This is a genomic window from Streptomyces corchorusii (assembly GCF_001514055.1).
In the GTDB taxonomy this organism is placed as follows: Bacteria; Actinomycetota; Actinomycetes; order Streptomycetales; family Streptomycetaceae; genus Streptomyces; species Streptomyces olivaceoviridis.
In genome coordinates this window covers 95,424-206,825 of record NZ_KQ948359.1, presented here as the reverse complement: position 1 = coordinate 206,825, position 111,402 = coordinate 95,424, and the positions used below count along the sequence as shown (strand labels likewise).

At 73.3% G+C, this 111,402-nt stretch carries 107 protein-coding genes and 2 pseudogenes (2 of these 109 running past the window's edge); 67 read left to right on the top strand and 42 right to left on the bottom strand.

Going from position 1 to position 111,402, the window contains the following annotated elements:
* From AQJ11_RS24400 to AQJ11_RS24390, 3 genes are all read right to left on the bottom strand, one after another.
* Window positions 1-91, bottom strand: the start of a protein-coding gene (locus AQJ11_RS24400) for a threo-3-hydroxy-L-aspartate ammonia-lyase (protein WP_014670953.1). 893 nt of this gene lie to the left of the window's left edge; only the first 91 of its 984 coding nucleotides appear in the window; it begins with the start codon at window positions 89-91; its stop codon lies beyond the left edge, outside the window.
* 73 nt (window positions 92-164) lie between these two features.
* Window positions 165-1,364, bottom strand: coding sequence for an alanine racemase (locus AQJ11_RS24395; protein ID WP_059264378.1), 1,200 nt, complete (start codon window positions 1,362-1,364; stop codon window positions 165-167).
* Window positions 1,365-1,378: 14 nt separating this feature from the next.
* Complete coding sequence (locus tag AQJ11_RS24390; RefSeq protein WP_059264377.1) at window positions 1,379-2,056, bottom strand: helix-turn-helix transcriptional regulator; 678 nt, start codon at window positions 2,054-2,056, stop codon at window positions 1,379-1,381.
* Between the two features lie 137 nt (window positions 2,057-2,193).
* Here AQJ11_RS24390 and AQJ11_RS24385 point away from each other — a divergent pair, with 137 nt between their 5' ends.
* Window positions 2,194-2,973, top strand: a complete 780-nt coding sequence (locus tag AQJ11_RS24385) for a thioesterase II family protein (RefSeq protein WP_059264376.1) — start codon at window positions 2,194-2,196, stop codon at window positions 2,971-2,973.
* Window positions 2,974-3,044: 71 nt separating this feature from the next.
* On the opposite strand, the gene AQJ11_RS24380 is transcribed toward AQJ11_RS24385, so the two are convergent.
* Complete coding sequence (locus AQJ11_RS24380; protein WP_059264375.1) at window positions 3,045-3,545, bottom strand: peptidylprolyl isomerase; 501 nt, start codon at window positions 3,543-3,545, stop codon at window positions 3,045-3,047.
* A gap of 123 nt (window positions 3,546-3,668) precedes the next feature.
* The gene (locus tag AQJ11_RS24375) at window positions 3,669-4,742 is read right to left on the bottom strand and encodes an NAD(+)/NADH kinase (RefSeq protein ID WP_014670948.1); all 1,074 of its coding nucleotides are present in this window, start codon (window positions 4,740-4,742) and stop codon (window positions 3,669-3,671) included.
* Window positions 4,743-5,080: 338 nt separating this feature from the next.
* On the opposite strand from AQJ11_RS24375, the gene AQJ11_RS24370 reads away from it, so the two are divergent.
* A complete protein-coding gene (locus tag AQJ11_RS24370; RefSeq protein WP_059264374.1) occupies window positions 5,081-5,707 on the top strand; it encodes a DUF4232 domain-containing protein in 627 nt (208 codons plus the stop codon).
* Here the strand turns inward: AQJ11_RS24370 and AQJ11_RS24365 are convergent.
* Window positions 5,670-6,596, bottom strand: a complete 927-nt coding sequence (locus tag AQJ11_RS24365; protein WP_059264373.1) for an alpha/beta fold hydrolase — start codon at window positions 6,594-6,596, stop codon at window positions 5,670-5,672. The two genes, AQJ11_RS24370 and AQJ11_RS24365, sit on opposite strands and share 38 nt — an antisense overlap.
* A 97-nt stretch (window positions 6,597-6,693) precedes the next feature.
* On the opposite strand from AQJ11_RS24365, the gene AQJ11_RS24360 reads away from it, so the two are divergent.
* Both AQJ11_RS24360 and AQJ11_RS24355 read left to right on the top strand, forming a co-directional pair.
* Window positions 6,694-7,092 (top strand): winged helix-turn-helix transcriptional regulator, encoded by a 399-nt coding sequence (locus AQJ11_RS24360; protein WP_058079410.1) that lies wholly within the window; start codon window positions 6,694-6,696, stop codon window positions 7,090-7,092.
* 166 nt (window positions 7,093-7,258) lie between these two features.
* Window positions 7,259-9,217, top strand: coding sequence for a sigma-70 family RNA polymerase sigma factor (locus tag AQJ11_RS24355; RefSeq protein WP_059264372.1), 1,959 nt, complete (start codon window positions 7,259-7,261; stop codon window positions 9,215-9,217).
* Window positions 9,218-9,272: 55 nt separating this feature from the next.
* Here the strand turns inward: AQJ11_RS24355 and AQJ11_RS24350 are convergent, their stop codons facing one another.
* Both AQJ11_RS24350 and AQJ11_RS24345 read right to left on the bottom strand, forming a co-directional pair.
* Window positions 9,273-10,133 (bottom strand): CAP domain-containing protein, encoded by an 861-nt coding sequence (locus AQJ11_RS24350; protein WP_059264371.1) that lies wholly within the window; start codon window positions 10,131-10,133, stop codon window positions 9,273-9,275.
* 452 nt (window positions 10,134-10,585) lie between these two features.
* Complete coding sequence (locus tag AQJ11_RS24345; protein WP_014670942.1) at window positions 10,586-10,780, bottom strand: DUF2795 domain-containing protein; 195 nt, start codon at window positions 10,778-10,780, stop codon at window positions 10,586-10,588.
* Window positions 10,781-11,036: 256 nt separating this feature from the next.
* Between AQJ11_RS24345 and AQJ11_RS24340 the strand changes: the two genes are divergently transcribed.
* From AQJ11_RS24340 to AQJ11_RS24330, 3 genes are all read left to right on the top strand, one after another.
* The gene (locus AQJ11_RS24340) at window positions 11,037-11,360 is read left to right on the top strand and encodes a DUF2795 domain-containing protein (RefSeq protein ID WP_014670940.1); all 324 of its coding nucleotides are present in this window, start codon (window positions 11,037-11,039) and stop codon (window positions 11,358-11,360) included.
* A gap of 88 nt (window positions 11,361-11,448) precedes the next feature.
* Complete coding sequence (locus AQJ11_RS24335; protein ID WP_059264370.1) at window positions 11,449-12,978, top strand: purine-cytosine permease family protein; 1,530 nt, start codon at window positions 11,449-11,451, stop codon at window positions 12,976-12,978.
* The gene (locus AQJ11_RS24330) at window positions 12,975-13,562 is read left to right on the top strand and encodes a cysteine hydrolase family protein (RefSeq protein WP_059264369.1); all 588 of its coding nucleotides are present in this window, start codon (window positions 12,975-12,977) and stop codon (window positions 13,560-13,562) included. The genes AQJ11_RS24335 and AQJ11_RS24330 overlap by 4 nt, the downstream gene beginning before the upstream one ends.
* A 70-nt stretch (window positions 13,563-13,632) precedes the next feature.
* Here the strand turns inward: AQJ11_RS24330 and AQJ11_RS24325 are convergent, their stop codons facing one another.
* Window positions 13,633-14,898, bottom strand: coding sequence for an alpha-L-fucosidase (locus tag AQJ11_RS24325; RefSeq protein WP_059264368.1), 1,266 nt, complete (start codon window positions 14,896-14,898; stop codon window positions 13,633-13,635).
* A gap of 225 nt (window positions 14,899-15,123) precedes the next feature.
* On the opposite strand from AQJ11_RS24325, the gene AQJ11_RS24320 reads away from it, so the two are divergent.
* Together AQJ11_RS24320 and pqqB are read left to right on the top strand one after the other, a co-directional pair.
* Entirely contained in the window at window positions 15,124-15,522 is a 399-nt protein-coding gene (locus AQJ11_RS24320) for an SseB family protein (RefSeq protein ID WP_014670936.1), read from the top strand.
* 187 nt (window positions 15,523-15,709) lie between these two features.
* Window positions 15,710-16,600, top strand: coding sequence for a pyrroloquinoline quinone biosynthesis protein PqqB (gene pqqB, locus AQJ11_RS24315; RefSeq protein ID WP_059264510.1), 891 nt, complete (start codon window positions 15,710-15,712; stop codon window positions 16,598-16,600).
* On the opposite strand, the gene AQJ11_RS24310 is transcribed toward pqqB, so the two are convergent.
* The gene (locus AQJ11_RS24310; RefSeq protein WP_059264367.1) at window positions 16,597-17,031 is read right to left on the bottom strand and encodes a MarR family winged helix-turn-helix transcriptional regulator; all 435 of its coding nucleotides are present in this window, start codon (window positions 17,029-17,031) and stop codon (window positions 16,597-16,599) included. The genes pqqB and AQJ11_RS24310 overlap by 4 nt on opposite strands.
* A 73-nt stretch (window positions 17,032-17,104) precedes the next feature.
* Entirely contained in the window at window positions 17,105-17,455 is a 351-nt protein-coding gene (locus AQJ11_RS24305) for a VOC family protein (RefSeq protein WP_014670933.1), read from the bottom strand.
* 581 nt (window positions 17,456-18,036) lie between these two features.
* Here AQJ11_RS24305 and AQJ11_RS24300 point away from each other — a divergent pair.
* Window positions 18,037-18,366, top strand: coding sequence for a hypothetical protein (locus tag AQJ11_RS24300; RefSeq protein WP_059264366.1), 330 nt, complete (start codon window positions 18,037-18,039; stop codon window positions 18,364-18,366).
* On the opposite strand, the gene AQJ11_RS24295 is transcribed toward AQJ11_RS24300, so the two are convergent.
* The 4 genes from AQJ11_RS24295 to AQJ11_RS24280 are packed head-to-tail and all read right to left on the bottom strand — an operon-like array spanning window position 18,347 to window position 22,516.
* Window positions 18,347-19,378, bottom strand: a complete 1,032-nt coding sequence (locus AQJ11_RS24295; RefSeq protein ID WP_059264365.1) for a LacI family DNA-binding transcriptional regulator — start codon at window positions 19,376-19,378, stop codon at window positions 18,347-18,349. The genes AQJ11_RS24300 and AQJ11_RS24295 overlap by 20 nt on opposite strands.
* Window positions 19,375-20,280, bottom strand: coding sequence for a carbohydrate ABC transporter permease (locus AQJ11_RS24290; protein ID WP_059264364.1), 906 nt, complete (start codon window positions 20,278-20,280; stop codon window positions 19,375-19,377). Before AQJ11_RS24290 ends, AQJ11_RS24295 begins: the two co-directional genes overlap by 4 nt.
* Complete coding sequence (locus tag AQJ11_RS24285; RefSeq protein WP_059264363.1) at window positions 20,277-21,203, bottom strand: carbohydrate ABC transporter permease; 927 nt, start codon at window positions 21,201-21,203, stop codon at window positions 20,277-20,279. The genes AQJ11_RS24290 and AQJ11_RS24285 overlap by 4 nt, the downstream gene beginning before the upstream one ends.
* Window positions 21,200-22,516 carry an ABC transporter substrate-binding protein gene (locus AQJ11_RS24280; protein WP_059264362.1) on the bottom strand — a complete coding sequence of 439 codons (1,317 nt, stop codon included), beginning with the start codon at window positions 22,514-22,516 and terminating at the stop codon, window positions 21,200-21,202. Before AQJ11_RS24280 ends, AQJ11_RS24285 begins: the two co-directional genes overlap by 4 nt.
* A gap of 236 nt (window positions 22,517-22,752) precedes the next feature.
* Here AQJ11_RS24280 and AQJ11_RS24275 point away from each other — a divergent pair, with 236 nt between their 5' ends.
* The 12 genes from AQJ11_RS24275 (at window position 22,753) to AQJ11_RS52440 (ending at window position 38,320) form a co-directional block, all read left to right on the top strand.
* Window positions 22,753-24,774, top strand: a complete 2,022-nt coding sequence (locus AQJ11_RS24275) for a beta-galactosidase (RefSeq protein ID WP_059264361.1) — start codon at window positions 22,753-22,755, stop codon at window positions 24,772-24,774.
* Between the two features lie 108 nt (window positions 24,775-24,882).
* Complete coding sequence (locus tag AQJ11_RS24270) at window positions 24,883-26,445, top strand: glycosyl hydrolase 53 family protein (protein WP_059264360.1); 1,563 nt, start codon at window positions 24,883-24,885, stop codon at window positions 26,443-26,445.
* Between the two features lie 189 nt (window positions 26,446-26,634).
* The gene (locus AQJ11_RS24265) at window positions 26,635-26,922 is read left to right on the top strand and encodes a helix-turn-helix domain-containing protein (protein WP_014670925.1); all 288 of its coding nucleotides are present in this window, start codon (window positions 26,635-26,637) and stop codon (window positions 26,920-26,922) included.
* Between the two features lie 53 nt (window positions 26,923-26,975).
* Entirely contained in the window at window positions 26,976-27,935 is a 960-nt protein-coding gene (locus AQJ11_RS24260; RefSeq protein WP_059264359.1) for an SMP-30/gluconolactonase/LRE family protein, read from the top strand.
* A 556-nt stretch (window positions 27,936-28,491) separates the two neighbouring features.
* Complete coding sequence (locus AQJ11_RS24255) at window positions 28,492-29,328, top strand: undecaprenyl-diphosphate phosphatase (protein ID WP_014670923.1); 837 nt, start codon at window positions 28,492-28,494, stop codon at window positions 29,326-29,328.
* A 130-nt stretch (window positions 29,329-29,458) separates the two neighbouring features.
* Window positions 29,459-30,190 (top strand): FadR/GntR family transcriptional regulator, encoded by a 732-nt coding sequence (locus tag AQJ11_RS24250; protein WP_078611689.1) that lies wholly within the window; start codon window positions 29,459-29,461, stop codon window positions 30,188-30,190.
* Window positions 30,187-31,626, top strand: a complete 1,440-nt coding sequence (locus AQJ11_RS24245; protein WP_014670921.1) for an amino acid permease — start codon at window positions 30,187-30,189, stop codon at window positions 31,624-31,626. Before AQJ11_RS24250 ends, AQJ11_RS24245 begins: the two co-directional genes overlap by 4 nt.
* Before the next feature lie 41 nt (window positions 31,627-31,667).
* On the top strand, window positions 31,668-32,699 hold the full coding sequence (locus AQJ11_RS24240) for an asparaginase (protein WP_244218333.1): 1,032 nt from the start codon (window positions 31,668-31,670) through the stop codon (window positions 32,697-32,699).
* A 116-nt stretch (window positions 32,700-32,815) separates the two neighbouring features.
* Complete coding sequence (gene aspA, locus AQJ11_RS24235) at window positions 32,816-34,228, top strand: aspartate ammonia-lyase (RefSeq protein WP_059264358.1); 1,413 nt, start codon at window positions 32,816-32,818, stop codon at window positions 34,226-34,228.
* Between the two features lie 135 nt (window positions 34,229-34,363).
* Window positions 34,364-35,293, top strand: a complete 930-nt coding sequence (locus AQJ11_RS24230) for a glutaminase (RefSeq protein WP_014670918.1) — start codon at window positions 34,364-34,366, stop codon at window positions 35,291-35,293.
* Between the two features lie 211 nt (window positions 35,294-35,504).
* Window positions 35,505-36,899 (top strand): polyprenol phosphomannose-dependent alpha 1,6 mannosyltransferase MptB, encoded by a 1,395-nt coding sequence (gene mptB / locus AQJ11_RS24225; RefSeq protein WP_059264357.1) that lies wholly within the window; start codon window positions 35,505-35,507, stop codon window positions 36,897-36,899.
* On the top strand, window positions 36,896-38,320 hold the full coding sequence (locus AQJ11_RS52440; protein ID WP_059264356.1) for a glycosyltransferase family 87 protein: 1,425 nt from the start codon (window positions 36,896-36,898) through the stop codon (window positions 38,318-38,320). The genes mptB and AQJ11_RS52440 overlap by 4 nt, the downstream gene beginning before the upstream one ends.
* Before the next feature lie 59 nt (window positions 38,321-38,379).
* Here AQJ11_RS52440 and AQJ11_RS46240 read toward each other — a convergent pair.
* A pseudogene (locus AQJ11_RS46240) lies at window positions 38,380-39,225 on the bottom strand (D-alanyl-D-alanine carboxypeptidase family protein); the annotation flags it as partial.
* Window positions 39,226-39,326: 101 nt separating this feature from the next.
* Window positions 39,327-40,475, bottom strand: coding sequence for a transcription termination factor Rho (rho, locus tag AQJ11_RS24215; protein ID WP_059264355.1), 1,149 nt, complete (start codon window positions 40,473-40,475; stop codon window positions 39,327-39,329).
* Window positions 40,476-40,858: 383 nt separating this feature from the next.
* Here rho and AQJ11_RS24210 point away from each other — a divergent pair, with 383 nt between their 5' ends.
* Together AQJ11_RS24210 and AQJ11_RS24205 are read left to right on the top strand one after the other, a co-directional pair.
* Window positions 40,859-42,109 (top strand): cytochrome P450 family protein, encoded by a 1,251-nt coding sequence (locus tag AQJ11_RS24210; RefSeq protein WP_059264354.1) that lies wholly within the window; start codon window positions 40,859-40,861, stop codon window positions 42,107-42,109.
* Window positions 42,110-42,225: 116 nt separating this feature from the next.
* Window positions 42,226-43,113 (top strand): hypothetical protein, encoded by an 888-nt coding sequence (locus tag AQJ11_RS24205; RefSeq protein ID WP_244218332.1) that lies wholly within the window; start codon window positions 42,226-42,228, stop codon window positions 43,111-43,113.
* A 30-nt stretch (window positions 43,114-43,143) separates the two neighbouring features.
* Here AQJ11_RS24205 and AQJ11_RS24200 read toward each other — a convergent pair whose 3' ends face one another.
* The gene (locus AQJ11_RS24200; RefSeq protein WP_059264353.1) at window positions 43,144-43,542 is read right to left on the bottom strand and encodes a nuclear transport factor 2 family protein; all 399 of its coding nucleotides are present in this window, start codon (window positions 43,540-43,542) and stop codon (window positions 43,144-43,146) included.
* 76 nt (window positions 43,543-43,618) lie between these two features.
* Between AQJ11_RS24200 and AQJ11_RS24195 the strand changes: the two genes are divergently transcribed.
* The 3 genes from AQJ11_RS24195 to AQJ11_RS24185 all read left to right on the top strand — a co-directional run bounded on the left by AQJ11_RS24195 (window position 43,619) and on the right by AQJ11_RS24185 (window position 45,596).
* Window positions 43,619-44,212 carry a PadR family transcriptional regulator gene (locus tag AQJ11_RS24195; RefSeq protein ID WP_059264352.1) on the top strand — a complete coding sequence of 198 codons (594 nt, stop codon included), beginning with the start codon at window positions 43,619-43,621 and terminating at the stop codon, window positions 44,210-44,212.
* Between the two features lie 49 nt (window positions 44,213-44,261).
* On the top strand, window positions 44,262-44,726 hold the full coding sequence (locus AQJ11_RS24190; RefSeq protein WP_244218331.1) for a hypothetical protein: 465 nt from the start codon (window positions 44,262-44,264) through the stop codon (window positions 44,724-44,726).
* A 96-nt stretch (window positions 44,727-44,822) separates the two neighbouring features.
* Window positions 44,823-45,596 (top strand): class I SAM-dependent methyltransferase, encoded by a 774-nt coding sequence (locus tag AQJ11_RS24185; protein ID WP_059264351.1) that lies wholly within the window; start codon window positions 44,823-44,825, stop codon window positions 45,594-45,596.
* Here AQJ11_RS24185 and AQJ11_RS24180 read toward each other — a convergent pair.
* The 6 genes from AQJ11_RS24180 to AQJ11_RS24155 all read right to left on the bottom strand — a co-directional run bounded on the left by AQJ11_RS24180 (window position 45,566) and on the right by AQJ11_RS24155 (window position 51,338).
* Window positions 45,566-46,309: a GntR family transcriptional regulator gene (locus tag AQJ11_RS24180; protein ID WP_059264350.1), complete on the bottom strand. Its 744-nt coding sequence runs from the start codon at window positions 46,307-46,309 to the stop codon at window positions 45,566-45,568. The two genes, AQJ11_RS24185 and AQJ11_RS24180, sit on opposite strands and share 31 nt — an antisense overlap.
* Window positions 46,310-46,462: 153 nt before the next feature.
* Entirely contained in the window at window positions 46,463-47,662 is a 1,200-nt protein-coding gene (locus tag AQJ11_RS24175; protein ID WP_059264349.1) for a serine hydrolase domain-containing protein, read from the bottom strand.
* A gap of 109 nt (window positions 47,663-47,771) precedes the next feature.
* Window positions 47,772-48,740, bottom strand: coding sequence for an acetylxylan esterase (locus AQJ11_RS24170; protein WP_059264348.1), 969 nt, complete (start codon window positions 48,738-48,740; stop codon window positions 47,772-47,774).
* 248 nt (window positions 48,741-48,988) lie between these two features.
* Window positions 48,989-49,573: an Rv1733c family protein gene (locus AQJ11_RS24165; protein ID WP_425265014.1), complete on the bottom strand. Its 585-nt coding sequence runs from the start codon at window positions 49,571-49,573 to the stop codon at window positions 48,989-48,991.
* Window positions 49,574-49,984: 411 nt separating this feature from the next.
* Window positions 49,985-50,740, bottom strand: coding sequence for a ferredoxin reductase (locus AQJ11_RS24160; protein ID WP_059264346.1), 756 nt, complete (start codon window positions 50,738-50,740; stop codon window positions 49,985-49,987).
* Window positions 50,733-51,338, bottom strand: coding sequence for a sulfite oxidase-like oxidoreductase (locus AQJ11_RS24155; RefSeq protein WP_014670903.1), 606 nt, complete (start codon window positions 51,336-51,338; stop codon window positions 50,733-50,735). The genes AQJ11_RS24160 and AQJ11_RS24155 overlap by 8 nt, the downstream gene beginning before the upstream one ends.
* A gap of 522 nt (window positions 51,339-51,860) precedes the next feature.
* On the opposite strand from AQJ11_RS24155, the gene AQJ11_RS24150 reads away from it, so the two are divergent.
* The gene (locus AQJ11_RS24150) at window positions 51,861-52,622 is read left to right on the top strand and encodes a GNAT family N-acetyltransferase (protein WP_059264345.1); all 762 of its coding nucleotides are present in this window, start codon (window positions 51,861-51,863) and stop codon (window positions 52,620-52,622) included.
* A 33-nt stretch (window positions 52,623-52,655) separates the two neighbouring features.
* Here the strand turns inward: AQJ11_RS24150 and AQJ11_RS24145 are convergent, their stop codons facing one another.
* Window positions 52,656-53,054: a MarR family winged helix-turn-helix transcriptional regulator gene (locus tag AQJ11_RS24145; protein ID WP_237281111.1), complete on the bottom strand. Its 399-nt coding sequence runs from the start codon at window positions 53,052-53,054 to the stop codon at window positions 52,656-52,658.
* A gap of 125 nt (window positions 53,055-53,179) precedes the next feature.
* Between AQJ11_RS24145 and AQJ11_RS24140 the strand changes: the two genes are divergently transcribed.
* Both AQJ11_RS24140 and AQJ11_RS24135 read left to right on the top strand, forming a co-directional pair.
* Window positions 53,180-54,274: an ABC-2 transporter permease gene (locus AQJ11_RS24140; RefSeq protein WP_059264344.1), complete on the top strand. Its 1,095-nt coding sequence runs from the start codon at window positions 53,180-53,182 to the stop codon at window positions 54,272-54,274.
* A gap of 211 nt (window positions 54,275-54,485) precedes the next feature.
* Window positions 54,486-55,277 carry a putative protein N(5)-glutamine methyltransferase gene (locus tag AQJ11_RS24135; protein ID WP_059264343.1) on the top strand — a complete coding sequence of 264 codons (792 nt, stop codon included), beginning with the start codon at window positions 54,486-54,488 and terminating at the stop codon, window positions 55,275-55,277.
* A gap of 78 nt (window positions 55,278-55,355) precedes the next feature.
* Here the strand turns inward: AQJ11_RS24135 and AQJ11_RS24130 are convergent, their stop codons facing one another.
* Window positions 55,356-57,434, bottom strand: coding sequence for a SpoIIE family protein phosphatase (locus AQJ11_RS24130; RefSeq protein WP_107120866.1), 2,079 nt, complete (start codon window positions 57,432-57,434; stop codon window positions 55,356-55,358).
* A 337-nt stretch (window positions 57,435-57,771) separates the two neighbouring features.
* Between AQJ11_RS24130 and AQJ11_RS24125 the strand changes: the two genes are divergently transcribed.
* Window positions 57,772-58,653: a hypothetical protein gene (locus tag AQJ11_RS24125; protein WP_059264342.1), complete on the top strand. Its 882-nt coding sequence runs from the start codon at window positions 57,772-57,774 to the stop codon at window positions 58,651-58,653.
* Window positions 58,654-58,747: 94 nt separating this feature from the next.
* Window positions 58,748-59,122: a hypothetical protein gene (locus tag AQJ11_RS24120; RefSeq protein ID WP_015493191.1), complete on the top strand. Its 375-nt coding sequence runs from the start codon at window positions 58,748-58,750 to the stop codon at window positions 59,120-59,122.
* Window positions 59,123-59,650: 528 nt separating this feature from the next.
* On the opposite strand, the gene AQJ11_RS24115 is transcribed toward AQJ11_RS24120, so the two are convergent.
* Window positions 59,651-60,898, bottom strand: a complete 1,248-nt coding sequence (locus tag AQJ11_RS24115) for an MFS transporter (protein WP_244218330.1) — start codon at window positions 60,896-60,898, stop codon at window positions 59,651-59,653.
* A gap of 55 nt (window positions 60,899-60,953) precedes the next feature.
* Here AQJ11_RS24115 and AQJ11_RS24110 point away from each other — a divergent pair, with 55 nt between their 5' ends.
* Window positions 60,954-61,316 carry a winged helix-turn-helix transcriptional regulator gene (locus tag AQJ11_RS24110; protein WP_058079373.1) on the top strand — a complete coding sequence of 121 codons (363 nt, stop codon included), beginning with the start codon at window positions 60,954-60,956 and terminating at the stop codon, window positions 61,314-61,316.
* A gap of 166 nt (window positions 61,317-61,482) precedes the next feature.
* On the opposite strand, the gene AQJ11_RS24105 is transcribed toward AQJ11_RS24110, so the two are convergent.
* Window positions 61,483-61,845, bottom strand: a complete 363-nt coding sequence (locus AQJ11_RS24105; protein ID WP_059264341.1) for a tautomerase family protein — start codon at window positions 61,843-61,845, stop codon at window positions 61,483-61,485.
* 159 nt (window positions 61,846-62,004) lie between these two features.
* On the opposite strand from AQJ11_RS24105, the gene AQJ11_RS24100 reads away from it, so the two are divergent.
* Entirely contained in the window at window positions 62,005-64,020 is a 2,016-nt protein-coding gene (locus tag AQJ11_RS24100) for an NADPH-dependent 2,4-dienoyl-CoA reductase (protein WP_059264340.1), read from the top strand.
* Between the two features lie 31 nt (window positions 64,021-64,051).
* Window positions 64,052-64,597 carry a PadR family transcriptional regulator gene (locus AQJ11_RS24095; protein ID WP_059264339.1) on the top strand — a complete coding sequence of 182 codons (546 nt, stop codon included), beginning with the start codon at window positions 64,052-64,054 and terminating at the stop codon, window positions 64,595-64,597.
* 36 nt (window positions 64,598-64,633) lie between these two features.
* Here the strand turns inward: AQJ11_RS24095 and AQJ11_RS24090 are convergent, their stop codons facing one another.
* Together AQJ11_RS24090 and AQJ11_RS24085 are read right to left on the bottom strand one after the other, a co-directional pair.
* Window positions 64,634-65,206 carry a hypothetical protein gene (locus AQJ11_RS24090; protein ID WP_059264338.1) on the bottom strand — a complete coding sequence of 191 codons (573 nt, stop codon included), beginning with the start codon at window positions 65,204-65,206 and terminating at the stop codon, window positions 64,634-64,636.
* A gap of 218 nt (window positions 65,207-65,424) precedes the next feature.
* On the bottom strand, window positions 65,425-66,402 hold the full coding sequence (locus AQJ11_RS24085) for a fibronectin type III domain-containing protein (protein WP_014670888.1): 978 nt from the start codon (window positions 66,400-66,402) through the stop codon (window positions 65,425-65,427).
* Window positions 66,403-66,821: 419 nt separating this feature from the next.
* Here AQJ11_RS24085 and AQJ11_RS24080 point away from each other — a divergent pair, with 419 nt between their 5' ends.
* Entirely contained in the window at window positions 66,822-67,601 is a 780-nt protein-coding gene (locus AQJ11_RS24080; RefSeq protein ID WP_279616954.1) for a glycoside hydrolase family 75 protein, read from the top strand.
* A 172-nt stretch (window positions 67,602-67,773) separates the two neighbouring features.
* Here AQJ11_RS24080 and AQJ11_RS24075 read toward each other — a convergent pair whose 3' ends face one another.
* The 8 genes from AQJ11_RS24075 to AQJ11_RS49915 all read right to left on the bottom strand — a co-directional run bounded on the left by AQJ11_RS24075 (window position 67,774) and on the right by AQJ11_RS49915 (window position 75,802).
* Window positions 67,774-68,184 carry a PTS-dependent dihydroxyacetone kinase phosphotransferase subunit DhaM gene (locus AQJ11_RS24075; protein WP_059264336.1) on the bottom strand — a complete coding sequence of 137 codons (411 nt, stop codon included), beginning with the start codon at window positions 68,182-68,184 and terminating at the stop codon, window positions 67,774-67,776.
* A complete protein-coding gene (dhaL, locus tag AQJ11_RS24070) occupies window positions 68,181-68,786 on the bottom strand; it encodes a dihydroxyacetone kinase subunit DhaL (RefSeq protein ID WP_014670885.1) in 606 nt (201 codons plus the stop codon). Before dhaL ends, AQJ11_RS24075 begins: the two co-directional genes overlap by 4 nt.
* A gap of 66 nt (window positions 68,787-68,852) precedes the next feature.
* Window positions 68,853-69,845, bottom strand: a complete 993-nt coding sequence (gene dhaK, locus AQJ11_RS24065; RefSeq protein WP_014670884.1) for a dihydroxyacetone kinase subunit DhaK — start codon at window positions 69,843-69,845, stop codon at window positions 68,853-68,855.
* A 213-nt stretch (window positions 69,846-70,058) separates the two neighbouring features.
* Window positions 70,059-70,904: a class I SAM-dependent methyltransferase gene (locus AQJ11_RS24060; protein ID WP_014670883.1), complete on the bottom strand. Its 846-nt coding sequence runs from the start codon at window positions 70,902-70,904 to the stop codon at window positions 70,059-70,061.
* Between the two features lie 32 nt (window positions 70,905-70,936).
* Window positions 70,937-73,333 (bottom strand): glycoside hydrolase family 65 protein, encoded by a 2,397-nt coding sequence (locus AQJ11_RS24055; protein ID WP_059264335.1) that lies wholly within the window; start codon window positions 73,331-73,333, stop codon window positions 70,937-70,939.
* Window positions 73,330-74,073: a beta-phosphoglucomutase family hydrolase gene (locus tag AQJ11_RS24050; protein WP_014670881.1), complete on the bottom strand. Its 744-nt coding sequence runs from the start codon at window positions 74,071-74,073 to the stop codon at window positions 73,330-73,332. Before AQJ11_RS24050 ends, AQJ11_RS24055 begins: the two co-directional genes overlap by 4 nt.
* Before the next feature lie 136 nt (window positions 74,074-74,209).
* Window positions 74,210-75,424 (bottom strand): cytochrome P450, encoded by a 1,215-nt coding sequence (locus tag AQJ11_RS24045; RefSeq protein WP_014670880.1) that lies wholly within the window; start codon window positions 75,422-75,424, stop codon window positions 74,210-74,212.
* Between the two features lie 210 nt (window positions 75,425-75,634).
* Window positions 75,635-75,802 (bottom strand): hypothetical protein, encoded by a 168-nt coding sequence (locus AQJ11_RS49915; protein ID WP_167360875.1) that lies wholly within the window; start codon window positions 75,800-75,802, stop codon window positions 75,635-75,637.
* Window positions 75,803-76,076: 274 nt separating this feature from the next.
* On the opposite strand from AQJ11_RS49915, the gene AQJ11_RS24040 reads away from it, so the two are divergent.
* Entirely contained in the window at window positions 76,077-76,427 is a 351-nt protein-coding gene (locus AQJ11_RS24040; RefSeq protein WP_059264334.1) for a DUF3040 domain-containing protein, read from the top strand.
* Window positions 76,428-76,554: 127 nt separating this feature from the next.
* Here the strand turns inward: AQJ11_RS24040 and AQJ11_RS24035 are convergent, their stop codons facing one another.
* Entirely contained in the window at window positions 76,555-77,124 is a 570-nt protein-coding gene (locus AQJ11_RS24035; protein ID WP_014670877.1) for a hemerythrin domain-containing protein, read from the bottom strand.
* Between the two features lie 101 nt (window positions 77,125-77,225).
* The gene (locus tag AQJ11_RS24030) at window positions 77,226-78,119 is read right to left on the bottom strand and encodes a polysaccharide pyruvyl transferase family protein (protein ID WP_059264333.1); all 894 of its coding nucleotides are present in this window, start codon (window positions 78,117-78,119) and stop codon (window positions 77,226-77,228) included.
* A gap of 283 nt (window positions 78,120-78,402) precedes the next feature.
* Here AQJ11_RS24030 and AQJ11_RS24025 point away from each other — a divergent pair, with 283 nt between their 5' ends.
* The 16 genes from AQJ11_RS24025 to AQJ11_RS23950 all read left to right on the top strand — a co-directional run bounded on the left by AQJ11_RS24025 (window position 78,403) and on the right by AQJ11_RS23950 (window position 95,250).
* Window positions 78,403-79,410: an NAD-dependent epimerase/dehydratase family protein gene (locus AQJ11_RS24025; protein ID WP_014670875.1), complete on the top strand. Its 1,008-nt coding sequence runs from the start codon at window positions 78,403-78,405 to the stop codon at window positions 79,408-79,410.
* Between the two features lie 33 nt (window positions 79,411-79,443).
* Entirely contained in the window at window positions 79,444-81,078 is a 1,635-nt protein-coding gene (locus AQJ11_RS24020; RefSeq protein WP_059264332.1) for a carbamoyltransferase family protein, read from the top strand.
* Window positions 81,075-82,070, top strand: coding sequence for a glycosyltransferase family 2 protein (locus AQJ11_RS24015; protein WP_058079361.1), 996 nt, complete (start codon window positions 81,075-81,077; stop codon window positions 82,068-82,070). The genes AQJ11_RS24020 and AQJ11_RS24015 overlap by 4 nt, the downstream gene beginning before the upstream one ends.
* Window positions 82,067-83,038: a D-glycero-alpha-D-manno-heptose-1,7-bisphosphate 7-phosphatase gene (locus AQJ11_RS52435; RefSeq protein WP_059264331.1), complete on the top strand. Its 972-nt coding sequence runs from the start codon at window positions 82,067-82,069 to the stop codon at window positions 83,036-83,038. The genes AQJ11_RS24015 and AQJ11_RS52435 overlap by 4 nt, the downstream gene beginning before the upstream one ends.
* A complete protein-coding gene (locus AQJ11_RS24005; RefSeq protein WP_014670871.1) occupies window positions 83,035-84,045 on the top strand; it encodes a glycosyltransferase family 9 protein in 1,011 nt (336 codons plus the stop codon). Before AQJ11_RS52435 ends, AQJ11_RS24005 begins: the two co-directional genes overlap by 4 nt.
* Window positions 84,042-85,004 carry a glycosyltransferase gene (locus AQJ11_RS24000; RefSeq protein ID WP_014670870.1) on the top strand — a complete coding sequence of 321 codons (963 nt, stop codon included), beginning with the start codon at window positions 84,042-84,044 and terminating at the stop codon, window positions 85,002-85,004. The genes AQJ11_RS24005 and AQJ11_RS24000 overlap by 4 nt, the downstream gene beginning before the upstream one ends.
* Window positions 85,001-86,233, top strand: coding sequence for a glycosyltransferase (locus tag AQJ11_RS23995; protein WP_014670869.1), 1,233 nt, complete (start codon window positions 85,001-85,003; stop codon window positions 86,231-86,233). Before AQJ11_RS24000 ends, AQJ11_RS23995 begins: the two co-directional genes overlap by 4 nt.
* The gene (locus AQJ11_RS52730; protein WP_059264330.1) at window positions 86,230-87,243 is read left to right on the top strand and encodes an SIS domain-containing protein; all 1,014 of its coding nucleotides are present in this window, start codon (window positions 86,230-86,232) and stop codon (window positions 87,241-87,243) included. Before AQJ11_RS23995 ends, AQJ11_RS52730 begins: the two co-directional genes overlap by 4 nt.
* Window positions 87,240-88,661: a PfkB family carbohydrate kinase gene (locus AQJ11_RS23985; RefSeq protein WP_059264329.1), complete on the top strand. Its 1,422-nt coding sequence runs from the start codon at window positions 87,240-87,242 to the stop codon at window positions 88,659-88,661. Before AQJ11_RS52730 ends, AQJ11_RS23985 begins: the two co-directional genes overlap by 4 nt.
* Window positions 88,662-89,052: 391 nt before the next feature.
* A complete protein-coding gene (locus tag AQJ11_RS23980) occupies window positions 89,053-90,057 on the top strand; it encodes a glycosyltransferase family 9 protein (protein WP_059264328.1) in 1,005 nt (334 codons plus the stop codon).
* Window positions 90,047-90,988 carry a glycosyltransferase family 2 protein gene (locus AQJ11_RS23975; protein ID WP_059264327.1) on the top strand — a complete coding sequence of 314 codons (942 nt, stop codon included), beginning with the start codon at window positions 90,047-90,049 and terminating at the stop codon, window positions 90,986-90,988. The genes AQJ11_RS23980 and AQJ11_RS23975 overlap by 11 nt, the downstream gene beginning before the upstream one ends.
* 459 nt (window positions 90,989-91,447) lie before the next feature.
* A complete protein-coding gene (locus AQJ11_RS23970) occupies window positions 91,448-92,380 on the top strand; it encodes a glycosyltransferase family 2 protein (protein WP_059264326.1) in 933 nt (310 codons plus the stop codon).
* Between the two features lie 124 nt (window positions 92,381-92,504).
* The gene (locus AQJ11_RS23965; RefSeq protein WP_059264325.1) at window positions 92,505-93,008 is read left to right on the top strand and encodes an STAS domain-containing protein; all 504 of its coding nucleotides are present in this window, start codon (window positions 92,505-92,507) and stop codon (window positions 93,006-93,008) included.
* Between the two features lie 179 nt (window positions 93,009-93,187).
* Window positions 93,188-94,396, top strand: coding sequence for an ANTAR domain-containing protein (locus AQJ11_RS23960; RefSeq protein WP_059264324.1), 1,209 nt, complete (start codon window positions 93,188-93,190; stop codon window positions 94,394-94,396).
* A 100-nt stretch (window positions 94,397-94,496) separates the two neighbouring features.
* Window positions 94,497-94,700 carry a hypothetical protein gene (locus tag AQJ11_RS23955; RefSeq protein WP_014670861.1) on the top strand — a complete coding sequence of 68 codons (204 nt, stop codon included), beginning with the start codon at window positions 94,497-94,499 and terminating at the stop codon, window positions 94,698-94,700.
* Window positions 94,701-94,794: 94 nt separating this feature from the next.
* Entirely contained in the window at window positions 94,795-95,250 is a 456-nt protein-coding gene (locus AQJ11_RS23950; protein WP_059264323.1) for an RpiB/LacA/LacB family sugar-phosphate isomerase, read from the top strand.
* A 58-nt stretch (window positions 95,251-95,308) separates the two neighbouring features.
* Here AQJ11_RS23950 and AQJ11_RS23945 read toward each other — a convergent pair whose 3' ends face one another.
* Window positions 95,309-95,674 (bottom strand): DUF6479 family protein, encoded by a 366-nt coding sequence (locus AQJ11_RS23945; RefSeq protein WP_237280755.1) that lies wholly within the window; start codon window positions 95,672-95,674, stop codon window positions 95,309-95,311.
* 132 nt (window positions 95,675-95,806) lie between these two features.
* Between AQJ11_RS23945 and AQJ11_RS23940 the strand changes: the two genes are divergently transcribed.
* Both AQJ11_RS23940 and AQJ11_RS23935 read left to right on the top strand, forming a co-directional pair.
* On the top strand, window positions 95,807-96,178 hold the full coding sequence (locus tag AQJ11_RS23940; RefSeq protein WP_014670857.1) for a four-helix bundle copper-binding protein: 372 nt from the start codon (window positions 95,807-95,809) through the stop codon (window positions 96,176-96,178).
* Between the two features lie 80 nt (window positions 96,179-96,258).
* Window positions 96,259-96,795, top strand: a pseudogene (locus AQJ11_RS23935) (acyl-CoA dehydrogenase family protein); the annotation flags it as partial.
* Between the two features lie 237 nt (window positions 96,796-97,032).
* On the opposite strand, the gene AQJ11_RS23930 reads toward AQJ11_RS23935, so the two are convergent.
* A complete protein-coding gene (locus AQJ11_RS23930) occupies window positions 97,033-98,154 on the bottom strand; it encodes a hypothetical protein (protein ID WP_208616599.1) in 1,122 nt (373 codons plus the stop codon).
* A gap of 289 nt (window positions 98,155-98,443) precedes the next feature.
* Between AQJ11_RS23930 and uvrA the strand changes: the two genes are divergently transcribed.
* From uvrA to AQJ11_RS23880, 12 genes are all read left to right on the top strand, one after another.
* A complete protein-coding gene (gene uvrA, locus AQJ11_RS23925; RefSeq protein ID WP_059264322.1) occupies window positions 98,444-100,912 on the top strand; it encodes an excinuclease ABC subunit UvrA in 2,469 nt (822 codons plus the stop codon).
* 130 nt (window positions 100,913-101,042) lie between these two features.
* Window positions 101,043-101,741 (top strand): NAD(P)H-binding protein, encoded by a 699-nt coding sequence (locus AQJ11_RS52725; protein ID WP_425265013.1) that lies wholly within the window; start codon window positions 101,043-101,045, stop codon window positions 101,739-101,741.
* Window positions 101,738-101,902 carry a hypothetical protein gene (locus tag AQJ11_RS49905; protein WP_167360874.1) on the top strand — a complete coding sequence of 55 codons (165 nt, stop codon included), beginning with the start codon at window positions 101,738-101,740 and terminating at the stop codon, window positions 101,900-101,902. The genes AQJ11_RS52725 and AQJ11_RS49905 overlap by 4 nt, the downstream gene beginning before the upstream one ends.
* A gap of 267 nt (window positions 101,903-102,169) precedes the next feature.
* Window positions 102,170-103,951 (top strand): PucR family transcriptional regulator, encoded by a 1,782-nt coding sequence (locus tag AQJ11_RS23920; protein WP_208616598.1) that lies wholly within the window; start codon window positions 102,170-102,172, stop codon window positions 103,949-103,951.
* A gap of 284 nt (window positions 103,952-104,235) precedes the next feature.
* Complete coding sequence (locus AQJ11_RS23915) at window positions 104,236-104,616, top strand: DUF2267 domain-containing protein (RefSeq protein ID WP_059264321.1); 381 nt, start codon at window positions 104,236-104,238, stop codon at window positions 104,614-104,616.
* A gap of 261 nt (window positions 104,617-104,877) precedes the next feature.
* Window positions 104,878-105,723 (top strand): aldo/keto reductase, encoded by an 846-nt coding sequence (locus tag AQJ11_RS23910; protein ID WP_208616597.1) that lies wholly within the window; start codon window positions 104,878-104,880, stop codon window positions 105,721-105,723.
* A gap of 346 nt (window positions 105,724-106,069) precedes the next feature.
* A complete protein-coding gene (locus tag AQJ11_RS23905) occupies window positions 106,070-106,519 on the top strand; it encodes a DUF1931 family protein (RefSeq protein ID WP_059264320.1) in 450 nt (149 codons plus the stop codon).
* A 116-nt stretch (window positions 106,520-106,635) separates the two neighbouring features.
* Complete coding sequence (locus AQJ11_RS23900; protein ID WP_014670845.1) at window positions 106,636-107,202, top strand: type 1 glutamine amidotransferase domain-containing protein; 567 nt, start codon at window positions 106,636-106,638, stop codon at window positions 107,200-107,202.
* 486 nt (window positions 107,203-107,688) lie between these two features.
* Window positions 107,689-108,216, top strand: coding sequence for a YflT domain-containing protein (locus AQJ11_RS23895; RefSeq protein ID WP_244218329.1), 528 nt, complete (start codon window positions 107,689-107,691; stop codon window positions 108,214-108,216).
* Window positions 108,217-108,298: 82 nt separating this feature from the next.
* A complete protein-coding gene (dnaK, locus tag AQJ11_RS23890; RefSeq protein WP_059264319.1) occupies window positions 108,299-110,203 on the top strand; it encodes a molecular chaperone DnaK in 1,905 nt (634 codons plus the stop codon).
* A 10-nt stretch (window positions 110,204-110,213) separates the two neighbouring features.
* A complete protein-coding gene (locus tag AQJ11_RS23885) occupies window positions 110,214-110,798 on the top strand; it encodes a nucleotide exchange factor GrpE (protein ID WP_059264318.1) in 585 nt (194 codons plus the stop codon).
* Between the two features lie 6 nt (window positions 110,799-110,804).
* A protein-coding gene (locus AQJ11_RS23880) for a DnaJ C-terminal domain-containing protein (protein ID WP_059264317.1) crosses the window boundary here: on the top strand, window positions 110,805-111,402 show its 5' portion. It continues 341 nt past the right edge of the window; the window shows 598 of its 939 coding nt (coding positions 1-598); the start codon lies at window positions 110,805-110,807; its stop codon lies off the right edge, out of view.

The window sequence follows — 111,402 nt, the reverse complement described above, 5'->3', positions numbered from 1 at the left end:
TGAGGACCGGGGTGCGGTGGGCGATGCCTTCGAGGCGGGCGGCGGCCTCGCGGACATCGGCGAATGTGACGGTCTGGGCTGCGGCGGCCATGGGCGTCCTCAAGTGGTCTTGACGGGCGGGGAGATGAGGGAGGGGTGCGGGGGGAGACGAATGGCGGGCGGGGTCACCAGCCGGTGACGCGCGGCCAGTACGCCTCGATCCCGGGCGTGTGCGCTCGCGTGCCGACGGAGCCGTCGATGACGTGGTAGCCCTGGTGCTGGGCGGCGGTGGCGCAGGCGTGGTTGGGCAGGACACGCAGGCGGGTGCCGATGGGCAGGTCGGGCAGGGCGGCGCCGTCGCGGGCGGTGAGGGTGCCGTGTTCCTGGCTGGCGGCGGTCATGACCAGGTCCGGGACCGGTGTGCCGGACAGGTCGGTGACCAGGCCGTAGCCCTGGTCCTGCGGCTGGACGGCGGTGCCGCGGTCGCGCGACATGGCCATCCAGCCGCCGTCGGTGACGATCCATCCGTACTCGGGACGGTGGCCGATGACGGTGACCACGACCGACAGGGCGAGGTCGTCCAGGTCGCAGACGCCGAGGCCGGCCATCACCAGGTCGAAGAAGACGTAGTTGCCCGCGCGGAGTTCGGTGACTCCGCTCAGGTCCTCGGCGGCGTGGGCGGTGGGGGTGGAGCCCACGCTGACGGTGGTCACGGGCAGGCCGGCCGCGCGGAGCCGGTCGGCCGCGGCGACCGCGGCGTCGCGTTCGTTCCGCGCCGCCTCGCGCTGTTCCCCGGCGGTGTAGCAGAAGTACGACTCGCCCGCGTGGGTCAGTACGCCGTCCAGGCAGCCCGCGTCGTGCAGGATCCCGGCGATGCCGGTGAGCCCCGGGGCGTCGGGCCTGAGGCCGCCGCGGTGGCCGTCGCAGTCGATCTCGATCTGGGCGGGAAGGGCGATGCCGGCCTCCCGCGCGGCCGCGGCGACGAACGTCGCCTGCTCGGTGCTGTCCAGCAGGACGCGCAGGGTGACACCGCGGCGCGACAGGGCGACGACGCGCGGGAGTTTGCGCGGTTCGATGCCGACGGCGTAGGTGATGTCGCGATATCCGGCGTCGGCGAACGCCTCGGCCTCGGCGAGCGTGGAGACGGTGACGGGGCCGGGGGTGCCGTCGTGCAGGAGGGCGGCGGCGTCCAGGCTCTTGGCCGTCTTCACATGGGGGCGCAGGGCGACCCCGAGGCGGTCCGCCCGCGCCCGCAGGCGGGCGGCGTTGCGCCGGACCCGGTGCACGTCGACCACGGCGAACGGGGTGTCGGGGTCCGCCAGGCTCCGGGCGGCGGGGGAGGGGCCGGCGGGGGAGGACGGAGCGGGGACGGGCCCGGTCGTCATGGGCGGGTGACCTCTCACTTCGCGTAGTTGTAGACCGTGGCCCGGGACACGCCGAGCAGGTCCGCGATGGTCTGGGCGGCGTCGCGCGAGTCGAAGTAGCCGTCCCGTTGCAGCTGTCGTACGAGGGCCTTCTTGTCCTCCCGGCTCAGCGAGCGGGGCGTGGCGGCGCGCTCGGCGGCCCGGGTTTCCACCGCCCGGCGCAGTTCGCGCGCGGTGCGGTCCCGCAGGGTCTCCAGGGGCCGGTCGCGGTGCTCGGTGTCCGTGGCCACGAGGTTGGACAAGGCCAGGGTGACCGGGGACAGCACGGACACGTCCAGGTTCAGGCACAGGGCCGCGATGTACTCGCCGGCGGCGTTCTTGATGCCGATGGAGGTGCTCTTCGCCGGGCGGCCGTCGGGGAACTGGTTGGGATAGTTCTGGATGACGCTGGGGTACTGCGGATCGGCGATGCGGGCCAGGCCCAACTCGGTGGCCGAGTCGCCCACCTGACGGCCCGACAGGTTGTTCTCGATCGCGCGGATCGCGTGGTCTGGATGCCGCAGATCGTGCAGCACCACCTCGCACAGGCCGGGGAACATGCGGCCCAGCGCGACAGCGATCTTCTCGGCCTCCCGGATGAGGTGCTCGTCCGCGCCGTCCTCGTCCGCGCCGTTCCAGTCCGCGCCCTCCTCGGCCACGCGCTCCTGGGTCACGCATCCTCCATAGACTCGCCGTCCATCTTTGGATTGTGAGTCTAAAGAGAGGGGTGTGCCGGGTCAACAGCGATCACTCGTGATCGGATGAAGGGGCCGAGGACGGCACCTGCCTTCCATCCCACCGAGGGGGACACATGACCGACCGGTCCAGCGCGGCACACCGGTTGTGGCTGCGCAGCTTCCACCAGGCGGCACCGGGCGCGCCCAGGCTGCTCTGCCTGCCGCACGCCGGCGGCTCCGCGAGCTTCTACTTCCCCGTCTCCAACGCGCTGTCGCCCGCGGTCGACGTGCTCGCCGCGCAGTACCCCGGCCGTCAGGACCGCCTCGCGGAAACCCCGGCGGAGTCGGTCCAGGAACTCGCCCACGGGGTGTTCCGCGCGCTGGACGAGGGGGACGGCACACCCCTCGCGCTGTTCGGGCACAGCATGGGCGCCTTGGTCGCCTTCGAGCTGGCCCGGCTCCTGGAGTCCGCCGGGCGGCCTCCCGCGGCGGTCTTCCTCTCCGGCCGCAGGGGCCCGTCCGTCCACCGGGACGAGACCGTCCACAAGGGCGGCGACGCACGGCTGATCGAGGAGGTCGGCAAGCTCGACGGCACCGACGCCGCCCTGTTCCAGGACAAGGAGCTGCTGGAGATGATCCTGCCCGCGCTGCGGGCCGACTACCGCGCGGTGGAGACCTACCGGCGCGCCCCGGGGCCGCGGTTGAACTGCCCCTTCGTCGTGCTGACCGGCGACGCCGACCCCCGGGTGACTCCGGAGGAGGCCCGGACCTGGGACCAGGAGACCGACGGCCCGTTCGAGCTGCACGTGTACCCCAGCGGCCACTTCTACCTGGTGGCGCAGCAGCAGGCCGTGGTGGCCCGGATCGAGGCGACACTGCGGCGACTCGGCCCCGGCACCGGAGCGGTGGCCTGAGCCCGCGGCCGTAGCCACCGAACAGCACGGGGCGGCACCGGTGGACCGGTGCCGCCCCGCGGGGGTGTGCGTCAGCCGAGAACCTTGGCGGACTCGATGACCACGGACTCGGTGGGGACGTCCTGGTGGCCGCGGCGGCTGCCCGTCTTGACCGCCTTGATGGAGTCGATGACGTCCCGGCCCTCGGTGACCTTGCCGAACACGGCGTAGCCCCAGCCGGACGGGCTCTTCGCCGAGTAGTTGAGGAAGGCGTTGTCCGAAACATTGATGAAGAACTGGGCCGTAGCGGAATGCGGGTCGTTCGTCCGCGCCATCGCCACGGTGTAGTTGTCGTTCTTCAGCCCGTTGTCGGCCTCATTCTGAATAGGCGCCTGGGTGGGCTTCTGGTCCATGTCCGGAGTGAAACCGCCGCCCTGGATCATAAAGCCGTTGATCACCCGGTGGAAAATCGTGCCGTCGTAGTGGCCGCCGCGCACGTACGACAGGAAGTTCTCGACGGTCTTGGGCGCCTCGGCGTCATTCAGTTCCAGAACGATTCGGCCGAAGTTGGTGTTCAGCTCGACTGTCGACATCGGAAATCTCCTTATTCCGGTGGGCCTGCCCACGCCTACGCTACGGAATATACGACCACGGGGCACACGGACCGGCGCCGCGGCACCCCGTGGTGCGCACGGCCATCCGTCCGGGTCATGTCCTCACGACAGCCGGGGCGCGTCGTCGGGGAGCGGGGGCAGGGCCAGATGGGCCAGATCGCCCGGCCGCGGACTCGTCACCGGCCACAGCGGCGCGGCCTCCCCGTCGGCGAGCGCGGCCGGCGCGTCGGTGAGGTTCATGCGCTGGCGCAGCCGGCCGTAGAAGTCCATCGGACCGAGCCGGACCGCCTTGAGCCGGCGCGGGGCGGCGTACACGCCGATCCAGTCGCCGGGGCTCAGCACCCCGCGCAACTGGCCGTCGATGCTGACCGCGGCCTGGCCCGAGCGCTCCAGCACCCGCAGCGCGATGGGCTCGTCCGGCGCGGCCACCACCGAACGGTTGAACACCATGTGCGGCGCGACCGGCGTGAACACCAGGGCGTCCGCGCGCGGGGAGACCACCGGACCGCCCGCGGCGAAGCTGTACGCCGTGGACCCGGTGGGCGTCGCCACCAGCAGGGCGTCGGCCGAGTAGGAGGCGAGCAGCCGGCCCGCCAGATAGACCCCGACCGAGACCTGACGGTCCCGGGCCAGCTTCTCCAGGACCACGTCGTTCAGCGCGGTGACGTTCAGGGCGACGCCCCAGTCGTTGCCGGCCTCGCACTCCCCGCGCACCTGCGGCGGGGGCAGCAGCGGCCCCCGCCCGTACCGCAGCAGCGTCTCCATCTGCGCGGGGACCTCCAGCCGGCACGACGCCCGCATGGTGAGGAGCATCCGGCTCTCGACGGTGATCCGCTCCTCCCGTACGGCGTCCAGCGCGTCCCGCACCGCCGTGGCGGGGACCTCCGTGAGGAAGCCGACCCGGCCGAGGTCGACACCGAGCACCAGGGCGTCGTTCTCGGCCGCGAGCCGCGCACCGCGCAGGAACGTGCCGTCACCGCCCAGGGTGACGATCAGGTCCGGATCACCCGCGCTGTCGACCTCCTCGCGGGCGCTGTGCCGCGCGCCCTCCTGCCACACGTCGATGTCCGCGCATCCCACCGCGTGCTCGGCGCACCACGCGCGCACGGCCCGCGCGGCGGTCGCCGCCTCGGCGCGCCCGCCGTGCACGACCAGACCGACACGGTTCACCGTCATATCCGCACACCGCCTCCCAGCCGGTTCGTACCGAGCGCCATCCTCGCCGCGGACGCGCCGGCCCGCACGCCACGCCGCCGGAGCCGGGCCCGCGGCCGTCCGCGCGCATCCGGAACCGATCCTCTCCGTGTACCTCGTCCGCTCTCCGTGTACCTCCTCGTCTTCCCCCGGACCTCTTGACCTTCCCGTGCACCACTTCGGCCCTTCTTCCACGTGTGCCACACGTGTCACAGCGGACCCACCGGGGAACCCGGTGCCCGGTGTCCGGTCCGTGCCGGTGAGCACCGGCGCCGCGGCGGACGCCCCGACCACGTACCGCGGACAACCGGGGGAATCCCATGCGCGACCGACACAGCACCCGCGTCACCGCGGCGGCTCTGACCGCCATCGTCGTCACCCTGCCGCCGGTGGCCGCCCAGACGGCGAGCGCCCAGACGGCGAGTGTCCAGACGGCGAGCGCCCGGACGGCGGGCGCCACCTCGGCGGAGGCGGCCCCGACCGGCACGGCCCCCGCTTCCAGGGCACCGGCCTGCACACCGGAGGCATGGGAGGCGACGGCGTACCAGGCCGCCCAGCGGCCCCCGGGCGCGGGCACCGGAGCGGCGATCGTCGAGTTCACCAACGTCTCCGCGCGGGCGTGCGTGGTGCGGGGCCACCCGACGGTGGCTGTGGCCGGCAACGGCTCCCCGGAGCGCAACCTCCCGCTGAAGGTGACCCGCCAGGGCAGTGCGGCCCCGGTGCGGGTCGCGCCGGGCGGCAGGGCATGGGTGAAGCTGACGTTCGTCCCGGTGCGGGGCGGGGCGGACGGGTACTGCGTCTCTGGCGCCGCGCCCGGCATGTTCCCGAGCCTGGTGGTCGGCCTGCCCGGCGCGGGGAAGCACCAAGTGGCCCTCGTCGAGGGGGAGATCACCGAGTGCGACAACAAGGTCACGGTGACGGCGGTGTCGGCGACGCGTCCCTCCTGAGTGCGTCCTCGTCCGCTCGCCGGCCGTACGGCTCTGCGTCCGCGTCGAGGAACGGCTCCCACAGGCGCAGCAGCGCGCCCGGGCGGTCCAGCGGGATGATGTGGCCGCAGTCCGGGATCACGTGGCCCGTCAACCGGTCGGCGTAGGGCCGCAGTTGGTGTTCCAGCGCGCGGCCCACCGGGTGGGCGCCGATGGTCAGCGCGGGCACGGTGAGGCGGGCACCGGCCACGGCCTCGCGGATCTGCCGTGCACCGGTGGGCATGGCCCGGTACGCGCCGAACGCGGCACGCAGCGCCCCGGTCCCGGTGTAGGCGCGAACGAACTCGGCACGGACGTCCGGCCGCACGCCCCGGCCGAGCGTGCCGCGGTCCAGGAACCAGCCGATGTACGCCTCCTCGCGGCCGGCGAGCACGGTCTCCGCCAGGCCGGGTTCCGCGTGGAAGCCGAACCACCACGGCGGACCGCCGGCCAGGAACTCCTCGGCACCCGGGAGGTCGCCCAGCAACGACTCCATCAGCACCAGCCGCCGTACCAGTCCGGGCCGCCGCATGGCCAGCAGGAAGGCGGGCGGGGTGCCCAGGTCGATGCCGACCACGGCGGCCGGACCGGCGTCGAGCGCCTCCAGCAGGCCCGCGGCGTCGGCGGCGAGGGTCCCGGCGTCGTAACCGTCCGTGGGCCGGTCGCTGTCACCGAACCCCCGCAGGTCCGGCGCGATCACCCGGTACCGGCGGGCCAGCGGGCCGATGACCTCGGTCCACAGCCGCCAGGTGTGCGGGAAGCCGTGCAGCAGCAGGACGGCCGGCCCCTGACCGGCCGTGGCGACGGAGAGTCCGACGCCGTTGACGGTGACCCGGCGCAGCCGCACGCCGGGGACGGGGGAGACGGTCATGGGCGATCCCTTGGGTAACCGATGGTGACAAGAGAACGGTAGGTAACTAACCTGGGCCCCACCAGACCGCACTTCCCCGTCAGGTGGTGAGCTTCAGGTGACCTCCCAGGCCAAGGGCACCACCGCCCCGCGCGGTGACCTGTTCGACCCCGCGTGCCCGACCCGTCGGCTGCTCGACCGGATCGGTACGAAATGGACGTCGATGGCGGTGAAGGTGCTGGCGGAGGCGTCCCCCGGGGAGGTGCGCTTCGCCGAGCTGCTGCGCCGGATGCCCGGCGTCTCCCAGAAGATGCTGTCGGTGACCCTGCGGAACCTGGTGCGGGACGGCCTGGTCGCGCGCAGGGTGGAACCCACCGTGCCGCCCGCCGTGCACTACCGCCTCACCGAACTCGGACTGTCCCTCGAAACCGTTCTCGCAGCCGTCCGGAACTGGGCCGAGGAGCACATGGCCGAGGTCGACCGGGCGAACGAGCTGACCGGCGGTCAGGACGCCTGAACCGGGCCAGGGTCCGCCACGGTGTGATCTCCTCCCTTGCGGCCGTCGCGCCGGTCCTGTGAGTCTCCCGTCGAACGATTTTCCGAAGAACTGTTATCGGCACCGCACCGAGCGGTCTCCCAGGTAACGGACAGCATCGTTCGGCGTCGAGGACAGGGAAGCTCTGATGAGGACACAGCACACGGTGGATCCGGCGGCACTGGTGAACGCCGCCCGAGCGGGGGACCCGGCGGCCCGGGACGCCCTGGTCGGCGCCTACCTCCCGCTGGTGTACAACATCGTGGGGCGGGCCCTGAACGGTTCGGTCGACGTCGACGACGTGGTCCAGGAGACCATGCTCCGGGCCCTCGGCTCGCTGGGCGACCTGCGGACCCCGGAGAGCTTCCGCTCCTGGCTCGTGGCCATCGCGATGAACCGGGTCCGGGCGCACTGGCAGGACCGCCGACTCGCCCCGGCCGCCGTGGAGGAGAGCGGCGACGTCGCCGACCCCGGCGCCGACTTCGTGGACCTGGCCATCGTCCGGCTCCAGCTCTCCGGCCAGCGCCAGGAGACCGCGCGCGCCACGCGCTGGCTGGAGCCGGACGACCGGGAGGTGCTCTCGCTGTGGTGGCTGGAGTGCGCCGGTGAGCTGACCCGGGCGGAGGTCGCCGCGGCCCTCGGGGTGTCGCCGCAGCACACGGCGGTACGGGTGCAGCGGATGAAGGCGCGGCTGGAGGCGGCCCGGGTGGTGGTACGGGCGCTGGACACGCGGCCTGCCTGCGAGGAGCTGCGCACCGTGCTGGCCTCCTGGGACGGCCTGCCCTCCGCCCTGTGGCGCAAGCGAATAGCCCGGCACGCCCGCGCGTGCCCGCGCTGCGGCGGCCTGTGGAGCGGCCTGCTGCCGGCGGAGGGGCTGCTGGCCGGGTTGGCGCTGGTCGCGGTGTCGTCGACCCTCCTCGCGAGGACACGCTCGGCGACGGCCACCCTGACCGCGGGAGCCGCTCCGCAGCCGGCCCACCTGGGCGCGGACACGAACGCGGGTGCCGGCGGGCCGGGTTACGGCACGGCCGGGTCGGACGGGTGCACGGCCGGGTGGGATCACGGGACGACGGAACCGGGCCATGGCGCCGCCGGGGCCGGCCAGGGCGCCGTGGGTTCGGACCTGGGTGCCACGGGTTCGGACCAGGGGGCCTTCGGGTCGGGAGACGGGACCTTCGGGTCGGATCACGGCACCTTTGAGTATCCAGGCAGCGTCAAGCCGTATCCAGGCAACGCTGAGCCGGAGCCGGATGCGGCCCAGGCGGACGGCGGCAGCACCGGAGCAGGCGTCGGCGGCAGCGACCCCGCCGCCCCCGTCGGGCTCCGGGCGGCCTCTCGCCGTCGTACGAACGGGCGCGGCGAGGCGCGGCGACGGCGGCGGGTCCGGCGCCGGGCCGTCGGGGGTGCCGTGGTGGCGGCCTGTGTGGCCGGCGGCGGCCTCTGGTACTTCGGCACCGACTCGGGACCGGCGGAGACCAGGGAGGCGACCGCCGCGCGGACCGCCGGTGCCCCCGTCGTGGACCTCGCGGAACCCAGCGCCGTCGAGACCTCCTCGTCGCCCTCGGCTTCGGCGTCGGCGTCGCCGTCCCCGTCCCCCACGAAGAAGAAGCCGAGCGCCTCCAAGAGCCCCCGCCCCACGCGGAAGAGCGCCACTCCCCGGGCCGAGCCGGCCGCGCCCACGACTGCGCGTGCCTCCCGTACCCCGCAGGCGCAGCCGGCGCCCACCGGCACGGTGGCCCAAGTGGTCGCGCTGGTGAACAAGGAACGCGCCGCCGCCGGATGCGGCCCGGTCACCGAGGACCCCCAACTGGACAAGGCCGCCCAGGGCCACTCCGACGACATGGCCGCCCGCGGCTTCTTCGACCACACCGACCCGGACGGCGCCGGCCCCGGCGAGCGCATCACCGCCGCGGGCTACCGCTGGTCCACGTACGGCGAGAACATCGCGAAGGGCCAGCGGACCCCGCAGGCGGTGATGGACTCCTGGATGAACAGCCCCGGCCACCGCGCCAACATCCTGAACTGCGCGTTCAAGGACATCGGCGTGGGCGTCCACGACGGCTCGGGCGGCCCCTGGTGGACCCAGGCCTTCGGCGCCAGGCTCTGAGGCCCGGTCAGGTCGGGGAACACCGCCCGGGGTACGCCGTCGGCGGGGCGGACGCTCAGCGGGACGTGCCGAAGTCCTGGGTCCAGTAGCTGCCGGGCTGGGCGAGACCGACGCCGATCTCCTTGAACCCGCAGTTGAGGATGTTGGCCCGGTGGCCCGGGCTGGACATCCACCCCGCCATGACCTGGTCCGCCGTGCTGTAGCCGTAGGCGACGTTCTCGCCGTAGCTGCTCCAGGTGTAACCGGCCCGCGTGATGCGGTCGCCCGGGGACGAGCCGTCGGACCCGGTGTGCGACATGTTCTGGTGGGCCGCCATGTCGTCGCTGTGGGCCTGCGCGGCCTTGGTCAGCGTCGAGTTGAGGGTCAGGGGCTGGCAACCGGCCTTGGCGCGCTCGGCGTTCACGAGCCGCACGATGTCGGCGGTGACCCCGGACGCCGTGGCGGTGGGTGCCGGGCTGCTCGGCGCGGTGGAGGCCGCGGGCGCGGGCGCGGTCGCGGTGGCGGTCGAGGCGGGGGCGGGGGCGGCGGGGGCGGCGGCCTCAGGGGTGCTGGGCGCTGCGGTCCGCCCGGCCTGGTGGGCCACGGCCTTCTTCTGCGAGGGCGCGTTCTGCTTGGCGTGCCAAGGCGTGCTCGGCCGGGTCGCCTGATGCGTCGTGGCCCGGGGCGTGGGCGGCACGGCGGTCTCCGGCGCGCTGGTCAATGGCGCTCCGGTGGCGTAGGCGTTGCTGTCGTGATCTCTGGGCACGTACTGCCACTGCCCCACGGGTGCGCTCGTCGCGGTGGTCTGCGCCGGGACGTCCGTGCCGGACGGCCACTCGGAACAGGCCAGGGCGACGGACGGCACGCCCACGGCGCCGACGGCGGCGGCGGTGACGACTATTCGCCGGTAGTGCTTGGACTTGCGGTGCTGGCCCATACGTCAACCTCACTCGGTGATCGCGGAGCGCTCATTCTCAAGAGGGCTTCACACCGAGTGCAAAGGGCGCTTCTCCTATCTCGCCTCGTAGGCGCGCATGGGCCTTGTCAGACGGGCCCGGAGATGCCGACTTCGCGACCGCGACGTTTGCGAAATGCTAACGATCAGTCAGAAGCGTGTTCACCGCGGCAGAAGAGGCGAGGCGTCGAGCGGCACGCGTGCCTTCGCTCGAACCGTCACGCGTGCCCACGGCAAGCCGGACAAATCCCATATGTCGTGGGAGCGGCGCCTACTATCCGTCCCGCCTAGTGGCCGACTCCACTGTGACGGATGTCACCGCTTGCCGGGTCGCCGTGCTGTACAGGCCGCGCAACAGACCGGTGCCCCGCTGACCATCGCGCGGCGGCCGGAGCAGAAGTCTCCGGCCGCCGCGCATCCGTGTCCGGTCGCCGTCACTCGTTCTGGAAGACGGCCTTGCTGACCTCGGCGGGGTTCTCGAACTTCTTCTTCCCGAGGTGAGAGATCCGCTCGGTGATCTCCTTGGGCGCGTGATTGTTCTCGGCGACCTTCCGAAGCTGGTCGGAAGTGGCCGGGTAATCCGCGCCCGACAGGGCTTTCTGCAGGTCAGGTGGGGTGATACCCGCCATGGCTCCTCCAGGCGGTGAGTTGGTTGAGGGTCATCGGGCCGGCGCCGCATGCTGCGCCGGACTGCTCAGGTACCCATCCGACGGAAGCGGATTCAGAGATTCCGCGGGTGATGGGTCCCGGCCCGCACGGGTACCCGGGGCTCCGGAACAGCGCGCACGCGTCAGAGGACCGAGAGCACAGGTGGAAGGAGAGGACCCCGCCGACGAGACGACGGACGAGACCACAGACGAGAGCGACGACACGTAAGGAGGCGTCATGGGCACGGCACACACCAGCGTTCCCGAGGTGCTGGACGCACTGAAGGACGTGACCTACCCGGCCGACAAGGACCGGCTGGTCTCGGCCGCGCGGGAGGCGGGAGCCTCCGAGGAGGTCGTGAAGGCCCTGCGCGGCATCCCCGCCGAGGAGTACACCAACCGCGCGGACGTGGCGAGGTCGGTCCGCGTGGACCCGGACTCGGACCTCGGCACCAACGCCACCCAGCGGGCGGAACAGGCACGCCAGGGCGGCAAGCCGGGACTCTCCCAGCACCTGCGGGAGGAGCCGAAGACCCCGATCCAGGAGGAGTTCGACCGCTGACCGGTGGAACCGGGCTTGCCCCGACGCCCCCGAGGGCAGACCTAGCGTGATCGAACACGTTCGGACAGGTAGGGCAGGTGGCCTGGCGATGACGCATCCGCACGACCCTCTCGACGGCGGAGCCACCGGCCCTCGGGACGGCGGAGCCACCGGCCGTCCCCTCCAGGTCGAGACGCACGGGCTCGACGTGATCGCGGACTCGGAGCGCCGGGGCACCCCGCGCTCCCTGTTCTGGCCCTGGTTCGGGGCCAATGTCTCCGTGCTCGGACTCAGCTACGGCGCCTTCGCGTTCGGCTTCGGCATCTCCTTCTGGCAGGCCCTCGTCTCAGGCGTGCTCGGCATCGCCGTGTCGTTCCTGCTCTGCGGCTTCGTCGCGGTCGCCGGGAAGCGCGGCTCGGCCCCCACCATGGTGCTCAGCCGCGCCGCCTACGGCGTGCGCGGCAACCGGCTGCCGTCCGTGATCTCCTGGATGCTCACCGTCGGCTGGGAGACCGTCCTCACCGCGCTCGCCACGCTGGCCACCGCGACCGTCTTCGACAGCCTGGGCTGGGGCGGCGGCACCGAGACCAAGGCGGTCGCCCTCCTGGTGGTGGCGGCCCTGACCGTCGTCGGCGGGGTCATGGGCTTCGACCTGATCATGCGGTTGCAGACCTGGATCACCGTCGTCACCGGCGTGCTCACGATCGTCTACGTCGTCCTCGTCGCCGACCACGTCCACTGGAGCACGGTCGAGGCCATCCCGGCGGGCTCGGCGCAGGAGTTCATCGGCGCGCTGGTGTTCATGATGACCGGCTTCGGCCTCGGCTGGGTCAACGCCGCCGCCGACTACTCCCGCTACCTGCCCCGCGACTCCTCCAGCCGGGGCGTGATCGGCTGGACGGCCTTCGGCGCCTCCCTGGCCCCGCTCCTCCTGCTGGTCTTCGGCCTGCTGCTGGCCGGTTCCTCCGCGGAGCTGAGCACGGCCGTCGCGGCCGATCCGATCGGGGCGCTTGCCACGCTCCTGCCGACCTGGTTCCTGGTGCCGTTCGCCCTGGTCGCCGTCCTCGGCCTGGTCGGCGGCGCCGTCCTCGACATCTACTCCTCCGGCCTGGCCCTGCTCTCCGCCGGCCTGCGGGTGCCCCGCTATCTGGCCGCCTTCTTCGATGGCGTGCTGATGATCGCCGGCGCGGTCTACATCGTGTTCTTCGCCGACACCTTCCTCGCCCAGTTCATGGGCTTCCTCACCACCCTCGGTGTGCCCATCGCCGCCTGGGCCGGCGTCATGCTCGCCGACCTGGCCCTGCGCCGCCGCGACTACGACGACGGCGACCTGTTCCGCCCGCACGGCCGCTACGGCGACATCCCCCTCCGCCCGCTGGTCCTCACCCTCGCCGCCACGGCCGTCGGCTGGGGCCTGGTCACCAACGGTGCCGCGCGCTGGCTGACCTGGCAGGGCTACCTGCTGGAGCCGTTCGGTCTCGGCGGCAGGACCGGTGCCTGGGCCTACGCCAACCTGGGCGTCCTCGTCGCCCTGGGCCTCGCCTTCCTCGGCACGCTGCTGTCGGGCCGGGCCCGGGTCCGCTCCCAGGAGGCCCGGGAACCGAGCCCGGCGCTCGACGACGGGGTGCTGAACCAGTGAGCGCCGGACACCCCGGCGCCCGGACCCGCCGCGGGAGCCCCGGACATCTGGCCGTCATCGACATGCAGCGCGTGTTCGCCGACCCGGCGAGCCCCTGGGCCACCCCCGGATACGCCGACGCGGCAGCCGGCGTACGCGCCCTGCTGCCGGCCTTCGCCGGCCGTGTCACCTTCACCCGCTTCCTGGCCCCGCAGCGGCCGGCCGGCGCCTGGCGCGCCTACTACGACCGGTGGCCCTTCGCCCGCCGGCCCCCGGACGCCGGACTCTGGGCGCTGACCGACGAGTTCGCCGGCCTCGCGGACCACGTCGTGGACGCCGCCACCTTCGGCAAATGGACCCCCGAGCTCGCCGCCCGCACCGCCCCCGAGGGCCGCCTGGTGCTGGCCGGCGTCAGCACCGAATGCTGCGTGCTCTCCACCGCCCTCGCCGCCGCGGACGCCGGCACGGAGGTGCTCGTCGTGGCGGACGCCTGCGCCGGCGTGGACGACGACTCCCACGTCAAGGCCCTTCAGATCATGGAGCTGTACCGGCCGCTGGTCCGGGTCACCACCCTCGACGACCTGCTCGCGCAGGCCGGGCCATGACCGGCGTCCCGCCCGAGCGCCGGCGGATGGGCGGCTGCCCGGCGAGCGTCCGGGGCGGGTGCCCTCCGCGTCAGGTGCGCCCCGTACCCCGGTAGAGGTCCAGCTCCCCGTCCAGTTCGACGGCGAGCACCGTGGCGTACTCGTCCACGTCCTCCGGCGCCGGCGCGTCGAGCCAGGTCACGCCCGGTACGTCGTGCAGCCCGCCGGTGACCCGGTGGTCCAGCTCGGCGCCGCTGCCCAGCACGGTCACCCGGCGGACCCGGTTGCGCAGCCCGCGCACCGACACCGTCTCGCGCGGGACGTCGAAGCAGACGAGGTACAGCGTGCGCCGGTCGGCCGACAGGGTGCTCGGACCGTAGTGGTGCCCCGGAGGCAGACCGGCGGCCGTGCCGTACACCGCGTCGGCGTGCCGGGCGATCCACGCCCCGAGTCCCTCCAGCCGCTCCGCCTGCTCCGCCGGGATCGTGCCGTCCTCGCGCGGGCCCACGTCCAGCAGCAGATTGCCGCCCGCACCGATCGTCTCCGTGAAGTAGCGCACCAGCTGACGCACCGACTTGTGGTGGTGGTCGTGATGCTGGAAGCCCCACGAGTCGTTCACCGTGAGGCACAGCTCCCACGGCCCCTCGGGAGCCCGGAGCGGCACGCCCTGTTCCGGCGTGGCGTAGTCGCCGTGGCTCAGCATGCGCGCGTTCAGGACCGTCTCCGGATTCCCGGCCAGGATCCGGGCGGCCAGCGCGTCCAGGCCCCACTGCTCCTCGGTGCGCTCCCACTCGCCGTCGAACCACAGCAGGTCCGGGCGGAACCGGTCGACCAGCTCGCCGACCTGGCCGTCCCGGTAGGCGAGGTACCGCGCCCAGGCCGCCGGGTCCTCGGTGCCCGGCCGGGCGTGCGCGTACGGGTTCGCGGGCTCCTCGTCCGGCTCGGGATGGCGGACGGTGGCGTAGTCGGGGTGGTTCCAGTCCGAGTGGGAGTAGTACAGCCCCACCCGCAGGCCGCGCTCGCGCAGCGCGTCGGCGTACCCGGCGATCAGGTCACGTCCCGCCGGGGTCCGCCGCACCACGTCCAGCTCCCCGTGGGCGGTGTCCCACAGGGCCACACCGTCGTGGTGCCGGGCGGTGAGAACGGCGTAGCGGGCACCGGCCCGGACGAACAGGTCCGCCCACGCGCGCGGGTCGTAACGGGCCGCGGTGAAGCCGTCCAACTGCCTCATGTACTGCTCGTGGGGCACCTGACCGGTGTAGAAGGACCAGGACTCCGGGACTCCGTCCACCGCGTAGACGCCCCAGTGGACGAAGATCCCCAGCTTGGCGTCGCGGAACCAGGCTTGCATCGGCATGCGGCCACGCTAGAGCGGGACGCGCGGGCGCGGGTGCCGATCAGCGGTACTGGTCCCTCCGGTGCCCACCTGGTCGTTGCGCGCCCGCCGCACGGTCCACCGACTCGTCACCGGACCTCCCGCCGATCCCCACGCATGCCGGGGACCCCACCGGGTACGCGAGGCGGGAGCCCGTCCGGGCACCAGCCCGCCCGGACGGCCCGTACCGCTACCTGGGGATCAGCCATGGAGACACCCGCACACGACGCCCAGCCGACGCCGGCCCAGCAGGCACTGGACGCGCTGGCCGAGAACGCCGAGGACCAGGCCGCCCTGGACACCCTCGCCCACAGTGACGTACTCGTCCCCGTACCGGACGACGCGGTGGACGGAGAAGGCGCCGACGCCTCGACGGTGGCCCTGCCCGTCCTGGAACAGCCCGGGGGCGACCCGGTCGTCCCGGTCTTCACCACGGAGGGCGAGATGGCCGAGCTGCTGCCGTTCGTCTCGCGCTACCGCCTGATCCCGCTCGGCGCGCTCGCCGCCCAGTGGCCCGAGGGGGAGCTCTCCCTGGCCATCGACGGCAGCTCCGCGCACGGGCTGACCCTCACCTCACAGGGGGTGCGCACTCTGCTGGTCCGGTGATACGGCGCCCCTGAGGGGCGCACGAGCCCCGCGCACGCCCCCACACCGCGCACACCCGCGCGCGAAACAAGGCGTTCCCGTCCCCTACGGCCGGAAGTGCTCCCCGGCGCCGGTGGTCACCGGCCCTTCCGGCGGGAAGATCCCAGCGGGGGACGAGAGCCGGGCGAGCGCGAAGGAGCCGATGGTCGTGAAGGTCGTCCTGCTGGGCACCGCCGCCGGGGGCGGCTTCCCACAGTGGAACTGCGCCTGCGCGCTGTGCGCCGCGGCCCGGGACGGCAGGCTGCCCTCCCGCACACAGGACTGCGCCGCCGTCACCGGCAACGGCCGCGACTGGTGGCTGCTGAACGCGTCTCCCGACCTGCGGACGCAGCTCGCCGCGACCCGGGCCCTGTGGCCCGGCCCCGGACCCCGGGACACCCCGGTGCGCGGAGTGCTGCTCACCGACGCCGAGGCCGACCATGCGACGGGCCTGACCGAGCTGCGCGGGGCGGCGGGCCTGAAGATCTACGCCGCGCCCCCGGTGCACGGCGCTCTCGCCCCCGCCCGCGCCGCGCTGGACCGCTACGCCCCGTGGGAGTGGGCCGACAGCCTGGCCGACGGCGGCTTCGTGCTGGCCGGCGGACTCGTGGTGACCACCCATCCGGTGGGGGAGAAGGTCCCGAAGTACGTACCGGACCAGGCGTCCACGCCGTCGGGACCCTGGGTGACGGCGTACCGCATCGAGGACCTGGCCACCGGGGGAGTGCTGGTGTACGCGCCCTGCGTCGGCGCCTGGAGCCCCGTCCTGGACGGGCTGTGCGCCGAGGCCGACTGCGTCCTGCTGGACGGCACCTTCTTCGCCGCCGACGAGATGGGCACGGCGGTGCGCTCCGGCGCCGGGCAGGCCGCCATGGGCCACCTGCCGGTTACCGGTCCCCAGGGCTCCCTCGCCGCGCTGGCCCGACATCCCGGCGCCCGCCGGATCTACACCCACCTCAACAACACCAACCCGCTCCTCGACCCCGCCTCACCCGCACGCGCGCGCGTGGCCGCATACGGCGCCGAGATCCTGCCGGACGGGACGGAGCTGGTGGTCTAGACGGCCGGTTCCCCGGGGCGGGCCCCGTGTTCCGGGCCTTCCTGCCCGGTCAGCATCCGCCGCAGGACCGTCCGCTGCACCGGCAGCACCTCGGCGTGCAGGGCCCGGCCCTTGGGGGTGAGCGCCACCCACACCCCGCGCCGGTCCTCCGCGCACACCGAGCGCTCCACCAGGCCGTCCTTCTCCAGCCGGCCGATGAGCCGGGACAGCGCGCTCTGGCTGAGGTGCACCCGGCCGACCAGGTTCTGCACCCGGCACTGGTCACCCTGCCGGGGCGACTCCGCCGCCAGGATGTCCAGCACCTCGAAGTCGCTGGCGCCCAGTCCGTGCGGATGCAGGGCGCGGTCGATCTCGCACATCGTGCGCGCGTGGACCGCGAGGATGTCCCGCCAGCGTTCTTCGAGCCGGGTCTCGGCCGTCGTGCCTGCCATACCGGCACGGTAGCACCGATCCAGCCAATCGTTGAGTGTGCAACTAGTGCGCGGGGCGGGGGTCGTGGCGAGGTCAGGCCGCCGGGTCCTGGAGCAGCCCCACGAGGTTGCCGTCGGGGTCCCGCACGAAGGCGATCAGCCGGCCGCCGCCGACGTCCTGCGCGTCCTGGAGCAGCTCGGCGCCCGCCGCCAGCAGCGCCGCGAGCCGCTCCCGCAGATCCGTCACGTGCCAGTACGGCACCGGCCCGGTCATGCCCTTGGCGTGCCCGTTCGGGTCCAGGCCGACGTCCTGGCCGGCGGCCTTGAAACCGACGTAGTACGGCTCGTCCGCGTACGGCTCGACGCCCAGCAGCGCGCCGAACAGGGCCTTGGCGCGGTCCAGGTCCTTCACCGGGTAGATGATCGTCTGGAGGCCGGCGGTCATGGTGCTCACTCCTTCGAGAGGCGGGACCCGACGGTTCTCGTCGGTGCTCTCAAACTAGGGCCGGGGAGCCCGCCGCGGCTTCTCCGATCCTGACCGCTTCCGGCGACGCCCCGCCGGAACGCCGCACGCTCACCTGGGCGCCGTACCTGAGCAGCCGTGCTCATGCCGGGGAGCCGCACGCGTCCGAGACTGCCGACATGAAGCCACTCTCCAGCACACGTACCCGAGCCGCGCGCCCGGCTCGGCTCACCCGCGTCGGCAGCCGCGCGGTGCCGCTCGCCCTGTGCGCGGTGCTCCTCGCCGCGTGCGCAGCGAACGAGGGGGCGGTGAGCAGGAGGGGAAGGACGGCGCCGGCAGCCGGTCCGTGGCGGCCCGCACACCCTCGGAGGGCCCCGAGTTCATCGAGTTCATGGAACTGCTCGACTCCGTCGAGGAGCCGTGCGTGCCGCAGGCGCCGGCCACCGTCGCGCCCGAGCCGTCCGAGCCGGGACGGCCGAGGACCGCGCCCACCCCCCTGCCCGCGCTCCCCAGCACCCCACCGGCCCCGGACGCCACCGGCCCCCGCGAACCCCCGTGCGGAAGTGGCACTGAGCGGCGTCGAGAAGTGCGCGGCCCGCGCCCACACCCGCCGGATCACCGACGCCCTGGAGAAGACGCCCGATCCCACCCCCGACCAGGTCGGGGAAGCGTTGCGCGGCCTCGGTTACCTCGACGAGCGCGTCGACGGTCCCCGCCGGTCCGCAGGCAGGGTGGGCTTCACGCTCGACCTGCGGATCATGGGCGGGCACCTGTGCCTGGACGGCACCGTCACCGGCGCGCGGACCGCCGTGCTGCCGTACGGCGCGTCGCCGCGGGTCACCTGCCGGGAGGTGCGCCGGAGCGCACCCGGCGTCATGTCGAGTCGCGCTTGACCAGCTCGGTCGGCAGGATCACCGCCGCCGGGTCCTCACCGCCGATCTGGGCGAGCAGCACCCGCACCATCTCGTTGCTGATCCGGTCCCACGGCTGCCGGATGGTGGTGAGCGCAGGGGTGGCGGCGGTCGCCGCCGGCGAGTCGTCGAAACCGCCGACGGCGATGTCCTCGGGCACCCGCTTCCCGGCCCGGTGCAGGGCCGCCAGCACCCCCTGCGCCATCAGGTCGGAGGCGACGAACACGGCGTCCACGTCCGGCGCCTGCGCCAGCAGCCGCTCCGCGCCCGCCTCACCGCTGGCCCGGCTGTAGTCGCCGGGGACGACGAGCCGCTCGTCGGCCGCGATGCCCGCCTCGGCGAGCACCTCCCGGTACCCGGCGAGCCGCTCCACACCACCCGGGGTGTCCAGCGGACCGGTGACCACCCCGATCCGGCGCCGCCCCAGCGACAGCAGATGCCGGACCATGTCGCGGGCGCCGTCCCGGTCGTCGGCGGCCACGTAACTCACCTTCGAGCCGAGCCCGATCGGCTTGCCGCACGCCACCAGCGGCACGCCCGCCGCCCGCAGCTCCTCGGCGACCGGATCGCCGGAGTGGCTGGAGACCAGCAGCACCCCGTCGACGTGCCCGGCGGTGATGTACCGCGTGATGCGCCGCCGTTCGTCCTCGGTGCCCGCCAGCATCAGCAGCAGCGGGACGTCGTGCGCGGCCAGCGCGTGGGTGCAACCGCGCAGCAGGACGTTGAAGTTGGGGTCCTCGAAGAACCGCTCCTGCGGCTCGGTCAACAGGAAGCCCACCGAGTCGGAGCGGCCCGTGATCAGCGAACGGGCGTGCCGGTTCACGACGTACCCGGTCCTGCGGATGGCGGCGTTGACCGCCTCCTGAGCGGCGGGGCTGACGTAGTGGCCGCCGTTGAGCACACGCGAGACGGTGCCGCGCGAGACGCCCGCCTCGCGCGCCACGTCATGGATCGTCGGCGGTCTGCGCCGGCCCCCCGTATTGCTCATGGTCATGACTTTACGGCCCCGGACAGCAGATCGAGGCTCCAGAAGCGCTGGATGACCAGGAAGAGGGCGATCAGCGGAAGCACCGCGAGGAACGCGCCCGTGATCACCAGGGTGTACAGCGCGGGCGTGTTCGCGCCCTGCTCCAGCAGCGTGTACAGACCCAGCGTGAGCGGGAACCTCTCGTCGTCGCTGAGCATGATGTACGGCAGCAGGAAGTTGTTCCAGATCGCGACGAACTGGAACAGGAACACCGTGACCATGCCGGGGATCATCATCGGCAGCGCGATCCGGGTGAAGATCCGCCACTCGCTCGCCCCGTCCATCCGCCCGGCCTCGACCACGTCGGCCGGCACGGCGGCGGAGGCGTAGATCCGGGCCAGGTAGACGCCGTACGGAGAGAGGATCTGCGGCAGCAGCACGGACAGGTAGGAGTCCGTGAGGTCGGCCTTCGCCAGCAGCAGGTACTGCGGGATCGCGAGGATCACCGGCGGCATCAGGACGCCCGCGAGCAGGACGTTGAACATCGCCTCGCGGCCCTTGAAGCGGTAGGTCGCCAGCGCGTAGCCGCTGAACGCCGAGACGGCGGCGGACAGCAGGGCGCCGAGACCGGCGTACAGGGCGGAGTTGCCCATCCACTCCCAGTAGATCCCGCCCCGGTAGGCGTTCAGGTCCTTGAGGTTGTCGGCGAAGCCGGTGCCGGGCAGGAAGGTGAACGTGGAGAACAGCTCGTGCCCGGACTTCGTCGACGCGATCACCACCCAGGCGACCGGGAGGAGGGTGTAGACCGCGCCGAGCAGCAGCGTGACCGTCGGGATCAGCGCGATCCGGCGGCGCAGCGGAGGGCCCTGCGCGGTGCCCGGGGTGGTGCCGACGGCCGGGGCCGCCTTGCGGACGGCGAGGGTGCTCATCCCGCTGCCTCCTGTTTGTTCCGGCGGTTCGCGGCCCGCAGGAAGCCGAACGACAGCAGCAGCGTGACCACGGCGATCAGCGTGGCCTCGGCCGCCGCCGAGTAGACGTCGTTCCGGCCGAAGGCGTCCTGGTACACCTTCATCAGCGGGCTCCAGGTCGTGTTGACCGAGTTGGTGAGGGGCTTGAGGGTGGTCGGCTCGTTGAACACCTGGAGCGTCGCGATGATCGAGAAGAAGAAGGTCAGCACCAGCGAGGGCGCCACCATCGGGATCTTGATCCGCAGCGCGACCTGCAACGGGGTGGCGCCGTCCAGCTCGGCCGCCTCGTAGACCTCGGCCGGGATGGACCGCAACGAGGTGTAGATGACGATCATGTTGAAGCCGGTGCCGCCCCAGACCGCGATGTTCGACAGGGCGAGGTAGAGCGGACCGCCGTCCAGCAGGTCCGGCTGCGGCAGGCCCAGCTTGTCGAGCACGAAGTAGAACGGGCTGACGTCCGGCAGGTACAGGAAGCCCCACAGCAGCGCGGCCACCACGCCGGGGACGGCGTACGGCAGGAAGATCGCGAGCCGGGAGAACGGGGCGAGCCGCACCTTCTCGGAGTCCAGCATCAGCGCGAACAGCAGCGCGAGGCCGAGCATCACCGGGACGACGATGCAGCCGTAGCCGAGCACGCGCAGCGCGCCGTGCAGCAGTTCGCTGTCCCGGAAGGCGCCGGTGTAGTTCTCGAAGCCGGCCCACACCTCCTTCCGCGCACCCGACCCCAGGCCGAGCCCGGAGACGCGCACCTTGCGGAAGCTGAGCCAGACCGCGTAGCCGATGGGCAGCGCGAAGAAGAGGGCGAACAGGACCGTGGCGGGGAGGAGGAAGCCGTACGGGGCCCCCTTGACCCCGTACGGCCTCCGGCTGGTGGAGCCGCTCACCGAGCGACCTCGAAGCCCTGCTTCTCCATGTCGGCGACCGTGTCGTCCTGCACCTTGCGCAGGGCGGCGGTGAAGTCCGACTTGTTCTTGGCGGCTGGGCCGAAGGCGTCCTTGAAGGAGGTGTAGGCGACGTTCACGTTCGGTCCCCACGCGGACGGCGCGGTGGTCTTCGCGATGCCGGCGGCCTTGGTGTAGAAGTCCGCCTGATTGGAGAAGTACGCCGGCGGGTTGGAGAAGGCGCCGCTGAGCTGGGCCGAGGTGGAGGCCGGGTAGATGCCGCCCTCCTTCGCCAGCGCGTTCAGGGCGTCGTGGTCGGTGTTCAGCCAGGCCGCGAACTTCGCGGCGGTCTCCTTGTGCGCGGAGTCGGTGGTCACCGCCGTCGAGGAACCGCCCCAGCTGCCGGTGACGTCCTGATCGGCCGACCACTGGGGGAGCGGGGCCATGGCCCACTTGCCCTTGGTGTCCGGCGCCGCCGTGGTCAGGGTGCCGGGCGCCCACACGGCGCTCACCCAGGCGATCTGCTTGCCGGTGTTCAGCGCCTTGTTCCAGGACGGGGTGTACATCGGCTGGTTGTCGATGACGCCCTCCTTGACCAGGCCGCCCCAGAAGTCGGCGACCTTCCGGGTGGCGGCGTCGTCGATGCCGACCTTCCACTTGCCGCCGGAGGCGGTCCACCACTTGGCGCCGGCCTGCTGGGCGAGACCCGCGAAGAGACCGGAGTCGCCGGCGGAGAAGGTGGTCAGGTCCTTGTCCGGCGCCTTCTCCTTCAGCCGGCGGGCCGTCTCGGCGAACTGCTCCCAGGTGGTGGGGACCTTCAGGCCGTACCTCTTGAACAGGTCCTCGCGGTAGTAGAACATCATCGGCCCGATGTCCTGCGGCACCGCGTAGACCGCGTCCGTGCCGAGCGTGGTCTGCTGCCAGACGCCCTCGGCGAACTTGTCCTTGACGTCGTCGACCTCGTCGGAGATGTCGGCCAGCGCGTCATTGCTGACCAGCGTCGGCAGCGCCTGGTACTCGGCCTGCACCAGGTCGGGGGCCTTCTTCGCCTTGTGCGCGGTGAGGATCTTGGTGATCAGCGTGTCGCCGGACGCCTGCTTCTTCACCGTGACGGTGATCCGGTCCTTCTTGCCCGGCCCCTCGTTCCACAGGTCCACCACCTTGTCCATGCCGGGTGTCCAGGTCCAGTACGTGAGCGAGACGGGACCCGACTCGGCCTCGGTGCCGTCCCCGGAACCGCAGGCGGCGAGGGCGGTGGCGCCGAGGGACACGGCGAGGGCGGTTGTCACGAGGCGACGGCGCTTCGTGTGCGGCATGGTTTCTCCCCTGACCTGGGTCCCCGCCCGCTGCGGGGACCTGCCATGCAGATGTGCACGTTCACATGACTCGGGTGCTCGCGGCTCCGCAGCCCCTGCCATGCTTCTGTGAGCGTTCACAGTAGAGAAACATCCCGGACACTTGTCAATGGTTGTTGCTGTGCGGTTATGTTGGCCTCGCACCGCCGAGGGTGTGTGTGCACGTTCCCAAATGATCGATTTCCCGGGAGAGATCCATGCCGGACACCAGCCCCAGGGGCCTCACCAGGCTCGCCTTCGGCGGGGACTACAACCCCGAGCAGTGGCCGGAATCCGTCTGGCAGGAAGACGTCAGGCTGATGCGGGAGGCCGGCGTCACGATGGTGAGCGTCGGGATCTTCTCCTGGGCGCTGCTGGAGCCGGCGCCGGGGGAGTACGACTTCGGCTGGCTCGACCGGGTCATCGGCCTGCTGCAAGAGAACGGCATCCGCGTGGACCTCGGCACGCCCACCGTGGTGCCGCCCGCCTGGTTCTACCGGGCCCACCCCGAGGCCCTGCCGGTCACCGCCGAGGGCACGCGCTACGAGTTCGGTTCACGCGGGGCGATCTGCCACAGCAACGCCGACTACCGCGCCGCCGCCGCGAACATCACCACCCGGCTCGCCGAGCGCTACGGCGACCACCCGGCGCTCGCCCTGTGGCACGTCCACAACGAGTACGGCGTCCCCGTCTCGGCCTGTTACTGCGAGTCCTGCGCAGCCCACTTCCGTCGCTGGCTCGCGGACACCTACGGCAGCGTCGACGCCGTCAACGAGGCCTGGGGCACGGCCTTCTGGGGCCAGCGCTACACCGGCTTCGCGCAGATCAACCCGCCCCGGGCCACCCCGACCGTCGGCAACCCGGGCCAGGCCCTCGACTACAAGCGCTTCGCCGACGCCACCATCCGGGAGAACTTCCGCGCCGAGCGGGACATCCTGCACCGCCTCTCGCCGGGCGTCCCGGTCACCACCAACTTCATGACCGCGCTCAGCCAGTGCGACTCCATGGACTACTGGGCGTGGGGCCGCGAGGTCGACCTCGTCACCAACGACCACTACCTGATCACCGACGGCCGCCGCACCCACGTCAACCTCGCGATGGCCGCCGACCTCACCCGCTCCGTCGCCGGCGGCGCGCCCTGGCTGCTGCTGGAGCACTCCACCTCGGGCGTCAACTGGCAGCCCCGCAACCCCGCCAAGGCCCCCGGCCAGATGGCCCGCAACTCCCTCGCGCACGTGGCGCGCGGCTCCGAGGGCGCGATGTTCTTCCAGTGGCGCCAGTCCCGGCGGGGCGCCGAGAAGTTCCACTCGGCGATGCTGCCGCACGGCGGCACCGACACGCGCGTCTGGCGCGAGGTGGTCGAACTCGGTTCCCGCGTGGGTGCGTTGAGCGAGATCCGGGGCACCCGCACCGAGGCCGACGCGGCCATGCTGTGGGACTGGCAGTCCTGGTGGGCGCAGAACCTCGCCTGGCGGCCCAGCGAGGACCACGACCCGCGCGAGCGCGCCGACTCCTTCTACGAGGCGCTCTACGACCGCCACCTCACGGTCGACTTCGCCCACCCCGAGGCCGACCTGTCCGGATACCCCCTGGTCGTCGTGCCGGCCCTGTACCTGATGACGGAGGCCGCCGGGAACAACGTCCGGGAGTACGTCCGGAGCGGCGGCACGCTGGTGGTGTCGTACTTCTCCGGCATCGTCGACGAGCACGACGCCGTCCACGAGGGTGCCTACCCGGGCGCGTTGCGCGATGTCCTCGGGCTCACCGTGGAGGAGTTCTCGCCGCTGCTCAAGGACGAGAGGGTCCGCCTGACCGGCCCGGACGGCTCCGAGCTGACCGGGGACGTGTGGACGGAGTTCCTGGTCCCGCGCGGCGCCGAGACCGTGTGGACCTACGCCGACGGGCTCACCGCGGGCCGCCCCGCCGTCACCCGGCACCGGCTCGGCCGGGGCACCGCCTGGTACGTCTCCACCCGCCTCGACGCCCGGGGCCTGGACGCGCTCATCGGCTGGGCGGCCGACGACGCCCGTCTCGCCCCGCGCGCCGACCTGCCCCGCGATGTCGAGGTCGTGCGCCGCCGCGGCGACTCGGGCACCTACCTCTTCGTCATCAACCACACCGCCGGCGACACCAAGGTGTCGCTGGACACGCCCGGGACCGAACTGCTGACGGGCGAACGCGCCGCGGGCCGCCTGGCGGTCCCGGCGGGGGCCGTCCGGGTCGTACGACTCGACGGCTGAGCCGGCTCCCCTCCGCCCGCGCGTGCCACGAGAGCCGTGGGCGGAGGGGTTCTCCTCCGGTCCCGCCGGAGGACACCCTCCCCAGTCACGTCGAAGGGACGACGGACGATGAAGTTCCATCCCAGACGCACCCTCAGGGTCCTGCTGCCGGCGCTCGCGGCCGGGCTCGCCCTCACCGCCCTGCCCGCCCAGAGCGCCCAGGCCGCGAGCACCCTCACCAACGGCGGCTTCGAGTCCGGCGGCACGGGCACGGCCACGCCCGCCGGCTGGTCCGAGTACGGCGACACCGGCGCCTCGTACACCGAGCCCGGTGGCCACGGCGGGAGTTACCGCCTCAGCCACTACGCGTCGTCCGCCTACCGGGTGGAGACGTACCAGTACCTGTCCGGGCTGGCCAACGGGGCCTACACGGTGACGGCGTGGGTCCGGTCCAGTGGCGGGCAGAAGGCCGCGTACATGTCGCTCAGGAATTGCGGCAGTGCGGAACAGCGCACCGATCTGCCGATATCGTCCAGTGGATGGATACGGATCGTCACGTCGGTCAAGGTGACCAACAACCAGTGCACCATCAGCGTCAACAGTGACGCGAACGCCGGCAACTGGATCAACGTTGACGATCTCACCTTCACGTCCGGCACCACGGGTACGTCCATCCACGGCGCCGACATCTCCTCCCTCGCCAAGAGCGAGGCCAAGGGCGGCGTCTACAGGACGAGTTCCGGGGCGACCGGGGACGCGCTCTCCATCCTCAGGTCGTCCGGCATGAACTACGCCCGCCTGAAGGTCTGGGTGAACCCGGCCGACGGCTTCAACGACAAGGCGCACGTCCTCGCGATGGCCAGGCGCGTCAAGGCGCAGGGCATGAAGCTGCTGGTGGACTTCCACTACTCGGACAGCTGGGCGGATCCGGGCCAGCAGAACAAGCCGGCCGCGTGGGCGGGCCACACCTACGGTCAGCTCAAGACGGACGTGTACCACCACACGTACGACGTGTTGAACGCCTTGAAGGCTCAAGGCACCACCGCCGACATGGTCCAAGTGGGCAATGAGATCAATGGCGGCATGCTCTGGTCCGAGGGGTCCACGGACGACTGGAGCCGGCTCGCCGGGTTGATCAACTCCGGCTACGACGCCGTCAAGGCGGTCAACCCGTCCACCACGGTCGCGCTGCACCTGGCCAAGGGCGGGGACAAGGCCGGCACCGAGTGGTGGTTCGACAACGCGGTCGCGAACGGCGTCAAGTTCGACGCGATCGGCCTGTCGTACTACGGCTACTGGCACGGCCCGCTCTCCGACTTCCAGAGCACGCTGGACGACGCGGCCTCCCGCTACGGCAGACCCGTGTTCGTCGCCGAGACGGCCTACCCCTTCCGGCTGGACAGCGACGACGCGCTCACCAACCAGATCGACACCAGCGGCGAACTGGTCCCCGGCTACCCGGCGACGGTGGCCGGCCAGACCAAGTGGCTGAACGACGTGGCGAGCATCGCGGAGGCCGTCCCGAACGGCCGCGGTCTCGGCGTCTTCTCCTGGGAGGCGACCTGGACCGCCGTCACCGGCAACGGCTGGGACCCGGCGGACGCCGCGTCCGGCAACGGCTGGGAGAACCAGGCCCTGTTCGGCTACGACGACAAGGCGCTGTCCTCCATGGCGTGGTTCGGCCACCGCTGAGCCGTCCGTGGACGGGCCCGGTCGCGGCGGCGGCCGGGCCCTCGCCGTGCTGCGCGGCGGCGGGACCCCCCTCGGTCGCACGGCCGTTCGGTACCGAACAACGGCCGCCGAGTCCCGCACCTGACGGCGTCGCCCGCGCCACAGTGGGAAGACTGCGTACGAGGAGGCCGGGGACGGGAGGGCGGACGGATGACGGGGACCCCCTCGGGCCGGATGCGGCAGACCATCCTGGACTGGCTCAAGGACCCGTCGGCCCACTTCCCGGTCTCGCGCCGCCGCGACCCCGCCGAGACCGGCGTCACCGCGCGGGCCGTGGCCGCCAAGCTGGGCGTGCCCCGCCGGACCGCGCTCGCCCACCTCGACCTCCTCACCCGCCTCGGCGTCCTGCGCACCCGCCGGATCCACGGCCGCACCTACTACCGGCGCGACGAGATCCGCATCGCCGAGGTGGCCCGGATGTTCGAAAAGGGCTGGTGAAGGGGACGGCCACGGGCGGCTGCCGGCAGGGGCACCGACGGAAGGGACCGCACATGGACCGATCGGCGGCACTCGTACCGCTCCACTACGTCTCCCTGCGCGCCCGCGGCCCCGAGGACGTCGTCGCCGATGCGCACGGGCGCGTGCTGACCGGAGTGGCGGACGGGCGCATCCTCCGCGTCCACCACCTCGGCGACCCGCTCACGGTCCGCACCGAGGTGCTGGCCGAGACCGGCGGCCGTCCCCTCGGGCTCGAACTCCTGCCGGACGGCGACCTGGTGGTGTGCGACGCCGAACGCGGCCTGCTGCGCGTCAGCCCGCACGACAAAAGCGTCCGCGTCCTCGCGGACACGGTGGCGGGGGAGCGGCTCCGCTTCTGCAGCAACGCCGTCGCCCTGCCCGACGGCACCGTGTACTTCACCGTCTCCAGCCGCCGCCACCCCCTGGACCGGTGGATCGGCGACATCGTCGAACACACCGGGACCGGCCGCCTGCTCCGGCTCACCCCCGGCGACCGGGAACCCGAAGTCCTGCTGGAGGGGCTGCAATTCGCCAACGGGCTCGCCCTCGGTGCCGACGGCTCCTTCCTGGTGATCTCCGAGACCGGCTCCTGCCGGCTCACCCGCTGCCGGCTCACCGGCCCCCGCGCCGGACACGCCGAACCCTTCGCCGACCTCCCCGGGATGCCGGACAACCTCTGGCGCGAGGGTCCCGACGGGCCGCTCTGGGTCGCCCTGGCGAGCCCCCGTGTCCCCCCGCTCGGCCTGCTGCACCGCACCCCGCCGGCCGTCCGCCGCGCCGCCGCGCGGGCCACCGTCCACGCGCCGTACCGCCCGAGCGGGACCGTCGGCGTCGTCGCCGTCGACGACCGGGGCCGGACCGTCCACCACCTCACCCGCCGGCACTCCGGTTTCCGCATGGTGACCAGCGTGTGCGCCGTCGGCGACCACCTGGTGCTCGGCAGCCTCTGGGAGTCCGGTCTGGCGGTCTGCGCCCGGCCCGCCGCCCGCTGAGGCGGCGGTAGCCTGGTCCCGGCCTGGATCGTCCGCCGGGACAAGGGCCGAACAGGAGACCCACCAGCATGACCTTCCCGAAGACGGCGATCCGCGGCGCCCGGCCCCCAGCCGGCGGCGCCACCACGTTCTCCGCCTGCGCGGCCGGCCTCCGCACACGAGGTGTCCCTCCCGCCCCGGACAACACGCCGGACAAAACGGACAGTGGAGGTAAGAAGTCGTTGTGAACCGGCCGCTCGCCATCACGGGAGCCCCCGTCGGCGCGCCCCCGCGTCCCCTCACCGGCCGCGCCGTGCGGGCCCGCCACGGCTCGGTCTTCCCGCGGGGCGCCTTCGCCGCCCGGCCTTCCCCCGCGAGGCGCCGCGGCCGACCGAGGACGGCCCGGCCCTCTACGCTGCCCTGAACGTCGCGGCAAGCGCGCCGGCGGGTCTCGCGGCGGCCTTCTCGCCGGGGTCTCACCCGCCGGCGCCCGTGGGCCCAGGCGCTTGCCGCACGGCCGGGCACAGCAAGTACTGTCTACAGCAATGTCGACCAACTCTCCTCAGAACTGGATCCCATGAGCGCCATCTCCGTCGGTCAGGCCGTCGTCCTCGGAGTAGTCGAGGGGGTGACCGAGTTCCTTCCCGTGTCCTCCACCGGCCACCTGAAGATCGCCGAGGGGCTCATGGACATCCCCGTCGACGACAAGTCCGTCGTCGGGTTCTCCGCCGTCATCCAGGTCGGCGCCATCGCCGCCGTGCTCGTGTACTTCTTCAAGGACATCAAGCGGATCGTCACCGCCTGGTTCCGCGGTCTGACCAACCGCGAGGAGCGCTACCACCACGACTACAAGTTCGCCTGGTGGGTGATCGCCGCCACGATTCCGATCGTGGTGGTGGGCCTGGCCGCGAAGCCGCTGATCGACGGTCCGCTCGCCTCGCTGTGGGTGGTCGCCGGGTCGCTGATCGTCGGCTCGGGCGTGATGTGGGCCGCCGACCAGATGGGCCGGCACAAGCGCGGTGAGGACGACACGTCCTTCAAGGACGCGATGTGGGTCGGCTGCTCGCAGATCCTCGCCCTGCTCTTCCCCGGCTTCTCCCGCTCCGGCGCCACCATGTCCACCGCGCTCATCCTGGACCTGGACCGCGTCGCCGCGACCCGGCTCTCCTTCTTCCTCGGCATCCCGGCCCTGACCGGCGCGGGCCTGTACGAGCTGAAGGACGCCCTCGGCGCGGGCGTCGGCGCCGCCCCGCTGGCCGTCGGCACCATCGTCTCGTTCGTGGTCGCCTACGCCTCCATCGCCTGGCTGCTCAAGTTCGTCGCCAAGCACTCCTTCAACGCCTTCGTGATCTACCGGATCGTCATCGGCGTCGGCCTCCTCGGCCTGCTGGCCACCGGCACGCTCAGCAGCTGAGCCCGGCGGCCGAGCGAAGCCGCTGATCATCCACGGGGTGCGGATGCCTGAATTCAGGCGCCGTACCCCGTGAATGTTTCCTTACCGGATGCCTTGACAGCCCCTGCCCGCAAGCCGCAGGATCGCTCCCGTGAACCTGTCAGACAGCCAGACAGGTGGTCCGGCCCCGCGGCGCGTCAGCGCCATGGAAGCGGTGCTCGCCCACCTCCGCGACGCCATCGAGCGCGGCCGGTACGCCATCGGCGACAAGCTCCCCTCCGAGGCCGAGCTGTGCCGCACCCTGGAGGTGTCCCGGCCCGTGCTGCGCGAGGCGCTGCGCGCGCTGCAGACGATGGGCCTCACCGTGTCCCGGACCGGCAAGGGCACCTTCGTCGTCGCGAACACGGTCGAGGACCCCACCTTCGGCGACTACGCCGCCAGCGACCTGCTCGAAGTGCGCCGTCACATCGAGATCCCGGTCGCCGGATACGCGGCCCTGCGCCGCACCCCGGAGAACCTGGACCACCTGGCCCACCTGCTCGACCGCATGGAGCGGGAGACGGACACCACCGCCTGGGTCGCGATGGACACCCTCTTCCACCTCGCCGTGGCCGAGGCCGCCCAGAACCCGGTCTTCCGCCGGGTCATCGAGGAGATCCGCGACGCACTGGCGCGCCAGTCGGCCTTCCTCAACGAACTGGGCGGGCGCCGCGAGCAGTCCAACCGCGAGCACCGGGCGATCGTCGAGGCGCTGACCGACGGTTCCGAGCACGACGCCGTGGAGGCCATGAGCCACCACCTGGACCGCGTCGAGACGACCCTCACCGACATCGTGCGTCCCCAGCGGACGGACCCCCCTACGGAAGGCGGACCCGAGGCGTGAGCGAGCAGCACCTCAAAGACGAGACGCGCCCCTCGTCCGGCCATGTCGACGCCGGAGACGCCGGCTACAGCAAAGGGCTGAAGCACCGGCACGTCAACATGATCGCCATCGGCGGCGCCATAGGCACCGGCCTCTTCCTCGGCGCGGGCGGCCGGCTCGCCGACGCCGGCCCCTCCCTCTTCATCGCCTACGCCGTCTGCGGCGTCTTCGCCTTCCTGGTCGTCCGGGCCCTCGGCGAACTCGTCCTGTACCGCCCGTCCTCCGGTGCCTTCGTGTCCTACGCCCGGGAGTTCATGGGCGAGAAGGGCGCGTACACCGCGGGCTGGATGTACTTCCTGAACTGGGCGACCACCGGTATCGCCGACATCACGGCGGTGGCCACCTACACCCACTACTGGGGCATGTTCTCGGACATCCCGCAGTGGTTGATCGCATTGATCGCCCTCGCGGTCGTGCTGACCGTCAATCTGATCTCGGTCAAGATCTTCGGCGAACTGGAGTTCTGGTTCGCGATCGTCAAGGTCGGCGCGCTCGTCGTGTTCATGTGCATCGGCATCTTCCTGCTGGTCACCCAGCACCCGGTCGACGGCCACCACCCCGGCCCGTCCCTGATCACCGGCAACGGCGGCGTCTTCCCCAACGGCCTGCTGCCCATGCTGCTGATCATCCAGGGCGTGGTCTTCGCCTACGCCTCCGTCGAACTGGTCGGCGTCGCCGCCGGCGAGACCGAGAACCCCGAGAAGATCATGCCCAAGGCGATCAACTCGATCATGTGGCGCGTGGGCCTGTTCTACGTCGGCTCGGTCGTCCTGCTCTCGATGCTGCTCCCGTGGAACAAGTACTCCGCCGGTGAGAGCCCCTTCGTCACGGTCCTGTCCCACATCGGCGTCCCGGCGGCCGGCGGTGTGATGAACCTGGTCGTCCTGACCGCCGCCATGTCGTCGCTGAACTCCGGCCTGTACTCCACCGGCCGCATCCTGCGCTCCATGGCGATGAGCGGCTCGGCCCCCCAGTTCACCGGGCGGATGAGCCGCAGCCAGGTGCCGTACGGCGGAATCCTGCTCACCAGCGGAATCTGTGTCCTCGGCGTGGGCCTGAACTACGTCGTCCCCTCCGACGCGTTCGAGATCGTCCTCAACTTCGCGGCGATCGGCATCCTCGCGACCTGGGGCATGATCATGCTCTGTCACCTGCTGTTCTGGCGGAAGACCCGGAACGGCGAGCTGGCCCGGCCGTCGTACCGGCTGCCGGGCTCCCCCTGGACCGAACTCGTGACGCTGGCGTTCCTCGCCTCCGTCCTGGTCCTCATGTACGCCGACGGCGGCGCCGGACGCACCACCGTGCTCTGTCTGCCGCTGATCGTCGCCGCACTGGTCGCGGGCTGGTACGCCGTCCGCGCCCGTATGAACCGCACGTCCACCGGCGCCGACGCGTGACCCGCGTACCGGCCGACCCCGACCCCATGATGCAGGCAGTGATGCACAGCAGTTCCCCCCACAGCAGTTCCCCCGCCGACGCGCCCGTCGTCCGCGAACCCCTCCACGCCCCCGTCGCCCACCTCGTCCGCGGCGGGGTCGTCGAGGGCATCCACTACGGCTCCGTCGTCGTCCTCGGTGCCGACGGCCAGGTGCGCTTCCAACTCGGTGACATCGAGGCGGCGTTCTACCCGCGCTCGGCCCTCAAACCCGTCCAGGCCGTCGCCATGCTGCGGGCCGGGCTGCCGCTCGACGGCGAACTGCTGTCGCTGGCCGCCGCGAGCCACTCCGGAGAGGAACGCCACCTCGCCGGCACCCGCCGCATCCTCGAACTCGCCGGTCTCACCGAGGACGACCTGCGCAACGTGCCCGACATGCCGTTCGACCCGGTCGTCCGGGACTCCTGGGTCCGCGAGGGCCGGCTGCCCTCCCGGCTCGCCCAGAACTGCTCCGGCAAGCACGCCGCCATGCTGTGGACCGCCAAGCTCAACGGCTGGTCCCTGGACGACTACCTCGCCCCGGAGCACCCGCTCCAGCAGGCCGTCGCCGCCACCGTCGAGGAGCTGACCGGCCAGCGCGTCGCCCGGGTCACCGTCGACGGCTGCGGCGCGCCGCTGTTCGCCGTCTCCCCGCACGGCCTCGCCCGCGCCCTCGCCCGGATCACCTCCGCCGAGCCCGGCACACCCGAGGCCCGGGTCGCCGACGCGATGCGCGAGCACGCCGAGATGGCCTCCGGCTCCGGACGTGACGTGGCCGCGCTGATGCGGGCCGTGCCGGGGCTGCTGGCCAAGGACGGCTTCGAGGGCGTGCAGGTCGCCGCGCTGCCGGACGGCCGGGCCGTCGCGGTGAAGATCGCCGACGGGGCGAACCGGGCGCGGATCCCGGTCGCCGCGGCGGCGCTCGCCCGCGCGGGCGTCGATCCCGCCCTGCTCACCGAGTTCGCGGGGGAGCCGCTGCTCGGGGGCGGGGAGCCGGTGGGATGCGTGCGGGTCGTGCGCGCGCTGGACCCGGTTCCGCTCACCGCCTGCGCGTAACTCCGCCGGATCCGCCGTCGCGGACCCGCGGGCCCGTCGTGGCTGATCGCGCAGTTCCCCGCGCCCTTTTCAGGGGCGCTTCCACCTCCGCACCTCAGGAAGAGGACCGTACCCTCATGACCGCCGCCACCCGCAGCGAACACGATCTCCTCGGGGACCGCGATGTGCCCGCCGACGCGTACTGGGGTGTCCACACCCTGCGCGCGACGGAGAACTTCCCCATCACCGGCACGCCGATCTCCGCCTACCCGCACCTGATCGACGCGCTGGCCGCGGTGAAGGAGGCCGCCGCCCTCGCCAACGAGGAACTCGGGCTGCTGGCGCCGCGGAAGGCGGCGGCGATCGTGGCCGCCTGCCGGGAGATCCGGGCCGGGAAGCTGCACGACCAGTTCGTCGTGGACGTCATCCAGGGCGGCGCCGGCACGTCCACCAACATGAACGCCAACGAGGTCGTGGCGAACCGCGCGCTGGAACTGCTCGGCCATGCCAAGGGGCAGTACACGCATCTGCACCCCAACGAGGACGTCAACCTCGGCCAGTCCACCAACGACGTCTACCCGACGGCCGTCAAGGTGGCGACGATCTTCGCGGTACGTGGACTGCTCAAGGCGATGTCCGTACTCCAGGACGCGTTCGCCCGCAAGGCCGTCGAGTTCCGTGACGTGCTCAAGATGGGCCGTACACAGTTGCAGGACGCGGTACCGATGACGCTCGGTCAGGAGTTCTCCGCGTTCGCCGTCATGATCGAGGAGGACCGCAGCCGTCTTGCCGAGGCCGTCGAGCTGATCCATGAGATCAACCTCGGTGCCACGGCCATCGGCACCGGTCTCAACGCCCCCGCCGGCTATGCCGAGGCGGCCCGCCGGCACCTGTCGGACATCACCGGCCTGCCGCTGGTCACGGCGGCCAACCTGGTGGAGGCCACCCAGGACTGCGGCGCCTTCGTCCAGATGTCGGGCGTCCTCAAGCGCATCGCGGTCAAGCTCTCCAAGAGCTGCAACGACCTGCGGCTGCTGTCCTCCGGCCCGCGCGCGGGTCTCGGCGAGATCAACCTGCCGCCGGTGCAGGCCGGTTCGTCGATCATGCCGGGCAAGGTCAACCCGGTCATCCCCGAAGTGGTCAACCAGGTCGCCTTCGAGGTGATCGGCAACGACGTCGCCATCACCATGGCCGCCGAGGCCGGACAGCTCCAGCTCAACGCCTTCGAGCCGATCATCCTGCACTCCCTGTCGGAGTCCGTCACGCACCTGCGGACGGCCTGCCTGACCCTGGCCGAGCGCTGTGTGTCCGGCATCACCGCCAACACCGAGCGGCTGCGCGCCACCGTCGAGAACTCCATCGGCCTGGTCACCGCGCTCAACCCGCACATCGGCTACACCGCCGCCACCGACATCGCCAAGGAGGCCCTGGCGACCGGCCGTGGCGTGGCCGAACTGGTCCTGGAGAAGGGCCTGCTGCCCGCCGAACAGCTCACCGGACTCCTCCGTCCGGAGGTCCTCGCGGGCAGCGGGACCACGCCGGCGGCCTGACCCGACGGCACCCGCGGTCCGGCCCGTCCTCCCGGCCGGACCGCGGGTGCCGTCCCACCCGGGAACCCCGCCGTCGGGCACCGTCGCGAAGGGAGCCGCCGACGCCCCGGAGCGCCCCGGCGCCAGGGGTGCGGCATGATGACGATCATGTCCTCGCAGTTCCAACCGGTCCTCGATCGCATCATGGCGGAGATCGATCGCACTCCCGGGCGCGGCCGGTCCGCCGACTACATCCCGGCGCTCGCCGCCCGCGACCCGCGCCGGTTCGGCATGGCCGTCGCCGAACTGGACGGCACGGTGTACGGGGTGGGGGAGTGGCGGCAGCCGTTCTCCACGCAGTCGATCACCAAGGTCTTCACGCTCGCCCTGGACCTGGCCCGCGAGGGCGACGAACTCTGGGAGCACGTGGGCCGCGAGCCCTCCGGCAACCCGTTCAACTCCCTGGTCCAGCTGGAGTACGAGAACGGCATCCCGCGGAACCCCTTCATCAACGCGGGCGCGCTCGTGGTCACCGACCGCCTGCACACCCGTACCGGGGACGCGGCCGGCGAGCTGCTGTCCTTCCTGCGCGCCGAGAGCGGCAACCCCGATCTCGGCTTCGACGAGGAGGTCGCCGCCTCCGAGACCGCCCACGGTGACCGCAACGCCGCCCTCGCCCACTTCATGGCGTCCTACGGCAACATCGACAACGAGGTGCCGGTCCTGCTCGACCAGTACTTCCGGCAGTGCTCCATCGCCGCCTCCTGCGCCGACCTGGCCCTCGCCACGGGCTTCCTCGCCCGGCACGGCATCCGCGCCGACGGCGGCCGGCTGCTCAGCCGCAGCCAGGCCAAGCAGGTCAACGCGGTCATGCTGACCTGCGGCACGTACGACGCGGCCGGCGACTTCGCCTACCGCGTCGGCCTGCCCGGCAAGAGCGGGGTCGGCGGCGGGATCATCGCCGTCGTACCGGGCCGGTGCACGCTCTGCGTGTGGAGCCCGGGCCTGGACGAACGCGGCAACTCGGTGGCGGGTGTGGCGGCCCTGGACCGCTTCACGACCCTGACTGGGCTGTCGGTGTTCTGAGCGCGTCACCCTCCGGCAGGGGGCGGGGCAGCCGACCCGCGAGGGGACCCGGATCCGGGCGAAGCCCCGGGGAGCCCGACGCGCCACGACGGACCGGCACCGGGCATCCGGCCGGGGCCCACCACGTGCCAGTCATACCCCGGCCCCCGCCCGGCAGGGCTGTCGTCTCCTTCCGGCCACCCGGCGTCGACACGCTGACCGGGTGTTGTCCATGGCGTTCCCCGTCGATCTCCGCCGCTGCCAGGTGATGGGCCTGGCCGGCACCGCCTTCCTCGCGCTCGGCGGTGAGACGGCCGGCGCCCTCCCCGTCCGGGACCTCCTGGCGCCCGCCTCGGCGCAGGCCGCGCTCGGCCTGGTCGGGGTGTACTTCGGGGTCGTCCTGCTCATCGCCGCCTGGGTGCTCCTCGGCCGGCTGGTCCGGGGTCCCGAGCCGCCCACCCCGCGCGCCCTGCTGCTCGTCCTCGCCGTGTGGGCGGCCCCGCTGCTGCTCGCCCCGCCGCTGTTCAGCCGGGACGTGTACAGCTATCTCGCGCAGGGCGCCATGGTCGACGCCCACATGGACGTCTACGCCCACGGCCCGGCGCGGCTCGGCGGCCCGCTCGCCGACGAGGTCGCCCCGATGTGGCGGCACACCGGCGCCCCCTACGGCCCCGCCTTCCTGGCCCTCGCCTCGGCGCTGTCCGCGCTGACCCGCGGCGAGGTGCCCGCCGGCCTGCTCGGCATGCGCCTGGTCGCCCTGCTCGGCGTGGCCCTGATGGCGCTGGCGCTGCCCCGCCTCGCCCGGCACAGCGGTGCCGACCCGGCCGCCGCCCTGTGGCTCGGCGCCCTGAACCCGCTGGTGCTGCTGCACCTGGTCGCGGGCGCCCACAACGACGCCCTGATGCTCGGCCTGCTCGGGCTCGGCCTGGTCGCCGCGCGGGGCCGCGGGCCCGTCCTCGGCGGCGTCCTCGTCACCCTCGCCGCCCTGGTCAAGGCACCGGCGCTGCTCGGCCTGCCGGTCGTCGTGGCCCTGCGGGTCCGCTCCGGCCGCCGTCCGCTGCCGGCCGCGCTGACCACGGCGGCGGCCTCCGCGGCGACGACGGTCGCCGCCACGGCCGTCGCCGGCACCGGCTACGGCTGGATCGGCGCCCTGGACACCCCGGTCTCCCCGCACAACTGGGCGCTGACCAGCCTGCTCGGCCGCGCCACCGGCGCCCTGCTCGCCCACCTCGGCAGCGGTCTGGCCCCGCTGGCCGTCCCGGCCTGGCACCTGCTGGGCCTCGCGGCCACCGCCGTCGCCGTCCTGCTGATCTGGCTGCGACTACGGCCCCGGCCGGTGTACGCGCTGGGCCTGAGCCTGCTCGCGGTCGCCGTCTTCGGCCCGGCGATCCGCCCCTGGTACGTGCTGTGGGGGCTGTTCCTCATCGCCGCCGCCGCGCCCAGTACCTCGGTACGGCACCGGGTGGCCGCCCTGGCGGGGGTGCTCGCCCTCGCCGTACTGCCCAGCGGTGGCCCGGCCGACCTCGGACAGCTGGTGCTCGCGGTCTCCGGCGCGGCGCTCGGGGTGGTCGTCCTGTGGCAGGCCCACCAGGCGGCCCGGGCCCCTGTTCCGGGGCGCGTGGCATGACGGGCCGGTGGCGGGGGCCGGGGCTGCCCGGACGGCTGGGAGAGCCGGGGCCGCGTACGGACCGGGGCCGGCTGCTGCTCGTCCTGCTCCTCGCGGCGGCCGTGACCGTGTTCACGGCCACCGTGCCGCTGCTGCGCGGCTTCTTCGACCTGCGGGTGTACTACGGCACCGTGCACACCTGGGTGCACCACGGCGGCCGGATCTACGACTACCGGGTGCCGGGCACCGCGTACGGCTTCACGTATCCGCCGTTCGCCGCCGTCGCCATGCTGCCGCTGGCCCTGCTCGGCCGGACGGCGGCGATCGTGGTGTCCCTGCTGGTGAACCTCGCCGCGCTCGCGGTGGTCCTGCGCGTCCTGGCCGGGCCGCACCGGCGTCGGCACGGCTGGTACCGGTGGGCGCTGTGCCTGTGCCTGCTGGCCCTGTTCGAGCCGCTGCGGGACACCGTCAGCTTCGGCCAGGTGAACCTGGTGCTGCTCGCCCTCGTCCTCGGCGATGCCTGGCTGCTGGCGAGCGGCCGGGGCCGCTGGGCGGGCGCGGGGATCGGGCTAGCCGCCGCCGTGAAGCTCACCCCCGCCCTCTTCGTCGGCCTGCTGCTGCTCGCCGGGCGCCGGCGGGCGGCCGGCACCGCGACGGCCGTCGCCCTGGCCGCGACCGCGCTGGCCGCCTGGGCGGATCCGGCGGCCTCCCGCTTCTACTGGACCGAGGCGCTCTGGGACACCGGCCGGGTGGGCCGCCTCGACTACGTGTCGAACCAGTCGCTGCAAGGGGTGCTGGCCCGCCTCGGTGAGACCGGCCGCCCCCTGTGGGCGACGGCGGTCCTGCTGACCCTCTGCGTCTGGGCGTGGCGCGCCCGGCGGGCGGTCGCGGCCGGCGACTGGGCGGCGGCGTTCGCGCTCACCGGTGCGGCGGCCTGCCTGGTCAGCCCGATCACCTGGGTACACCATCTGGTGTGGCTGCTGCCCTCCTTCGCGGTGCTGGTCCGCGCGGGGCACCCGCGGGTCGCGGCGGCCCTGTACGCGGTGCTGTGCACCAGCGTGGTGTGGCTGTGGTTCGACGACGCCTCCGGCCTCGACGGGTTCCTGGGCGGCAATCTCTACACGTGGATCTCGCTGGGCCTGCTGCTCGGCCTGCCGGTGGGTCAGTCGCGGGCCCCCCGGTTCCCCTTGGCCCGCAGCACCAGCGCCACGGCCCCCGCGCCGAGCCCGGACAGCCCCGCGACGACGGCGGTGCCGGACCAGTCCGAGTCGTCTTCCGGTGCCACGGCCGCCGCCACCGGCGTCGCGGACGCCGCCGGCCGGGAGGAGTGCGGTCGCAGCCCGTCCAGCGAGCCGACCGGGTCGACCCGCCCGTCCGCCGCGAAACCCCAGTCGAGCAGGGAGCGGGCCTCCTCGTACACGGTGAACCCGCCGCCGGCCTGAGGGTTGAGCACGCTCACCACGAGGGTGCGCCCGCCCCGGCGCGCCGCGGCCACCAGGGTGTTGCCCGCGTTGCTGGTGTAGCCGTTCTTGATCCCGATGAGTCCGGGGTACGGCGCCACGCCGTCCTCGCCGGTCAGCAGCCGGTTGGTGTTCTCGATGGGGTACGGCGACCCGTCACCGGGGAAGGGGGCCTCGGCGGTGGCGCAGTACCGGGCGAAGTCGGGGTTGCGCAGGCCCGCCCGGCCGAACACCGCGAGGTCGTAGGCGGAGGACACCTGGCCCGGGGCGTCGTAGCCGTCCGGGGAGACCACATGGGTGTCCAGGGCGCCGAGCGAGCGGGCCTTGTCCTGCATGCGGGCGGCCGTGGCCTCCCAGCCGCCGCCCATCCGGGCGAGCACGTGCACGGCGTCGTTCCCGGAGCTGAGGAAGACGCCGCGCCACAGGTCGGCCACCTGGTAGGTGTGCCCCTCCTCGACGCCGACCAGGCTGCTGCCCTCGCCGACGTCGTCCAGTTCGCCGTACCGCACGGTGTGCTGCTGCCCGCTGGGCAGCACCGGCAGCACGGTGAGCGCGAAGAGGGTCTTCAGGGTGCTGGCGGGCGGGAGCTCCCGGTGGGCGTCGTACGCGGCCAGCACCTCGCCGCTGCCCGCGTCGGCGACGAGCCAGGAGAGCGCCGAGACGTCCGGCAGCCCGGGTGCGTCCCCGTGCGGCCGGACCTGGATGCCGGAGCGGTAGAGCAGGGACGGCCCCGGCACCGCCGCCCTGGGGCGGGGCGGGGCGGGCTCCCCGGCGGGCTGCGCGGCCCGGGGCCCGGCGGCGGCAGCGGCCGGCGTGAGCGCCAGCAGACCCGCCACACAGAGGGAGCAGGCCGACACCGCCGCGCGATAAGAGAATCCGGTGATCATATGATCAAAGTACGAAATTGGGGTGTATGCACCACACCGCCGGGCCGTTCGGGTCGCCGGGGCAACCCGGATGCCGCAGCCGACCGCCCCGTGGCCGCGCGTCAGGCGGCCGGCAGGGTGGGCCGGACCTGCCGCAGGAACGCGGCGTTGTCGGGTGTGGCGCGCAGCCGCTCCAACAGGGTCTCCAGCCCGAAGGGCCCGCCGTCCCGCGCGCGCAGGACGCGGCGCAGACCGTGCACGGCCGTCAACTCACCCGGGGTCAGCAGGAGTTCCTCGCGCCGCGTGCCGCTGCCGTCGATGTCGACGGCGGGGAAGACGTGGCGGCCGGCGAGTTCCCGGTCCAGGCGCAGTTCCATGTTGCCCGTGCTCTTCAGCTCCTCGAAGAAGTAGCCGTCGGCGCGGGAGCCGGTGTCCACGAGGACCGTGGCGAGGATGGTGAGGGAGCCGCCCCCCTCGGCCTGGCGCGCGGCGCCGAAGAACCGCTTGGGGCCGAGCAGCGCGCCGGCGTCGACACCGCCGCTCAGGGTGCGGCCGCCGGCGGCGGAGGCGTTGTTGTGGGCCCGGCACAGCCGGGTCAGCGAGTCCAGCAGGACGACGACGTCCTCACCGGCCTCCACCAGGCGCTTGGCCCGCTCCACGACGAGGTCGGCGAGGGCGATGTGCTCCTTGGCCGGCCGGTCGAAGGTGGAGGCGTACACCTCGCCGCGCACCGAGCGGCGCATCTCGGTGACCTCCTCGGGCCGCTCGTCCAGCAGCAGGACCATCAGCCGGCACTCGGGGTGGTTGCCGGCCACGGCGGCGGCGAACTGCTGGAGCAGCACCGTCTTGCCGGTCTTCGGCGGGGCCACGATGAGGCCGCGCTGGCCCTTGCCGACCGGCGCGAGCAGATCGGTGACGCGTCCGGCCAGGCCGGAGGCGGGGTGTTCCAGACGGATGCGCCGGTGCGGGTGGAGCGGGGTGAGGTCGCGGAAGTGCGGGCGGGAACCGGGCTCGCCGGGCGCGCGTCCGTTGACGCGCGCGACCTCGGTCAGGGCCCGCTGCGCGCCCCGGACGCCTTCGACCAGGTCGCCCTTGCGCAGCCCGTGGCGGCGGATCAGCGCCGGCGCGACCTGCGGATCGGCGGGGGAGGGCAGGAGGCTCGCGGCCCGCAGGTGCCCCTTCCCGTGCGCGTCGATGTCGAGGACACCGGTGACGAGGGGGGCGGCCGGGGCCTGCCGGGCCGCGGACGGGTGTTCGAGTGTGGTGGTCATGGAAGGGAGTCCTTTCGCGGACGGATCAGGGCGGAGAAGGGGGGAGGCCGCGAGCGGGAGGCGCCTGTGACTGCCTCCGGGCGGCGGGAACGGCACCTCGGGCACGGCGCGGAAGGCCCGTCACGAGGTGGTACCGGGAAGCTGACTGCGCCGGGAGCCGGACATCCGGAAAACGGCGGACGGATCAGCGTGAAGGAGAGAAACTGGCACCGGCGGCCACGGTGGCCGTGCACGAGTGCTGAGGGAACGGTACCACTCGGGGGAGTACCGCGCCCGTGCTCCGGTCAACACACCACCGGACGGGCCTATTCCCGGGGGGCGGGCGTCCTCTCGGCAGGACGTCAGGAGGACTCGCCTTGTCAGGGGAACGTCAGGAGCATCGGGTGGACACCTCGGCCGCCCGCACCCCGCACCGCCTGGACCCCGCCGGCGGCTGCCCGCACGCCGTCAACGCGCGACTGCTGGCCCGGGGCGCCGTGGCCCCGGTCGAGCTGCCCGGCGGGATCGAGGGCATGGCCGTACTCGGGCACGAGGCGCTGAAGGAGTTCCTGCAACACCCCCACGTCGCGAAGAACGCGCGCCACTTCACCGCCCTGCGCGAGGGGAGGGTCGGCGAGGGCTGGCCGTTGCTGACGTTCGCCACCGTGCCGGGCATGACGACCGCCGACGGCGACGACCACCGGCGGCTGCGGTCCCTGGCGGCCCGCGCCTTCACACCCCGCCGGGTGGCGGAACTACGGCCGCGCGTCGAGGAGTTGACCGAGTCCCTGCTGGACGGGCTGGCCCGGGCCGCCGCCGCGGGCGACGGGGTCGCCGATCTGCGGCGGCACTTCGCCCTGCCCCTGCCGATGGGCGTGATCTGTGAACTCCTGGGCGTGGACGTGAAGTTCCGGGACCGCCTGCACCGGCTCGGCAGCCTGGTCGTGGCCACCGACACCGCACCGGCCGAGGCCGTCGCGGCCAACCGCGACATCGTCGCCGTCCTGGGCGAGATCGCCGCGGCGAAGACCGCGCGGCCCGGCGACGACCTCACGAGCGCGCTGCTCGCCGCCCGCGACGAGGGCGGCGACCGGCTCGGCGAGCAGGAGCTGATCGGCACCCTGCTGCTGATGATCATCGCCGGGCACGAGACCACGCTCAACCTGATCACCAACGCCGTGCGCGCCCTGTGCGCCCACCCCGAGCAGCTCGGCTTGGTGCGCGCGGGCCGGGCGAGCTGGGCGGACGTGGTGGAGGAGACGCTGCGCTGGGACGCGCCGGTCAGCTACTTCCCGTTCCGCTATCCCGTGCGGGACCTGACCGTCGCCGGCACGCTCGTCCCCGCCGGCACCCCCGTGCTCGCCGGTTACTCCGCCGCCGGCCGCGACCCGGCGGCGCACGGCCCGGACGCCGACCGCTTCGACCTCACCCGCTTCGCCCGGCCCGGCGCCGTACGGCACCTGTCCCTCGGACACGGCGCCCACTACTGCCTGGGCGCACCGCTCGCCCGGCTGGAGGCCACGGTCGCCCTGGAGCGGCTGTTCACCCGCTTCCCGTCGCTGCGACTCGCCGTGCCCGAAGCCGGCCTGGTGCCGCACGCGGGCTTCGTCGGCAACAGCGTGCGCGCTCTGCCGGTGCGGCTCGCGGCGGGGTGACCCGCCCCGTCCCGCACACCGGCCGGACCGTCGGGGCCGGGGAACAGAGGTCCGCAGACCATAACGATCCCGGACGTCAGGGGACTTGACCACCAACCGTGCACTATCTTCGCGACATGTCCACGCCACCGCAGCCCCCGCAGCCGGCCGACCAGCCCGCACAGCAGTCCCCTCAGCCCCAGCAGCAACCGGCCGTCCCGCCGCAGCCGACGGCCTACCCCTACCCGAACCCGCAGTCGCCCCCGCCGGGAACGTTCCACGCGCAGCCCACCCTGGCCGCCCAGCCCGCGCCGGGACAGCACCAGCCGGGCAACCCGTACGCGCAGGCACCCCAGTACGGGCCCGTACCGCCCCTCCCGCCGGCCGGTGGCGGCGGTGGGGCGGGCCGTGCGGTGCTGTGGGCCGCCGTCGGCGCGGTCGTCGCCTCCGCCGCGTGGGCGGCCGGTGTCCTCCTCGTCGGCGGGCGGAGCGGCAGCGCTGACCTGCGCGGCTACTCGGCGCCCTCCAACATGTGCTCCAGCGCCGACTACTCGTCCTTCAAGGACGAGTACACCGAGAACGACTCCTCGCCGACCCGCACCTCGCTCAAGGACAAGGCGCTGGACGAGAGTTATTGCAGCGTGGGCCTGAAGAAGTCCGGCTCCTCCTACGCCGACGCCTACCTGACCATGCAGCTGGACCTGCACAAGAGGACCGACCCCGCGCCCGAGTTCACCGCCACCTGGAAGAACTACGGGGACAGCCACACCGGTTACGACGTCGACCCGGTCGAGGGCATCGGCGACGAGGCCTACCTGGTCAGCCAGGACACCACGAACGGCTCCTCCTCCAGCGGCTCCCGGTACGCCACCCTCGCCGTCCGCGACGGCTGGGTGACGTACACGATGAGCTACAGCGTCTACCTCACCTCGTACGGCGAGGACAAGGACCCGCCCGCGCTGACCGACGTCACCGACTGGCTGAAGACCGACGCCAAGGCCACGCTGCGGCAGTTCCAGGACTGATCGCCGCCGTGCCGCGGTGAGCGCGGCGGTTCACGCCGACCGCGCCCCGGCCTCCTCCGCGATCCGCGCGAACCGCGCGCCCATGGCCTCGCCGAGGGCCTGCGCGCCCGACAGCGGACGGACCATGACCATGAGGTCGTCGATCAGGCCGTCCTCGTTCACGTGCAGGAAGTCGCAGCCGGTCAGCTCCCGGTCGCCGACCCGGGCCTGGAACACCAGCGCGTGGTCCGGGCCGTCCGGGTCGCCGATCTCCCGGACGTACCGGAAGTCCTCGAAGACCTGGACCACCGCGCGCAGCACCGCCGCGGTGATCGCCTTGCCCGGGTACGGCTTGAAGGCGACCGGGCTGGTGAAGACGACGTCCTCGGCCAGCAGCGCCTCGACGGCGTCCAGGTCCCCGGCCTCCACCGCCTCGCGGAACGCGCGCATCGGCTCACCCCACTCACTAGTCAACTAATTGAATAAGTGCGGATGAGATTAGTCAACTGGCTGTTAGCCTGTCCACATGTCGCTCAAGTACGCCGTGCTGGCCGCCCTGCTGGAGGGCGAGGCCTCGGGCTACGAGCTGTCGAAGACCTTCGACGTCTCGTTCGCGAACTTCTGGCCCGCGACCCCCCAGCAGCTCTACCGGGAGCTGGAGCGCCTCGCCGGGGACGGGCTGGTCCAGGCCCGCACCGTGCAGCAGGAACGCCGTCCCAACAAGCGGATGTTCACGCTCACCGAGGCCGGCCGGGCCGAGCTGAGCGCGTTCGCCGCCGAGCCGCCGAAGCGGCCCACCGCGATCCGGGACGAACTCCTCATCAAGGTCCAGGCCATGGACGGGGGTGACCCGGAGGCCGCCCGGGCACTGATCGAGGAACGCATGGGCTGGGCGCGCGGCAAGCTCGACCGCTACCGGCGGGTGCGCGAGCGCCTGCTCGACGGGCGTGCGGAGGAGGAGTTCCTGCGGACCGCCGACCGGGTCGGGCCGTACCTCACGCTTCTGGCCGGAATCGCCTTCGAGGAGGAGAACCTGCGCTGGTGCGAGCGGGTCCTCACGGTGCTGCGACGGCGCACCGACGCCGCGCCGGCCCAGGGGAATCGCTCATCAGGGTGGTGATCCCCTGCGGAACGGGCCGTGACCCCGGGTGCCGCGGCACAGTGGGCGGGTGCCTCGCCGACTTCTGCCGCTGCTGGTGGCGGCGCTGGTGACCGTCGCCGGCTGCACCACCGTCAGCTCCGGTCCCGTGCCCGACGCCGCCCGCCCCCGGCGCTCCCTCGCACCGGACACGGTGGTGCGGCCCCCGGTGCCCCAGGAGCCGGCCGGAACGCCGTCCGGGGACGCGGCGCTGGTCCGCACCGGCCACGGGCCCCGTCCGTCGGCCGGGCCGCGCCGGAGCACCGGGACCGGCCGCGCACCCGTGCCCGCGGCGCCTCCCCGGGCGGTGGCCCCGGCCGCCCCGCCGGTGCGACACCCCCGCCCGGAGCGCCGGACACCGGTACGACACCCGGTCCGGCGCCCCCGCCCCGCCTCCCGGCCGCCCGCCGCCGTCCGGATGCGCGACCTGTGCCGCCAGGCGGACGGCGTCACCACACCGGAGATCGCGCGGCTGTGCCACGACATGTTCGGCTGAACGCGGCGCCGGGGCCGGCCGAGCCCGCGGTGCAAGCCCGTCCTCGCTCTTCCCGCGTTCGCCCGCGCCGCGACACCACCGGCATAGGCTGACGTCATGTTCGGTCCCGAAGGCCCCACACTCCGCGAGCTGACCGTGCAGGCGCTGTCGTCCGTCGAGCACGGCTACGACCTGCTCGCGCCGAAGTTCGATCACACCCCCTTCCGGACGCCCGACGCCGTGCTGGACTCCGTGGCCGAGGCGCTCGCCCCGCTCGGCCCCTTCACGGACGGGCTGGACCTGTGCTGCGGCACCGGCGCCGGGACGCACCTGCTGACCGGGCTGTGCCGCCGCGGCGTCACCGGGGTCGACTTCAGCGCCGGCATGCTCGACGTCGCCCGGCGGCGGGTGCCGGCGGCCGACGGGCCGAGGGTCGCATGGGTCCGCGGCGACGCCCGGGCCCTGCCGTTCACGGCTGCCTTCGACCTCGTCGTCTCCTTCGGGGCGTTCGGCCACTTCCTGCCCCGCGAACTGCCGGGCCTGTTCGGCCAGGTCCGCTCGGTGCTGCGCCCCGGTGGCCGCTTCGCCTTCCCGGTGTTCGCGCCGCCGGGCCCGGCCCACCCCGGCTTCTGGACGCTGCTCGGCTTCGACGCGGTGATGCGGCTGCGCAACGCGCTGTGGCGACCGCCGTTCGTCATGTACTACCGGACCTTCCGACTGAGCGCCGTACTGCGCGAGTTGGAGCGCGCGGGCCTGGCGGTCGAGCTGGGCGTCCTGCCCGGGTTCGGCCGGCGAGCCGACGGCAGCCCGCGCGCCCGGCTGGTGGTGGCCCGGCGAGCCGACGCGGCCCCCCTCGGCGGTCAGCCCGCGGCGGGCAGCGTGAACTCGTAGACCAAGGCGTCGCGTTCGGCGTCCACCACGAGGTCGGTGATCTCCAGCGGGCGCGCGTACTGGTCGTGCACGCGCCGGGTCACCCGCACCGAGGAGGCGTCGCCGACCTGGGTGATGGCGTCCTGGTGGTGCAGGGACAAGCCCGCCTTGCGCATCCAGTCGTAGGCCCGTCGCAGCTGCGCGGGCGTGGCCCCGTCGGCCCGGTCCCGGTAGCGGGCCAGCTCCGCCACCTCGGCCAGCGCCACCGCGGAGAACGACGTCACCGCCGTGCGCAGAGACCGGCCGTCCGGCGTCACCGACCGGTAGCGGTGCACCAGCGTCGGCCGGTGCGGGGCCAGCCCCAGGGCCCGCGCGTGCTCCGGCGGCGGCGCCTCCCAGGTCACCGTGGCCCGGTCGACCGCGTACGGGTCCACCGGCCGCGCACCCACCGGGAAGGTGAGCGAATCCGCCGCCTCGACGGGCCGGCCGGGCAGCGTCGCGTGGCTGCCCCGCCGGTCGGTGGCGACCGCGCCGCTGCGGCGCAGCACCTCCAGGGCCTGCCGGACGGTCTCCCGGCTGACCCCGTAGTGCGCGGCCAGGTGCCGTTCGCCCGGCAGCCGTTCGCCCGGTGGAATGGTGCCGGCGCGCAGTTCGTCGAGCAGCAGCGCCGCGATCCGCCCGTACAGGGGCCGGGCGTCGCCGGGCGGGGGATCGTGCGGGGTGGTGCGGGCCATGCCGCGCCCTCCTGTCGGTGACAAAGGGTAGTCGTGCGGGCTCATTGCGCGACCATGACTACCATTGGTCTAAACCACGAGGGAAGAGCGGTCGGTCGGTTCGACCGAAATCCACTCGCGCGCACGGCGGTCACCGGGTGCCGCGCCGCCCCCTCACAGGGCGCTGTAGAGGGCGTCCACCAGCGCTGATTTCCGTGGATCATTGGCGATGTGCGGCCCCATCCGGTTCATGACGTAGCCCAGCGACACCCCCGCGTCCGGATCGGCGAGCCCACAGGAACCGCCGAATCCGTCGTGGCCGAAAGCCCGCGGGTTCGGGCCGTACGACCCCTGGGGCCCGCTCAGCCACAGCCCGAGCCCCACCTCGGTCTCGCCCTCGAAACCCGCGCCGAGCACCAGGTCACGGCAACTGCCCTGGCCCTCGCGCACCCGCTCCGCCGCCTGGGGGGACAGGATGCGCCGGCCGCCGTACGAGCCGCGCCCGGCGAAGACGCCGTACAGCGCCGCGACCGCCCGGGCGGTGCCGTGACCGTTGGCCGCCGGGATCTCCGCCGCCCGCCAGGCCGGGCTGTTCGCCTCCGCCGCCCCGACGGGCGGGTTGGCCAGGGCCGCCAGCGCGGCCGGCGCCAACTGGCTGAACACCGCTTCCTGTTCACTGCGTGACACGGCCGGTGGAGGCACCAGTTCCGCCGCCCGGCCGGACTCCCGCTCCGGCAGGCCCACGGTGAAGTCCAGCCCCAGCGGTCCGGTCACCTCCCGCTCCAGGAAGGCTCCCGGGCGCAGTCCCGAGACGCGCCGCACGACCTCCCCGACCAGGAAGCCGTACGTCAGCGCGTGGTATCCCGACCGGGTGCCCGGCTCCCACCAGGGCGCCATGGCCGCGAGCCGCGCGGTGGTCAGCTCCCAGTCGTACAGCTCCTCCAGGGTGTGCGGCTCGCGCAGCCCGGACAGCCCGGCGCGGTGCGACAGCAGGTGCCGTACGAGCACCTTGTCCTTGCCTTCGGCGGCGAATTCCGGCCAGTAGGCGGCCACCGGGGCGTCGAGGTCGAGCAGCCCCCGGTCGGCGAGGATGTGCGCGCACAGGGCCACGGGCCCCTTGGTGGTCGACCAGACGTTCACCACGGTGTCCCGGGCCCAGGGCCGGGTACGGGCCGTGTCCGCCCAGCCGCCCCACAGATCCACCACCGTCTCCCCGGCGACGGTCACCGCCACCGCGGCGCCGAGCTCCCCGCGTGCGCGGAAGTTCTCCGTGAACGCCTCCCGTACCGCCGCGAACCGGGGATCGCAGTGCCCGTGGACCTGCGCGTCCGTCTGCGGTGTCTGCCGTGTCTCCTGGGCTTCGTGCGCGGACATGTGACCTCCGTCGTCGCCGGGAACCCGGGCAGCGGCACCGCGGCCCGGTCGCCCCGAACGTACCGACTGGTCGGACCGGAGAAAAGACCGGCGCCGCCGGCAGCGGCCCTCAGGCGTACGACCTCAGCCAGCGCACCTTCTCGGCCTCCTGGAAGGGGCCGCCGCCCTCGTGGTCGTTGAAGTCGTACACCTCGATCGCCTTGTCCTCGTGCGCCCAGGCGTTGAACGCCGCGAACACGGTCGACGGCGGGCAGGTCTGGTCCTCCAGGGCCGCCGAGAACAGGGCCGGTGCCCGGCCCCGGGCCGCGAAGTGCACCCCGTCGAAGTAGGACAGCGTACGCAGCACGTCCGCCGAGCGCCCGCGGTGCGTCTTGAGGAACAGGCCGATCTCCCGGTACGGGTGGCGGTCCGTCAGGGTCGTCCCGCGCGGGAAGTCGCACAGGAACGGCACGTCCGGGGCGACCGCCACCAGATCCGGGACCAGGCCGCCGACGGCCAGGGCGATGCCACCGCCCTGACTCGCGCCGGTCACCGCCGTCCGCGCCGGGTCGGCCAGCGGATGGGAACGGGCGGCCTCGATCGCGCGCACGGCATCCGTGAACACCCGGCGGTAGTAGTAGTTCTCCGGCGCGTCGATGCCCCGCGTCATGAACCCGGGGTACGCGGGCGCCGCGCCCACCGGGTCCGGAGTGCCGCCCCCGCCGCCCCAGGCGCTGCCCTGCCCCCGGGTGTCCATCGCGAAGTGGGCCCGGCCCGTCGACGCCCACAGCAGGTTCTCGTGCGGCAGGCCGCGCCCGCCGCCGTAGCCGATGAACTCCACGACCAGCGGCAGCGGTTCCGTGGCCCCGGCCGGCAGTCGCAGCCAGCCCTTCACCGGGTGGCCGCCGAACCCCGCGAACGTCACGTCGTACACCTCGACCGTGGACAGCCCGGTCTCCACCGGCTCGAAGCGCGCGTCCAGGTCGTGCTCGCGGGCCTGCTGGAGCGTCTTGTCCCAGAAGGCGTCGAAGTCGTCCGGCTCGGCGGACTCGCTGCGGTACGCGCGGAGTTCGTCGAGGGGCAGATCGAACAGGGCCATCAACAACCGCCTTCGTGAAGGGAGACTGGGTCGCCTCACCGTACGTGGGTGATCGGATGACTCGCCAGGGCCGGGGGCGGGCGCGGACCGGGTTCGGCCGCTCCCTCGTGGGTGGCATCGTCGCTGGCCCGGAGGTGAGTAAGCGTTTGTTCGCGCGTGCTCCCGAGGGGCGGGCTGGTACGAGAGTCAGTGCAAGAGGGCGCTCTCAGTGGTCGGGTCACCTGGCAGCCGCGCCTGGCGGCCGGGTGTCATGCGCGCGGCTGGGTCCACCGGGGGCCCGTCCGGGCCCACTCCCGCTCCCACTCGGCCAGCCGATGGCGCAGGGCGATCCGGCGCTCGACCGCGTGCCCGAGGAAGACGACGAACGCCGTACCGCCCGCCGCGAACAGCCCCACGGTGACGGCGTGCTGCCACACGGCCACGTCGTCCGCGGGCGGCGCGACACTGCGGCCCCGGGAGTCGAACCACACCGACACCGGCTCCCCGGGCCGGGTCCCCGCCGGCACCTGGGCCCACGCCGTCCGGACCCCCTTGCCCGGCTCGGTCCAGCGGACCTGGGCGCGGTAGGGCTGCCGGTGGTCGCTCTGCGACGCGGTCAGCCGCTGGGGCGCGTCGCCGACCACCACGGCACGTACCTGATGGCGTTCGGCCCGCTGGGCCGCGGCGAGCGCCCGGGCCTGGTCGTGGGCGTACAGGCCCGCGGCCACCCCGGCCAGGGGCGCGACCACGAACATCAGGACGGCGACCACCAGCACCGTCCACGCCTCCACGACGTCCGACCGGCGCCGCAGCGGATTGCGCCGCCAGCGCCAGCCGCGCACCCGGGTACGCATGTCCACCTCCTCGCCACCGCCGGAGCCGGAGAGCGGGACGAGCCGGTCGCCGGTCCACCGCCCCCGCCGCTCACGGACACGAGCGTCCACACTGGTCTCGTACCCCGTTCGGCGCACCTCGCGCATGCCGCGAACCGCGAGTTCCAGCCCATATGGCGCACTGCACACAACACGCGCCCCACGATCGCGCGCGGTGCTACCGGCGCGACTCGGGCGCTGCCCCGCCCGGTCCCGGCCGAAGCGCTGGCCCCGGGCCGACGGGCTGCGGGTCACTCCTTCCGCCTGATCCCGACCGACCCGCTAGGTGGCCGCCGACCCGGCCGGTCCGGGGCGACCGACCCAACGTCAGCAGAGCCGATCGGTCCCGGTCGACGTGCCCGGAGTCACCGCACCTCGGCCGGCCCCGACGGGTCAGCCGAAGCGCTCGATGCGGATGCGGTCCACCGGCTGGCCGGCCGCCACCAGTAGTCGGGAAGCGTGTTCGGCGAAACCGTTGGAGCCGCACACATAGGCTTCCCACCCATCCACGGGCGGTTCGGCCAGGAGCGGCGCCACATGTGCGGTCGTCATACGTCCCACCGGGACCCCGGGCGGAGCGCTGCGTGTGAACACCGGCGTCGTCTCCGCGCCCAGCTCGGACGCGTAGATCAGCTCCTCGGGGCTGCGCGCCGACACCAGCATCCGCAGCGGGACGGAGAGGCCGCGCGCCCGGTGGTGCCGGATCATCGACATCAGCGGTACGACCCCGGAACCGGCCCCGATCAGCAGCGCGGGCCGGTCGCCCGGCCAGGCGAAGAAGCCGCTGAGCGGGCCCCGCACCTCGACCGTGTCACCGGGCCGGGCCACGCTGTGGAACCAGCCGGACACCTCGCCGTCCGGCACCCGGTCGAGGGTCAGCTCGATGTGCCCGGAGCCGTCCGGCGCCGACGCGATCGAATAGTGGCGCTGCGCCACATAGCCGTCGGCGGCGGTCAGGCGCAGCAGCAGGTGCTGGCCCGGCAGGTGCCCCGCCCAGTCCGGCACCGCCAGCCGGAACGTGGCCGCCTGCGGTGTCTCGCGCCGGATCTCCGTCAGGGTGGCCGTCTGCCACACCGAGGCAGCCTGCTCGCTCACGGCGATCCGCCCGGGCACCGCGAACCGCGTCACGGAAGTCGTCGTCTCAGTCACCGGAGTACCGCTGTTCCTCCCACGGGTTGCCGCGCGCGTGGTAGCCGTTGCGTTCCCAGAAGCCCGGCTCGTCGTGGTCGAGGAGCGTGATGCCCGCGATCCACTTGGCGCTCTTCCAGAAGTAGAGGTGGGGCACCAGCAGCCGCGCCGGGCCACCGTGCTCCGGCGGCAGCGGTGCGCCGTCGTACTCCCAGACGATCCAGGCCCGCCCGCCGGTCAGGTCGGCGAGCGGCAGGTTGGCGGTGTAGCCCGTGTGGGAGTGGGCGACGGCATGTGTGGCGGACCCATGGGGGCGCACCATGTGGAAGAACGCGTCCAGCGAAACGCCGCCGAACCGCACGCCGAACTTCGACCAGCCGGTCACACAGTGGATGTCACCGTCGTAGGCCGACGCCGGCAGCGCGTGCGCCGCGTCCCAGTCCCAGGTGTGCGGGCGCTCGACCAGGCCGTCGATGCGGAAGGACCAGTCGGCGGGGGAGAGGTCGGGGGTGACCTCGGCGGACAGGACGGGCCAGTCGTCGCGCGCGTCGTACTGCCCGGGCGGCAGCCCCGGGTTGTGGACGCGCGGGCGACCCGTGAAGCCTCGCGTGACGTTCATGGTTCAACCGTACGTGGTCGGCCACGATGCTCTGGCCCCGGCCGGCGGTCCCGGCGGCGACCCCGTCTCGCGCGGCTCATGGCCCCGTCCCGCGTGGCTCACGGCCCGGTCTCGCGTGGCTCACGGCCCGGTCTCGCGTGGCTCACGGCCCGGTCTCGCGTGGCTCACGGCCCGGTCTCGCGTGGCTCACGGCCCGGTCTCACGCGGCTCACGGCCCGGTCTCACGCGGCTCACGGCCCGGTCTCACGCGGCTCACCGCGCCGCCTTACGCGGCTCACCGCCCCGCCTCACCCGGCTCACCGCCCCGCCGCGCGTGGCTCGGCGCCGTCTCGCGCCGTCGTACGGCTGGCTCATCGTGCGTCATTGCAGCCGTGTGAACACTGCTCCGGGCCGGGAATACCGGCCCGGAGCCGCTCCTTGCCGATCAGTGCCGGCTCCGGTGCGCCGGTGACAGCACGAGAGAAGTGAGGAAACGAGGATGCTCCAGGCCCATGTCTCCAGGACCGTGACCGAGGTGGCCGGATGAGTGCCGTGAGCAGCCCGGGCGTCCCCGGTCAGGCCGCCGCCGGTGTCCCGCACGTCCTCGACAACCCGGCGCTCGCCTCCCTGACCGGCCCGCACGCCCACTTCGCCGAGCGGCGCGGCCGGGTGCTGCGCTATCCGGTCGACGTCTCCCCGTGGCTGGCCCTGCCCGACGAGCCGGACGCGCGGGACTGGGCGGACCTCGCCGCGCTGGCCGGTCCCGGCGCCGAGGTCCCGCTGCCCGGCTTCCGCGGGGAGGTGCCCGACGGCTGGGAGATCACCTTCAGGATCGAGGGCGTGCAGTTCGTGGACGACGGCCTCGCCGCGGCGCCCGAACCGGAGGCGGTCCGCCTCGGCCCGGCGGACGTGCCCGAGATGCTCGACCTGGTGGCGCGGACCCAGCCGGGACCGTTCCTGCCCCGCACCGTGGAACTCGGCACCTACCTCGGCATCCGTCGCGACGGCGCGCTGGTCGCCATGGCGGGGGAGCGGCTGCATCCGCCGGGCTGGACCGAGATCAGCGCGGTCTGCACCGACCCCGCGTTCCGTGGCGAGGGCCTGGCCACCCGCCTGATCCTCGCGGTCGCGCACGGCATCCGGGAGCGCGGGGAGACGCCGTTCCTGCACACGAGTGCCGAGAACACGAACGCCATCCGGCTGTACGAGTCCCTCGGCTTCCGGCTGCGCCGCCGTACGGCGTTCCTCGCGGCGAGGGCGCCGCAGCGGCCGGCTCAGGACCGCGCGGCGGTACCGGTGCCGTGACCCGGCGCCGCTCCCCGCGGCCCGGCCACCGCCTCAGTCCGAGTCCGCGCCGCCCGGGCCCGCGTTGTACCGCTCCAGGTAGGCGGCGAAGCGCACCAGGTCCTCCTCCGGCCAGTCCGCGAGCCGTTCCCGGAACGCGGCCCGGCGGCTGCGGGTGACCTGGGCCAGGATCTCCTGGCCGGCGTCCGTCAGATGCAGCACCTGGACCCGGTGGTCCTCCGGGTCCAGCCGGCGCTCGATCAGCCCGGCCCGCTCCAGCGCCGCCACCTGGCGGCTGACCGTGGACTTGTCCAGGGCGTAGTGGGCCGCCAGGTCCGTCGCCCGGCAGCCGCCGCGCTCCTCCAGGTGGCCGAGCAGGGTGTACGACACCAGGGACAGCTCGGGGTGCATGCGGCCCGCCGAGGCACGGGCCCGGCGGGCGAAGATGGTCATCTCGCGCTGGATCGTCTCGACGGCCGACTCCGCTGCGCTCACGGGAATACCTCCTCCGACGTTCTAGTTGTACAGTACAACTTGAACTGAGAGTTGTATAAGCCAACCTTTGGAGGTCGCGCGCGATGAGGTCACCGGCACTGCGCCATGTGCTCACGCACCTGATCACCCCGCTGCTGATGTGCATAGGCATGGGGCTCGCGTACATGGGGGCGTTCGTCACCCCCGAGCCGAACCACCTGCCGGTCGCCGTCGTCGGCACCGCCCCGAAGGCGAAGGTCTTCGCGCAGACCGTCAAGGATGCCGCGGGGGACAAGCTCGACGTCCGCACGGTCGCCACCCGGGCCGACGCGGTACACCTGCTCAAGTCCCGCGATGTGACCGGCGCCTATGTGCCCAGCGCCAAGGCGCCCGAGCTGCTGGTGGCGACCGCCGCGTCCGACATGGGGGCCACGGCCGTGGAGAAGGTCTTCACGCCGGTCGCCGCCGAGCAGGGCGTCCCGCTGAAGGTCACCGACGTGGCCGCCCCGGTCGCCGACGACCCCACCGGCCAGGGCCTGTTCTTCCTCCTGGTCGCGGTCAGCATCGGCTCGTACGCCTCGGTCGCCGCGCTCGGCGCCGCGGGCGCCGCCCTCGCGATGCGTGTCCGGGCACTGCTCGCGCTCGGCGTCGCCGCCGTGGTCGGCGGCATCGGCGCGCTGCTCGCCGGGCCGGTGTTCCACCTCGCCCACCACGACCTCGCGGGGGTCTGGGGCATGGCCTCGCTGTACTCGGCGGGCATCCTCCTCATCGGCGTGGGTCTGCACACGTTCCTCAAGCGGTGGACCACGCTCACCATGATGGTGCTGTTCGTGATGCTGAACTTCACCAGCTCCGGCGGTCTGTTCCGGCCCGAACTGCAGAACGGCTTCTTCGGCACCCTGCACGCCTTCTGGAACGGCGCCGGCTTCGTCGAGGGCGCCCGCAGCCTGCTCTACTTCGGCGACGACGGCCTCGCCCGCACCGTGTGGACCCTGGTGGCCTGGCTGCTCGCCGGTGTCCTGGTGACCGCGGTGGCGGCCCTGTACGAGCGCACCCGCGCCGTCCGCCAGGAAGCCACCGCACCCGGGGCCGACACCGCATCAGCTGTCTCCGAGGCCGAGCGGAGGGCCCGGCGGGCCGCCGAGGAGCAGGCCGCGAAGGAGGCCGAGGAAGAGGCCGAGGAGACGGTCGGTGTCTGAACCCGGCGTCCCCGAGGGCCCGTCGGGGGCCGTGGGGTAGAGTGACCGTCCTGCCGCGGACACCTGTCCGGGGCTTCGAAGACGAGGAGGTGAGACCCATTACCGCTGTGTCGGCCGGGGTGCTCTCTCCTTGTGACGGCGCGGTACACCGGCACCGGTGACCGCGGGAGCGCCCTGAAGGCTTCGCGCTCCCGAAAGGCTTCCGGCTTCCATGCCCCTTCCCGTCCCGTTCTCCCCGTCCGCCGTCGTTTCCGCGTTGCGCGCCGCAGGGTGCGTCTTCGCCGAGGACGAGGCCGAGTTGATCCTCGCCACCGCCCGCACCCCCGAGGAGGCGGCCGGCATGGTGGACCGGCGCGCCGCCGGGCTGCCGCTCGAACAGGTCCTCGGCTGGGCCGAGTTCCACGGGCTGCGCGTCACCCTGGAACCAGGGGTGTTCGTCCCCCGCCGCCGTACCGAGTTCCTGGTCGACCAGGCGCTGGCCGCCGCGCCCGACGCGACCGTCGTCGTGGACCTGTGCTGTGGTTCCGGCGCGCTCGGCGCGGCCCTGGCCGCCGCCCTGGACGGGGCGGAGGTGCACGCCGCCGACATCGATCCGGCCGCCGTGCGCTGTGCCCAGCGCAATCTCGCGGCCTTCGGCGGCCGGGCGCACCAGGGCGACCTGTACGACGCCCTGCCCGCCGGCCTGCGCGGCCGGATCGGTGTCCTGACCGCCAACGTGCCCTACGTCCCCACCGCCGAGGTGGCCCTGCTGCCGGCGGAGGCCCGCGAGCACGAGCCGTTGGCGGCGCTGGACGGCGGAGCCGACGGGCTCGACGTGCTGCGCCGGGTGGCCGCCGGGGCACCCGGGTGGCTCGCCCCCGGCGGCTGCCTGCTGACCGAGACCAGCGAACGCCAGGCCCCGGCCGCCGTACGGGTCTTCGAGACCGCGGGCCTGACGACCCGCCTGGCGGTGAACGAGGACCTGTACGCGCATGTGGTGATCGGCGTACGGCCCCGGGCCTGAGGGTGATTGCGGTCCGCCACCGGCCGCCGGTACCCCGAACCGCCGTCAGCCGCTCGACCGCCCAGGGCCGCAGGAGTCCTACGGCAGCTCCTGGGCCCGGGCGATGAGCAGGGCCACGTCGTCGTGGTTGTCCGGGTGGTGCAGCGTGCGCAGCAGGAGGTCGCAGGCCTCCTCCAGCGGGCGGGCCGGGTCGTCGAGCAGGGACAGCAGCGAGGCCAGCCGCTCGTCCAGCGAGTGCCGGCGCGTCTCCACCAGTCCGTCGGTGTAGAAGACCAGTACGTCGCCGGGTTCGAAGTCGACCGTGACGGTGGAGAAGGCGACCCCGCCCACCCCCAGCGGCACGCCGGTGGGCAGGTCGAGCAGTTCCGCCGGGTGGCCGGGCCGTACCCGGGCCGGCGGCAGATGGCCGGCGTTGGCGATCCGGCACTGCCGCCGGTGCGGGTCGTGGACGGCGTACACGCAGGTCGCGATCGAGTGGTTCAGGGCCGAGGTCGTCTTGTCCAGGTGCTCCAGCAGCCGCGCCGGGTCGAGATCGAGGGCGGCCAGGGTGGTCGTCGCGGTGCGCAGCCGGCCCATCGTGGCGGCGGCGCTGATGCCGCTGCCCATCACATCACCGACGACGAGCGCGGTCTTGCCCCCCTCCAGCGGGATCACGTCGAACCAGTCCCCGCCGACCTCGCTGGTGGCGCCCGCCGGCTGGTACCGGGAGGCCACCTCCAGGCCGGTGGTGACCGGCGGATGGCTGGGCAGCAGGCTGCGCTGGAGGGTCAGCGCGGTGTTGCGGGCGTTCTGGTACCAGCGCGCGTTGTCGATCTGCACGGCCGCGCGGGCGGCCAGCTCCCGCGCCAGCAGGACGTCGTCCTCGTCGAAGGGCGCCGGATTGCGGGTGCGTTTGAGGTCGAGCGCGCCCAGCACCTCGCCGCGCGCGATCAGCGGCACCGCGAGATACGAGTGCAGGCCCGCCCGGCCGAGCAGCACGGCCGCTTCGGAGGAGCGGGCGATGCGCGGCAGGTCCTCGTCCTTCACCTGCGGCACCAGGACCGCCTCGCCGGTGCGCACGCATTCGGTGACCAGGCGATCGGGCGCGTACCGGGCGATACCGCCGGGCGGGTCGGCGGCCAGCACCGCCTCCGAGCCCTCCGCGGGGCGGACCGCGAGGGCCCGGATCACCGCCGACTCCGAGGGACCCAGGGTGCTGCGCCGGCCCTCGACCACCGCCTCCAGCAGATCCACGGCCGCCACGTCCGCCAGTTCCGGCACGGCGACCTCGGCCAGCTCGCAGGCCGTGCGCTCCAGTTCCAGCGTCGTACCGATCCGGGCGGAGGCGTCCGCGATGACCGCGAGCCGGCGCCGCGCGGCCTCCCGCTCCACCGAGGCCCGGTGCTGCTCGGTGATGTCGGTCATCGAGACCGCCACCCCGAGCACGTTGCCCATGGCGTCCTCCAGCCGGTACAGCGAGTGCGACCAGGTGTGGTCCGCGTCCGGGTCGGCGGGCGTGCGGCCGACGAGCGTGGTGTCGATCATCGGCACACCCGTCTCCAGCACCTGCCGGGCGGCGGCCTCCAGGGCCTCGGTGTCCAGCATCGGCAGCACCTCGCGCAGCGTCCGGCCCACGTGACCGGCGGCCGGCACGCCGTTCATCTTCTCCAGGGCCGGGTTGACCGAGGCGAACCGCAGGTCGGTGTCGAGGACCGCGTAGCCGATCGGTGACTGCATCACCATCCGCTCGGACAGCGCCACGTCCTGCTCCAGCCGCCGTACGGTCGACTGGTCGGCGGCGAGCCCGAGCGCGTACACGTCCCCCTGGTCGTCCAGCAGCCGCATGTTGCGGAACTCCACCAGACGGGTGCTGCCGTCCTTGTGCCGGACCGGGAAGCCGCCGGCCCAGCTCTGCCCGGTGCGCATCACGTCGGCGAAGAGCTTGCCGACGAGCTGGATGTGCCGTTCGTGCACCATCAGCCGGGCGGCGTACTGGCCGAGGGCCTCCTGCGCGGTGTAGCCGAACAACTCCTCCGCCTGCGGGCTCCACAGGACGATCCGCCCGTCGGTGTCCAGCACCACCGACGCCACACCGAGGACGTCGAGCAGACCGCCCGGAGGCACCGGCCCACGCGCCGGCTCGCCGCTCTCCGTCACCGGAGCCCCGGGTGCACTCATGCCACGCACCGCCTTCGCCCGTCCGCACGGCACGCCGTCCCCCGTGCCGACTCCCCTTGTTCTACCGCGCTCACACCCGACTCTCCGACGCCTTCGCCGTCTACCTCCACCATCTCTCAACACGGCGCGGCCGTCCGCCGAAGCCGTCGCGCCGGCGGTGCGCGCGCTGCCGGACCCCCTCCCGGGACCGTACAACGCGGGCCCGCGGGCCGTGAGAGTTCACGCCCATGTTGCTCTGTTGGTCTGTACATGACTACGACGCCACGCCAGACTGTCCGCCGACCGAGTGTCCCCGTCCACTCACCCAGGGTCCCCACCCCCGTCAGAGGAGTCGGCCATGCCCGCGTCCGCCCGGCAACGTTGTCACGCAGTTCTCGCCGGACTCGTCACCCTCGCCACCGCCGCCGTCGTGTCGCTCGCCGCGCCCACGCCCGCCCGCGCGGCCGACACCTGGACCGAAACCGGCTCCGACCGCGCCGACCCGCTGACCGAGAGCCAGGGCCTGACCTCGGTGGAGGTCCCGGCGAACAGCCCCAACCGCTACACCGGCATCGGCACCATCCCCCTCGGCGTCTCCAGCCGCGGCTGGAACCACGTCGGCGACCCCGACGCCTCGTACGACGGCTACTACATCGAGCCCTACCAGCGGGACTCCGGCAACTCCAAGATGTTCCGGGTGCAGGCGCCCGGCGGCGCCTGGTCGGAGTACGTCCACACGCTGAGCGCGGGCGAGGCGCTGAACAACTCCTGGGCCGCGATCTCGCCCGATGGCCAGTGGATGCTGTCCGGCGAGTGGGGCACGATGACCCGGCTGCTGGTCTTCCCGACCCCGGGCGTCAACCCCGCCACCTCCCCCTCGGCGAACCTCCCGCAGGTCTCCACCGTCCGCCTGGACCACGCCGTCCGCGACGTCCAGGGCTGCGACTTCTCCGGCCCGACCACCCTGCTGTGCTCCTCCGACGATCCGGAGGGCAGCCTGTTCGGCCTCACCAAGCCGCTGCTCCGGATCGACCTGTCGGCCGCGCCGAACGGCACGGCGGACGTCTCGGGCCATGTCACGGCGCTGCGCCAGTTGCCGCTGCGCAGCTCCTGCTCGGGCACCTTCGAGGCGGAGGGCATCGACTACGACCGCCGCAGCGGCATCCTGCGCGTGATCGTGGTCTCGCCCGGCTTCTGCGTGCTGACGGACAGCAAGACGTACAAGTTCTCCCGCGGCTGAGGTGTGCCCGGCGGCCGGTGGTGCTTTGCTGGGGATGGATGCGGTTCGGCGGGGTACCCCGTTCCACCGCAGCACGGCCACGAAAGGAGCGATCATGGCAGACACGGAGCGGTCGCATCCGGAAACCGTCTCGGTGGAGATCAGCGGCTATTCCAAGGACGACGCCCGGCTCGTCTTCGAAGCGCTCAGCGCCTGCTTCGCCTCCGACCGGGCTCCGGAAGAGGTACCGCAGCAGCTCCACGAGACCCGTCCGATGGTATGGCTCGGCACGTACGACGTCGCGGAGGCCCGCGGCGGGGGCTGCCCGCCGGTCCATCTCGACTCACCCGTCCAGGCGGACGTGCAGGGCAGCTACTGGGCGGTGGAGCGGTTCCGCCACACCCTGGACTCGATGTTCACCGTGCAGGAGACCTGCACGGCCTCCGGCGACCAGGAGCGGGACCTGCACCTGCGCCTGGAGAGCCGCTGAGTCCTTAAGGCAGCGCGCGTGCTCGCTGGTGCCCCGGCCTGGGTCTGGGGGCTGGGCCTCATCGCACTGTTCGTCTGTGCGGTGGTGGCCAGGCTGTGGCCGCAGGATTCCAGGGACCGGAAGGACCTGATCATCACCTTCCGGTCCCTGGACGGGGGGACCGCAGCCCGCCCACCCGCCCCGAGCCTGCTGTGCCAGTACGCCCCCCCCGGCCGTTGGCTCGCCCCCGGCTCCTTGACGGCCCACCCCCGGACAGGAAGTCCGAACCGCCGGCCGAGATCGGTGAGCAGGGCAGGAACCTGAGCAAGCCAGAGCGCGGCCCCCGGCCCGGCTCTGGGGCTCGGCCGCGGGCTGAACCAGAAGGGTGTGGTCGCCGTGGCTGGTGTGGGCATGGGGACGGCCACCGGGATCATGAACGTTTGTGAGGAGTACCAATAGACGGTGGCCGTGGAGGCCGGAGAGCCGGGCAGGCGTGGGCGAAGGCGTTCGGGGCGGAGATGGGGGTGAGAGGTCTACTGCGGCCGCGGACTACGCATGGAGATCCGCCGGTTGGACACCTCCGATGCGGCTCTGCGCCGCTGGCACCACTTTGCCGATCGTAGTGGCGAGCGTGGCTCCGAGGACACTGACGCCTACCAGGGTCAGCCAGATCGAGGCTGCCCCGTTGAACAGCAACCCGGAGAGCGCGGCCGGAGCGACCGCTCCTGCGACAGTCACGGCGAGCTGGTTGAGGGCCAGGTACCTGCCGCGGAGAGCGTCTGGGGCGCTCTCCGCGGCGACAGTCGACGTAATGGGGCCGCCGAGGATTTCACCGAAGGTGTAACTGCCTGCACCGAGCAACACGACGCCGACCGCGAGGGCGGGCGCAGCCACGCGGTCGGCGGCGAGGAAGAGGAGGTAGCCGGCCGCAAAGCAGGCGTGCCCGGCGACGAGGACGCGGCTGCGGATCCGCCCGCTGAGCCACCCGACGACGATGCCTTGACCGAAGCCGACCATCAGGGTGTTGAGCGTGAAGACCGCGCCGGCAGTCCAGCCAGGCAGTCCCAGCACGTCCACGGCGTAGACCGGTATCGCGATGTTGAGGGCGAATAACGAGACCGCGAAACACAGTTGATGCGCGACCAGTGACAGGTACCGCCGGTCCCGGAGCACGCGCCCCCAGCCGCCGGCAGCGTCCTGGGCCGTCTCGGGACGGACGTTCGGCACGGCCCGCATCAGAACGAACGCGGCGACATAGGACAAGGCGTTGACGACCACGATCGCGGCGTAGGCGCCGTGAGTACCGACAGTGACAGCGACGGCGGAGAGGAGCCCGCCGAGTGCGTAGCCGAGGTTGCGTACCGACCCCAGAAGACCGAACCAGCGCTCGCGTTGGCCGGGCGCGGCCAGCGCCGTGACGGTCACGCCGTAGCAGCTGAAGAACACTGCCCGCCCGGCACTGTTCAACCAGGCGCAGATGGCGATCTGCCATGTCTGGCCCACGACGAGATACCCGGCGAAGCCGAGCGCCTGGGCCAAATTTGCCGCCTGCAGTACCGGCTTGGCGCCGTACCGGTCGACCAGTCCTCCGACCAGAGGACCCGCTGGGAGCGCCAGCAGCCCGGCCGTCGTCAGTGCCGCGCCTATCTGCACCAGCGTCAGCGACGTCGTGGCCAGGAAATACAGCATCGAAACGGGGACGAAGACACCAGTGCCGAGCGAGTCGATGACGATCGCTGCGACGAAACGGCCGTGCCGAGCTATCGAGGGACGGACCGTGCAATCGGAAATAGACACGAGCCGGAAGGTATAGATTCTATACCGGTATCTACAACGCTACCGGGAGTCGTGCATGGGTAAGGCCTACAACATCATGGCCGCGACCTGTCCCAGTCGCACCGTTCTGCACCGGATCGGGGCGCGCTGGACGGTGTTCATCGTCAACGCGCTGGACAACAGGCCGATGCGATTCACTGAGCTCAAGGCGCACATCCGGGGGATCACACCGAAGGCGCTCACCGAGACGCTTCGCGCGATGGAGTACGACGGCCTGATCTCTCGCACGGAGATTCCCGCACATCCCCCGCATGTCGAATACGCCCTCACCGACCTCGGCCGGTCACTGCTGACACCCCTGCGTGCCGTCCGGGAATGGGCCGAGAGCCACGTCCCCGACATCGAACGCGCCCGCGCACAAGCCGACGCGCAACGGTAGCCCCGTTCGCCGAGCCGGCCACGAATCGCGCGGCGCGGGGCAGAGTCACGGCAGCTGTGGTTCCGATCATGGTCGGTCACAAAGGTGGTGTCGTTGCTGGTGGCAGGCTTGCGCGGTGGCCTGATGGCGTCGGCGCCAAGCGGTCCGGCGGAGCGCGTGCTCGCGGTCACGGGTGGGTGGCGGCAGGACGAAGGTCCGTAGAAGACGTACGAGTTCGGGGCAGGTCAGCAGGACGAGACGGGTCGGCCGTCTGGTGGTTGCGGGTGTCTCGGTACGCAGGATCATGGCGAGAACGGCGGCGGCGCTGGAAGGCCTCCTCGATCGTCCAGCGGCGGCAGATGGTCTCCACGAGGGTGGCGGGATCGCCGTGGCGCACGGTGCTGGTGACACCGTCGTGGCCGGTCAGCACTTGGAAGCGGTCCTCGGGCGGGATGTCCGGCGTCTGCACCAGGGCGTCCTGGACGGCCTGGCCGAGGGCGTCGAGGCGGGCGGGGTCGGTGCCGAGCGTGTCTATGCGGACGAAGGGCATACGGGGACGTCCTTTCGGGGCGGTCCTGCGCACGGGGCGTACATACTAGTAGGTACAGAGTGGCCGGTGTCACCGCCGAGCGGTTGTGCAACTAGTTGCATAAAGCGGCGGGCTTCCTCTACAACAAGAGGCGGACGACACCGCGCACGGAGGGCCCCCATGAGCCGTTACCCGCACCTGATGACCCCGCTCGACCTGGGCTTCACCACGCTGCCCAACCGCGTGCTCATGGGCTCCATGCACGTCGGCCTGGAGGAGGCCGAGCGCGGCTTCGAGCGGATGGCGGCGTTCTACGCGGCCCGCGCGCGCGGGGGAGTGGGGCTCATCGTCACCGGCGGCATCGCTCCCAACGAGGAGGGGCGGCCGTACGAGGGCGGAGCCATGCTCACCACCGAGGCGGAGGCCGAGCGGCACCGGACCGTCACCGAGGCCGTGCACCGCGAGGGCGGCCGGATCGCGATGCAGATCCTGCACTTCGGCCGCTACGCCTACCACCAGGACCTCGTCGCGCCGAGCCCGCTCCAGGCGCCCATCAGCCCCCTCGTGCCCCGCGAGCTGACCGACGCCGACGTCGAGCGCACCATCGAGGACTACGCGCGCGCCGCCCGCCTCGCCCGGCAGGCCGGCTACGACGGCGTCGAGATCATGGGCTCCGAGGGCTACCTGATCAACGAGTTCATCGCGGCGCGGACGAACCGGCGCACGGACCGCTGGGGCGGCTGCTACGAGAACCGGATGCGGTTCCCCGTCGAGATCGTCCGGCGGGTGCGCGAGGCCGTCGGCGAGGACTTCATCGTCATCTACCGGCTGTCCATGCTGGACCTGGTCCCGGGCGGCTCCTCGCTGGACGAGGTGATCGCGCTCGGCAAGGCCGTCGAGGCGGCCGGGGCCACGATCATCAACACCGGCATCGGCTGGCACGAGGCCCGCATCCCCACCATCGCCACCTCCGTGCCGCGCGGCGCCTACACCTGGGTCACCAGGAAGCTCATGGGCCAGGTGTCCGTGCCCCTGGTGACCACCAACCGCATCAACACCCCGGAACTCGCCGAGCGACTGCTGGCCGACGGCTACGCGGACATGGTCTCCCTGGCTCGCCCGATGCTCGCCGACCCCGACTTCGTCGCCAAGGCCGCCGCCGGCACCCCGGAGGCCATCAACACCTGCATCGGCTGCAACCAGGCCTGCCTCGACCACACCTTCAGCGGGCAGATCACCTCCTGCCTGGTCAACCCGCGCGCCTGCCACGAGACCGAGCTGGTCCTCGCGCCGACCCGGCTGAAGAAGCGCGTCGCCGTCGTCGGCGCCGGCCCGGCCGGCCTCGCCTGCGCGGTCACCGCCGCCGAGCGGGGCCACACCGTCACCCTGTTCGACGCGGCGAGCGAGATCGGCGGACAGCTCAACGTCGCCCGCAAGGTGCCCGGCAAGCAGGAGTTCGACGAGACGCTGCGCTACTTCCGCCACCAGCTCGACGCCCACGGCGTGGACGTACGCCTGGAGACCTGGGTGGAGGCCGGCGACCTAGAGCACTTCGACGAGGTCGTCGTCGCCACCGGCGTCACCCCCCGCACCCCGGACATCCCCGGCGCCGACCACCCCCGCGTCCTCGGCTACCTCGACGTGCTGCGCGACGGCGCGCCCGTCGGCGACCGCGTCGCCGTCCTCGGGGCCGGCGGCATCGGCTTCGACGTCGCCGAGTTCCTCACCGACGGCGGTGACAAGGCCGGCGAGGACCCCGAGACGTACTTCCGGAACTGGGGCGTCGACACGGCCTACCGGGCGCCGGGCGGGCTCGCCGCCCCCGAGCGGCCCGCGCCGCCCCGCCAGGTCCACCTGCTCCAGCGCAAGACCAGCAAGGTCGGCGCCGGACTCGGCAAGACCACCGGCTGGATCCACCGCACCGAGCTGAAGCACCGGGGCGTGACCATGGTGCCGGGCGTGCGCTACGACCGCATCGACGACGCCGGGCTGCACATCACCGTCGGCGACGAGAGCACGGTCCTGGAGGTCGACACGGTCGTGCTCTGCACCGGCCAGGAACCGCGCCGGGAGCTGTACGAGGAGCTGGTGGCCGCCGGGCGCGGCGCGCACCTGATCGGCGGCGCGGACGTCGCGGCGGAACTGGACGCCAAGCGGGCGATCAAACAGGGCACGGAGCTGGCGGCGGCGCTGTAGGGGCCCGCGCGCGCCTCCCTAGGATGAGCCCATGTCACTCCCGCACGCGATCCTCACCGCCCTGCTGGAAAAGCCGTCGTCGGGACTGGAGCTGACCCGCCGGTTCGACAAGTCGATCGGCTACTTCTGGTCCGCGACGCACCAGCAGATCTATCGCGAGCTGGGGAAGCTGGAGGCGGAGGGCCTCATCCGCACCCTGCCGGCCGAGCAGCCGGCCCGCGGGCAGAAGAAGAGTTACGAGGTCCTGCCCGCGGGCCGCGCCGAGCTGGCCCGCTGGACCGCCGCCGCGCAGGACCCGAAGACCATGCGGGACCCCCTGCTGCTGCGGCTGCGCGCGGCGGCCATGGTCGGCACCGCGGGCCTGGAGGACGATCTGCGCCGCCACCTGGAGTCGCACCGGCGGCAGCTGGCCGAGTACCGGGAGATCGAGCGGCGCGACTTCCCGCCGGACCGGGACGCCCCGCAGGACCGGCTGCGCCACCTGGTCCTGCGGGCGGGCATCGACCTGGAGACCTTCTGGACCCAGTGGCTGACCCACGCCCTGGCGGAGTTCGCCGAGCTGCCGGACGCCGACTGAGGGGCGCTCGCCCGCCGGTACGGCGATGCGGGCCGCTCAGAGCCGGTAGGGCTTCGAGCGACGGCGCAGGACCCAGCCCGTGGCGACGACCCCGGCGCCGACCAGGGCCGCGCCGACGCCCAGGGTCAACGGGCCGTAGTCGCGGGCGGCACCGCCGAGCCCGCCCATCACGCCCCGGGACGGTGCCGGGCCGGACGTCGAGGAGATCGTCGGCCGCGTCGAGGGGACCGCCGGCTTCGCGGACGCGGGGGCGGACGCGGACACGATCACCGACTGGCTGCCCGCCGTGAGGCCGCTGGAGCAGACCACCACCACGGTGTACGTCCCCGGGCTCACCCCCGTCCAGGCGGCGGACTGGCTGACGGACGTGCCGGACAGGGCCAGCTGCCGGCCCTGGGCGAAGTTCGCCTGCCGGTTGGTGAGCAGAGCCGCCGTACCCCAGCTGCCGTTGATCAGGGTGCAGGCGCTGGTGACCACGGAGACCGTGCTGCCGGTGGTGCTGACCGAGATGCCCGAGACCGCGGCGGACGGCCCGGCGAGCGCGGCCGGGAGGGCGGCGGCAGCCGCCAGGGTCAGGCCGGAGCGGAGCAGAAGTCGCGAGGTGTGCATGGGCTGGCCTCCGGCGGCACGGTCGGCGGTACGTCCCATGCGCCGCCGGGGGTCGGGAAGCGCCCGTGCTGCCTCAACCGCAGCCAACGCGTCCCCGGACCCACCCGCATGCGGGGCGGACCCGGCCGGGTGACGCGTTCCGCCGTCCGGCGCAGACGGGACACGCCGGCTCGATGCGCCGGTCAGCCGTGCGGGGTCACGCCTGCGGGGCGCGCCGGTCAGCCGCCCGTGGTCACCGTCCGCTCCGCCGACCAGCCGCCCCAGGTGCCGTCCGGCAGCCGGGCCCGCAGCCGCACGCGGTGCTCCTCGCCGGCGTCGGTGCCGACGTAGAAGCTGTGGTGCGCCCGGCCGCGCGGCGGTGTGCCGCCCCAGACGAGCGAGGTGGTCGCGGTGCGGTCCACCTGGATCTGGTACTCGGTGATCACCCCGTCCGTGCGCGGCGGGTCCCAGGCCAGGTCGATGTAGTGGGCCCCGTCGGCGCGGTGGGTGGCGGCGGTGAACCCGGTGGGGGCGGTGTTCCGGCCGTCGTCGGTGCCCGGTGTGGTGAGGCGGACCGGGGCGCCGGCGGGGGAGAGGTTGTCGGCGGCGTCGCGGGCCCGGACCGTGAAGACGTAGCGGCTGCCGGGGCGCAGACCGGTGACGACGGTGGCGGTCTGGTTCCCGCCGACGCTGTGGATCTTCACTCCGCCCTGGTAGACGTCGTACGACAGCACGCCCCGGTCGTCCCGCGACGCGCCCCAGGACAGCTGGACCGCGCGGCTGCCCACGGCCCGCCCGGTGGTCGTCGGCGGCCGTGTCGGTGCCGAGTGGTCCGCCGCCGCTGCCGCCGGCGTCCGGGCGCGCACCGCCTGGCTCGGCGGGCCCAGGCGGCCCGCGCCGTCCCGGGCCCGCACGGTGAACGCATACATGGTGGACGGCCTGAGCCTGGTGACGTCCACCATGTGCTGCGAACCCGGTACATCCGCCACCTTGGTGGGGCCGCGATAGACCTCGTAGCTGCGGACCCCGGAGCCGTCCGGCGCCGCGTTCCACATCACATGGACGCTCGTGGCGCTTCCCGCCGCGGCGGTGACCCCGACCGGGGCGCCGGGCACCCGGCCCTCGCCGCCACCGTCGTCGGCCCGGCTCCAGCCGCAGGACGCGACGAGCAGCAGCGAGCCGCAACCCAGTACGAGCGGAACGGGAACGCGTCGCACGGCTCTGCCTCCCCCGGACGGCCTCGGCATCCCTAAAGGTCCGGACCAATATGCCCGGCCGGTGCGGTCACAGCAAGGGGGCCGCATTGGTGAGCATCCCCGGACGTTACGTATGCTGAGCGTCCCTACGGCTGAACTCCCCAAGAGGGCGGGGAAGTTCATGCCTGTGGCGCGGACACGCTGTCGTCGCCGATCCCGCGCCGGCGCGGGTGGCCGGGGGATCCGGGTCGGTACCCGGTCCGGATCCCCGGCCCCTGTTGTCCCCGCCGGGCCCCGAGGCTCGCCCGGGTGTCCCCTTACGGGGTGTCAGACGCGTGCTCCATCCGGCCCCTTCGCGGCGGCTCCCGTGGCCCTGCGCCCGCGGCCGCACCACAGTGTGCTGGATGTCCGCCATGTCCCCGACGAGAGGGTCCTCCATCGTGCGTGTCCCGTCGCTGATCCTGGCCGCGGCCGGCGCCGCCCTGATCGCCCCGGCGGCGCTGCCCGCCCCGGCCACCGCCGTCCCGCCCCGCGAGCGGCCGGCGGCCCGGGGTGAGGGCGGGGTCACCGCCGACGACCTGCCGGCTCGGGGTGAGGGCGGGGCCACCGCCGACGACCTGCCGGCTCGGGGCGAGGGCGGGGTCACCGCCGACGACCTGCTGGCCCGGACCGGCACCTGCGCCGAGCTCTCCCACGGCCGGTACCGCACCGACGCCGGCAGCCCCGCGACCGTCCCCGTCTGCGGCACCGACGACGCCGTCTTCTGGAAGGCGGACCTGGACGTCGACTGCGACGGCCGGCCCACCACCCACTGCAACTCCGGCACCGACCCGGTCTTCGCCCCCACCACGGCCTTCCAGCAGTCCGACGGCCGCCACCTGAACGCCGAGACCCTGCCGTACGTCGTGGTCCCCGCGCCGAGCTCGCGCTGGGACTACCGCGCGCACGGCATCCGGGGCGGCTCCGTGGCCGCCGTCGTCCACGGCGACCGGGTGCAGTACGCGGTCGTCGGCGACACCGGCCCGAGCGACCTCATCGGCGAGGCCTCCTACGCCACCGCCCGCGGCCTGGGCATCGACCCCGACCCGGTCACCGGCGGGGCGCCCTCCAACGTGACCTACATCGTCTTCCGGAACACCCTGATCACCCCCATCGAGGACCACGAGGAGGCGGTGGCGACGGGGGAGCGGCTGGCCAAGCAGTTCCTGACGAACGACTGACCGCGCGGGTCAGGGAGACGCGGGCCCACTGACCGGCGCGGACGGGGCGTCCTGCGCATCCAGGGGCCGGGCCGGTCGGGACGGCCGGGCCGACCGCCGTCGGCCGGCCCGTACGGCGGGCGCCCGGTCAGGGGCGCCCGGCCGGACGCTGATCGGGCCGGGTTCCCCGGTGTCACACCTTGCGGTAGCTGTACGCCTCCGCTGCCGCGGCCTCCACCGCGTCCAGGTCCGCCCCGGCGGCGGAGGTGACCACGGCGGTCACCGCGCCCTCCACGAACGGCGCGTCCACCAGGCGCGTGCCGTCCGGCAGTTCGTCGCCCTCGGCGAGCAGCGCCTTCACCGTGAGCACCGCGCTGCCCAGGTCGGTGAGGACCGCCACCCCGGCCCCCCGGTCCACCGAGGCCGCCGCGGCGGAGATCAGCTCGGCGCTGGTGCCGAGCCCACCGCCCTCGGTGCCGCCCGCCGGGGCCACCGGTACCGCGCTCGCCCCGCCCGCCAGCCCCTTGGCCAGCTCGGCGACCGAGGCGGCCACCTCCGCGCTGTGCGACACCAGCACGATCCCGACCCGCTTCTCCCCGCTCACCGCTCCGCCTCCGCCGTGTCGGCCAGCGCGGCGATCAGCAGCGCCGACGAGGTCGCCCCCGGATCCTGGTGGCCGATGCTGCGCTCGCCCAGATAGCTCGCCCGCCCCTTGCGCGCCTGCAACGGCGTGGTGGCCAGCGCGCCCTCCTCCGCGGCGGCCCGCGCGGCGCCGAACCCGGCCCCGAGCGCGTCCACGGCCGGCACCAGCGCGTCGATCATGGTCTTGTCGCCCGGTGCCGCCCCGCCGAGCGCCATCACCCCGTCCACGCCCGCGCGCAGCGCCGCGGCCAGCTCCTCCTCGCCGACCTCGGCGGCGTCCCCGAGCGCCTTGCCGGTCCGGCGCAGCAGAGTGCCGTACAGCGGTCCGGACGCACCGCCGACCGTCGAGATCAACTGCCGTCCGGCCAGCGTCAGCACGCCCCCCGGGGTGTCCGGCGCCTCCTTCTCCAGGGCCGCCGCCACGGCCGTGAACCCGCGTTGCAGATTGCTGCCGTGGTCCGCGTCCCCGATGGCCGAGTCGAGGGCGGTGAGCCGTTCCGCCTCGCGGCTGACGGACGCGGCGGCCGTCGTCATCCAACGGCGGAAGAATGCGGCGTCGAGCACTGGATCTCCTCGCATGGTAGGGCTGTCGGCCGTTCGGCCGGATCGGTCGCCGTCTGCTCCGCCGTATCACATTCCCCAGCGCAGCGCCGGGGTCTTCACCGGCGCGTCCCACAGTCGCAGCAGCTCCTCGTCGGCCTGGCACAGCGTCACCGAGGCGCCGGCCATGTCCAGCGAGGTCACGTAGTTGCCGACGAGCGTGCGGGCCACGGCGACCCCGCGCTCCCGGAGCACCCGCTGCACCTCCGCGTTGAAGCCGTACAGCTCCAGCAGCGGCGTCGCGCCCATGCCGTTGACCAGCACCAGCACCGGGCTGCGCGGCGGCATGTCCTCCAGGATGGCGTTGACCGCGAAGTCGGCGATCTCCCCGGAGGTCATCATCGGCCGGCGCTCGCGGCCCGGCTCGCCGTGGATGCCGATGCCCAACTCCAGTTCGCCGTCCGGCAGATCGAAGGTCGGGCTGCCCTTCGCCGGGGTCGTACAGGCGCTCAGGGCCACGCCGAAGCTGCGGGAGTTCTCGTTGACCTGGCGGGCGACGGCCTCCACGCGCTCCAGCGGCTGCCCCTCGGCCGCGGCGGCGCCCGCGATCTTCTCCACGAAGAGCGTCGCGCCGGTGCCGCGCCGGCCGGCCGTGTAGAGGCTGTCGGTGACGGCCACGTCGTCGTCGACGAGCACCTTGGCGACCTGGATCCCCTCGTCCTCGGCCAGCTCGGCCGCCATGTCGAAGTTCAGCACGTCGCCGGTGTAGTTCTTCACCACGAACAGCACGCCCGCGCCGCTGTCCACGGCCGCCGCGGCACGCGCCATCTGGTCGGGCACCGGCGAGGTGAACACCTCTCCGGGGCAGGCGGCGGACAGCATGCCCGGGCCGACGAACCCGCCGTGCAGCGGCTCGTGCCCCGAGCCGCCACCCGACACGAGCGCGACCTGACCGGCCACGGGGGCGTCCCGGCGGGCGATCACCCGGTGCTCCACGTCCACGTTCAGATCCGGATACGCGGCCGCCAAACCGCGCAGCGCGTCCGCCACGACGGTCTCCGGGACGTTGATCAGCATCTTCATGCGTAACTCCTCGTGAGCTTGGCGGTTGAGCCCAAGACCTGTGTCTTCGCAGGTCACCGGCGCACTGACGGCCTCCCGAGGGGGAAGCCGCCCGTCCCGTCTACTGGAAGTATCGACCTTGCGGCGGCGAAGGTCACCTGCGACCACCCCTCTTCACGGTGCGTAGCGGACGGTGGGCCGATCGTGAGCCCGGCATGATCCAAACGAGAGGCCCTAGGTGTGCGGGCGGAACCGGGCCAGGACGGTCATGGTCGGCCGGATGTTGCGCACCCCCGGCAGCCGCCGCAGCACGGGCCAGACCACGCCGAAGTACGCGCCGCGTCCGCGCGGCAGCGGCAGTTCGCGCACCTCGGTGACGGCCGGGTGCGCCGTACGGATCTTCGGCAGCTCACCCGCGTCGAGCGCCCAGGGCATGGGTGGGGTGACGTAGCCCTGCGCCGTCCTCATCCGACCGCTCAGGGTACGTTCGCCGAACCACCGCGGCACCGCGTCGAAGACCAGCGATCCGCCGGGGAACGCCTCGGCGCAGCCGGCGATCAGCTGCCGCACCTCGGCCGGGCGCAGGTACATCAGCAGGCCCTGCGCGGTGACGAGCACGCCGTGCGCGGGGTCCACCTCGTCCCGCCAGGATAGGTCCAGCGCCGACCGCGCCAGCGTCCGGCGGCGCTCCTCGTCCGGCAGCAGCGCCTGGCGCACCTTCGCCGTCTGCGGGAGTTCGACGCAGAGCCAGTGCGCACGGCCGTTGTCGACCCGCCAGAACTGCGTCTCCAGCCCCTCGGCGAGCGCGACGACGGTGCCGCGGGGATGCTCCCGGAGGAAGGCCCTGACGGCGTCGTCGAAGGTGCGCACCCGCAGGGCCTGCCCCTGGGCCAGGAGCGGGGAGGGCGTGCCGAACCTCTCTTCGAAGGGGTAGTCGATGCGCTCGACGAGCTCGATCGCCTTCGGGTCGTCGAGCACGGGGTGCGGCTGCCGCGCCTCGTAGGCCCGCTGATGGAGGTTCCACAACAGCGTCTCGGGGACGCCCTCCAGGTCGATGCGCCGCCGCCCGTCGTGGTCCATCGCGCCCCCCTCACCGGTCTGTTCCCGCCGTGCTACTCCAGTGTCCCAGTCCGGTCCTCCTCGCCGATGGGCAGGCCCACCGGGCGGCGGCCCGGCGGCTGCTGGGGTTCCGGACGCGTGGGGGCGGGGGGCATCGGGCGGTCGACCGGCCCGTCGGTGGTCAGGGGTGTCAGCTCTCCGTGGTGGAGCACGTCCAGCGGTCCGCCCTCCACCAGCCGGTAGCGCACCCGGGACCGGCCGACGTCCACCTTCAGCCTGCATCCGCGCACCAGCACGGTGAACGCCACCCTGGACAGCGCCTCCGGCAGGCGCGGTGTGAACGCCAGCATCCCCGGCTGCCCGTCCTCGCCGAGGTACCGGCGCATCCCCCCGAAGCCCGCGACGAGGGCGATCCAGGTTCCGGCCAGGGAGGCGATGTGCAGCCCGTCACGGGTGTTGTGCTCCAGGTCGTCCAGGTCCATCAGCGCGGCCTCGCCGAGGTAGGCGTAGGCCAGGCGCAGATGACCGGTCTCGGCGGCGAGCACCGCCTGGCAGGACGCCGAGAGGGAGGAGTCGCGGACGGTCAGCGCCTCGTAGTAGGCGAAATTGCGCGCCTTCTGCTCTTCGGTGAAGGCGTGCGGGCACTCCATCATGGCCAGCACCAGGTCGGCCTGCTTCACCACCTGCTTGCGGTACAGGTCGAAGTAGGGATAGTGCAGCAGCAGCGGGTAGTCGTCGGGCGGGGTGGCCTCGAAGTTCCAGCGCTGGAAGCTCGTGAAGCCGGCCGACTGCTCGTGGACACCGAGGGATTCGTTGTACGGCAGTGCCATACGGGCCGCCGCGTCCCGCCACACCGCGGCCTCCTCGTCGTCGACGCCGAGTTCCGCCGCCCGGTGCGGATGACGCACCGCCGCGTCGGCGGCGGCCAGGAGATTCTGCCGGGCCATCAGGTTCGTGTACAGGTTGTCCCGGGAGAAGGCGCTGTACTCGTCCGGACCGGTGACCCCGTCGATGTGGAAGACGCCCTCCGAGTCGTGGTGACCGAGGGAGCGCCACAGCCGGGCGGTCTCCACGAGCAGGTCGAGCCCCTCGGCGCGCTCGAACTCCTCGTCCCCGGTCACCATGACGTACCGCACGACGGCCATGGCGATGTCGGCGTTGACGTGGAAGGCGGCCGTACCGGCGGGCCAGTAGGCGGAGCACTCGGCGCCGTCGATGGTCCGCCAGGGGAACGTCGCTCCGGACAGCCCGAGTTGGCGCGCGCGCTCCCGCGCCGCCGGCAGCGTCCGGTGCCGCCAGCGCAGCGCCGACGCGACGGCCTCCGGCGCGGTGAAGGTCAGGACGGGCAGCACATAGGACTCGGTGTCCCAGAAGGAGTGCCCGTCGTACCCGGTCCCGGTCAGGCCCTTCGCCGGAATCGCCCGGTTCTCGCCGCGGGCCGCCGCCTGGAGCACATGGAAGAGAGCGAACCGCACCGCCTGCTGGATCTGCGCGTCTCCCTCCACCTCGACGTCCGCGCCGGCCCAGAAGCGGTCCAGGTACACCCGCTGGGCGGCGACCAGCCCGTCCCAGCCGGTGCTGACGGCCGCCGCCACCGCACCGTCCACCTGGTCGTGCACGGCCGGCAGCGAACGCTCGCCGGACCAGCCGTAGGCCACGAACTTGACCAGTCGCAGCGGCTGACCGGGCACCAGGTCCGCGGTCACCGTCAGCCGGCTGACGTCGGGCTCGCTGTGCGCCGTCCACTTCGTGCTCTCGGGTCCCTCGACGAGGTGGTCGGCCGCCGTACCGACCCGCAGCCTGCTGCTGGCGGTGCAGTGCACGAGCCGCAGCCGGGTGTTCTGCGCGAAATGCTCCTCGGGCATCAGCGGGGACTCGGTCGCCGCTGCGACGCGCGGGTCGCCGTGGAAGCTGGGCAGCTGTTCGTTGGCGACCAGCTCGGACTGCACGGCGACCGTCGTCGGTCCGTCGACCGGCTCCACCTCGTAGACGATCGCGGCGACCGCGCGCTGGGTGAAGGAGACGAGCCGGCGGGAGGTGATCCGCACGGTACGGCCGCCGGGCGACGTCCACCGCGCGGTCCGGCTGAGCACACCGGAGCGGAAGTCCAGGACCCGCTCGTGCGCCAGCAGCCGGCCGTAGCGCAGATCGCACGGGTGGTCGTCCACGAGCAGCCGGATGACCTTGCCGTCGGTGACGTTGATCATCGTCTCGCCGGACTCGGGATATCCGTAGCCCGCCTCCGCGTACGGCAGCGGGTGCCGCTCGTAGACACCGTTGAGATAGGCGCCGGGCAGTCCGTGGGGCTCTCCCTCGTCGAGGTTTCCGCGCCATCCGATGTGTCCGTTGGACAGCGCGAACACCGATTCGCTCTGGGCGAGCACATCGAGATTGAGCTCGGTCTCGCGCAGGCACCACGGCTCGACCGTGTAGCTGGGATGAGTGATCACCGCGACTCCAGGAGCTCGGCCAGGTCCCGGACCACCACATCCGCGCCGTGCTCGCGCAGTTGCTCCGCCTGGCCGACCCGGTCGACGCCCACGACCACGCCGAACCGTCCCGCCCGGCCCGCCTCTACACCGGCCAGGGCGTCCTCGAACACGGCCGCCTCGTCCGGTGGGAGGCCCAGCCCGCGGGCCGCCTCCAGGAAGGTGTCCGGGGCGGGCTTGCCGCGCAGATGGCGCTCGCGTGCCACCACGCCGTCGATCCGCTCGTCGAACAGGTCCTCGATCCCGGCGGCCACCAGGACGTCCCGGCAGTTGGCGCTGGACGACACCACCGCGCAGCGCAGACCGGCCTCGCGCACCGCGTGCACGAAACGGACCGAGCCCTCGTAGGGCTCCACCCCGTCCTCGCGGATCCGCCGCAGGACCAGGTTGTTCTTCCGGTTGCCCAGGCCGTTCACGGTCTCCGCCTCCGGCGGGTCGTCCGGCGATCCCTCGGGCAGGTGCACCCCACGCGAGGCGAGGAACGTGCGCACCCCGTCCTCACGGGGCCGCCCGTCCACGTACTCGTCGTAGTCGTCGACCGCGTCGAAGGGGACGAACGCGGTCCCCTCACGGGTCGCGCGCTCGCGGAGGTAGCCGTCGAACATCTCCTTCCAGGCCGCCGCGTGCACTTTCGCGGTCTGGGTGAGCACCCCGTCGAGGTCGAACAGACAGGCACGGACATGAGAAGGAAGCCCCAGCATGCCGCCGAGGCTAGGAGCCCGGCGCGGCCCGCGGCAGCAGGACACCGCGCGCCGGGCCCCGAAGGCACCCACTCGGTGGAGGCGGGAACGGCGACGGGGCCGGGCCACCGCGTCGCCGCGACGGCCCGGCCCGGTCTCACCAGGTGACCGGCAGACTCAGCGGGAAGCGGCGGATGGTGCCGTTGTCCCACTCGATGTCCTCGGCGGGGACGTCTAGGCGCAGTTTGGGGAAGCGGGCCAGCAGGCCGGAGACCGCGCTGTCCAGCTCCGCCCGCGCGAGCGGTGCCGCGAGGCAGTGGTGCCCGCCCCAGCCGAAGGTCATGTGCGGGCGCACGGGCCGTTCCAGGTCGAGTCTGTGCGGGTCGGGGAAGACGTCCGGGTCCCGGTTGGCCGCGAGGTAGGACACGTGCACGTAGTCGCCCGCGCGGATCGGGACGCCCTCGATCTCCGCGTCCTCCAGCGCGATCCGCGGGATGCCCACGCCCTTGCGGAACGGGATGAACCGCAGCAGCTCCTCCAGCGCGCCGGGGAACCGCCCGGGGTCGCGCGCGAGCGCGGCCATCTCCTCGGGCCGGGTCAGCAGCAGATAGGCGATGTCGCTGATCTGGCAGGTCGCGGTGTCGTTGCCGCTGAGGATGAGCGTCACCGCCAGGACCGCCAGCTCGTCGTCGCTCAGCGGTTCCTCGCCCTCCGGCACCGGGGCGGTGGCCAGCGTGCTGAGCAGGTCCTCGCCCGGCGAGCGCCGCCGGGCCGGGATCCGTTCGGCGAAGTACGTCCGCAGGCAGGCCTTGGCGTCGGCCGCGTCCTGCCGCGCGTCCGGCGAGGTGGCCAGCAGCCGCATGGTGTGCGCGCGCAGCTCGTCGCGGTCGGCCTCGGGGACGGCGAGCAGCTCGCAGATCGTCAGATGGGGCAGCGGTACGGACAGATGGGTGACCAGGTCCGCGGGCGGCCCCGCCTCGTCCATCGCCGTCAGCAGACCGGCCACCACCCGGTCCACGGCCGGCCGCATGGCCGCCACCCGCTCCCGGGTGAACGCCTGGGCCGCCACGTGCCGCAGCCGGGTGGCGTGCGGTGGGTCCGTCACGTTGATCGACTCGGGTGACACGATCGGCTCGGGCGTCATCCTCGGATAGTCGCGTCCGACGATCGCCGCCCGGCTGAACCGGGGATCGCACGTCACCTGGCGCACTCCGGCGAAGCTGGTCACCAGCCACGCCTCCGCCTCGCCGTAGGGCAACCGGATCCGGCTGACCGGGCCGCGCCGTGCCAGGGCGTCCAACGCTGGGTCGTACTCCAGTGCGTCGGCGAAGTCGAAGGGGCAGTCGAGCACTGCCGGGTCGTGGGACGACATACAGCCTCCTTTGTGCGCCGCCGGGCGCGTCGCTTCCGGGGGGCCGGTCCTACCCGTGCCGGCCGCTCAGCGTCGTCGCGGCGGCCCCGGGGGCGAAGGCGTGGTGCGGGCAGCCCCGGTCCTCCCCGGCCGACCTGGTGCGAGAGCTGTGTTCACTATGCGGTACGCCGACCGCTCTCGCACCACGGGCGCTCCGGGGGGCGATCCGGCTCAGGCCGTCATCAGCACGTTGACGAGGGCGATGACCACGCCGGCCACGACGGCGGCGACGACCACCCAGGGCCACATCGGGTGTTCCTCGGCCGGCTGGACCGCCGACGGAACCCTCGGCTGGACCGCCGACCCGACCGTCGGCTGGACCTCGGTGGACTTGGACACGGTGGCTCCTCGCGGGGCGGACGACGGGCGGACGGCGGCCGGACGGCCGGACGGCCGGAGGCTGGACCGGCTCCATCGTGGACCGTGCGGGGCCCGCGTCTCAGTCAGGGTGGCCACCGGACCCGCGGTGGAGTTTTCTCCACCCCGGTTCCCCACCCGCCTCTTCACCCCTCCTCCGCCCGGCCCGCCGCGGCACCGCATCGGCCGGGCCGACCGGGGAACTCGGTCGCCCGGGGCCCGGATGCCGCCGATCGGCGGAGGAGGTGGCGTTGCCGTGGACGACTGGGAGATGTGGGAGATGCGCGACGAGGTACGGCTGTCACCGCGCGAGCGGATGGCGCTGTTGCGGATCGAGGCGGACCTGCGACGGGACCGGCGGTTCGCGCGCCGTATGGGCGCCGCCCCGCGCGAGGTCTGGCTGCCGGTGGCGGTGCTGCTGCTGACGGCCGCGTCGGTGTTCGTCGCCGTCATGGGCATCCGCACCTCGGACCCCGCGTTGCTGTGGTGCTTCGCGCTGCTGTGGCCGCTGACCCTCTTCCAGGTGTTCCGGCTGCTGTGCCGGGCGACCCGCACCCGTCCCCGCTCCGGCGCCCGCACGCCCCCTGGCACGCAACCGTGGCTGTGAGACGCGGCCCTGAGGCGCCGGGGCGAGCCCGGACGCTCGGCGTGGACCCGAGAACGCGGACCCGAACGCGTGAGTCCACAGGCCGGCGCCGCCCGGCCCCCGCGGGCCCGGGCGGCGCCGTTCTCCCTCAGCCCTGGCTCTCCTTGCCCCGCCCCGTCAGCGCGTCGCGCATCCGGTCGACCAGACCGGCTCCCGGTGCCAGCAGCTTGTTGGCCGGGGGAGTGTCCGGTGCCGACGGGTGCGGACGGGTGGGCGCCATCTTCTTCGCCCGGCGGACCTTGTCGCCGAGGTCCATCAGCGCGTCCGGGGGACAGGCCGCCTCCAGCTGCGGGAAGAGGTTCTGCTCCTCGTCCGTCACATGGGACCGGATCTCGCTCATCAGCTGCGCCATCAGCGAGTCGAACCGCGGATCGTCCGCCTGGCAGCCCTCCAGGTCCTTCATGATCTGCTCGGCCTTGGCGTGGTCCTCCAACTCCTTGTCGGCCAGGGCGTCCCCGCCCGTCAGGTGCCGGCGCACCGCCGGGTAGAGGTAGGCCTCCTCGGCGACCGAATGGCGGACCAGTTCGATCGTGGCCTGGTCGCAGAGGTTCTTGCGTTCCTGGGAGCCGGGCGGCAGGGCCTCGATGCGGCCGAAGATCTCCTCGACCTCGCGGTGGTCCGTGGTCAGCTCCTGGATGACGTTTCCGCCGTGACCCATGGTCGTTACCTCCTGCGTGGAACGCGGCGGCCCGTGAACGGCCGGCCGTCGGCGCGCCGAGTGCCCCGGGCCGGGCGCGCTACACGGCTCGCCGCGCCCGGTCAGCGCATCGAGTGGCAGGCGGCGGCCGTCCGGCCCGCCCCGGACAGCGCCCACTCCCACCAGTGGTCCAGGATGTCCGGCGTCAGCGCGTCCGCCGCCACCAGCGCCGGCCAGTCCAGGGTGCGGGCCTGGGCGCTGACCTTGGCGCCGCCCGCCACCGGATCGACCGCGATCACCGGGGTGCCGGTGCGCAGGCCCAGCACCAGGCCGTGCAGCCGGGTGGTGACGACCAGGTCGAGGCGGGCCACGAGGGCGAGGAACTGCTCGGCGGTGGCGCACAGCCGCCAGTCGTCGGTGGCCAGCCGGGAGTCGGCCGGCACCCGCGCGCAGTCCTTCCCGGCCAGCCAGCCGGTGATCCGCTCGGTCACCTCCGCGTGCCGGCGGCGCACCCCGTACTCGCCCTGGCCGTGGGAGAGGACCACTCCGGCCACGGGCGGCAGCGGGCCCGCCGGGGCGTCGGCGGCGAGATCGCGCCGGGCCGGGGCCGCAGTGCCGTCCCGCGCGACGATCGCGTGGAAACCGGTGACCGCCGGGTCCGCCGGATCGACCACCGAGACCCCGGCCGCCAGTCGTCTGCACGACCCGAACCTTCCGTGCAGAGCGGCCACTTGCGGCCCGTGCACCGGACCGCACACGAACAGAAGGGTGTCGTACGCCCGCGGGTCGGCCGTCTCCAGCGACAGCTCACCGGGCCGGAAGCCGGGGCTCCACGCCGTCTCGTGCCGGATGCCCGCCCCCGTCAGCGCGGCCGACATGTGCCGCTGCGCGAGCACGTCCCCGGCCGTCGCCTCCCCGTCCCGGAAGCTGAACCAGCCGGTGAGCAGCAGCCGCTCCGGAGGCCGGCCGGGCCCGAGCAGGGAGCGCAGGACCGCCTCCGCGACATCGTCGTGCATCGGTTCTCCAGCGTGGTGGGCGGGGCGCAGGAGTCGCGCGAGTACCCCTGGGACCGGAGAATAAGAATCCAACGTGTGAATACAACTGGCAGGGGAACTCAGCTGCCAGTGCCGTCCAGCAAGCGGCGGCCTGTCAGGCCGGTCCTCCCGATCAGCGGGGACCCGGGCCGAGCCCTCTTCTTCCCAGCGGGCCGACGACGTCGGTCCCGGCGACGCGGTACGCGCCGAATCCCCAGGCAGGGGCGTTTCCGGGCGCGTTCGACGTGGACGAAGGAACAGCCCCATGACTGGTGACACACCGTTCTCCTGGCGGCGCGCCCTCGTGACCGGCGGCGCCGGCTTCCTCGGCTCCCACCTGTGCGAGCGGCTGTTGGATTCAGGTGTCGAAGTCGACTGCGCCGACAACCTGGCCTGCGGGCGGCGCGAGAACATCGCGCACCTGGAGGACCGGCCGGGTTTCCGGTACACGCACTGCGACGTCTGCGCACCCGACTGCCCCGAGCGGCTGGCGGGGCCGTACGACCTCGTCCTGCACTTCGCCTGCCCGGCCTCGCCCGCCGACTACCTGCGCATGCCCCTGGAGACCCTGGACGTGGGCAGCCTCGGCACCCGCAACGTCCTGGCGATCGCCGAACGCGACGGCGCCCGCTTCCTGCTCGCCTCCACCTCCGAGGTCTACGGCGACCCGCTCGTCCACCCGCAGCACGAGGGCTACTGGGGCAACGTGAACCCGGTCGGGCCGCGCAGCGTGTACGACGAGTCCAAGCGGTTCGCCGAGGCCCTGGTCACGGCACACGCCGGCACCAGGGGAACGGACGCCGGGATCGTCCGGCTGTTCAACACCTACGGTCCGCGCATGCGGGCCCACGACGGCCGCGCCGTGCCCACCTTCATCTGCCAGGCGCTGGCCGGCGAGCCGCTCACGGTCACCGGCGACGGCAGCCAGACCCGCTCGCTGTGCTACGTGGACGACACGGTCGACGGCATCCTGCGGGTCGCCGCGAGCAGGTCGGTACGACCGGTCAACATAGGCGGCAGCGACGAGATCACCGTCGCCGACCTGGCCCGCCGGGTGGTCGCCCTCACCGGCTCCCGCTCCCCGGTCGCGTTCGTCGACCGGCCCGTCGACGACCCCGGCCGGCGCCGGCCCGACACCACCCTCGCACGCGAACTGCTCGGCTGGTCGCCGCAGGTCCCCTGGGAGGAGGGCCTGAAGCAGACCATCGCCTACTTCGCGGCTCCGCCCCCGGATCCGGACCCGCGCGGGGAGGAACCGGCCCCGCGGTCCTGACCCCCGCACGTTCCCCGGCCCTGGAGACAGCGCATGCACGTCCTCGGTATCAACGCACTCTTCCACGACCCCGCCGCCGCCCTCGTCACCGACGGCAGGGTCGTGGCGGCGGCGGAGGAGGAGCGGTTCTCCCGCCGCAAGCACGGCAAGCGGCCCGTTCCCTTCTCGGCCTGGGAACTGCCCGGACAGTCGGCCCGCTGGTGTCTGGAGCAGGCCGGCCTCACCCCGTCCGACCTGGACGCCGTCGCCTACTCCTACGATCCGGCGCTGGCCCGCCCCGCCGACGAGATGGGGCTGCACGACCCCTGGGACCACCTGCGCCAGCAGTACGCCCGCGAGGCACCGGACTTCCTCGCCGAGGCCCTGCCCGGACTCGACCCGGCCAAGGTGCGGTTCGTCCCGCACCACGTCGCGCACGCGGCCTCCGCCGGGCCCGTCTCGCCGTACCCGGACTGCGCCGTCCTCGTCCTGGACGGCCGCGGCGAGTGCGGCTCCCACCTGGCCGGCCGCTGCACCGGCCGCGAACTGACCGTCCTCGGCACCCAGCGACTGCCGGACTCCCTCGGCCTGTTCTACGAGGACCTCACCCAGCACCTCGGATTCCTGCGCAGCAGCGACGAGTTCAAGGTCATGGCCCTCGCCTCCTACGGCACCCCGCGCCACGCCGGCCGGCTGCGCGCGTACGTCCACGCCGACGGCGACGGCGGCTTCCGGGCCCGCCCGGTGCCCTGGGCCGAGTTCGTCCCGCCCCGCCCGCCCGGCGGCGCCTGGAACCAGGACCACGCCGACCTCGCCGCGAGCGCCCAGCTCTGCCTGGAGGAGGCCATGCTGGCCCTCGCCCGGTGGCTGCGCGAGCGCACCGGCGAGGACGCGCTCACCATGGCCGGCGGTGTCGCCCTGAACTGTGTCGCCAACACCCGGCTGTGGCGGGAGAGCGGCTTTCGGCACGTGTGGGTGCAGCCCGCCGCCGGCGACGCCGGTACGGCCCTGGGCGCGGCGGCGTACGTCGCCGGGCAGAAGGACACCCTGGAGCCGATGCCGACCGCCGCGCTCGGCCGGGGCTGGAGCGACGCCGAGCTGCGCGCGTGGGTGGAGCGGGCGGCCGTACCGTACGAGGAACCCGCCGACATCGCCGAGACCGCCGCGCAGGCGCTGGCCGACGACGGGATCGTGGCCTGGTTCCAGGGGCGCAGCGAGTACGGGCCGCGCGCGCTCGGGCACCGCTCGCTGCTGGCCCACCCCGGCAAGGCGGAGAACCTGGAACGGCTCAACGCGGTCAAGGGACGCGAGGAGTTCCGGCCCGTCGCGCCCATGGTGCTCGCCGAGCGCGCGGGCGAGATCTTCGACGGGCCGCTGCCCAGCCCGCACATGCTGTTCGTGCACGACGTGGCCGCCGAGTGGCGGGCCCGCATCCCGGCCGTGGTGCACGTCGACGGCACGGCCCGCATCCAGACCGTGGACCGCGCCCAGGAACCCTTGGTGGCCCGCATGATCGAGGGCTTCGAACGGCGCACCGGACTGCCCGTGGTGGTCAACACCAGTCTCAACACCGCGGGGCGGCCCATGGTCGACGACCCCCGCGACGCCCTGGAGTGCTTCGGCTCGGCCCCGGTCGACCTGCTGGTGCTCGGCCCGTTCGCGATCCGCCGTGGGAAGGCCTTCGCATGACCGACGCCCCCGCCTACACCGTCGTCGTCCCGACGATCGGCCGCCCCTGCCTCGCCGAGTGCCTGCGCGCGCTCGCCGCGGCCGAGGGCCATCCGCCGCACGAGGTGGTCGTCGTGGACGACCGGCCCGCGCCCGACGGCGGCCTGCCCCTGGAACCGGCCGGGCAACTGCTCGACCGGGTACGCACCCTGCGCACCGGCGGCAGGGGGCCGGCCGCCGCCCGCAACGCCGGCTGGCAGACCGTCCGCACGCCCTGGACGGTCTTCCTGGACGACGACGTCCAGGTGCTGCCGGACTGGTCCCGGCGGCTCGCCGACGACCTGCGGCAGGCCGGCCCCGACGTCGGCGGAGTCCAGGGGCGGCTGCGTGTCCCCCTGCCCCTGGACCGCCGGCCCACCGACTGGGAACGCACCACCAAGGGCCTGGAGAACGCCGCCTGGGCCACCGCCGACATGGCCTACCGCACCGAGGCGCTGAAGCGGACCGGCGGCTTCGACGAACGCTTCCCGCGGGCCTTCCGCGAGGACGCCGACCTCGCCCTGCGCGTGCAGCGGGCGGGCTGGTCCCTGGCCCGGGGCACCCGGGTCACCCGGCACCCGGTCCGCCCCGCCCACTGGTGGGCCTCGCTGCCCGCGCAGCGCGGCAACGCCGACGACGCCCTGATGAACCGGCTGCACGGCCGCGACTGGTGGGACCGCGCGCAGGCGCCGCGCGGCCGGCTGCCCCGCCATCTGGTGGTCACCGGCGCCGCCCTCGCCGCGGCCGGCTGCGCCCTGACCGGGCGGCGCCGGGCCGCGACCGCCTGCGCCGCCCTGTGGACGCTCGGCACCACCGAGTTCGCCCTCGCCCGCATCCTGCCCGGGCCGCGCACCGCCCGCGAGATCGCCGGGATGCTCGGCACCAGCGTGCTCATCCCGCCGCTCGCCGTCCGGCACTGGCTGCGCGGAGCCGTCCGCCACCGGCACGCCGAGCCCCTGGGAGGTGCCGGGTGAGCAGGCTGTCCGCCGTCCTGTTCGACCGTGACGGCACCCTCGTCGTGGACGTGCCGTACAACGGCGACCCCGCCCGGGTGCGGCTGATGCCGGGCGCCGCCGCGGCCGTCGCGCTGGCCCGGTCCGCCGGGCTGCCGACCGGGGTGGTCAGCAACCAGTCCGGCGTCGGCCGCGGACTGCTCACCGTGGACCAGGTGGTCCGCGTCAACGAGCGCGCCGACGAACTGCTGGGCGGACTGGACACCTGGGTGTTCTGCCCGCACGCCCCCGACGCCGGCTGCGCCTGCCGCAAGCCCCGCCCCGGCCTGGTCCACACCGCCGCCGCCCGGCTGGGCGTACCGCCGTCCGAGTGCCTGGTGATCGGGGACATCGCCGCGGACGTGCTGGCCGCCCGCGCGGCCGGCGCGCGGGGCGTCCTGGTCCCGAACGCGGCCACCGCGCCGGCAGAGGTGGAACGTTTCGCCATGGAGAGCGCCCCCGACCCCCTCACCGCGGTCCGCGCGGCCCTGACGGCGGCGGGCCTCGCCCCGCCGCGACGGCCCCCGCACCCCCCGCCCGCGCGGACGGCCCCGGCCGGCGACCGGATGCGCTGGTCCCGCCAGGGCCCCGTGGTGGTCTCCGAGGGCCGGTGGTCCTCCGTGCGGAACGCGGAGACGCCTGAGGGCATACGGCCGTCCGGGCGCGCCGCGGTGGTCTCCCCGTCCCGGCGGCCGTCCGCGCCGGGTCCGGCGGCCCCGCACCGGACACGGTCGCCGGTGCCGGGTGAGGCGGCTTCGGGGGAGGCGCGGGCGTGCGCGTCGGGGGAGGCGGCGGAGGAGGAGTGGGCGGCGTCGGTGTCGCTGTCGGGCGCGGCGGCACCGGCGGAGTCCTCGGTGTCCGTCTCAGGCACGGCGGCACCGGCGGAGTCCCCGGCGTCCGTGCGGGGCGAGGTGGCCGTGGGGCGGGCCCTCGGGGGGTGGTCGGTGTGAAATCGCTGGTCGTCCGGCTCGACAGTTTCGGTGATGTGCTGCTCGCCGGTCCCGCCGTGCGTGCCGTCGCCGCCCGGTCCTCGCACGTCACCCTGTTGTGCGGCCCCCGCGGCGCGGACGCCGCCCGGCTGCTGCCCGGGGTGGACGAGGTGCTGGTGTGGGAGGCGCCCTGGGAGGGGTTCGACCCGCCCCCGGTCAGCCCCGCGGACATCGACGGGCTGGTGGGGCGGCTGCGTGCCGGGGCCTACGACACCGCGCTCGTCCTCACCTCCTTCCACCAGAGCCCGCTTCCCACCGCCCTGCTGCTCCGGCTCGCCGGCGTCGGCCGGATCGGCGCCGACAGCGTCGACCACCCCGGCCGGCTGCTCGACGTACGCCACCGGCGGCTGGAGGGCCGGCACGAGGCCGAGGCGGCGCTGGACACCGCCGCCGCGATGGGTTTCCTGCCGCCGCCGGGGGACGACGGCCGGCTGCGCGTCCTCCCGCCCCCGGACACCGGCAGCCTCACCGGCTACGGCCCCTACGTCGTCCTGCACCCCGGCGCCAGCGCCCCCGCCCGCGCCTGGAGCCCGCACCGCTGCGCCGAGGCGGTCGCGCTGCTCGCCGACGCCGGGCACCGCGTGGTCGTCACCGGCGGCCCCGAGGAGACCGGCCTCACCCGGCGGGTCAGCGGGGATCTGGCCGTGGACCTCGGCGGCCGGACCTCCCCGCGCACCCTCGCCGGCGTGCTGCGCATGGCCGACGTCGTGATCAGCGCCAACACCGGCCCCGCCCACCTCGCCGCCGCCGTCGGCACTCCGGTCGTCTCGCTGTTCGCGCCCGTCGTACCGGCCGGGCGCTGGGCGCCGTACGGCGTCCCCGTCATCCTGCTCGGCGACCAGTCGGCGCCCTGCGCGGGCACCCGGGCCCTCACCTGCCCGGTGCCCGGCCACCCCTGTCTGGACGAGGTCACCGGACAGGACGTGGTGCGCGCGGTGCACAAGCTCATCCAGGAGCGGCAGTCATGAACATCCTCGTCTGGCACGTGCACGGATCCTGGCTCACCGCCTTCGTGCGGGGCCCGCACACCTACCTCGTCCCGGTCACCGACGACCGCGGACCCGACGGGCTCGGCCGCGCCGTGACCTGGGACTGGCCGCAGAGCGTGCGGGAACGCACGCCGAGGGAACTGTGGGACTGCGACATCGACCTCATGGTCCTGCAACGCCCGCACGAACTCGACCTCGCCCTGCGCTGGACCGGCCGCCGGCCCGGCGTGGACGTGCCCGCCGTGTACGTCGAGCACAACAGCCCTGACGAGTCACCGGAGCGCCAACTCCACCCGCTGGCCGGGCAGTCGGCGATCCCCGTCGTGCACGTCACCCACTTCAACCGGCTGATGTGGGACAGCGGCCAGGCCCCCACCGAGGTCGTCGAGCACGGCATCGTCGACCCCGGCGCGCTCTACACGGGCACCGAGCGGCGCGCGGCCGTCGTGGTCAACGAACCCGTGCGCAGGGGCCGTACCACCGGTACCGACCTGCTGCCCCGGTTCGCCCGGTCCGCGCCCCTGGACGTCTTCGGCATGCGCACCGACGGACTCGCCGAGCACCTCGGCCTGCCGCCCGAGCGCTGCCGCACCCGGGACCTGCCGCAGCACGAGCTGCACCGGGAGATGGCCCGGTGCCGGGTCTACCTGCACCCCGTGCGCTGGACCTCGCTCGGTCTGTCCCTGCTGGAGGCCATGTTCCTGGGCATGCCCGTGGCCGCCCTGGACACCACGGAGGCCCGTGAGGCGATACCCGAGGGCGCCGGGGTGGTCTCGAACCGCCTCGACGTCCTGGAGGACGCCGTACGGGCCTTCCTCGCCGACCCCGGGCTGGCGCGCCGCACCGGCGCGGCGGCCCGGGCCGCGGCCCAGGGCCGCTACGGAGAGCGGCGCTTCCTGGACGACTGGGAGCGCCTGATCAAGGAGGTCACCCGATGAGCCGCATTCCGCACACGGCCGGACGCGTCGCCATGGTCTCCGAGCACGCCAGCCCCCTGGCCGCGCTCGGCGGGCCGGACGCGGGCGGCCAGAACGTGTACGTGGCGCAGGTCGCCCGGCAGCTCGCCCGCAAGGGATACCGGGTCACGGTGTACACCCGGCGGGACTCGGCGGGCCTCCCGGACCGGGTGACCCTCATCGACGGCGTGCAGGTCGTGCACGTGCCCGCCGGACCGCCCGCACCCGTACCCAAGGACGAACTCCTGCCCCACATGCCCGAGTTCGGCGACTTCCTGGCCCGGCAGTGGGCCCAGAGCCCGCCCGACGTGGTGCACGCCCACTTCTGGATGTCGGGCCTGGCCGCCCTGGCCGGCGCCCGCGACCCGGGCATCCCGGTCGTGCAGACCTACCACGCGCTGGGCACGGTCAAGAAGCGCTACCAGGGCGCCGCCGACACCAGCCCGCCGCAGCGCCTCGCCATCGAGGAGGCCATCGGCCACGAATGCGCCCGGATCATCGCCACGTGCAGCGACGAGGTGGCCGAACTGAAGGCCATGGGGCTGCCCGAGGACCGCATCAGCGTCGTGCCGTGCGGGGTCGACCCCGACCAGTTCGCCCCCGTCGCCCGCACCCGCCCGCCCGGCGCCCGCAGGCGGCTGCTGGCCGTCGGCCGGCTCGTGCCCCGCAAGGGCTTCGACCGCGCCATCCGCGCCCTCACCGACGTCCCCGACGCCGAACTCCTCGTCGCCGGCGGCCCCGAGGCCGACCTGCTCGGTACCGAACCCGAGGCCGAGCGCCTCTACGGCATCGCCGGCGAGTACGGCGTCCAGGACCGGGTCACCCTGCTCGGCGGGGTCAGCAGGGCCCGTATGCCCCGGCTGATGTCCAGCGCCGACCTGGTGCTGTCGCTGCCCCGGTACGAACCCTTCGGCATCGTCCCGCTGGAGGCCATGGCCTGTGCCACGCCGGTCGTCGCCACCGCCGTCGGCGGCCAGCTCGACACCGTCGTGGACGGTACCACGGGCGTCCTGGTCCCGGCCGACGACGACTACGACCTCGGCGCGGTCGTCCGCGCCCTCCTCGCCGACCCCGACCGGCTCGCCCGGTACGGAGCCGCTGGCCGCGCCCGGGTGCTCGGCCACTACACCTGGGACCGGGTGGCCGACGGCGTGGCCGCGGTGTACGGCGCCGTGTCCTCCATCCGCTCGCTCTCGGGAGTGGTCCGATGAAGAGCCGGACGAAGGCCGTCACCGACACGGCGCACGGGAACACCGCCACCGCCACCACGCACTGCGACGACCTCGCCAAGGCCCTGGAGGCGTTCCGCGACCACGGTCCGCTCATCGAGCGCTGGGGCACCGAACTCGCCCGGCGGCTGGGCGCGGGTGCCCGGCTGCTCGTCGCGGGCAACGGCGGCAGCGCCGCCCAGGCCCAGCACCTCACCGCCGAACTCGTCGGCCGCTACCGCGACGACCGGCCGCCGTTCTCCGCGGTCGCCCTGCACGCCGACACCTCCTCCACCACGGCGATCGCCAACGACTACGGCGTCCAGGAGGTGTTCGCCCGCCAGACCGCCGCGCACGGCCGCCCCGGCGACGTGCTCCTGCTGCTGTCCACCAGCGGCGCCAGCGCCAACCTGCTGGCCGCCGCCGACCGCGCGCACCGGCTCGGCATGACCGTGTGGGCGCTGACCGGACGGGCCCCCAACCCGCTGCAACTCGGCGCGGACGACGCGCTGTGCGTCGACGCCCCCCTCGGCGCCACCGTCCAGGAACTGCACCTGGTCGCCGTCCACATGCTCTGCGAGGCCTTCGACCAGGCCGTCGACCGGGGGGAGGCCGACCACTGGACGGCGGACACCGGTGCCGACGACCGGGCGGATGCGGATGCGGATGCGGATACCGGGGACGGGCCGGGCGGCGGGGGCGAGCGACGCGCCGAGGCCGAGCGCGTCGCCCGTGGCCGACGGGGTCTCGACGGCCGGCCGGACGCCGGCGGCGGGCCGGGTGCCGGTGGCCGGCCCGGTGCCGATGGCCGGCCAGGTGTCGATGGTCGGCCGAGTGCCAAGGGTGGGTCGGGTGCGGATGGCCGGCCGGGTGTCGACGGTCGGCCCGGTACCGATGGCCGGCCGGGTACCGACGGCAAACCCGGTGTCGTGGGGCGGCTCGTGGGCCGTGCCCGCACCGTCGGCCGGGCCGCGCCCGGCGCGCCCGCAGCCCCCAGGAAGGGACACACATGACCGCCTCGCAGACACCCCTGGTCGTCGTGGGCGACGCGCTGCTCGACCACGACCTGTGCGGCCGGGCCGAGCGGCTGGCCCCGGACGCGCCCGTCCCCGTCGTCCACGGCACCCGGCGCAGTTCCCGGCCCGGCGGCGCCGCCCTCGCCGCCTGTCTCGCGGCGGCCGACGGACGGTCCGTCACCCTGGTCACCGCCCTCGGCGCCGACGCCGCCAGCGACACCCTGCGGGAGCTGCTCTCCGGCCGGGTCGGCCTGGTCGAGGTGCCGCTGGAGGGCACCCTGAGCAGCAAGACCCGCGTCCTGGCCGGGGACCGGCCGCTGCTCCGCCTCGACGACGGCGAGGGCCGGGCCCGCGAGGCGACCCAGGAGGCGGTGTCCACGATCGCGGCGGCCGGGGGCGTCCTCGTCGCCGACTACGGCCGCGGTACCGCCGACGTCCTGCGGGACGCCCTCGCGCACACGGCCGCCCCCGTCGCCTGGGACCCGCACGTGCGCGGCCGGCCCCCGGTCCCCGGCGTCCGCCTGGCCACGCCCTCGGCCCAGGAGGCCCGCGCCTTCGCCCGGCAGCTCGACGACGCCGAGCCCGGCGACGCGGCCGGGCTGCGCACCGCCGCCCGGGACGCCCGCGCCCTCGTACGGGCCTGGCGGGCCCGGGCCGTCGCGGTGACCCTCGGCGAACGCGGCGCCCTGCTCTCCCACGGCGAGACCCCGCTGCTCGTGCCGACCCCGGCCGCCGCCACCGGCGACCCCTGCGGCGCCGGCGACCGGTTCGCCGCTGCCGCGGCCGGCCTGCTCGCCGACGGCGCCCTCACCGAGGCCGCCGTACAGGCCGCGGTCCACGCCGCCACCCGGTACGTCGCCGAGGGCGGCGCCCGCGCGGTCGCCGTCCCGGACCAGCCGGAGACGGCCGAGGAGGCGCCGGGCGACGGCGACACCACCGCGGACGCCGTGCGCACGGCCGCGCGGGTGCGGGCCGCGGGCGGCACCGTGGTCGCCGCGGGCGGCTGCTTCGACCTGCTGCACGCCGGGCACGTCGCCCTGCTCCAGGCCGCCCGCCGGGCCGGGGACTGCCTCGTCGTGTGCGTCAACTCCGACGACTCGGTCCGCCGCCGCAAGGGCGACGGCCGCCCCCTCGTCCCGGCCGTCGACCGGGTGCGGGTGCTGCGGGCCCTGGAGTGCGTGGACGCCGTGGCCGTGTTCGACGAGGACACCCCCGAACGCATCCTCGGTGAACTCCGCCCGCACATCTGGGCCAAGGGCGGTGACTACGCCCGGACCCGGCTGCCCGAACAGCCCCTCGTGGAGAGCTGGGGCGGCCAGGTCCTGCTGCTGCCCTACCTCGACGGCCGCTCCACCACCGGCCTCGCCCGGCGGGCGGCCCTGACCCCGGCACCCACGGGAGGAGACGCCAGGTGAGCACGGCGCAGCCCCCGGCCGGGCCCCGGCCCCCCGGTCCGGCAGACCGGGCGCCGGCCGAGCGGACCCGGCACGCCCCGCTCCGCGGGAACCGGTGTCCGCCGAGCGCCGGATGCCTGTCGCGCGCCCCGCTCCGGGGTGCCGCGCCGGGCCGTGGCACGGGTGCCGCGCGTCTGCTGCGGGTCTTGCACGGGGGAGGTCGGCTGGTGGGCGCCGGGAGCCTTCCGCGCACCCCCGGCCGGAACCGGCCGCCGGCCCCCGGCGCGAGCGTCCCGTCCGCGCCCCGCACCGCCGGCCGGGGCGTACCGCCCGCTCGGGCGGGCGGTGTGGGCGAACGGAGCCCGGCCCGCCGTCCGTCCCCGGCTTCCGCACGCAACGGAGGACCCCCTCGGTGACCCGCACCCCGAACCCCACCCCGCGCCCCCCGGCCGTCCTGATCCTGCGCGCCCTGGGCCTGGGTGATCTGCTGGCCGGTGTGCCCGCGCTGCGGGGCGTCCGGCGGGCCTTCCCCGGCCACCAGGTCGTCCTCGCCCAGCCGCCGGGGCTCACCGGACTCGCCCTGGAGACCGGGGCGGTCGACGCCGTGTTCCCGGCCGAGGCGCCGGGCCGCGCGGTGCCGGACCTCGGCCACTGGCCCGGCCCGCCCCCCGACGTGGCGGTCGACCTGCACGGCAACGGCCCCGAGAGCCGTGACGCCCTGGCCGCCCTCCGCCCGCGCCGGCTGCTCGCCCACGCCTGCCCGGACGGGCCGCCGTGGCCTGACCGGGCGAACGAACGGGACCGCTGGTGCGCCTTCCTGCACGCCTACGGCATCGCGGCCGACCCCCTGGACCTACGGCTGCCCCGGCCCGCCACCCCGTCCCCGGCCCCGGGCGCGGTCGTCGTGCACCCCGGCGCGGCCTCGGGCTCCCGCCGCTGGCCGGGGGAGCGGTTCGCCGCCGTCGTACGGTCCCTGCGCGCCGCGGGCCACCGCGTGGTCCTCACCGGCGGCCCCGGGGAGGACGACCTGGTCCGCTCGGTCGCCGAACGCGGCGGCCGGCGGGGCTGCGACGTGCTGACCGGCGGTCTGCCGCTCGGGGAGCTGTCCGCGCTGGTCGCCGGGGCCTCCCTGGTGCTCAGCGGCGACACCGGCCTCGCCCACCTCGCGGTGGCCCACGGCACCCCCTCCGTCACCCTGTTCGGACCGGTCTCCCCGCGCCTGTGGGGGCCGCCCCGGAGCCCGGACCACCTCGCCCTGTGGAAGCCCGGCCCGCCCGGCGACCCGCACGGCCGCACCCCCGACGCCCGCCTGCTGCGCATCGGCGCCGGTGAGGTCGCCGCCGCCTGTCTGACGCTCCTGCGGGACGTACGCGGCCGGCAGCGGCAGCCGGGACCGGAGGTGTCGCATGTCCGCTGAGCGGGCCCCGGACCGCGTGCACCGGCCCCCGACCGCCGGTGACCCGCGCGTCACGGTCGCCGTCATCACCCGCGACCGCAGCGCCAGCCTGGTGCGCACCCTGGCCGCGCTGGCCGCGCTGCCCGAGCGGCCACCGGTCGTCGTCGTGGACAACTCCCGCGACGACACCACCCGCCGCGCCGTGGCCGGCCACCCGGCGATCGCCCGCCTGCTGCGGCCCGCCGCCAACACCGGTGCCCTCGGCCGCAACCTGGCCGTCCGGCACGCCGGCACCCCCTACGTCGCCTTCAGCGACGACGACTCCTGGTGGGAGCCGGGCAGCCTCGCCCGCGCCGCCGACCTCCTCGACCAGCACCCCCGGCTCGGCCTGCTCGCCGCCCGCACCCTGGTCGGCGACGAGGCCGCCGAGGACCCCCTCAACGCGGTGCTCGCCGCCTCCCCGCTGCCGCTGGAACCGGACCTGCCCGGCCGTCCGGTGCTCGGGTTCCTCGGCTGCGCCTGCGTGGTCCGCCGCGAGGCCTTCCTGAGCGCCGGCGGCTACCACCCGTTGCTCTTCTTCGGCGGCGAGGAGACCCTGCTCGCCTACGACCTGGCCGCCGCGGGCTGGGGCGTCGCCTACGAACCCTCCCTGCGCGCCCGCCACCACCCCGAGGACCACGACCGCACCGGCCGCTCCTTCCTCGTCCGGCGCAACCACGTGCTGACCACCTGCCTGCGCCGCCCCTGGCCGGTCGTCCTGCGCGCCGGCGCCGATCTCGCGCTGGCCGCCGCGGCGGGCCGCCCGGGAGCGCGCCGCGCCCTGAAGGAGACCGTCGCCCGGCTCCCGGCCGCCCTCGCCCGCCGCCGGCCCCTGCCCCCGCGCGTCGAACACGCCGCGGGCCTGCTCGACCGCGACCCGGCCGCCCGCCCCCGGAGAGGCACCGGACGATGACCGGTACGACCGCGAGCCCCATGCCCGGAACCGCCTCGACCCCTCACGAGAGGGTGCCGCCCAACGCCCGCGCCCCCGATCCGGCCCGCCCACGCACGCGGAGCCCCCGGACGGCGACCATTCCACCCTGACTGACGACGCCGACCCGCCCCGACCCTCCAAGGCAAGAGGCCCGCCGACGACCACCCTCGGCCTGCCCCCCCGCGGCAGGACGCCGGACGGTGGCCACCCTCGGTCCGCCCCGCTCGCCCGCGGGAAGGCGTCGGACGACGATCACCCCCGCCCCGCCCCCCGCGGCAGGACGCCGGACGGTGGCCACCCTCGGTCCGCCCCGACCGCCCGCGGGAAGGCGCCGGACCACGATCACCCCCGCCCCGCCCCGACCCCCACGGCAAGGCGCCGGACGATCACGACGATCACGACCCCGCCCCCTGACCACCCACCCGGAGGCGCCGGACGATGACCAGTACCGCCCCCGAGGCCCCCACCCGGACCGCCGCCGACGACCGTACGACCGTCGTCCTGATCACCCACAACCGCCGTGACGAGCTGCTGCGCACCCTCGCCCTGCTGCGCCGGCTGCCCGAGCGGCCGCCTGTGATCGTCACCGACAACGCCTCCACCGACGGCACCGCCGAGGCGGTCGCCCGGGAGTTCCCGGAGATGACCCTGCTGCGCCCCGGCCGCAACCTCGGCGCCATCGGCCGCAACCTGGCCGTGCAGCGGGTGCGCACGCCGTACGTCGCCTTCTGCGACGACGACACCTGGTGGGCGCCCGGCAGTCTGCGCCGGGCCGCCGACCTGCTGGACGCCGGGCCCCGGCTCGCGGGCGTCACCGCGCGGATCCTCGTGGAACCGGAGGGCACCGAGGACCCGGTCGTGCGCGAACTGCGCGAGTCCCCGCTGTCCGGACCCGACTGGCTCCCCGGACCCGCCCTCGGCTCCTTCCTCGCCGCCGCCACCGTGCTGCGCACCGAGGCCTTCCGCGCCGGCGGCGGCTTCCACCCGGGCCTGTGGCTCGGCGGCGAGGAGGAACTGCTCGCGTGCGACCTGCTCCGCCAGGGCTGGTGGCTCGCCTACGCCGAGGAACTCACCGTCCACCACCACGCCTCCCGGCTGCGCGACAGCACGGCCCGGCGGGTCCTCGGACTGCGCAACACGCTGTGGTTCACCTGGCTGCGCCGCCCGCTGCTGCCGGCGCTGCGCCGTACCGGGCACCTCCTGCGGACCGTGCCCCGGGACGCCGCCTCCGCCCGCGCGTTCGCCCACGCCACCGCCGGACTGCCGTGGGTGCTGCGCCAGCGCGACCCCGTACCGCCGGACCTGGAACGCCGGCTCGCCGCACTCGAAAGAGCCCGCAGGAACTCACCCGCCCGGCGGTACGTCGGCTGAGACCCCGGCGGTACGACACGCCCGGGGACGTCGTTGCATCCCCCGCACCGCGCGGGCACAGTGATGTCCCGGTCAAGACGCGGCCGGCTGATCCTTCCTCCCGCCTCCAGGAAGCCCGATCCCCGTGGAAACCCGATCACCCAGGGAAGACGGTCAGCCGTCCCCCGCCCGCGTCCGCCCCGGCGGCCCCGCCCCGCTGCTCCTGCAGACCGTGCACGAGCACCGTCCGGGGCTCGGCGGCATCAGCGTCCTGAAGGCCCGGGGCACGGTCGACGCCTCCAACGCCCGGCTGTTCTCCGAAGCCCTCGCCGAGCACGTGGCCCATGCCGGCCAGGCTGGTGAGCACCCCCTGCTGGACCTGAGCGAGGCGTATCTCGCCTGTGCCGACGCGGTCCGCTCCCTGGACCGGGCGACCGGGGCCCTCGCGCACACCGGCCGCGCCCTGTCCGTCGTACAGCCCAGACCGCACGTCCGGGAGGCCCTGACCTCGGCCGGCCTGCCGGGCATCCGGGTGCACGCGACCCTGGCGTCGGCCCTGGACGCCCTGACATCCCGCGAACCGCCGCGGGAACGGGCGTACCAGCCGGCGTACGAACCGGCGCGCCCGGACCCCGGCGGCCTCGGATAGCGACCGCGCCGCCCGCCGCTTCGCCGCACGGCGCGGTGGATGGCGCGGCCGATGGCCCGGGGCCTACGGTGCGGGGTGGTGCACAGGTCGGGAAGAGGCCGATCGAGTTCTTTGGGACGTCCTGTCTGGGTGATGCGATGAAACCTTCTTCCGGCCGGCCTGCGGCACCGGCTCCCCTCGTGATCGAGTCCTCCGTCGTCGAGGGCCTGCCCGCCGAGGGCGCCCTCCTGCTGCGCATGTCGGGCAGCCTCGACGCCGACGGAGCCCAGGCCTGGTCGGAGGAACTGCGCGGTCACCTGGAACAGGCGGACCGCGCCGGACTGCGCCCCGTGCTCGACATGGCACACGTCCAGCTCGGCGGCGCCGCCGTGCTGCGCACGCTCAGCGAGACGACCCGGGCGCGCACCGGACGCCCCGACCTGATCATCGTCCGCGCCCGGCCCGGGGTCCGCGAGGCGGTGCACCTGGCCCGCCTGGAGGGCGTCCGGCTGTACGCCACCCTGGACGAGGCGCTGCACGAGCTGGCCCGCGTCGCCTCCCGGGTGGAGGAGCTGCCCGCCTGGCGGTCGCAGATGGCGGACCCGCTGCGGCCCTCGTACGAGGACCTGTACAAGGAGGTCCGCGCGCTGCGCGCCCGGATGCGGACCGCGCCGGTGATCGGCATGGCCCAGGGCACGCTCATGGTCCGCTACGGACTGCCGGACTCCGGCAGCGCCTTCCGGGCGCTGCGCGAGGCCTCGCAGCGGTTCAACGTGCCGCTGCGGGTCCTCGTCTCGGCCGTGGTGGTGGCCCGGCCCCCGGACGGTGACGTGTGGTTCCCGGGCCGCCGCTCGCTGCCGGTGCCACAGCTGCGGATGCTGGCCCGCGGCGGCCGGGACCCGCGCTACCGCCGGCAGATGATCGACGCCGTCCTGCACGAGGCGCTGGCCATCGGCAAGGCGCCCGCCGGGTACGTGCAGTTCGTGGACCCGGCCGTGAACGCCCTGATGCTGGAGACCCACTACGGCTGCGCGGAGACGTTCCTGGACCAGCTCGTGCGCGGCCGGGGCGACGGCACGGCCGACGCGGCGGCCCGGGTCCGGGGCCGCCAGGTGAGCGTGCCCGACGTCGCGACGGACGCGCAGCTCTCCGACGACTGCCGGCGCGCGCTGCTGACCACCGGCACCCAGGCCGTGCACAGCGTCCCGGTGCTCTCCTCCGCCGGCTCGTGCACCGGCGTGATCACCCTGCACTGGCCCGACGCCGGCCACCGGACGACCGCCGGGCAGGCCGAGGCGTTCGCCCTGCTCGCCTCGGACACGTCGGCCTGGCTGAGCTGGTACCACCGCTCGGTGCTCCTGGACGCCCTCGAACACCTCCACCGGGCGCTGACCCGCCCCACGCCGTGACCGCGGTCCACGGCCGGTGTGCGTCACCCGCGTCCCCCTGGGAACCCGGACCCCGTACGGAGCACGCACCATCACGCACCATCCGGAGGGAGTCCGGCGCATGTCCAATCCGCAGCAGCCCGAACAGCGGCGCAGTGACAAGGGTGGCGCCACCCCGCAGGACAGCGGCGAGCTGAAGGCCCGCCAGCCGGCCGGCCGGGACGCGGGCGGTCGCCCGCACGGCTCTGACAAGGCAGGAAAGGGCGGCAAGGGCGGGGGAGAGGGCGGCGGGGTGCCTCCGGCACAGCAGCCCGACCACCCCTGACCCCGACACTGCCCGATGCCTGCCGGACGGCCCCTCCGCGGGGCCGTTCGGCATGTCCGGCCGGGTCCGGGCGCCACGCGCTAGGCTCCGGAGCATGCGGATCTCCGTCTCCTCCGACATGGACGAACCCGTGGCCCGTCTGCTGGTCGCGGAGCTGCGGCGCCGTGGCCACGAGGTCCGGGAGCACGGCGCGTTGACACCCGGGGCTGACGCGCAGTGGGCGGTCTGCTCGGAGGCCGCCGCCCGGGACGTGGCGGAGGGCGCGGCCGACCAGGCGGTCGTGTGCTGCTGGACCGGTACCGGCGCGTCCATCGCGGCCAACAAGGTTCCGGGCGTGCGCGCGGCGCTGTGCGTGGACGCCGGCACGGCCGACGGAGCCCGGCGCTGGAACGACGCCAACGTCCTCGCGCTCAGCCTCAGGCTCACCTCGGAACCGGTGCTGAAGGAGATCCTCGACGCCTGGTTCGCGGCCGAGCCCAGCCAGGATCCCGAGGACCGGCGGAACGTGGCCCGCGTCGACCGCCTGGACGCCGCCCGGGACTCTTCCTAGGGGCGTACGGCGGTGCGGCGCGGGCCGGGTCGCCGGGATCGGTGGGCGGGGCCGGGGCTCAGTGGGCGCCGAGTCCGCCGCCGCCGAAGGAGCCGCTGGAGCCCTTGCTCCAGCGCGGACGCTCCTTCGACGCGCTCGTCCGGGTGTCCATGTTGGTCAGCTCGTACGGGGTGAGCGGGCGGTCGCCCTTGGGGATCTGCGGTATCTCCGCGGACTCCCGATTCTCCCGTACCTCGTGCACCGGCCCCTCCGGCGGCAGCTTGGGCTGTTCCTCGGGGCGGGGGCGCGGCGACTCGCGGTATCGGACGCGCGAGGTCATCCAGAAGCCGCCGGCGAGCAGCGCGAGCACCGCCACGGCCACGATGAAGAGGAAAAGGCTCATCAGGCCGCTCGCCGCGGCCAGCTGCATCGATGCAGGGTTCATAGAGGAGGAATACCCTGCCAGAAGCGGACGAACCCGGACATTATGGGTTGCGGTGGAGAGCCGGGCGGTGTCCGCCCGGTCGGCCCCTGGGCACAGTGGTTTGCGGCCGCCTGCCCCGGCTACCCGCACGGGGTGACATCGCCGACTTCGCAGCAGCTCTACCGGTTCCTGGAGGACCGTTTCACCTGTGCCCAGGCGTGCACTGAGTGCGCCCGGGCCTGTGCCGTGCGCGCGAGCCTGGTCGACCCGGACGGGAGTGAGCACCAGGAGCGGGCGCGCCGGCTGGGCATCATGTGCGCCGAGGTGTGCGACGCCACCTGCCGCGTGCTGTGCGAGGAGAACCGGCAGGACGAGGAGAGCATCCGGGTCCGGGTGGACTGGTGCCGCTCGGTCTGCCTCGACTGCGCCCGGGCGTTCGACGAGCACCCCGGTGCCGAGTCCGCCGCGGCGGCCTGCCGGGCCTGCGCCGACGCCTGCGCCGCCTTCCTGGAAACGCTCAGGTGAGGGCCCCGACATCCCTAATTTCTGAAACGCGTTCTACGGTGTGCGCCGTCAGGACCGCCCTTGGGGAGCCTGGAGGCGCCGTGCACCTCGACCACACGCCCGAGCAGCAGCGGTCGCGCACCGAACCGCGGACCTACTTCGCCGATCTGGTCCCGGACCACGCCTACGCCCGGTACGCCGACCCGGCCGCGCAGAAGCGGTTCTACCGCGACACCATCCGCCGGCTCGGCGCGGACGGCTGGCCCGAGGAGTACGGCGGGCGCGGGATGACGGCGATGGAGCAGTTCATCTTCTTCGACGAGGCCGCGCAGGCCGGCGTACCCCTGCCGCTGATGGCGCTCAACACGGTCGGGCCGACGATCATGCGGTACGGCACGGACGAGCAGAAGGCGTACTTCCTGCCGCGCATCCTCTCCGGGGAGATCGACTTCGCGATCGGCTACAGCGAGCCCGGCGCGGGCACGGACCTCGCGTCCCTGAAGACCCGCGCGGTCCGGGACGGCGACGCGTACGTCGTCAACGGCCAGAAGATCTGGACGACCAACGGCGACACCGCCGACTGGGTCTGGCTGGCCGTGCGCACCGACCCCGGAGCCCCGCCGCACAACCACGTCACGGGTGTCCGCCTGACCGGAACGCCCTGCCGGGTCGCGTCGGCCTGGCTCTCATGATGACTTCCCCTGATGTCGCGGCAGGGCGGTGATGGAGAGGACGCAAAGAGCCTGACTCTCGCCGGTGCTACGACAGGGTCCGTGGCTCTGGCACACCACTGGGCCGTTCACCTGGATCAGATGTAACGGTCGTTCTGCCGGACGACCACCAACCGAGGGCACATCTCCGACTGGGGTCACCCGCTAGTCACCGTGCTCGTCCCGCAGCAGGCTGCGACGCTCCTGTTCCCGCTTGGAGTAGGCGGCTGCCCGGATCGCCTCGTCGCTCTCCAGGCCCGATCCCAGCGCGCCGCCCACCGTGGCGACCGAAGCGACGAACCAGGACAGCGTCCAGTATTCCGTGGCGTGCAGCGGCGTTCGCGTCGTGGAAGCGAACACCCGGTCGTTCAGGATGAACAGCGCCCACACCAGGTTGATGACCATCAGACCCACGTAGCAGACGATCACCCCGATACCGACGGTCACGATCGTCGAGGCGTTGTAAAGAGCCGCCCTCTTGCTCGCCTCCGGCGAAACCTCATCCGTTCGATGCCACAGGTTCGCGTCCACGATCAGCCAGCCGATCATGAGGGCGACGGACCCGACCATGGCGATCACCAGGCGTGGCGTGCCCAGGGAGGTGGCCAGGGTCCAGATGGTGGAGTTCACGGTGGCGACCGCTCCCGTGGCGAGTGCGGCGGCCAGGGCCTTCGACAAGCCCGGCACCAACCGCCACGGCTGGTTGGCGCGGACCATACCGCCGAGCACCCTCAGGTAACCGCGCGGCCCGCTTACGACGTACCGCAGATCGGCGATCTCCTCCTCACCGATCCGACCCGGACGGATAGGCGCGAGACGACCGGCGAAGGGCCCCCGCAGCGGTTGACTTCCCGCAGGCCCCTCAGGCCCAGTGGCCGGCGGGCCCGCCAAGCTGAGCACGGCTTCTTCCACGGCCTGGCGGGCCCTGGTCTGCAACCGGAAGCCGCCCAGCGTGGGAAGAGACAGCAGCGCCAAGCCGTGTTCGTGACTCAGATCCACCACGAGCTTGTGTCCGTGCGAGTGCAGCGGAAGGTCGGTGAGGGCCACGACGACGTCCCAATGCTCCCCGCTCCCGCGGTCCTTGATCCGGCGGGTCAACGTGGACAGGTCCTCGGTCCCCGCGGTGAAGGGTTCGCTGACCACCTCGACGTCGAACCGTCGCCCCTGGCCCGACCTGTCGGCGAGCCGGTCAGGAAGCATCTGGGCCATGCGCTGCGCGATCTCCGTCGGCGCGTCCGGATCCGCCAGGAGAGCCACGACCGTAACGTCCTGAGACGACACCCGCATGACTCCTTCTCGTCGGCTGCCCCCGCGATCGCACGTGGCCACAGGATGCCCCCGAGGTAACGCCGACGCCGCGTGACACGCTGGCCCCTGCCGGCAGGCGCGGGCGGTACGGTCAGATCTCCTCGACCTCCCCCGTGCAGGACCCGTCCCACCACCGAGCCACACGGTTGCGTGCGCCTCACGCCCCCATACGGATCAACGGCGGAGCACTCCCGGATGTATCCCGGGAGCGGGGCCCGGCGACGGCGCCTGTCGCGCGGTTCCCGGCGCGATCGGGTAATCAGGAACGGTGGACAAGGACGCGACCGACCCCTTCGTGCATGTCCGGGGCGCCGGTGAGAACAACCTGCGCAACATCGATGTCGACATTCCACGGGACGCGATGGTCGCCTTCACCGGTGTCTCCGGTTCGGGCAAGTCCTCGCTCGCGTTCGGCACGCTCTACGCGGAGGCCCAGCGGCGCTACTTCGAGTCCGTGGCACCCTACGCCCGAAGGCTGCTGCAACAGGCCGGCGCACCGCACGTGCAGGAGATCACCGGACTGCCACCGGCCGTGGCCCTGCAGCAGCGACGCGGGTCGCCCAGCTCGCGCTCGACGGTCGGCACCCTCACCACGCTGTCCAATCTGCTGCGCATGCTGTACTCCCGCGCCGGCACCTATCCGCCCCGGGCCGCACGGCTGGAAGCCGAGTCGTTCTCCCCCAACACCGCGGCCGGCGCCTGCCCGGAGTGCCACGGACTGGGCGTCGTGCACGACGTCGCCGAGGACCTGCTCGTCCCGGACCCCTCGCTGACCATCCGCGAGGGGGCGATCGCCGCCTGGCCGGGCGCCTGGCAGGGCGCCAACCTGCGCAGTGTCGTGAGCGGCCTGGGGATCGACATCGACCGACCGTGGCGCAGGCTCAGGAAGAAGGACCGGGACTGGCTGCTGTACACGGACGAGCAGCCCTCCGTGTACATCGAGCCGGAGGAGGACCGCGTCGACTACGGCTACCAGGGCAAGTTCTGGAGTGCCCGCAAGCACGTCATGCACGTCCTCGCCGACTCCAAGAGCGAGAAGATGCGCGAACGGGCGCTCCGGTTCGTCAGGAGTGTGCCCTGCCCCGCCTGTCACGGCAGCGGACTGCGGCCCGAGGCGCTCGCCGTGACCTTCGCCGGACGTTCCATCGCCGAGATCAACGCGATGCCGCTCACCGAGGTCGTGGCCTTGCTGCGGCCCGTCGCGGGGCGGTCCGAGGCCGACGCCACCACGTCGACCGCCCGATCCGGGGAGACGACCGAGGTCGCGGTCCGGATCTGCGGCGACCTGGTCGCGCGGGTCGACGTACTGCTCGACCTGGGCCTCGGATATCTCAGCCTCGGGCGCCGCTCGACGACCCTGTCGCCCGGCGAGGCGCAGCGCCTGCGGATCGCCACCCAGCTGCGCTCGGGGCTGTTCGGCGTCGTCTACGTCCTCGACGAGCCCTCCGCGGGCCTGCACCCGGCTGACGCGGAACCGCTGCTGGAGGTGCTGGACCGCCTCAAGGCGGCGGGCAACTCGCTGTTCGTCGTGGAGCACGACATGGACGTCGTACGCCGGGCGGACTGGGTGGTCGACATCGGCCCCGGTGCGGGCGAGGGCGGCGGACGCGTGCTGTACAGCGGCCCGGTCGCCGGTCTTGCGCGGGTCGGGGAGTCGGCCACGAGCCGGTACCTGTTCGGGCGCGCGCAGCCGCTCGATCACCGCCCGCGCACACCGCACGGGTGGCTGCACCTGAGCGGCGTCTCCCGCCACAATCTGCGCGACGTGTCCGTCGACGTACCGCTGTGCGTACTGACGGCGGTGACGGGCGTGTCCGGTTCCGGAAAGTCGACGCTGGTGACACAGGTGCTCGCCGAGGTCGTCCGCGGCCACCTCGGACTCGTATCCGAGGAACCCGACGAGGCGCAGCTGGAGGTCGACGTCCAGGACACGTCGGGGGTCGAGTCGTTCGACCGGCTGGTCCGGGTCGACCAACGGCCCATCGGCCGAACTCCCCGGTCCAACCTGGCCACGTACACCGGGATGTTCGACGCGGTGCGCAAGCTGTACGCGGCGACGGACGGAGCCAGGGCGCGCGGCTACTCGGCCGGGCGGTTCTCCTTCAACGTGCCCGAGGGGCGGTGCGAGACCTGCCAGGGCGAAGGATTCGTCGCGGTGGAACTGCTGTTCCTGCCCGGCACCTACGCGCCCTGCCCGACCTGCGAAGGCGCCCGGTACAACGCCGAAACGCTGCAAATCACCCACCGCGGCAAGAACATCGCGGAAGTACTGGCGCTGTCCGTCGACGCCGCCGCCAAGTTCCTGTCCGCCGTTCCGGCCGCCTCCCGCAGTCTGGAGACGTTGCGCGAGGTGGGACTGGGGTACCTGCGGCTGGGCCAACCGGCGACGGAACTCAGCGGCGGTGAGGCGCAACGCATCAAACTGGCCACCGAACTGCAGCGAGCCCGCCGCGGGCACGCGCTCTACCTGCTCGACGAGCCGACGGCGGGGCTGCACCCCTCGGACATCGCGCTACTGCTGCGACAACTGCACCGGCTCGTCGACGCCGGCAACACGGTCGTCCTCGTCGAGCACGACCTGGACACGATCGCCACCGCCGACTGGGTCATCGACCTCGGTCCGGGCGGCGGCGACGCGGGCGGGCGGGTGGTCGTGGCGGGTCCGCCGGCCAAGGTGGCGAGGGCCCGCCGCAGCGCCACCGCGCCCTATCTCGCGGCCCGGCTCGCGCGCTCCTGACGACAGGATCGCGATCGCGGATCCCCGGGCACCTGCGGCGCGACCCGGTGGCCGGTACCCCGGACCACGCCGACGACCTGCGCGCGCGGACGGTGCGGAACCGGTGGTGTGCGATCTGGAGCACGCCTCGATGGAGGAAGTGGCCGGCCACCTTGGCGGCGCCGACGCGGCAGAGCGCGCCGGGATGCGCCGCTTCCTGGTGATCTCCGCGATGGGCGTGGACAGCCCGCCGCCGCCCGGCACCGACCCGGTGTTCGCCACCTACCTGAAGGCCAAGGGCGAGGCGGACGCCGACATCGCCTCCCGTCCGGGACCGGACTGGACTCGTGGCTGCGGTGCTCGCCGCCCTGCTCCACGAGCCCAGGACCGCCGGGCGCATCCTCGCGCTGATCAGCGGGTCCACCCCGGTCGAGGAGGCGGTGCGCGCCGCGGCCCTCGCCCGGGTGCGGGTGATGACTCACCCCGGGCGCTCCCAAAGGCGCTGCTACGCCTTCGGGTACGTCGAGACGACGGTTGGAGAATGGGCACGTCGAGGAGGCCCGGGAGGTGGGAAGGGGACTCACGGGTTTTCTTGGGGAAGTTCGCCGCAGTCCTCGCAGACACCGGGGCGCAAGGACACCTCGAAAGTAGTTGTGAGCGAAGGTGCCGGGGCCGTCGTAGTCGCGTTGCGCGGCTCTCTGGCAGTCACGGCCGATCCGGCACCGGTCGCAGCAGTCGCGGCAGGTGTTGGAAAGGGCGATCGCACGGTGAAGCCGCAGTAAGCCGCAGGTGTTCCACCACGGCCTCAGAGGGGAGGATGGACGTGAGCCACGAAGGAGGCCCGTCATGAAATCCGGAGCCCCTGACTACGACGCCTGGTACTCGCGCACACCCTCGCAGGCCGAGGGCGAGCGGGACGAGACGGACGAACGAACCGCAACGGAACAGCACCCGGATGTCCCCCGGAGCGAGCCATCCCAGGCGGAGGGCGAGCGGGGCGACGACGGCTAGCTCCGGCCCGCCTGCCGTCCCAGCAGTCCGTGCAGGTGCGCGGCGGCGTTCTCGATGTCCGCGTATTTCTGCTGTCCGGCGCGTACCTCGACAGAGAGCACACCGCAGCGGCACCAGGTGGCCCGCGTCGGGTTCCTACCGGTGCACACGGAGAGGCCTGCGTCTGGCGAGAGAAACGATCCACGCATCTCGGGTGAGCCGACCCCTGAAGCGGGTACGCGACATGCCGCTCGGTTCTCTGAAGGCTTCGAGGGACGGAGCGATGCCATGGCCGGTAGTCGGGTGCACCGCCTCTACCACCGCTACTCCCCCCGAAAGGGCGGCCTTCCGTGGGGCAGCGCCGGGCGGCACCCCATGGCCGCGCGCGGAGGGCCCCGCGCGCCCGCTCGCGCCCCGACCGCCCATGCCCTCCACGAACTGATCGCGCTCTCCCGCGCCCAGTTCGACGCTCCGGACGAAGGCGAGATCCTGCGTCTGGCCATGGATCACATAGTCGCCGCGGGGCCGTACAGCGCCGAAGCCGGATACCTCAAGGTGGGCGGCGACCTGGTCCCCAGCCCGTGGAACGGGCGAACGCACGCCTTGGCCGTGGGCCGGAGGGTGCGGGAGCTGGCCGGGCAGGACGGCAACGTGACCGTACCCGGCAGACCCTGGGGCCGGGCCCTGGGGCTGCGCGGACTTGAGGGACTGCACGGCTACCTCGTGGTGACGTCCCGCTCCCGGCCCACCGAGGCCGAGCGATCTCTGCTCGCCACGCTCGTCCGGCACACCGCTGCTGCACTGTCAGTCGCTTTCGCACATCGCCACCGACGCGAGGACGCGCTGGAGCTGAACCGACTGAGGGAGGAACGCACAGCCCTCCAGCGGCAGCTGATCTCTGTGGTGGCTGAGCTGGGCTACGAGCGAGCCGTTCACGCGTTCATGGCCGGCGTCGCCGCCTCGGGTGGCGGCGAGGAAGCCGTCACCCGCGCACTACACGTGCTCACTGGACTTCCCGCACTGGTCGAGGACCGCTTCGGCCGGCTGAGGTCCTGGACCGGCCCCAGCCGACCCGTCCCCTATCCCGAACCGGACCCCGTGCGCCGGGACGAAATGCTGCACGCCGTAGCCCGTCAGGCCGGGCCGGTGCGGATAAGGGACCGGCTGATCACCCTGATCCGCCCGCACGGCGAGATCCTGGGCGTGCTGGCCCTCGTCGACGCCCGGGACGAGGCTGACGAGCACACCGTGCTCGCGCTGGAACACGCTGCCGCGTCACTCGCCCCGGAGCTGACGCACCTGCGCGATCTGGCCGAAGTGGAGCTGAGGCTGCACCGCGAGCTGGTGGACGACCTCCTGGCAGGGACGGACGAGGCGAGCGCCTACGCCCGGTCCGCGGCAGTCGGATACGACCTGCACCGCAGCCACTACGTCGTCGTGGTGCAGTGGTCGAACCGGACCGCCGACGATTCCTTCGCACAGACCGTGGGGCGGGCGGCCACTGCCGTGGGCATGCGCTCGCTGCTGACCCGACGCTCCGACCACGTCGTCCTGGTCGCCGACGACAGGCCGCACGCCCACGCGCTGTACGAGGCGCTCGCCCGGGAGACCGGAACACGGTCCGGGACGATCGGGGTGAGCGCCCCTTCCGATTCCCTGAACGACATCCCCCACCACTACCAGGAGGCGCAGCGCGCCCTGGACGTGCGCCGCCACTCCCGCGACCGCTACGGCACGACGTTCTTCGACGAGCTCGGCCTCTACCGCATCCTGGGACCCGGCAACGATTACCGGGAACTGGAGACGTTCGTACAGGAGTGGCTCGGGCAGCTCATCGACTACGACTCCCGGCACCACGCGACCTTGGTGGAGACCCTGTCCCGGTACTTCGACTGCGGCGGCAACTACGACGAGACCGCAGAATCCCTCGCCATCCACCGCAGCACGCTGCGCTATCGGCTCCAGCGCATCCGCGACATCAGCGGCAACGACCTCGCGAACGTCGAGGACCGGCTGAACCTCCAGGTGGCGACCCGAGTGTGGAAGATCGTGCTGGGCGGGCCCGGCTGACGCCTCGCTGGAACTCCTACAGGAGTGGTGGGAGTGGTGGGCACCTCGGGTTTCCACGCCCGGACCCGCTCACAGGTGCTGTGGTGCACGTCGAATGCGCAAAGTCACCGCCCGAGTTCGGCTACGTCGGCGCTCCCATGGTGTGGCTCTTCGCCTGTGTGCGATACGACGAGCTCAACCTGGCCGGCGAGGCACTCCGTGCGCGGGCGTGGCCCGGGTCGGTGTGGCAGGCTTGCAGGGGTCCGCGCCGTTCGTCGCACCACAGCAGCGAAGGAGGACGACGCATGGATGAGCAGGCATTCGTCCGTATCGTCGCCGAGCGCACCGGACTGAGCCGGCAGGAGGCGGCGGACCTGACCTGGGCCACGCTCGAAACGCTGGCCCACAGGCTGAGCCCGGGGGAGGCCAGGGACCTGATCACCGAGCTCCCCGAGGGCCTCGCGGAGGCGGTGCGCCGGGGAACCACGGACCGCATCGAGCGCTTCGGCCACTACGACAGCGTGCGGCGCGTCGCCGAACGCACCATGCTCAAGGAGGAGGAAGCCGACCGGGGTGTGCGGACCGTACTGGCCGTGCTCCGGGAAGCGATCAGCGAGAAGGAGTTCAACGACCTGATGTCGCAGCTCGGAACGGACTTCTCCCAGGCCCTCGAATCCGCCGGGTGACCCCGGGGCCTTCGGCACGGCGCCAGCGTCGTCGAGCAGCGCCCGCAGAGCCGAGCTGGGCCGCACCCCCGGCCCTGCACGTCCTGGACGTCCACGACACCGCCCTGCACGTCCTGGACGTCCACGACACCATTGCTCCGCATGGAGCACGCACCTCGGTACGTCGTAGACCCGGGGGGCAACGGCGAACGCGGGCAGGAAGGCGCCGGCACCCGGTGCGGGCGCGCGTGATGCGGATCCGCGGCAGACGGGAGGCCCGGGATGGCTGTGGAATCGGCCAGAACGATCGCGCTCCCCTCCGGTGAGGAGATCGCGGCGCTCGGGCAGGGCACCTGGTACCTGGGCGAGGACCCGGCCCGGCGTGAGCAGGAGATCGCCGCGCTGCGGTTGGGCGTGGATCTCGGCATGACCGTCGTCGACACGGCGGAGATGTACGGCGATGGCGCAGCCGAGGAGCTCGTCGGGGAGGCCCTCCGGGGGCGCCGGGAGGAGGTCTTCCTCGTCAGCAAGGTGCTGCCCGGTCACGCCGACCGGAAGGGCACCGTCGCCGCCTGCGAGGGCAGTCTGCGGCGGCTCCGTACGGAACGGCTGGACCTCTACCTGCTGCACTGGAGGGCACGGTGGCCGCTTGAGGAGACCCTTGCGGGATTCACCGACCTGATGGAGGCGGGGAAGATCCGTTACTGGGGCGTGAGCAATCTGGACGTCATCGACATGGCCGAGCTGACCACCCTCCCCGGTGGCGACGCCGTGGCCGTCGACCAGGTGCTGTACAACCTGTTTCGGCGCGGCATCGAGTGGGATCTTCTCCCCTGGTGCCGCGAGGCCGGGGTGACGGTCATGGCCTACTCCCCGATCGAGCAGGGGCGGCTCCTGAAGGTCGGGGCACTGGGTGCCGTGGCCCGGGCCCTCGGAGCAACGCCGACCCAGGTGGCACTCGCCTGGGTGCTGGAACAGGGGGTGGCCGGGATCCCGCGTTCCGGATCACCCGACCACGTCCGGCAGAACCGCGGCGCGGTGGACCTCCACCTTCCCACCGAGGCGCTCGACGCCCTCGACGAGGCGTTCCCGCCACCCACCGGGCCCACGTCCCTGGAGATGCTCTGAAGGAGTTGACACGGCCGGTTCCGTCTCCTCGATGACGGCGCCGACCTCGTCGGTCACGGCTCCTCGTCTGCTCACCCGATCGATGAACTCGTCGAGTCCGAGAGACCAGCGGTTCCTTCAGCGGCTTGGGCAGTTCGGACGCGAGGTCCTCCGTCTTGCTGCAACCCCGCGCAGCGATGCCCGCGCATTTAGGTGCTCTGCCAGGGCAGGAGCGGGTGTTCTTTTTCGGCCTGGGGTGCGGAGGCGCTCAGCAGGCGGGCTCTGCGAATCTCGACCGGTAACAGCCGATGGCGGCGCCGGCTGGAGCGAACGACGCCGTCCGGTTCCCGGTAAGGAGGCGAGAGGCATGACCGTGATGGCTGTGTCGAAGTTCGAGAGGTTCTTCCGCGCCGTCGCAGGCCTCGACGTGGACAAGAACGACCTTAAGCGGTACGGAGACTTCGTCGACGCCAAGCTCTACGACCTCCTGGTCGTCGGCCAGGCCTCGGCCAAGGCCAACGGCCGGGATACCGTCGAACCAGGGGACCTGCCGATCACCAAGGGCCTCCAGGAAAGCATCCACCGGTTCCGGCGGCTCGACGAGGAGGTCGATCTGAAGCCGAACCTGGAACAGCTCGCCGCGCACCCTCCGCTTGACAGGACACCCACCCAGGAGACCGAAGAGCGCTACCCCGAGATCATCGGCGGTCTCAGCGTCGCCCTCGCCGAGACGTTCAACATCATGTACCCCGATGTCAAGAACCCGCAGACCAGCCACTGGGACGGCGTGACCGCGGTGTTCGACCGGCTGCTGTAGCAGTCGCGCCGACCGCGGCTTAAGTCCCTGGTCCGAGAAAGGGATCGCGACGGGCCCTGCCGGGTGTTCCTGCCGCTCGCGTCGTACAACCAGCGACTCGTGAAGGGAGCCATACCATGACACAGGAACTGAAGGGGATGCGGGTGGCGATTCTGGCCACCGACGGCGTCGAGCGCGTGGAACTCGACCAGCCGCGCGGTGCGTTGCAGGGCGCAGGGGCGGCAACCGAGATCGTCTCGCCCCATCCCGGTGAGATCCAGGCCCGCCAGTTCGACCTCAACCCGGCGGGAACCTTCCCCGTGGACCGCCTCGTCGCCGACGCCTCCGTCGACGACTACCACGCCCTGCTCCTGCCCGGCGGCACCATGAACCCCGACCAGCTGCGCATGGACCGCGACGCGGTGCAGTTCGTCAGGGACTTCATGGCCAGCGGGAAACCGGTCGCATCGATCTGCCACGGCCCGTGGACACTGGCGGAAGCCGACGCCGTGCGAGGCCGCCGCCTGACGTCCTGGCCGAGCATCCGCACCGATCTGCGCAACGCCGGCGCGGAGGTCGTCGCCGACCAGGAGGTGGTCGTCGACGGGCAACTGGTCACCAGCCGCGGCCCGTCCGACCTGCCTGCCTTCTGCGCCGCCGTCGTGGAGCAGTTCGCCCGGGCGCAGCATCCCATGCCCGGCTGAACCAACGGCCAGGGCGCCGCGGAGAGAGCAGGCGGTGCACGGTGGCCGTGGGCTCGCTCTCCACCCCACGGGCTGGTCGTCCGCGGCGGTCGCCGCCGTACGGACCCCCGGTCCGTTGCGTGGCGCGGCTGCGTCGAACGTCGCCATGTCCAGGGGACAGGGGTCGCCGCGGTGCGCCGTCGAAGGGGCTGTGCCGCTGCTCGTCCGCGGGCATTGTGATACCCCGGGTGCCGCCCGCCTCCTGAGTGTCGAAGCGGGGGGGTCCTTGCGTCGGACGGCCGACCATGGAATCAATCCGATTTCCTCTGGGCCTCGAAGAAGTACCTCCGCGGGCCGCGAACCGAATCGCCGTCCCGCCTCCTGTCCTCGCAGATCGACCGTTGGCGCCACTTTTCGACCCGCTGGGCGCAGGCGGGGTGACCGGGCGAACAGCCACTCTGGGGCCTGTCGGGACCGCTCGGCGGTCCGTCGGCGGAAGGAGTGGTCATGACCGAGCAGGCCCGCAGGGCCGTTGCCTCGTACTCGACGTACCAGGAAGCCGAACGTGCCGTCGATCACCTCGCTGACCAGGGATTTCCCGTTCAGAAGGTGGCGATCATCGGTCGGGACATGCGTCTGGTCGAACAGGTGATCGGTCGAATGGGGTACGGCGAGGCCGCCCTCCACGGCGCAGCCACCGCAGCGCTGCCCGGCGCACTCGTCGGCTGGATCTTCGGGCTGCTGAACTGGCTGAATCCGGTCGTCTCCGGTCTGCTCCTCGCGCTGTACGGGCTGATCTTCGGAGCGATCGTCGGTGCGCTGTTCGGCGTGCTGTTGCACGCGGCCCAGGGTGGCCGCCGGGACTTCGCCTCGGTCCGCTCGATGGAGCCCGGCCGGTACGACGTCGTGGTGGACGAGGGCGTCGCCGACGAGGCCGTCCGGCTGGTCGCCGGGCTGGACGGCGGGGCCGGCGCGAACACGGAGAGCGCCTCCTCCAGGGGCGATCGCCCGCGCAGCGGCTCCGCCCCCAGCTGAACGAGTTTCGAAGCCGGGCGGACAGGGCCCGGAGGATGAACGGTCGCCGAACGGACGTCGACCGCCGCGGAAGGAGTTCCCCATGGCCAAGGCAGTGGGCATCGACCTGGGCACCACCAACTCGGTGATCGCCGTGTGGGAAGGCGGCGAGCCGTCCGTCGTGCCCAACAGCGAGGGCAACCGCACGACACCGTCCGTCGTGGCCTTCACCGACACCGGCGAGCGCCTGGTGGGCCAGCTGGCCCGCCGCCAGGCGATCCTCAATCCCAAGGGCACCATCTACTCGGCCAAGCGGTTCATCGGCCGGCACTTCGACGAGATCCCCGACGAGGCCAAGGCCGTCGCCTACGACGTCGTCCCGGGAGACAACGGCGAGGCCCGCTTCAAGGTGCGTGACAAGCTGTACGCGCCTGAGGAGATCAGTGCCCTGGTGCTGCGCAAACTCGCCGACGACGCCTCCAAGCAACTGGGGGAACGGGTCACGGAGGCGGTCATCACGGTGCCCGCCTACTTCAACGACGCCCAGCGCACCGCGACCCGTGACGCAGGACGGATCGCGGGACTGGATGTGCTGCGGATCATCAACGAGCCGACGGCGGCCGCCCTCGCGTACGGCATGGACAAGAAGCAGCACGAGACCGTCCTCGTCTTCGACCTGGGCGGCGGCACCTTCGACGTGAGCATCCTCGATGTCGGCGACGGCGTGGTCGAGGTGCGTTCCACGGCGGGTGACAGCCATCTGGGCGGCGACGACTTCGACCGGCGTCTGGTCGACTACCTCGCGGACGACTTCCAGAAGGAGAACGGCATCGACCTGCGCAAGGACCCGCAGGCGCTGCAACGCCTGTTCGAGGCGGCGGAGAAGGCCAAGACCGAGCTCAGCTCCGTCACCCAGACCCAGATCAGCCTGCCGTTCATCACCGCCGACGCCTCCGGGCCCAAGCATCTCACCGACTCGATCATGCGGTCCACGTTCGAGCAGATCACCGGCGACCTGGTGGAGCGCTGCCTCGGCCCGGTCCAGCAGGCCATGGCCGACGCCAAGGTCGGCGAGAGCGACATCGACGAGGTCATCCTCGTCGGCGGTTCCACCCGCATCCCCGCCGTCCAGGCGCTGGTGCGCCGGCTGACCGGCGGCAAGGAACCCAACATGAGCGTGAACCCCGATGAGGTCGTGGCCCTGGGCGCCGCGATCCAGGCCGGGGTGCTCAAGGGCGAGGTCAAGGACGTCCTGCTGCTCGACGTCACCCCCCTGTCGCTGGGCGTGGAGACGCGCGGCGGAGTGATGACGAAGATCATCGAGCGGAACACCACCATCCCGGTGCGCCGCAGCGAGACCTTCTCCACCGCCGAGGACAACCAGCCGGCCGTCGACATCGTCGTCCTCCAGGGCGAGCGCGAGCGGGCCGCCGACAACCGGGTCCTCGGCCGGTTCCAGCTCACCGACATCCGGCCGGCGCCGCGGGGCGAACCGCAGATCGAGGTCACCTTCGACATCGACGCCAACGGCATCCTCAACGTCAGCGCGCGCGACAAGGACACCGGCAAGGAACAGGGCATCACCATCAGCGAGAGCTCCAACCTGGACCGGAGCGAGGTCGAGCGCATGGTCCAGGAAGCCGAAAGCAACCGGGGCCAGGACCAGGCACTCCGCGAGGCCGTCGACGCCCGCAACGAACTCGACGCGATCGCCTACCAGGTCGAAAAGCGCCTGAACGAACTGGCCGACGCCGCGCCCGCGCACGAGAAGGCCCGCGCCGAGATGCTGGTGGCAGAGGCCCGCGACGCGGTCAAGAACGAGGCCGGAGTGGACAAGACCAGGCCGTTGGTCTCCGAACTCCAGCAGGTCTACGCCGGGCTCGCCGCCCACCAGGCCGAAGCCGCGGCGGCGAGTGGTCCGTCGGACACCACCGGGCCGGACGGCTCCGGGCGGGGCGGTGCCGGCGCCGACGAAGACGTGATCGACGCCGAGTTCGACAAGGGCTGAGGTACCCGCCATGCCGATCCCTCCCCAGGACCGATCGTCCGACCGACCGCCCGAAGGCGCCGCACAACCGCCGCAGGGCCACCTGCCCGAGCCCGCGCCGCCGGCCACGGAGGCCGAACCGGGGCCCGACGCGGCCACCGGTCCGGCCGGGGCCGAGGACGAGTACGCGACTGCGCTGAAAGAGGTCGAGGACCGCTGGCGGCGTGCTCTCGCCGATCTGGACAACCTGCGCAAGCGACACGCCAGGGAACTGGACCGGGAGCGCGCGGTCGAACGCGCCCGCACGGCGGCGGCCTTCCTTCCCGTCGTCGACAACCTCGAACTGGCCCTCGGCCATGCGGGCTCCGACCCCGGGGCGATCGTCGAGGGGGTTCGCGCCGTGCGCGACCAGGCCGTGTCCATCCTCGAACGCCTGGGTTACGAGCGTCACGCCGAGACCGGCGTCCCGTTCGACCCCTCCCGGCACGAGGTCGTCGGCGTGGTCCAGGACCCCGACGCCGAACCGAACACCGTGGCGCAGGTGCTGCGCCCCGGCTACGGCGAGGCCGAGCGGCAGCTGAGGCCGGCCGCCGTGACCGTCGCCAAGCGGGAGTGAGCGGCCATGGCGCGCGACTTCTACGAGGTTCTCGGGGTCCCGCGAGACGCCGACAAGGACGAGATCCAGCGGGCGTATCGCAAGCTGGCCCGCAAGTACCACCCGGACGTCAACAAGGACCCCGCGGCGGAGGAGCGGTTCAAGGAGATCAACGAGGCCTTCAGTGTCCTGTCCGACCCCGACCAGCGGGCCCGTTACGACCGCTTCGGCGAGGACTTCCGAAAGGTTCCCGAGGACTGGGAGGAGCGGGTCGGCGCCGGCGCGGGACCCGGTGGCGGCTTCCGCTGGTCCACCGGAGGCGGCCCTCGGGTCCGGTATGCCACCAGCGGCTTCGGCGCGGAGGGCGTTGACGTCGAGGACCTGTTCGGCTCGTTCTTCGGGGGCGCCGGGCGGGTGCGGGTCCCCGGAGCCGACCAGGAGGCCGAACTGCCGCTCACCGTCGAGGAGGCCTACCGGGGAGGCCGTCGCACCGTCACACTCGCCGGTCCCGTGGGGCAGCCGCGGCAGTACGAGGTCGACGTGCCACCGGGTGTCACCGACGGGCAGCGTATCCGGCTGGCGGGCGAGGGCGGCCGGGGCAACGGTGACGCCCCCGCGGGGGACC

Bases quoted from the DNA above. Each gene is read 5' to 3' on its own strand.
- AQJ11_RS24395 (WP_059264378.1), bottom strand. From the start codon at position 1,364: ATGACGACCGGGCCCGTCCCCGCTCCGTCCTCCCCCGCCGGCCCCTCC.
- AQJ11_RS24385 (WP_059264376.1), top strand. From the start codon at position 2,194: ATGACCGACCGGTCCAGCGCGGCACACCGGTTGTGGCTGCGCAGCTTC.
- AQJ11_RS24380 (WP_059264375.1), bottom strand. From the start codon at position 3,545: ATGTCGACAGTCGAGCTGAACACCAACTTCGGCCGAATCGTTCTGGAA.
- AQJ11_RS24375 (WP_014670948.1), bottom strand. From the start codon at position 4,742: ATGACGGTGAACCGTGTCGGTCTGGTCGTGCACGGCGGGCGCGCCGAG.
- AQJ11_RS24370 (WP_059264374.1), top strand. From the start codon at position 5,081: ATGCGCGACCGACACAGCACCCGCGTCACCGCGGCGGCTCTGACCGCC.
- AQJ11_RS24365 (WP_059264373.1), bottom strand. From the start codon at position 6,596: ATGACCGTCTCCCCCGTCCCCGGCGTGCGGCTGCGCCGGGTCACCGTC.
- AQJ11_RS24355 (WP_059264372.1), top strand. From the start codon at position 7,259: ATGAGGACACAGCACACGGTGGATCCGGCGGCACTGGTGAACGCCGCC.
- AQJ11_RS24350 (WP_059264371.1), bottom strand. From the start codon at position 10,133: ATGGGCCAGCACCGCAAGTCCAAGCACTACCGGCGAATAGTCGTCACC.
- AQJ11_RS24345 (WP_014670942.1), bottom strand. From the start codon at position 10,780: ATGGCGGGTATCACCCCACCTGACCTGCAGAAAGCCCTGTCGGGCGCG.
- AQJ11_RS24340 (WP_014670940.1), top strand. From the start codon at position 11,037: ATGGGCACGGCACACACCAGCGTTCCCGAGGTGCTGGACGCACTGAAG.
- AQJ11_RS24335 (WP_059264370.1), top strand. From the start codon at position 11,449: ATGACGCATCCGCACGACCCTCTCGACGGCGGAGCCACCGGCCCTCGG.
- AQJ11_RS24325 (WP_059264368.1), bottom strand. From the start codon at position 14,898: ATGCCGATGCAAGCCTGGTTCCGCGACGCCAAGCTGGGGATCTTCGTC.
- AQJ11_RS24320 (WP_014670936.1), top strand. From the start codon at position 15,124: ATGGAGACACCCGCACACGACGCCCAGCCGACGCCGGCCCAGCAGGCA.
- AQJ11_RS24310 (WP_059264367.1), bottom strand. From the start codon at position 17,031: ATGGCAGGCACGACGGCCGAGACCCGGCTCGAAGAACGCTGGCGGGAC.
- AQJ11_RS24305 (WP_014670933.1), bottom strand. From the start codon at position 17,455: ATGACCGCCGGCCTCCAGACGATCATCTACCCGGTGAAGGACCTGGAC.
- AQJ11_RS24295 (WP_059264365.1), bottom strand. From the start codon at position 19,378: ATGACCATGAGCAATACGGGGGGCCGGCGCAGACCGCCGACGATCCAT.
- AQJ11_RS24290 (WP_059264364.1), bottom strand. From the start codon at position 20,280: ATGAGCACCCTCGCCGTCCGCAAGGCGGCCCCGGCCGTCGGCACCACC.
- AQJ11_RS24280 (WP_059264362.1), bottom strand. From the start codon at position 22,516: ATGCCGCACACGAAGCGCCGTCGCCTCGTGACAACCGCCCTCGCCGTG.
- AQJ11_RS24275 (WP_059264361.1), top strand. From the start codon at position 22,753: ATGCCGGACACCAGCCCCAGGGGCCTCACCAGGCTCGCCTTCGGCGGG.
- AQJ11_RS24270 (WP_059264360.1), top strand. From the start codon at position 24,883: ATGAAGTTCCATCCCAGACGCACCCTCAGGGTCCTGCTGCCGGCGCTC.
- AQJ11_RS24265 (WP_014670925.1), top strand. From the start codon at position 26,635: ATGACGGGGACCCCCTCGGGCCGGATGCGGCAGACCATCCTGGACTGG.
- AQJ11_RS24260 (WP_059264359.1), top strand. From the start codon at position 26,976: ATGGACCGATCGGCGGCACTCGTACCGCTCCACTACGTCTCCCTGCGC.
- AQJ11_RS24255 (WP_014670923.1), top strand. From the start codon at position 28,492: ATGAGCGCCATCTCCGTCGGTCAGGCCGTCGTCCTCGGAGTAGTCGAG.
- AQJ11_RS24240 (WP_244218333.1), top strand. From the start codon at position 31,668: ATGCACAGCAGTTCCCCCCACAGCAGTTCCCCCGCCGACGCGCCCGTC.
- aspA (WP_059264358.1), top strand. From the start codon at position 32,816: ATGACCGCCGCCACCCGCAGCGAACACGATCTCCTCGGGGACCGCGAT.
- AQJ11_RS24230 (WP_014670918.1), top strand. From the start codon at position 34,364: ATGATGACGATCATGTCCTCGCAGTTCCAACCGGTCCTCGATCGCATC.
- mptB (WP_059264357.1), top strand. From the start codon at position 35,505: ATGGCGTTCCCCGTCGATCTCCGCCGCTGCCAGGTGATGGGCCTGGCC.
- AQJ11_RS52440 (WP_059264356.1), top strand. From the start codon at position 36,896: ATGACGGGCCGGTGGCGGGGGCCGGGGCTGCCCGGACGGCTGGGAGAG.
- rho (WP_059264355.1), bottom strand. From the start codon at position 40,475: ATGACCACCACACTCGAACACCCGTCCGCGGCCCGGCAGGCCCCGGCC.
- AQJ11_RS24205 (WP_244218332.1), top strand. From the start codon at position 42,226: ATGTCCACGCCACCGCAGCCCCCGCAGCCGGCCGACCAGCCCGCACAG.
- AQJ11_RS24200 (WP_059264353.1), bottom strand. From the start codon at position 43,542: ATGCGCGCGTTCCGCGAGGCGGTGGAGGCCGGGGACCTGGACGCCGTC.
- AQJ11_RS24195 (WP_059264352.1), top strand. From the start codon at position 43,619: ATGTCGCTCAAGTACGCCGTGCTGGCCGCCCTGCTGGAGGGCGAGGCC.
- AQJ11_RS24185 (WP_059264351.1), top strand. From the start codon at position 44,823: ATGTTCGGTCCCGAAGGCCCCACACTCCGCGAGCTGACCGTGCAGGCG.
- AQJ11_RS24180 (WP_059264350.1), bottom strand. From the start codon at position 46,309: ATGGCCCGCACCACCCCGCACGATCCCCCGCCCGGCGACGCCCGGCCC.
- AQJ11_RS24175 (WP_059264349.1), bottom strand. From the start codon at position 47,662: ATGTCCGCGCACGAAGCCCAGGAGACACGGCAGACACCGCAGACGGAC.
- AQJ11_RS24170 (WP_059264348.1), bottom strand. From the start codon at position 48,740: ATGGCCCTGTTCGATCTGCCCCTCGACGAACTCCGCGCGTACCGCAGC.
- AQJ11_RS24165 (WP_425265014.1), bottom strand. From the start codon at position 49,573: ATGCGTACCCGGGTGCGCGGCTGGCGCTGGCGGCGCAATCCGCTGCGG.
- AQJ11_RS24155 (WP_014670903.1), bottom strand. From the start codon at position 51,338: ATGAACGTCACGCGAGGCTTCACGGGTCGCCCGCGCGTCCACAACCCG.
- AQJ11_RS24150 (WP_059264345.1), top strand. From the start codon at position 51,861: ATGAGTGCCGTGAGCAGCCCGGGCGTCCCCGGTCAGGCCGCCGCCGGT.
- AQJ11_RS24145 (WP_237281111.1), bottom strand. From the start codon at position 53,054: ATGACCATCTTCGCCCGCCGGGCCCGTGCCTCGGCGGGCCGCATGCAC.
- AQJ11_RS24140 (WP_059264344.1), top strand. From the start codon at position 53,180: ATGAGGTCACCGGCACTGCGCCATGTGCTCACGCACCTGATCACCCCG.
- AQJ11_RS24135 (WP_059264343.1), top strand. From the start codon at position 54,486: ATGCCCCTTCCCGTCCCGTTCTCCCCGTCCGCCGTCGTTTCCGCGTTG.
- AQJ11_RS24130 (WP_107120866.1), bottom strand. From the start codon at position 57,434: ATGAGTGCACCCGGGGCTCCGGTGACGGAGAGCGGCGAGCCGGCGCGT.
- AQJ11_RS24125 (WP_059264342.1), top strand. From the start codon at position 57,772: ATGCCCGCGTCCGCCCGGCAACGTTGTCACGCAGTTCTCGCCGGACTC.
- AQJ11_RS24120 (WP_015493191.1), top strand. From the start codon at position 58,748: ATGGCAGACACGGAGCGGTCGCATCCGGAAACCGTCTCGGTGGAGATC.
- AQJ11_RS24110 (WP_058079373.1), top strand. From the start codon at position 60,954: ATGGGTAAGGCCTACAACATCATGGCCGCGACCTGTCCCAGTCGCACC.
- AQJ11_RS24105 (WP_059264341.1), bottom strand. From the start codon at position 61,845: ATGCCCTTCGTCCGCATAGACACGCTCGGCACCGACCCCGCCCGCCTC.
- AQJ11_RS24100 (WP_059264340.1), top strand. From the start codon at position 62,005: ATGAGCCGTTACCCGCACCTGATGACCCCGCTCGACCTGGGCTTCACC.
- AQJ11_RS24095 (WP_059264339.1), top strand. From the start codon at position 64,052: ATGTCACTCCCGCACGCGATCCTCACCGCCCTGCTGGAAAAGCCGTCG.
- AQJ11_RS24090 (WP_059264338.1), bottom strand. From the start codon at position 65,206: ATGCACACCTCGCGACTTCTGCTCCGCTCCGGCCTGACCCTGGCGGCT.
- dhaK (WP_014670884.1), bottom strand. From the start codon at position 69,845: ATGAAGATGCTGATCAACGTCCCGGAGACCGTCGTGGCGGACGCGCTG.
- AQJ11_RS24060 (WP_014670883.1), bottom strand. From the start codon at position 70,904: ATGGACCACGACGGGCGGCGGCGCATCGACCTGGAGGGCGTCCCCGAG.
- AQJ11_RS24050 (WP_014670881.1), bottom strand. From the start codon at position 74,073: ATGCTGGGGCTTCCTTCTCATGTCCGTGCCTGTCTGTTCGACCTCGAC.
- AQJ11_RS24045 (WP_014670880.1), bottom strand. From the start codon at position 75,424: ATGTCGTCCCACGACCCGGCAGTGCTCGACTGCCCCTTCGACTTCGCC.
- AQJ11_RS24035 (WP_014670877.1), bottom strand. From the start codon at position 77,124: ATGGGTCACGGCGGAAACGTCATCCAGGAGCTGACCACGGACCACCGC.
- AQJ11_RS24030 (WP_059264333.1), bottom strand. From the start codon at position 78,119: ATGCACGACGATGTCGCGGAGGCGGTCCTGCGCTCCCTGCTCGGGCCC.
- AQJ11_RS24025 (WP_014670875.1), top strand. From the start codon at position 78,403: ATGACTGGTGACACACCGTTCTCCTGGCGGCGCGCCCTCGTGACCGGC.
- AQJ11_RS24020 (WP_059264332.1), top strand. From the start codon at position 79,444: ATGCACGTCCTCGGTATCAACGCACTCTTCCACGACCCCGCCGCCGCC.
- AQJ11_RS24015 (WP_058079361.1), top strand. From the start codon at position 81,075: ATGACCGACGCCCCCGCCTACACCGTCGTCGTCCCGACGATCGGCCGC.
- AQJ11_RS24000 (WP_014670870.1), top strand. From the start codon at position 84,042: ATGAACATCCTCGTCTGGCACGTGCACGGATCCTGGCTCACCGCCTTC.
- AQJ11_RS23995 (WP_014670869.1), top strand. From the start codon at position 85,001: ATGAGCCGCATTCCGCACACGGCCGGACGCGTCGCCATGGTCTCCGAG.
- AQJ11_RS52730 (WP_059264330.1), top strand. From the start codon at position 86,230: ATGAAGAGCCGGACGAAGGCCGTCACCGACACGGCGCACGGGAACACC.
- AQJ11_RS23985 (WP_059264329.1), top strand. From the start codon at position 87,240: ATGACCGCCTCGCAGACACCCCTGGTCGTCGTGGGCGACGCGCTGCTC.
- AQJ11_RS23975 (WP_059264327.1), top strand. From the start codon at position 90,047: ATGTCCGCTGAGCGGGCCCCGGACCGCGTGCACCGGCCCCCGACCGCC.
- AQJ11_RS23970 (WP_059264326.1), top strand. From the start codon at position 91,448: ATGACCAGTACCGCCCCCGAGGCCCCCACCCGGACCGCCGCCGACGAC.
- AQJ11_RS23955 (WP_014670861.1), top strand. From the start codon at position 94,497: ATGTCCAATCCGCAGCAGCCCGAACAGCGGCGCAGTGACAAGGGTGGC.
- AQJ11_RS23950 (WP_059264323.1), top strand. From the start codon at position 94,795: ATGCGGATCTCCGTCTCCTCCGACATGGACGAACCCGTGGCCCGTCTG.
- AQJ11_RS23945 (WP_237280755.1), bottom strand. From the start codon at position 95,674: ATGAACCCTGCATCGATGCAGCTGGCCGCGGCGAGCGGCCTGATGAGC.
- AQJ11_RS23930 (WP_208616599.1), bottom strand. From the start codon at position 98,154: ATGCGGGTGTCGTCTCAGGACGTTACGGTCGTGGCTCTCCTGGCGGAT.
- AQJ11_RS52725 (WP_425265013.1), top strand. From the start codon at position 101,043: ATGGAGGAAGTGGCCGGCCACCTTGGCGGCGCCGACGCGGCAGAGCGC.
- AQJ11_RS49905 (WP_167360874.1), top strand. From the start codon at position 101,738: ATGAAATCCGGAGCCCCTGACTACGACGCCTGGTACTCGCGCACACCC.
- AQJ11_RS23920 (WP_208616598.1), top strand. From the start codon at position 102,170: ATGGCCGGTAGTCGGGTGCACCGCCTCTACCACCGCTACTCCCCCCGA.
- AQJ11_RS23915 (WP_059264321.1), top strand. From the start codon at position 104,236: ATGGATGAGCAGGCATTCGTCCGTATCGTCGCCGAGCGCACCGGACTG.
- AQJ11_RS23910 (WP_208616597.1), top strand. From the start codon at position 104,878: ATGGCTGTGGAATCGGCCAGAACGATCGCGCTCCCCTCCGGTGAGGAG.
- AQJ11_RS23905 (WP_059264320.1), top strand. From the start codon at position 106,070: ATGACCGTGATGGCTGTGTCGAAGTTCGAGAGGTTCTTCCGCGCCGTC.
- AQJ11_RS23900 (WP_014670845.1), top strand. From the start codon at position 106,636: ATGACACAGGAACTGAAGGGGATGCGGGTGGCGATTCTGGCCACCGAC.
- AQJ11_RS23895 (WP_244218329.1), top strand. From the start codon at position 107,689: ATGACCGAGCAGGCCCGCAGGGCCGTTGCCTCGTACTCGACGTACCAG.
- dnaK (WP_059264319.1), top strand. From the start codon at position 108,299: ATGGCCAAGGCAGTGGGCATCGACCTGGGCACCACCAACTCGGTGATC.
- AQJ11_RS23885 (WP_059264318.1), top strand. From the start codon at position 110,214: ATGCCGATCCCTCCCCAGGACCGATCGTCCGACCGACCGCCCGAAGGC.